At 54.2% G+C, this 115,343-nt stretch carries 100 protein-coding genes, 1 tRNA gene and 4 pseudogenes (1 of these 105 cut by a window edge); 56 read left to right on the plus strand and 49 right to left on the minus strand.

The features are described from left to right. Positions 1–186 carry the end of a BrxA/BrxB family bacilliredoxin gene (locus tag EPD59_RS04650; RefSeq protein WP_133271769.1) on the plus strand. Its footprint begins 237 nt before the window's first position, so 186 of the gene's 423 nt are visible here — the last part of the coding sequence; its start codon lies beyond the left edge, outside the window; it ends in the stop codon at positions 184–186. 77 nt (positions 187–263) lie between these two features. Here EPD59_RS04650 and recQ read toward each other — a convergent pair whose 3' ends face one another. Further along, entirely contained in the window at positions 264–2,462 is a 2,199-nt protein-coding gene (gene recQ / locus EPD59_RS04655) for a DNA helicase RecQ (protein ID WP_133271770.1), read from the minus strand. Between the two features lie 255 nt (positions 2,463–2,717). Between recQ and EPD59_RS04660 the strand changes: the two genes are divergently transcribed. Then, positions 2,718–3,695, plus strand: a complete 978-nt coding sequence (locus EPD59_RS04660) for a KpsF/GutQ family sugar-phosphate isomerase (protein ID WP_394347224.1) — start codon at positions 2,718–2,720, stop codon at positions 3,693–3,695. Positions 3,696–3,835: 140 nt separating this feature from the next. Further along, positions 3,836–4,924 carry a mannose-1-phosphate guanylyltransferase gene (locus tag EPD59_RS04665; RefSeq protein ID WP_133271772.1) on the plus strand — a complete coding sequence of 363 codons (1,089 nt, stop codon included), beginning with the start codon at positions 3,836–3,838 and terminating at the stop codon, positions 4,922–4,924. Between the two features lie 111 nt (positions 4,925–5,035). On the opposite strand, the gene rlmB is transcribed toward EPD59_RS04665, so the two are convergent. From rlmB to EPD59_RS04690, 5 genes are all read right to left on the minus strand, one after another. After that, complete coding sequence (gene rlmB, locus EPD59_RS04670) at positions 5,036–5,968, minus strand: 23S rRNA (guanosine(2251)-2'-O)-methyltransferase RlmB (protein WP_240731621.1); 933 nt, start codon at positions 5,966–5,968, stop codon at positions 5,036–5,038. Further along, positions 5,929–7,146 (minus strand): GWxTD domain-containing protein, encoded by a 1,218-nt coding sequence (locus EPD59_RS04675; RefSeq protein ID WP_133271773.1) that lies wholly within the window; start codon positions 7,144–7,146, stop codon positions 5,929–5,931. The genes rlmB and EPD59_RS04675 overlap by 40 nt, the downstream gene beginning before the upstream one ends. 166 nt (positions 7,147–7,312) lie before the next feature. Continuing rightward, entirely contained in the window at positions 7,313–10,300 is a 2,988-nt protein-coding gene (locus EPD59_RS04680) for a glycosyltransferase family 117 protein (RefSeq protein WP_133271774.1), read from the minus strand. A 200-nt stretch (positions 10,301–10,500) separates the two neighbouring features. Then, the gene (locus tag EPD59_RS04685) at positions 10,501–11,088 is read right to left on the minus strand and encodes a T9SS type A sorting domain-containing protein (RefSeq protein WP_133271775.1); all 588 of its coding nucleotides are present in this window, start codon (positions 11,086–11,088) and stop codon (positions 10,501–10,503) included. 282 nt (positions 11,089–11,370) lie between these two features. After that, on the minus strand, positions 11,371–12,147 hold the full coding sequence (locus EPD59_RS04690) for a biotin--[acetyl-CoA-carboxylase] ligase (RefSeq protein ID WP_317128451.1): 777 nt from the start codon (positions 12,145–12,147) through the stop codon (positions 11,371–11,373). Positions 12,148–12,191: 44 nt separating this feature from the next. Here EPD59_RS04690 and rsfS point away from each other — a divergent pair, with 44 nt between their 5' ends. Together rsfS and ftsH are read left to right on the plus strand one after the other, a co-directional pair. Beyond that, positions 12,192–12,602, plus strand: a complete 411-nt coding sequence (rsfS, locus tag EPD59_RS04695; protein WP_133271776.1) for a ribosome silencing factor — start codon at positions 12,192–12,194, stop codon at positions 12,600–12,602. Between the two features lie 47 nt (positions 12,603–12,649). Further along, entirely contained in the window at positions 12,650–14,758 is a 2,109-nt protein-coding gene (gene ftsH / locus EPD59_RS04700; protein ID WP_133271777.1) for an ATP-dependent zinc metalloprotease FtsH, read from the plus strand. A gap of 63 nt (positions 14,759–14,821) precedes the next feature. On the opposite strand, the gene EPD59_RS04705 is transcribed toward ftsH, so the two are convergent. Beyond that, positions 14,822–15,883, minus strand: coding sequence for a hypothetical protein (locus EPD59_RS04705; protein ID WP_133271778.1), 1,062 nt, complete (start codon positions 15,881–15,883; stop codon positions 14,822–14,824). 134 nt (positions 15,884–16,017) lie between these two features. Continuing rightward, entirely contained in the window at positions 16,018–16,917 is a 900-nt protein-coding gene (locus tag EPD59_RS04710; protein ID WP_240731622.1) for a sulfatase-like hydrolase/transferase, read from the minus strand. 243 nt (positions 16,918–17,160) lie between these two features. Between EPD59_RS04710 and EPD59_RS04715 the strand changes: the two genes are divergently transcribed. The 7 genes and pseudogenes from EPD59_RS04715 (at position 17,161) to EPD59_RS04745 (ending at position 23,802) form a co-directional block, all read left to right on the plus strand. Further along, positions 17,161–17,814: a LutC/YkgG family protein gene (locus EPD59_RS04715; protein WP_133271780.1), complete on the plus strand. Its 654-nt coding sequence runs from the start codon at positions 17,161–17,163 to the stop codon at positions 17,812–17,814. Continuing rightward, a complete protein-coding gene (locus EPD59_RS04720) occupies positions 17,789–18,571 on the plus strand; it encodes a UDP-2,3-diacylglucosamine diphosphatase (RefSeq protein ID WP_133271781.1) in 783 nt (260 codons plus the stop codon). Before EPD59_RS04715 ends, EPD59_RS04720 begins: the two co-directional genes overlap by 26 nt. Positions 18,572–18,604: 33 nt before the next feature. After that, entirely contained in the window at positions 18,605–19,102 is a 498-nt protein-coding gene (locus tag EPD59_RS04725; RefSeq protein ID WP_133271782.1) for a hypothetical protein, read from the plus strand. A 122-nt stretch (positions 19,103–19,224) separates the two neighbouring features. Further along, the gene (locus tag EPD59_RS04730; protein ID WP_133271783.1) at positions 19,225–19,491 is read left to right on the plus strand and encodes a hypothetical protein; all 267 of its coding nucleotides are present in this window, start codon (positions 19,225–19,227) and stop codon (positions 19,489–19,491) included. Between the two features lie 292 nt (positions 19,492–19,783). Then, positions 19,784–20,943: pseudogene (locus tag EPD59_RS04735) on the plus strand (zinc-dependent alcohol dehydrogenase). Between the two features lie 385 nt (positions 20,944–21,328). Next, a complete protein-coding gene (locus EPD59_RS04740) occupies positions 21,329–23,236 on the plus strand; it encodes a S8 family serine peptidase (protein WP_165963474.1) in 1,908 nt (635 codons plus the stop codon). 92 nt (positions 23,237–23,328) lie between these two features. Then, positions 23,329–23,802: a T9SS type A sorting domain-containing protein gene (locus EPD59_RS04745; RefSeq protein WP_165963475.1), complete on the plus strand. Its 474-nt coding sequence runs from the start codon at positions 23,329–23,331 to the stop codon at positions 23,800–23,802. Between the two features lie 138 nt (positions 23,803–23,940). Here EPD59_RS04745 and EPD59_RS04750 read toward each other — a convergent pair whose 3' ends face one another. Continuing rightward, the gene (locus EPD59_RS04750; RefSeq protein WP_133271786.1) at positions 23,941–24,753 is read right to left on the minus strand and encodes a M57 family metalloprotease; all 813 of its coding nucleotides are present in this window, start codon (positions 24,751–24,753) and stop codon (positions 23,941–23,943) included. An 898-nt stretch (positions 24,754–25,651) separates the two neighbouring features. Between EPD59_RS04750 and ricT the strand changes: the two are divergent. Together ricT and EPD59_RS04760 are read left to right on the plus strand one after the other, a co-directional pair. Further along, positions 25,652–27,453 (plus strand): annotated as a pseudogene (gene ricT / locus EPD59_RS23115) (regulatory iron-sulfur-containing complex subunit RicT). Then, the gene (locus tag EPD59_RS04760; RefSeq protein ID WP_240731623.1) at positions 27,347–27,799 is read left to right on the plus strand and encodes a gliding motility lipoprotein GldH; all 453 of its coding nucleotides are present in this window, start codon (positions 27,347–27,349) and stop codon (positions 27,797–27,799) included. Before ricT ends, EPD59_RS04760 begins: the two are co-directional and overlap by 107 nt. A gap of 187 nt (positions 27,800–27,986) precedes the next feature. Here EPD59_RS04760 and EPD59_RS04765 read toward each other — a convergent pair whose 3' ends face one another. Both EPD59_RS04765 and EPD59_RS04770 read right to left on the minus strand, forming a co-directional pair. Then, on the minus strand, positions 27,987–28,181 hold the full coding sequence (locus EPD59_RS04765; RefSeq protein WP_084446316.1) for a cold-shock protein: 195 nt from the start codon (positions 28,179–28,181) through the stop codon (positions 27,987–27,989). A 223-nt stretch (positions 28,182–28,404) separates the two neighbouring features. Further along, positions 28,405–28,596 carry a cold-shock protein gene (locus EPD59_RS04770; RefSeq protein WP_133271788.1) on the minus strand — a complete coding sequence of 64 codons (192 nt, stop codon included), beginning with the start codon at positions 28,594–28,596 and terminating at the stop codon, positions 28,405–28,407. A 287-nt stretch (positions 28,597–28,883) separates the two neighbouring features. Between EPD59_RS04770 and EPD59_RS04775 the strand changes: the two genes are divergently transcribed. Beyond that, the gene (locus EPD59_RS04775; protein ID WP_133271789.1) at positions 28,884–29,108 is read left to right on the plus strand and encodes a hypothetical protein; all 225 of its coding nucleotides are present in this window, start codon (positions 28,884–28,886) and stop codon (positions 29,106–29,108) included. Positions 29,109–29,167: 59 nt separating this feature from the next. Then, positions 29,168–30,283, plus strand: a complete 1,116-nt coding sequence (locus EPD59_RS04780) for a hypothetical protein (protein ID WP_133271790.1) — start codon at positions 29,168–29,170, stop codon at positions 30,281–30,283. Between the two features lie 94 nt (positions 30,284–30,377). Here the strand turns inward: EPD59_RS04780 and EPD59_RS04785 are convergent, their stop codons facing one another. Then, positions 30,378–31,262, minus strand: coding sequence for an SDR family oxidoreductase (locus EPD59_RS04785; protein ID WP_133271791.1), 885 nt, complete (start codon positions 31,260–31,262; stop codon positions 30,378–30,380). 86 nt (positions 31,263–31,348) lie between these two features. Next, positions 31,349–32,218 carry a hypothetical protein gene (locus EPD59_RS04790; protein WP_133271792.1) on the minus strand — a complete coding sequence of 290 codons (870 nt, stop codon included), beginning with the start codon at positions 32,216–32,218 and terminating at the stop codon, positions 31,349–31,351. Between the two features lie 162 nt (positions 32,219–32,380). Here EPD59_RS04790 and EPD59_RS04795 point away from each other — a divergent pair, with 162 nt between their 5' ends. Then, positions 32,381–33,184, plus strand: coding sequence for a phosphatase PAP2 family protein (locus EPD59_RS04795; RefSeq protein ID WP_133271793.1), 804 nt, complete (start codon positions 32,381–32,383; stop codon positions 33,182–33,184). A 73-nt stretch (positions 33,185–33,257) separates the two neighbouring features. Here EPD59_RS04795 and EPD59_RS04800 read toward each other — a convergent pair whose 3' ends face one another. Further along, a complete protein-coding gene (locus EPD59_RS04800) occupies positions 33,258–34,253 on the minus strand; it encodes a ComEA family DNA-binding protein (protein WP_133271794.1) in 996 nt (331 codons plus the stop codon). A gap of 238 nt (positions 34,254–34,491) precedes the next feature. On the opposite strand from EPD59_RS04800, the gene EPD59_RS04805 reads away from it, so the two are divergent. Further along, entirely contained in the window at positions 34,492–35,100 is a 609-nt protein-coding gene (locus EPD59_RS04805; RefSeq protein WP_133271795.1) for a DinB family protein, read from the plus strand. A 3-nt stretch (positions 35,101–35,103) separates the two neighbouring features. Here EPD59_RS04805 and EPD59_RS04810 read toward each other — a convergent pair whose 3' ends face one another. Genes EPD59_RS04810 through EPD59_RS04820 form a run of 3 tightly spaced genes read right to left on the minus strand, consistent with a single transcriptional unit; the run spans position 35,104 to position 37,718 of the window. Next, positions 35,104–35,865, minus strand: coding sequence for a fatty acid desaturase (locus EPD59_RS04810; protein ID WP_133271796.1), 762 nt, complete (start codon positions 35,863–35,865; stop codon positions 35,104–35,106). Continuing rightward, positions 35,858–36,613, minus strand: a complete 756-nt coding sequence (locus EPD59_RS04815) for a DUF4166 domain-containing protein (RefSeq protein ID WP_205703481.1) — start codon at positions 36,611–36,613, stop codon at positions 35,858–35,860. Before EPD59_RS04815 ends, EPD59_RS04810 begins: the two co-directional genes overlap by 8 nt. 52 nt (positions 36,614–36,665) lie before the next feature. Then, positions 36,666–37,718: a DoxX-like family protein gene (locus tag EPD59_RS04820; protein ID WP_205703482.1), complete on the minus strand. Its 1,053-nt coding sequence runs from the start codon at positions 37,716–37,718 to the stop codon at positions 36,666–36,668. A gap of 160 nt (positions 37,719–37,878) precedes the next feature. Between EPD59_RS04820 and EPD59_RS04825 the strand changes: the two genes are divergently transcribed. The 4 genes from EPD59_RS04825 (at position 37,879) to EPD59_RS04840 (ending at position 44,629) form a co-directional block, all read left to right on the plus strand. Further along, positions 37,879–40,200, plus strand: a complete 2,322-nt coding sequence (locus tag EPD59_RS04825) for an MG2 domain-containing protein (protein ID WP_165963476.1) — start codon at positions 37,879–37,881, stop codon at positions 40,198–40,200. Between the two features lie 5 nt (positions 40,201–40,205). Further along, positions 40,206–42,236, plus strand: coding sequence for an alpha-2-macroglobulin family protein (locus EPD59_RS04830; protein WP_133271798.1), 2,031 nt, complete (start codon positions 40,206–40,208; stop codon positions 42,234–42,236). Next, positions 42,212–44,062: an alpha-2-macroglobulin family protein gene (locus EPD59_RS04835; RefSeq protein WP_133271799.1), complete on the plus strand. Its 1,851-nt coding sequence runs from the start codon at positions 42,212–42,214 to the stop codon at positions 44,060–44,062. The genes EPD59_RS04830 and EPD59_RS04835 overlap by 25 nt, the downstream gene beginning before the upstream one ends. 150 nt (positions 44,063–44,212) lie before the next feature. After that, positions 44,213–44,629: a hypothetical protein gene (locus EPD59_RS04840; protein WP_133271800.1), complete on the plus strand. Its 417-nt coding sequence runs from the start codon at positions 44,213–44,215 to the stop codon at positions 44,627–44,629. 138 nt (positions 44,630–44,767) lie between these two features. Here EPD59_RS04840 and EPD59_RS04845 read toward each other — a convergent pair whose 3' ends face one another. From EPD59_RS04845 to EPD59_RS04860, 4 genes are all read right to left on the minus strand, one after another. Beyond that, complete coding sequence (locus tag EPD59_RS04845) at positions 44,768–45,097, minus strand: 2Fe-2S iron-sulfur cluster-binding protein (RefSeq protein ID WP_084446342.1); 330 nt, start codon at positions 45,095–45,097, stop codon at positions 44,768–44,770. 164 nt (positions 45,098–45,261) lie between these two features. Next, the gene (locus EPD59_RS04850) at positions 45,262–46,278 is read right to left on the minus strand and encodes an NAD(P)/FAD-dependent oxidoreductase (RefSeq protein ID WP_133271801.1); all 1,017 of its coding nucleotides are present in this window, start codon (positions 46,276–46,278) and stop codon (positions 45,262–45,264) included. Between the two features lie 282 nt (positions 46,279–46,560). After that, a tRNA-Arg gene (locus EPD59_RS04855) sits at positions 46,561–46,634 on the minus strand. Positions 46,635–46,749: 115 nt separating this feature from the next. Continuing rightward, positions 46,750–47,469 (minus strand): TVP38/TMEM64 family protein, encoded by a 720-nt coding sequence (locus EPD59_RS04860; protein WP_240731624.1) that lies wholly within the window; start codon positions 47,467–47,469, stop codon positions 46,750–46,752. Between the two features lie 219 nt (positions 47,470–47,688). Here EPD59_RS04860 and EPD59_RS04865 point away from each other — a divergent pair, with 219 nt between their 5' ends. From EPD59_RS04865 to EPD59_RS04875, 3 genes are all read left to right on the plus strand, one after another. Next, complete coding sequence (locus EPD59_RS04865; protein WP_133271803.1) at positions 47,689–48,828, plus strand: cystathionine gamma-synthase; 1,140 nt, start codon at positions 47,689–47,691, stop codon at positions 48,826–48,828. 359 nt (positions 48,829–49,187) lie between these two features. Then, on the plus strand, positions 49,188–50,171 hold the full coding sequence (locus EPD59_RS04870) for a TonB-dependent receptor (RefSeq protein WP_133271804.1): 984 nt from the start codon (positions 49,188–49,190) through the stop codon (positions 50,169–50,171). A 50-nt stretch (positions 50,172–50,221) separates the two neighbouring features. Beyond that, positions 50,222–52,009, plus strand: coding sequence for a TonB-dependent receptor plug domain-containing protein (locus EPD59_RS04875; protein WP_133271805.1), 1,788 nt, complete (start codon positions 50,222–50,224; stop codon positions 52,007–52,009). A 71-nt stretch (positions 52,010–52,080) separates the two neighbouring features. Here the strand turns inward: EPD59_RS04875 and EPD59_RS04880 are convergent, their stop codons facing one another. Further along, entirely contained in the window at positions 52,081–53,079 is a 999-nt protein-coding gene (locus tag EPD59_RS04880; protein ID WP_240731625.1) for an OmpA/MotB family protein, read from the minus strand. A 173-nt stretch (positions 53,080–53,252) separates the two neighbouring features. Here EPD59_RS04880 and EPD59_RS04885 point away from each other — a divergent pair, with 173 nt between their 5' ends. From EPD59_RS04885 to EPD59_RS04915, 7 genes are all read left to right on the plus strand, one after another. Then, positions 53,253–54,302 (plus strand): class I fructose-bisphosphate aldolase, encoded by a 1,050-nt coding sequence (locus EPD59_RS04885; RefSeq protein WP_133271806.1) that lies wholly within the window; start codon positions 53,253–53,255, stop codon positions 54,300–54,302. Positions 54,303–54,423: 121 nt separating this feature from the next. Next, complete coding sequence (gene accD, locus EPD59_RS04890) at positions 54,424–55,332, plus strand: acetyl-CoA carboxylase, carboxyltransferase subunit beta (protein WP_133271807.1); 909 nt, start codon at positions 54,424–54,426, stop codon at positions 55,330–55,332. A 211-nt stretch (positions 55,333–55,543) separates the two neighbouring features. Beyond that, positions 55,544–56,287, plus strand: a complete 744-nt coding sequence (locus EPD59_RS04895) for an OmpA family protein (protein WP_165963477.1) — start codon at positions 55,544–55,546, stop codon at positions 56,285–56,287. A gap of 182 nt (positions 56,288–56,469) precedes the next feature. Then, on the plus strand, positions 56,470–56,772 hold the full coding sequence (locus tag EPD59_RS23120; RefSeq protein ID WP_262712926.1) for a YMGG-like glycine zipper-containing protein: 303 nt from the start codon (positions 56,470–56,472) through the stop codon (positions 56,770–56,772). A 267-nt stretch (positions 56,773–57,039) separates the two neighbouring features. Then, positions 57,040–57,744: an OmpA family protein gene (locus tag EPD59_RS04905; RefSeq protein WP_133271808.1), complete on the plus strand. Its 705-nt coding sequence runs from the start codon at positions 57,040–57,042 to the stop codon at positions 57,742–57,744. Positions 57,745–57,864: 120 nt separating this feature from the next. Further along, positions 57,865–58,626, plus strand: coding sequence for an endonuclease III domain-containing protein (locus tag EPD59_RS04910; protein WP_133271809.1), 762 nt, complete (start codon positions 57,865–57,867; stop codon positions 58,624–58,626). A 31-nt stretch (positions 58,627–58,657) separates the two neighbouring features. After that, complete coding sequence (locus EPD59_RS04915) at positions 58,658–59,641, plus strand: radical SAM protein (RefSeq protein WP_133271810.1); 984 nt, start codon at positions 58,658–58,660, stop codon at positions 59,639–59,641. Here the strand turns inward: EPD59_RS04915 and EPD59_RS04920 are convergent. Beyond that, complete coding sequence (locus tag EPD59_RS04920; RefSeq protein WP_133271811.1) at positions 59,638–60,144, minus strand: hypothetical protein; 507 nt, start codon at positions 60,142–60,144, stop codon at positions 59,638–59,640. The genes EPD59_RS04915 and EPD59_RS04920 overlap by 4 nt on opposite strands. An 80-nt stretch (positions 60,145–60,224) precedes the next feature. On the opposite strand from EPD59_RS04920, the gene EPD59_RS04925 reads away from it, so the two are divergent. After that, complete coding sequence (locus EPD59_RS04925; RefSeq protein ID WP_133271812.1) at positions 60,225–60,740, plus strand: gamma carbonic anhydrase family protein; 516 nt, start codon at positions 60,225–60,227, stop codon at positions 60,738–60,740. Positions 60,741–60,813: 73 nt separating this feature from the next. Here EPD59_RS04925 and EPD59_RS23475 read toward each other — a convergent pair whose 3' ends face one another. Next, entirely contained in the window at positions 60,814–61,422 is a 609-nt protein-coding gene (locus EPD59_RS23475) for a hemolysin family protein (RefSeq protein WP_317128452.1), read from the minus strand. Further along, a complete protein-coding gene (locus EPD59_RS23480; protein WP_317128453.1) occupies positions 61,347–62,144 on the minus strand; it encodes a hemolysin family protein in 798 nt (265 codons plus the stop codon). The genes EPD59_RS23475 and EPD59_RS23480 overlap by 76 nt, the downstream gene beginning before the upstream one ends. Positions 62,145–62,345: 201 nt before the next feature. Between EPD59_RS23480 and EPD59_RS04935 the strand changes: the two genes are divergently transcribed. From EPD59_RS04935 to EPD59_RS04945, 3 genes are all read left to right on the plus strand, one after another. Next, positions 62,346–64,556: a protein-disulfide reductase DsbD family protein gene (locus tag EPD59_RS04935; RefSeq protein ID WP_133271813.1), complete on the plus strand. Its 2,211-nt coding sequence runs from the start codon at positions 62,346–62,348 to the stop codon at positions 64,554–64,556. A 455-nt stretch (positions 64,557–65,011) separates the two neighbouring features. Further along, entirely contained in the window at positions 65,012–65,476 is a 465-nt protein-coding gene (locus EPD59_RS04940; protein WP_133271814.1) for an Lrp/AsnC ligand binding domain-containing protein, read from the plus strand. Positions 65,477–65,602: 126 nt separating this feature from the next. Beyond that, a complete protein-coding gene (locus EPD59_RS04945) occupies positions 65,603–66,565 on the plus strand; it encodes an energy transducer TonB (RefSeq protein ID WP_133271815.1) in 963 nt (320 codons plus the stop codon). A 70-nt stretch (positions 66,566–66,635) separates the two neighbouring features. Here the strand turns inward: EPD59_RS04945 and trxA are convergent, their stop codons facing one another. Next, a complete protein-coding gene (gene trxA / locus EPD59_RS04950; protein ID WP_084446370.1) occupies positions 66,636–66,968 on the minus strand; it encodes a thioredoxin in 333 nt (110 codons plus the stop codon). A 252-nt stretch (positions 66,969–67,220) separates the two neighbouring features. Then, positions 67,221–70,901 (minus strand): DNA polymerase III subunit alpha, encoded by a 3,681-nt coding sequence (gene dnaE / locus EPD59_RS04955; RefSeq protein ID WP_133271816.1) that lies wholly within the window; start codon positions 70,899–70,901, stop codon positions 67,221–67,223. A gap of 249 nt (positions 70,902–71,150) precedes the next feature. Here dnaE and EPD59_RS04960 point away from each other — a divergent pair, with 249 nt between their 5' ends. Next, positions 71,151–72,218: a fatty acid desaturase family protein gene (locus EPD59_RS04960; RefSeq protein WP_133271817.1), complete on the plus strand. Its 1,068-nt coding sequence runs from the start codon at positions 71,151–71,153 to the stop codon at positions 72,216–72,218. A gap of 78 nt (positions 72,219–72,296) precedes the next feature. Here EPD59_RS04960 and EPD59_RS04965 read toward each other — a convergent pair whose 3' ends face one another. The 8 genes and pseudogenes from EPD59_RS04965 to EPD59_RS23495 form a co-directional block, all read right to left on the minus strand. Continuing rightward, positions 72,297–74,579, minus strand: a complete 2,283-nt coding sequence (locus EPD59_RS04965; RefSeq protein ID WP_133271818.1) for a lytic transglycosylase domain-containing protein — start codon at positions 74,577–74,579, stop codon at positions 72,297–72,299. A gap of 183 nt (positions 74,580–74,762) precedes the next feature. Beyond that, positions 74,763–77,639 (minus strand): TonB-dependent receptor, encoded by a 2,877-nt coding sequence (locus EPD59_RS04970; RefSeq protein ID WP_133271819.1) that lies wholly within the window; start codon positions 77,637–77,639, stop codon positions 74,763–74,765. A 228-nt stretch (positions 77,640–77,867) separates the two neighbouring features. Then, a complete protein-coding gene (locus EPD59_RS04975) occupies positions 77,868–78,512 on the minus strand; it encodes an O-methyltransferase (RefSeq protein ID WP_133271820.1) in 645 nt (214 codons plus the stop codon). Beyond that, positions 78,509–79,315, minus strand: coding sequence for a DUF4184 family protein (locus EPD59_RS04980; RefSeq protein WP_133271821.1), 807 nt, complete (start codon positions 79,313–79,315; stop codon positions 78,509–78,511). The genes EPD59_RS04975 and EPD59_RS04980 overlap by 4 nt, the downstream gene beginning before the upstream one ends. 46 nt (positions 79,316–79,361) lie before the next feature. Next, the gene (locus EPD59_RS04985) at positions 79,362–79,850 is read right to left on the minus strand and encodes a YDG/SRA domain-containing protein (RefSeq protein WP_133271822.1); all 489 of its coding nucleotides are present in this window, start codon (positions 79,848–79,850) and stop codon (positions 79,362–79,364) included. A 9-nt stretch (positions 79,851–79,859) separates the two neighbouring features. After that, complete coding sequence (locus tag EPD59_RS04990; RefSeq protein ID WP_133271823.1) at positions 79,860–81,092, minus strand: M16 family metallopeptidase; 1,233 nt, start codon at positions 81,090–81,092, stop codon at positions 79,860–79,862. A 178-nt stretch (positions 81,093–81,270) separates the two neighbouring features. Beyond that, positions 81,271–81,809, minus strand: a pseudogene (locus EPD59_RS23485) (glycosyltransferase family 9 protein). Then, complete coding sequence (locus EPD59_RS23495) at positions 81,794–82,354, minus strand: glycosyltransferase family 9 protein (protein ID WP_317128456.1); 561 nt, start codon at positions 82,352–82,354, stop codon at positions 81,794–81,796. Before EPD59_RS23495 ends, EPD59_RS23485 begins: the two are co-directional and overlap by 16 nt. A 323-nt stretch (positions 82,355–82,677) precedes the next feature. Between EPD59_RS23495 and EPD59_RS05000 the strand changes: the two genes are divergently transcribed. Then, positions 82,678–83,967, plus strand: a complete 1,290-nt coding sequence (locus tag EPD59_RS05000) for an aminopeptidase P N-terminal domain-containing protein (protein WP_133271824.1) — start codon at positions 82,678–82,680, stop codon at positions 83,965–83,967. A 575-nt stretch (positions 83,968–84,542) separates the two neighbouring features. Beyond that, positions 84,543–85,772: an OmpA family protein gene (locus EPD59_RS23500; RefSeq protein WP_317128457.1), complete on the plus strand. Its 1,230-nt coding sequence runs from the start codon at positions 84,543–84,545 to the stop codon at positions 85,770–85,772. A gap of 506 nt (positions 85,773–86,278) precedes the next feature. Here EPD59_RS23500 and EPD59_RS05010 read toward each other — a convergent pair. The 4 genes from EPD59_RS05010 to EPD59_RS05025 all read right to left on the minus strand — a co-directional run bounded on the left by EPD59_RS05010 (position 86,279) and on the right by EPD59_RS05025 (position 89,624). Next, positions 86,279–86,848 carry a DUF4252 domain-containing protein gene (locus tag EPD59_RS05010; protein WP_165963478.1) on the minus strand — a complete coding sequence of 190 codons (570 nt, stop codon included), beginning with the start codon at positions 86,846–86,848 and terminating at the stop codon, positions 86,279–86,281. A 65-nt stretch (positions 86,849–86,913) separates the two neighbouring features. Beyond that, entirely contained in the window at positions 86,914–88,443 is a 1,530-nt protein-coding gene (locus EPD59_RS05015) for a hypothetical protein (RefSeq protein WP_133271827.1), read from the minus strand. Positions 88,444–88,643: 200 nt separating this feature from the next. Further along, positions 88,644–89,051, minus strand: a complete 408-nt coding sequence (locus tag EPD59_RS05020; RefSeq protein WP_133271828.1) for an EVE domain-containing protein — start codon at positions 89,049–89,051, stop codon at positions 88,644–88,646. 129 nt (positions 89,052–89,180) lie between these two features. Next, a complete protein-coding gene (locus tag EPD59_RS05025) occupies positions 89,181–89,624 on the minus strand; it encodes a hypothetical protein (protein ID WP_133271829.1) in 444 nt (147 codons plus the stop codon). 637 nt (positions 89,625–90,261) lie between these two features. On the opposite strand from EPD59_RS05025, the gene polX reads away from it, so the two are divergent. From polX to EPD59_RS05055, 5 genes are all read left to right on the plus strand, one after another. Then, on the plus strand, positions 90,262–92,013 hold the full coding sequence (gene polX, locus EPD59_RS05035) for a DNA polymerase/3'-5' exonuclease PolX (RefSeq protein ID WP_133271830.1): 1,752 nt from the start codon (positions 90,262–90,264) through the stop codon (positions 92,011–92,013). A 29-nt stretch (positions 92,014–92,042) separates the two neighbouring features. Beyond that, positions 92,043–93,107 (plus strand): glycosyltransferase family 9 protein, encoded by a 1,065-nt coding sequence (locus tag EPD59_RS05040; RefSeq protein ID WP_133271831.1) that lies wholly within the window; start codon positions 92,043–92,045, stop codon positions 93,105–93,107. Positions 93,108–93,287: 180 nt separating this feature from the next. After that, positions 93,288–93,944 carry a hypothetical protein gene (locus tag EPD59_RS05045; protein ID WP_133271832.1) on the plus strand — a complete coding sequence of 219 codons (657 nt, stop codon included), beginning with the start codon at positions 93,288–93,290 and terminating at the stop codon, positions 93,942–93,944. A gap of 154 nt (positions 93,945–94,098) precedes the next feature. After that, positions 94,099–94,548, plus strand: a complete 450-nt coding sequence (locus EPD59_RS05050) for an OsmC family protein (protein ID WP_133271833.1) — start codon at positions 94,099–94,101, stop codon at positions 94,546–94,548. A gap of 22 nt (positions 94,549–94,570) precedes the next feature. Then, complete coding sequence (locus EPD59_RS05055) at positions 94,571–94,843, plus strand: UBP-type zinc finger domain-containing protein (RefSeq protein ID WP_133271834.1); 273 nt, start codon at positions 94,571–94,573, stop codon at positions 94,841–94,843. A 101-nt stretch (positions 94,844–94,944) separates the two neighbouring features. Here EPD59_RS05055 and serS read toward each other — a convergent pair whose 3' ends face one another. Further along, positions 94,945–96,222, minus strand: a complete 1,278-nt coding sequence (gene serS, locus EPD59_RS05060; RefSeq protein WP_133271835.1) for a serine--tRNA ligase — start codon at positions 96,220–96,222, stop codon at positions 94,945–94,947. A 420-nt stretch (positions 96,223–96,642) separates the two neighbouring features. Between serS and EPD59_RS24030 the strand changes: the two genes are divergently transcribed. The 4 genes and pseudogenes from EPD59_RS24030 (at position 96,643) to EPD59_RS05080 (ending at position 99,725) form a co-directional block, all read left to right on the plus strand. After that, positions 96,643–96,984, plus strand: a complete 342-nt coding sequence (locus tag EPD59_RS24030; protein ID WP_133271836.1) for a Rho termination factor N-terminal domain-containing protein — start codon at positions 96,643–96,645, stop codon at positions 96,982–96,984. After that, entirely contained in the window at positions 96,957–97,796 is an 840-nt protein-coding gene (locus tag EPD59_RS05070; RefSeq protein WP_133271837.1) for a hypothetical protein, read from the plus strand. The genes EPD59_RS24030 and EPD59_RS05070 overlap by 28 nt, the downstream gene beginning before the upstream one ends. Before the next feature lie 8 nt (positions 97,797–97,804). Then, positions 97,805–98,902: pseudogene (gene rho, locus EPD59_RS05075) on the plus strand (transcription termination factor Rho); the annotation flags it as partial. A 157-nt stretch (positions 98,903–99,059) separates the two neighbouring features. Beyond that, positions 99,060–99,725, plus strand: a complete 666-nt coding sequence (locus EPD59_RS05080; RefSeq protein WP_133271838.1) for a DsbA family protein — start codon at positions 99,060–99,062, stop codon at positions 99,723–99,725. A 14-nt stretch (positions 99,726–99,739) separates the two neighbouring features. On the opposite strand, the gene EPD59_RS05085 is transcribed toward EPD59_RS05080, so the two are convergent. The 4 genes from EPD59_RS05085 to EPD59_RS05095 all read right to left on the minus strand — a co-directional run bounded on the left by EPD59_RS05085 (position 99,740) and on the right by EPD59_RS05095 (position 102,219). After that, positions 99,740–100,360, minus strand: a complete 621-nt coding sequence (locus EPD59_RS05085) for a hypothetical protein (protein WP_133271839.1) — start codon at positions 100,358–100,360, stop codon at positions 99,740–99,742. Positions 100,361–100,450: 90 nt separating this feature from the next. Beyond that, entirely contained in the window at positions 100,451–101,083 is a 633-nt protein-coding gene (locus tag EPD59_RS05090; RefSeq protein WP_240731626.1) for a UbiA family prenyltransferase, read from the minus strand. Beyond that, complete coding sequence (locus EPD59_RS22255) at positions 101,056–101,337, minus strand: hypothetical protein (RefSeq protein ID WP_240731627.1); 282 nt, start codon at positions 101,335–101,337, stop codon at positions 101,056–101,058. Before EPD59_RS22255 ends, EPD59_RS05090 begins: the two co-directional genes overlap by 28 nt. Positions 101,338–101,481: 144 nt before the next feature. Beyond that, the gene (locus tag EPD59_RS05095) at positions 101,482–102,219 is read right to left on the minus strand and encodes a class I SAM-dependent methyltransferase (RefSeq protein ID WP_133271840.1); all 738 of its coding nucleotides are present in this window, start codon (positions 102,217–102,219) and stop codon (positions 101,482–101,484) included. A gap of 232 nt (positions 102,220–102,451) precedes the next feature. Between EPD59_RS05095 and EPD59_RS22260 the strand changes: the two genes are divergently transcribed. From EPD59_RS22260 to EPD59_RS23125, 7 genes are all read left to right on the plus strand, one after another. Next, positions 102,452–102,799, plus strand: a complete 348-nt coding sequence (locus EPD59_RS22260) for a hypothetical protein (protein ID WP_240731787.1) — start codon at positions 102,452–102,454, stop codon at positions 102,797–102,799. Further along, on the plus strand, positions 102,774–103,103 hold the full coding sequence (locus EPD59_RS22265; RefSeq protein WP_240731628.1) for a hypothetical protein: 330 nt from the start codon (positions 102,774–102,776) through the stop codon (positions 103,101–103,103). Before EPD59_RS22260 ends, EPD59_RS22265 begins: the two co-directional genes overlap by 26 nt. After that, positions 103,100–103,396, plus strand: coding sequence for a winged helix-turn-helix domain-containing protein (locus EPD59_RS05105; protein ID WP_133271841.1), 297 nt, complete (start codon positions 103,100–103,102; stop codon positions 103,394–103,396). The genes EPD59_RS22265 and EPD59_RS05105 overlap by 4 nt, the downstream gene beginning before the upstream one ends. A gap of 24 nt (positions 103,397–103,420) precedes the next feature. Next, positions 103,421–105,091 carry a DUF4153 domain-containing protein gene (locus EPD59_RS05110; protein WP_165963479.1) on the plus strand — a complete coding sequence of 557 codons (1,671 nt, stop codon included), beginning with the start codon at positions 103,421–103,423 and terminating at the stop codon, positions 105,089–105,091. 44 nt (positions 105,092–105,135) lie between these two features. After that, positions 105,136–105,933 carry a ferritin-like domain-containing protein gene (locus EPD59_RS05115; protein ID WP_133271843.1) on the plus strand — a complete coding sequence of 266 codons (798 nt, stop codon included), beginning with the start codon at positions 105,136–105,138 and terminating at the stop codon, positions 105,931–105,933. 234 nt (positions 105,934–106,167) lie between these two features. Continuing rightward, on the plus strand, positions 106,168–107,838 hold the full coding sequence (locus EPD59_RS05120; protein WP_262712927.1) for a transglycosylase domain-containing protein: 1,671 nt from the start codon (positions 106,168–106,170) through the stop codon (positions 107,836–107,838). A gap of 11 nt (positions 107,839–107,849) precedes the next feature. Further along, on the plus strand, positions 107,850–108,455 hold the full coding sequence (locus EPD59_RS23125; RefSeq protein ID WP_262712928.1) for a penicillin-binding transpeptidase domain-containing protein: 606 nt from the start codon (positions 107,850–107,852) through the stop codon (positions 108,453–108,455). Between the two features lie 48 nt (positions 108,456–108,503). Here EPD59_RS23125 and EPD59_RS05125 read toward each other — a convergent pair whose 3' ends face one another. The 3 genes from EPD59_RS05125 to EPD59_RS05135 form a co-directional block, all read right to left on the minus strand. Then, positions 108,504–109,424: a TIGR01777 family oxidoreductase gene (locus tag EPD59_RS05125; protein ID WP_133271844.1), complete on the minus strand. Its 921-nt coding sequence runs from the start codon at positions 109,422–109,424 to the stop codon at positions 108,504–108,506. A 123-nt stretch (positions 109,425–109,547) separates the two neighbouring features. Then, entirely contained in the window at positions 109,548–110,225 is a 678-nt protein-coding gene (gene folE, locus EPD59_RS05130) for a GTP cyclohydrolase I FolE (RefSeq protein WP_133271845.1), read from the minus strand. Further along, a complete protein-coding gene (locus EPD59_RS05135) occupies positions 110,218–110,625 on the minus strand; it encodes a 6-pyruvoyl trahydropterin synthase family protein (RefSeq protein WP_133271846.1) in 408 nt (135 codons plus the stop codon). The genes folE and EPD59_RS05135 overlap by 8 nt, the downstream gene beginning before the upstream one ends. 312 nt (positions 110,626–110,937) lie before the next feature. Here EPD59_RS05135 and EPD59_RS05140 point away from each other — a divergent pair, with 312 nt between their 5' ends. Next, positions 110,938–111,648 (plus strand): DNA repair ATPase, encoded by a 711-nt coding sequence (locus EPD59_RS05140; RefSeq protein ID WP_133271847.1) that lies wholly within the window; start codon positions 110,938–110,940, stop codon positions 111,646–111,648. Positions 111,649–111,725: 77 nt separating this feature from the next. Here the strand turns inward: EPD59_RS05140 and EPD59_RS05145 are convergent, their stop codons facing one another. Both EPD59_RS05145 and EPD59_RS05150 read right to left on the minus strand, forming a co-directional pair. Beyond that, the gene (locus EPD59_RS05145; RefSeq protein WP_133271848.1) at positions 111,726–112,313 is read right to left on the minus strand and encodes an inorganic diphosphatase; all 588 of its coding nucleotides are present in this window, start codon (positions 112,311–112,313) and stop codon (positions 111,726–111,728) included. Between the two features lie 12 nt (positions 112,314–112,325). Further along, positions 112,326–115,292 carry a M1 family metallopeptidase gene (locus EPD59_RS05150; RefSeq protein ID WP_133271849.1) on the minus strand — a complete coding sequence of 989 codons (2,967 nt, stop codon included), beginning with the start codon at positions 115,290–115,292 and terminating at the stop codon, positions 112,326–112,328. Between the last annotated feature and the right edge of the window lie 51 nt (positions 115,293–115,343).

The raw sequence follows: 115,343 nt of genomic DNA on the forward strand, positions 1-115,343 counted from the left end.
GGCATGGAAACCGAAGCCGTTGAAAAAGCACGTCAGCACATGTTGCCTTATCCGCCTTCTTCCCCCTGCATTGCCTTGTTTAAGGATGGCGAGCTGGTGCATATGATTGAGCGCTACCACATTGAGGGCAGCGACACGATGCGTATTGTAAATAACCTGCAAGGCGCATTCGAAGAGTATTGCTAGGCTATAAAGACGCCACAAAAAAGCCCCCAGACCAGTCTGGGGGGCTTTTTTGTGGCGTCTACGCTCCGAATTTTAATTTAGTTAGCGTATTCGCTTAGGAACTTGATGCGCATCAGGCGTAAGTCTTCCTCTGTGTACTCATCCGGGCCGAGTTCTTTCAGGGCTACGGCAATATTGTCGGTATTCGACTGCAAAAAGTAATCTGTGATTTCGGCTTGGCGGTCGTGGTCCAAGATGCCGTCGATGTAATAGTTGAGGTTCAGCTTGGTGCCAGCGTAGCAGATATGCTCAATCTCCTCCATCAACTCACGCATGTCGATACCTTTGGAAGAAGCAATTTCTTCCAGATCCATTTTCTTATCGATTTGCTGAATAATGTAAATCTTGATTTTTGACTTGTTGACAGCCGATTTCACCACTACATCAGCGGCCGTCATGATGTCATTATCCTCCACGTATTTTTGAATCAGCTGCAGGAAAGGCCCCCCAAACTTGACGGCCTTGCCCTGACCCACGCCGCCTACGTGGGCGAGGTCGTCCATCTTAACGGGAAAGGTAGTGGCCATTTCCTTCAATGATGGATCCTGAAACAGCACGTAAGGAGGCAGGTTTTTATCCTTCGCAATCTTCTTGCGCAGGGCCTTCAGCATTTCAAACAGCGCCTCGTCGTGACCGGCGGCCTGTTGCACCTCTTCCTGTTGCTGCTCCTGCTGAACCTCTTCGTCGTAGTTGTGGTCCTTCGTGAGCTTGATTGAATGAGGATTTTCGATGAATTCTTGACCTTTAGGACTCATTTTTACGACTCCAAAATTTTCAATATCCTTTTCCAGAAAACCATTGAGTAGCACCTGACGGAGCACCGAGTGCCAGAAGGCAGCATCATGTTCTTTGCCTTGCCCATATACTTCCAGCTTGTTGTGGCCGTAGCTTTCTACGTGGGCATTGTTCATCCCCATCAGCACTGTGCCGATGTGCTCAAGGCCAAAGCGCTCCTCCGTTAGCACCACCGCCTTCAACGCCATCAATACTTCGTCTTTAGCCTCAAAACGCTCTTTTGGGTGTTTGCAGTTGTCGCAGAAGCCACAGTCTTTCTCAAACGTTTCGCCGAAATAGTGTAGTAATTGCTTGCGCCGACACACCGCTGAATCGGCGTAGTTGGCCATTTCCTGGAGAAGCAGCTTAGAGTTGTCGCGCTCCGTAACGGGCTTGTCTTTGTTGAATTTCTCCAGCTTCACGATATCGTCGTAGCTGTAGAACATCAAGCAATTGCCCTCTAAACCATCACGGCCACCACGACCCGTTTCCTGGTAGTAGCCTTCAATGCTTTTAGGCGTGTCAAAGTGAATTACAAACCGCACGTCCGGCTTATCGATACCCATACCAAAAGCGATGGTCGCAACAATAACGTCGGCTTCCTCATTCAGAAATGCATCCTGATTAGCCATGCGCACTTGCGGGTCGAGGCCAGCGTGGTAGGGTAGAGCCTTTACATCATTTACGCGCAGCAACTCCGCAATTTCCTCCACCTTTTTGCGCGAAAGGCAATACACAATGCCTGCCTTGCCCTTGTGTTGCTTGACGTATTGAATCAGCTGCTTTTTAGTGTTGTGTTTCGGCCGGACTTCGTAATAGAGATTGGTACGGTTGAACGATGTTTTGAACACGGAAGCATCGTCCATTTGCAGGTTTTTCTGGATATCCAGCTGCACTTTGGGCGTGGCCGTAGCGGTGAGCGCAATAATGGGCACATTGGCCCCCAGGTTATCGATAATGCCGCGAATCTTGCGGTACTCCGGCCGAAAGTCGTGACCCCACTCCGAAATGCAGTGCGCTTCGTCGATGGCTACAAATGAAATTGTGGCCTTTTGCAGAAAGTCAATGGTTTCGTCTTTGGTAAGCGACTCAGGCGCTACGTACAGCAAGCGCACCTCGCCGCTAATTACATCTTTTTTGACCCGATTAATTTCTGATTTCGACAGCGTTGAGTTCAGAAACTGGGCATTAACGCCAAAAGCATTCAGCTGATCAACTTGATTTTTCATCAAGGCAATCAGGGGCGAAATCACAATGGCCGTGCCCGGCAACACCAGCGCCGGAAGCTGGTAACAGAGCGACTTTCCCGCCCCAGTAGGCATGATAACGAAGGTGTTATGGCCATCAATAACGTTTTGAATGACGGCTTCCTGGGTGCCGCGGAACTGGCCGTACCCGAAAACTTCCTTTAACTTGCCTTTCAGATCAGCCGTGGGCGCTGTTACTTGTTTTAGGGCTGGCATGGTCTCTCTCACTTACTCGGTTGTGGATTGCGAACGGGAGTACAACACCGCATGTTGAACTCTCAATCTAATGGTTTTTTGGTATTTACTAAACAGTAGGTGGTTGTTAATCATTTAAATACAGTATTTAACAACCGCATTCGTCATTAAGATAGCAACACGACAATAGCCAGAGGCTCAGGGCTAGAAACCAACGACGGGATGAACAACCAACTACTCGATGCCGACTACTCGGTACCGGATATCAAATTTAGATTGAAACCGCAGAACGAACTCAACTCAATTGCAAAAAAAGTGCTTCATGAAGAAGCGAGCGCCATTCAGGGGGTGGCACATGCCCTTGATAAGACGCCTGATTTTGCACAATGCATAGAAGCAATACTCTCTTTGCGGGGTAGGGTAGTGGTGACAGGTATAGGGAAGAGCGCCCATATTGCGGCCAAAATAGTAGCTACACTGAACTCTACGGGTACTCCAGCCCTATTTATGCACGCCGCCGACGCTATCCATGGCGACCTAGGCATGATTCAAGCAGAAGATTTTGTCATTGCCATCAGTAAAAGCGGTGATACACCGGAAATAAAAGTGCTAGTGCCCTTGTTGAAGCGGAAAGGGGTGCCCTTGGCTGCCTTGGTTTCCAATGCCGATTCCTACCTAGCAGTGCAGGCCAATTACGTTTTGCACGCGCCTGTTACGCGCGAAGCCTGCCCTCACAATTTGGCCCCCACCACCAGTACAACCGCCGCACTAGCCCTTGGCGATGCGTTGGCTGTATGTCTGCTCGAGTCACGGGAGTTTACTTCGGCCGACTTTGCTCGTCTGCATCCGGGGGGCACCTTGGGGAAAAAGCTTTACTTAAAGGTTGGGGACTTGAGCCGGCAGAATCAGGCGCCACAAGTGCTGGAAAATGCCCCCCTGCGTGAGATTATCCTGGAAATATCGGGCAAGCGACTAGGTGCAACGGCTGTGCTCAGCGAGGGCGACCAGCGGCTATTGGGTATTATCACCGATGGCGACCTACGCCGTATGCTCACCAACTTCACCAATTTGGAAGATGTGCGGGCGCACAACATCCTCACGCCGTCGCCTATCACTATTGATATTGAAGACTTTGCAGCCGAAGCCCTGGCTCGCATGCAGCAGCGCAATATCACGCAGCTCATTGTGACAGATGCTGGTCGGTTCAGCGGCTTTATCCACCTCCACGATTTGCTGCGCGAAGGCTTGGTATAGATAGAAAGAAGCCCCCGTCTGAAACAGCATTTTAGTCTTTGTCTTTTGGCCAGATTCGTGCAGAAGGGGGCGCAACCCTGAAATATTTCGGACCTTCGCCCCTGATCTTACTTTAACCCGGCTTCGGTGAGGCCTGCTCTATGACTCAAAATACGTATCTCGTCGTGATGGCGGGCGGCATTGGTAGCCGCTTCTGGCCCTTTAGCCGTACGAATCATCCCAAACAGTTTCACGATGTAATGGGCGTCGGTCGGTCGATGTTGCAACTGACAGTAGACCGTTTTGCCGGAATTTGCCCCCCAGAGAATGTTTTTGTAGTAACCAACCGTGATTATAGCGAGTTGGTACAGCAACACTTACCCGATTTGCCCCCCGACCAGATTCTGGGTGAACCGATTGGCCGGAATACGGCGCCCTGCATTGCGTATGCCAGCTACCGCATCGCGCAGCGTGATCCGAAAGCCGTCATCATCGTGACGCCCGCCGACCACGCCGTGCAGCGTGAGGAAGAGTTTCGGGGCATTATTAGCCAAGCGGTAGCAAGCGCCCGCAGCCAAGATATTCTTATTACGCTCGGTATTCAGCCTTCTCGCCCCGATACTGGCTACGGCTACATTCAGTTTATCGACGGCGACCAAAGCGAGCTGTATGGCAGCCTACGGAAGGTAAAGACCTTCACCGAAAAGCCAAATCTGGAGCTGGCAAAGATGTTTGTGGATAGCGGCGACTTCCTGTGGAACTCCGGCTTATTTATCTGGCGGGCCGAAGTGATCATGCAGGCTTTCCACCAATATCTCAGTGACATTGCAGAGGTATTTGACGAAGGCCTAGATCAGCTGGGGACTAGTCATGAGCAAGATTTTATCACTGGTGCCTACTCACGTTGCCGCAACATCAGCATCGACTACGGCATCATGGAAAAGGCCGACAACGTGTACGTGCTGCCCGCCGACTTCGGTTGGAGCGACCTAGGTACGTGGGATTCCCTGCATCGCATTGGCCGTGGCGATGAGAATGGCAACGTGATTGATGGTGATGTCATCCTGTATGATACCCGCGAGTGCGTCATCAAAACTCCCTCTGAGCGCCTTGTGGTAGTACAAGGCTTGGAAGGCTACATTGTGGCCGAGTACGACAACGTGCTGCTCATTTGCAAGCGCACCGAAGAGCAGCGTGTAAAAGAATTTGTGGCCGATGTTCGGGCCAAAAAAGGTAACGGCTACAACTAATCTGTATATCAAAGCAGCAAAAGAAGAGTCCGGCGGCCAACTCACTGAGTTGGCCGCCGGACTCTTCTTTTGCTGCTCCTTGTAATCTAATTAGGTTAAAAAGACTTACAATTATTTGCTCTGAAGGCGCTGACGCAGAACTTCGAATAACATAATGCCGCTGGCTACGGACACATTCAGGGAGCCAATTTGACCCGCCATCGGAATGCGTACTTTATAGTCAGCAAGTCTTAGATACTCAGGCGAAATTCCGTCTTCTTCGCTGCCCATAAGCACTGCAACAGGACCAGTAAAGTCTACGCTGGCGGTTTCGAGGCTGGTATCGGCCTTTTCCGTACACGCTACCACCTGCACGCCTGACTGCTGGAGGAAGGTGATGGTTTCCTTCAAATTAGGCTCCCGGCATACTGGAATCAGATTTAAAGCACCAGCTGAAGTTTTAAGCGCATCGCCGTTTATCTGAGCGGCACCACGGCTGGGAACTACAATGGCGTGTACGCCCAAACATTCCGCATTACGGGCAATAGCGCCAAAATTGCGCACGTCCGTTACGCGGTCAAGCAAAAGAAGTAAAGGTGTTTTGCCTGCCTCAAATAAGCCCGCCAGAATACTATCTAAGGGAGCATAATCGATAGGCGAAACGAAGGCAACGGCGCCTTGGTGGTTTTTGCGAGTCAGGTCGTTGAGCTTCTCCAGCGGCACCAGCGACACCGGAATCGTAGCGGCTTTGGCCAACTCCGTTATTTCCTGGGTAATGCTGTTTTTAGTGCCGCGCAGCAGGTAAATCTTCTCCAGCGTGCGGCCAGCACTCAAGGCTTCCTGAATAGGACGCAAGCCAAACAGCATATCGATGCTACGGTCGGCGGCTGGGCGGTGCGGGTAGCGCGGCTTATAGTCAGGCTTGGGGCCTGAATTACCCGTGCGGGCAGCATCTGGCCGGTCACGGTCGCGGCGAGGCTCGTGGCGCGTGCCGTTTTCATCGTAAAAGGTACGGCGCTGCTCGTTCAGCGGGCGGGACGGGCGTTCGTCAGGGCTTTTCTCCATTGCTCCACGGCGGCATACCAAAGCATTTCGTGCTCGGGTCGGCGCACCAATTCATAGTGTTCAGGAGCAAAGGTACTGGGTTTGGCGCGGAACACATATGTGCTGTTGCCCACGTCGGGCTGGCGGTATATCCAGCGTTCCTCCGCAGCGGTGCGGTATACTGCATCAGGCGGTCCCATCACCACATAAAGCATGCCTCGGTCGGTCATCCAGCCGGCTTTATAAGCGGAGAAAAGCTTATTGGCTGCTGCCACCCGGCCGTAATACGTGCGAATGAGCTGACGAGCTCCGGCCTGCTGGCCATTAGCGGCGTTAAGCCAAAATTGGTCAACTGCTTTTTTGGGCGAAGGGGCGTCGTATAGTTTTTTTCGCTCGATGGATGAAGTGAGGTAAATAAGCGGCTGAATTAAATCAGAAGCGGTAGTCAGCTCTGGAAAGTTGTTTTCCTCGATTAACAAGCTACTGGCTTGACCGCCTAAGCCATTGTTAAGCAAGTACAAACCAGCTCGCTGCAAGGCTACTAGCTGCCCCGCCTGAAAGGTGATGGAATCTTGGACGCCCAGCGTACGCGAAGCTGGTGGCTGGGCAGCCGGATTGGTCATGGGGGGCAAAGCTGCCGTGAAATTGCTTTCGTAACGCCGCAGTAGCAAGGGCTGATCAAGGCCGTAAGCGCTTACTTCAAAGGGTTCGCTGGCGTGCACGTAGCGGCGCATAAGTGGAACTCCCACCGAATCGACCAAGATAAAGGGACGTGCTAGCCGCTCGGTAGTGAGTAGGATCCAGGCTTCATCGCCAGTGTCGGCGGCGCTGGGACCCGGCTGGAGGCTCAGAACTTGCCCTGCCCGCAACCGAGATAGGGGAACACAGAACTCAACCAGCGCCGCCGTGCCTACGCGTTTTGTGTGCTTAGTAAGCTGACTTACTGTGTCTTGCCACGCGGGCTGTTGGGCATCGTAGCTTGGCCACACCGCTATACGCAACGGCTGCCCCGACCCAACGACGCTTCCATTAGGGAAACGCACATACACACGCAAACTGTCGGCCTCACGCCGGGTGTCCACTGCCACCCGCCGCGCCAGACTGTATTGTCCGGCAAAGTCGCGGCGGCTAGCAGCGGGCCTACTAGCTAGCAGGCATACCAAAAAGCACAGGAGGAGCAGAATGGGGCGTTTGGTCATAGAGTACAGCGTATGCAGCTTTCAACGGATTTTACTGAACCGCCAGCAATCAGGTAACGACTTATCTTTATTTTAATTGATAGATCCTAAAAAAGCCCCCAGATTGAGGCTGGGGGCTTTTTTAGGATCTATCAACTTGCTTTCAGAAATCAAACTGGTCAGTACTTTACTGACGAGGATAATACTGGTTCAACAGTTCTACTGCCTTAGCGGCGCGAGCTTGGTCCTTGATCTGCTCGGCGGCCTGATACACACTTTGCAGGGTCAGCAGGTTGCTCTGAATTTCCATTTCAAACAGGCTGCCATTCGTGGTCGAATAATAGGCTAGTGCCTGCTGCGCGCGGTTGGTCATGGTGTCCAGAATGTCGGTGGCTTTCTTCCGCTCACCAACTGCCACCAGCGGTCCTACAAATTGCGGCGTGTAGTAATCATACGGAATCGACGCATCGGGCATAACCGTGAAGGCCTTGTCTAGTATCTGCTTCGCTTTCACTTTGTCGCCGGCGGCCAAGTAGGCCTCGGTTAAGCGGGCAAATTTCTCACGATAGTTAGCCGGGAAGCGCAAGCTATTCTCATCGTAATAGACCTTGGGGTCGTTGAGGTTACGGAAGGCGAACTTCTTCATCATGTTCTCAAACATGAGATCCTTAGCCACATAGCCTTCATTGCCGCGCGGGTCATAATTGGGGTCGCGAGCAGGTAATACACGGTACGCCATGCCTTCGAGCTGGAAGTAGGGCTGCAAGTTCATCATGTCGGACGGCACGACGGTGCTGGAGAAGTAGATAGGACGCTGCCAGTTGCTGGTAGCCAGCATGTCCAGAATCACCAGGTTTTTCTTCTCGATGGCGCCACCACCCATGTCCCACTCCATGCGGGGGACTAGCTGTTTGCGACGCTCGGCCGGGATAATGCCGGAGCGCATAACCGCAGCCGTATCGACGGGCAGGAAAAACTTCTTGGTAGGGAATGACAGTAGCGAACGGCCACTCTGGGTTTGCACTTGCAACAGCTGGCTATTCTCATCAACCAACTGAATAAACTCCTTCAGGTTAACCTGCTGTACCGCCGGATTTTCTACGAAAGGCAGATAATCATTGGTGCCTTGCACGTAGTTCTGCGGCTTCATCGAAATAGGCAGCGGCTGCGACTTATAGGCGCGGCGGCGCATCTGCTCGATGTACCAATCGGTGTTCAAATAACTCAGTACAGCCACGCGCACATCTGTACGAACGCCTTCCACTTCCTGGGCATACCAAAGCGGGAAGGTGTCGTTGTCACCGTTGGTGAACAAGATAGCGTTCGGAGCCAGTGAGTTGAGCAGATTCTTTGCCGAGTCGACAGAACTGTAGCGGTCGGAGCGGTCGTGGTCGTCCCAGCCCTGGGCGGCCATAATGCCAGGAGCCAACAGGCCCAAAGCTAATGCCACGCCAGCCCGTACCGTATCGGCTTTAAGTATGCTGCGCAGTAGCTCTGCTAAACCAATGACACCCAAACCAATCCAGATGGCAAAGGCATACGTGGAGCCTGTAAAAGTATAGTCACGCTCACGCGGCTCAATGGGCGGCTGGTTCAGGTAAAGCACGATGGCTAAGCCCGTAAACAAAAACAGCAGACCTACAATGAAGGCATTGCGTCCATCGCGCTGAGCGTGGAAGAATAAGCCTACTAAGCCCAGAATCAGCGGAATAGCCAAGAAATTATTGTGGGCTTTGCTGCCACCGATACGAACGGGTAGTTCACTAGCACTGGTACTGGTAGGCCATACTACTCCCGACTGCTGCACGTCGCTTTCGCGGCCCACGAAGTTCCAGAGGAAATAGCGCCAGTACATGTGGCCCATTTGATAACGGAAGAGGAAGCTCAGGTTTTGGCCCATCGTCGGCTTCACCTCTGGCTGCACATCTACCCACTTTTGGTAGTAGCGAATGTGGTCGGGCTGCGGGCTGTAGAGGCGCGGCAGGAGCATTTTGTCCTCGTCCCGATAGATGGTTTCGAGACGACGCTCTGCGATTACATATTTGTCGCCCTCACGTACGTAGCGTGGTGCACCTTCCACTTGGTCAACGGGCTGAGCGCTGAATTGTGGACCGTACAGCAAAGGCCGGTCGCCGTACTGCTCGCGCTTCAAATAGCTAACAAAGGAGAGCACGTCGTCGGGCTTGTTCTCGTCGATGGTTGGGTTGAAACCTGAGCGAATCGGCACAATCAGATACGACGAGTAGCCGATCAGAATAAACACGAACACCAGCATGCCGGTGTTCACGAGCTGGCTGCCTTTGCGGTAGGAGTAGCGAAAGCCAAAATAAATAATGGCCAGCAGCAGCAACACAAAGATGATAACGCCCCAGTTGAAGGGCAGGCCCACACTATTCACAAAGAACACCTCGAAGGCTCCAGCAATAGTTGGCAGACCAGGGATAATGCCTGCCAGGATAGAGCCCACGATAATCATACTTACCACCAGCGTCAAAATGCCCCCCAGCAGGGTAGGGTTGGCGGTACGACGGTAATAGTAAATAAAACCCAGCGCTGGCAGCGCCAACAGGTTGAGCAAGTGGACGCCAATGGATAAGCCAATGATATAAGCAATCAGAATTAGCCACTTGTCGGAGTCGGCCTCGTGGGCGCGGTTCTCCCATTTCATCATTATCCAAACTACGACGGCGGTACACAGCGATGACATGGCGTATACCTCGCCCTCTACGGCGTTAAACCAGAATGAATCGGAGAAGGCAAAGGCCAGCGCACCCACAGCGCCAGCTCCCAGAATGAGCAGCGTTTGACCGAAAGTAGGCTCCAAGTTTGGCTCTAGGTTCGGTACGGCACGGTGCATTACCAGTTTCTTGGCCAACATAGTGATGGTCCAGAACAAGAAAAGCACGGTAAACGAACTGCTCAACGCGGATAAAGCATTTACTAGAACCGCCACCTTGGTTACGTCGCCAAAGGAAAACAGCGAGAAAATGCGCCCTAATAAGAGGAAGGTCGGGGCGCCGGGTGGGTGCGGTACCAGCAACTTGTAGGAGCAGGCAATAAATTCGCCGCAGTCCCAATAGCTGGCGGTGGGCTCCAGGGTAATCAGGTAAGTAAGTGTGGCAATGGCGAATACGAGCCAGCCAACTAGGTTATTCAGACTTTTATAACGGTGCATACTTGCTTGGTCAGAGAAGGGCCAAAAGTAGATAATAAATCCGGCGGTACCGCAGATTTGCCCCCCAGTTCGTTTCTGATCGATTTTTGGTGCATAAAAAAAGCAGCCGATTGATTCGGCTGCTTTTTGCAAATGATATTTATATAAAGCAGAACACGAAGCGAAGCGCCACATAACGCGAATCTTCGCTAGCAATCAGTTTAATTCTGTAGTACTAAGCGCTTTGTGCTTACTACCTTATCGTTTACGAGCAGGCTGTAGAAATACATGCCAGCTGGCAAGTCAGACAAGTTCATGGCAATACCAGTGCTCGCTAGGTCGGGGCGGAGCGTCAGCGTGCGCACTTCACGGCCGATAATGTTGCTGAGACGGAATTTGTAATCGGAGCCCGGCGTCTGTGAAAGGCTAACTACCACCATGCCACGGGCGGGATTAGGATACACGCTAAGCGTAGGAAGGTTGAGTCTGGCGTCCTGCACAGGCGCTGCCGCTGCACTCACCGACTTGGTAGCAGATTGCCCCCCAACACCCGAGAATGGGCTGCGAAACGCAAAAATGGTAGGAGCAGGTACGTTGCTAAATGGCGTATTTCGGAAGGTATTGGTAGAAAACTCTGTGCGCAAAGGAGTAGTAAGGCGACTTGAGCGGCTACCTAGGCCCATCTGGTACTGCTGTGGGGCCACGCCGGCGGGTGGCGGGTATTGAGGCGGATGCACCGTAGTGGCAACCGCCGAAAGCTGCGCCATAAACAGCGTCAGCACTAATAACAAACGAGTAGAGATAATCATGAGGTGGTTAGCTGGAATGAACTTGGGGCCGGAGCAACCAAGTGATAGGTGGAGTTAGAAATTCTCCCGAGCTGTATGCAGTTAATTCAAACAAGCACCGTGCCTGCCCCAAAAACTGCCATTTGCTCAACAGATAGATACTTCCTTAGATGCAAAGGTTGCAAGAAGGTTTATTGTTCCATTAAATTATTTGAATGTAATCAAAAAATAGGATGTTACTATACTTTATAGACTATTAGCGTGGTTGTCTAGATAAAAGCCTGCTTTTTATCGACTTTTGGTTTACTCTACAGAAGCGCTTGAAAGATATTTTATCTGTTGTAGGCCAAAGTGCCGCACTTGTCCATCAATCTCTACAAGCAGTTGCCCTGCCTCATCAACGCCTCTGATCTGACCAGTGACAGTCCGCCCATCTACTTCGTATAAATGAGGCTGCTGGTAGCGGTATAGCACTTGAAGGTAGGCTTGGTGCAGCGTAGCTACTTGCCCGGCCCGCAACTGCAAATAGCGCTTCTCGAGGCACTCCAGCAGCCGGGCAACTAGTGCTGGTAGCGCATATTGCCGGCCGGTGAGGCTACTCAAAGAGGTAGCCGTAGGCACTGCAAATTCGCGTTGGTTTATATTTAAGCCCAAACCAACGATACTTGATTGAATTTTAGGGCCGCTTAAGGTGTTTTCGATTAAAATGCCCCCCAGCTTCTGTTCCCCGAAAAAAATATCGTTCGGCCACTTCACTCGAAGCGCGGGGTCGGGGCCGAGCAGACTACTTGCCCAATCATAGACGGCCAAGGCTACAGCTTGGCTGAGTTGAAACTGATCGGGCGCGGCTAGGAATGTAGGGCGCCAGACGACCGACATCGTCAGGTTTTCGCCGGGCTGAGCTTCCCAGCGGTTGCCACGTTGACCGCGGCCGGCGGTCTGTTTGTCGGTAATGACCACGCAGCCGTCGGTGGCGCGGTTTTGGCCAATTAAGCGCTGTGCCTCCGTGTTTGTAGAGGCGCATTCGGGCAACCAGATTAGCTGTTGGCCCGTGAAGAGGGTTTGGGGGGAAATAACCACCGCCTGATTTTCTTACTTTGTGATTTCAAACCTAACAATACCCTATGAAAAGTACCCTGGTTCGGCAAGATTCGGACAGTTTGGCAGACGTGGTTGTGCGCGGCATGCAGGAGAAGAAGGCAGTTGACATTGTTGTGCTAAACCTTAAGGAACTTAAGAATGCCGTTGCCGACTACTTTGTTATCTGTTCCGCTTCCTCCGACACCCAGCTGGATGCCATTGCCCGCTCAGTAGAAGAAGAAGTTGAAAAGATAACCGGTCAGAATCCTTGGCAAACCGAAGGACGCACCAACCGTGAGTGGGTGCTGCTGGATTACGTAGATGTAGTAGTACACGTTTTTCTGCGCGACCGTCGGCAATTTTACGCGCTCGAAGAGCTGTGGGGCGATGCCGAAATAAAGTATTTAGAAGAGGAAAACGTCTCTGTTCCTAACGCAGCGGGACCGAACAAATAGCGCAGGCGGCGTGTTCCGCCTTTGTCTTTCCCTGACTTATCTTATTCATGCCTAATACAACACCCAAAAAGAAAAAGCCCATGCTGCCGACGCCAACGCCGCGTCCGAGCATGCAGCTTTTGGTGCTGGGCGGGTTGGTACTGTTCATCTTCGCGATGTTCTACTTCAACCGCAGCAACTCTACGACCGACATTGATCAGCAGCGCTTCGAACAAATGCTGTTGGCTGGTGACGTACGCGACGTACTGCTCGTGAACGACCGGATGGTAGAGGTTACGCTGAAGCCTGAAGCCGCCAAGAGCGCGAAATACAATGATGAGCTGTCCCGTCGGGGCCCGCTCACCCTCGAGCAGGGTCCGCAGTTTGCTTTCCGAGTCGTGGACGGTAAAACCTTTAAAGAAGATCTTGATAAGATTCAGGCCGACTTGCCGCGTGAGCAGCGAGTAGGCTTGAAAATAGACCAGCGCCAAGATGGGTATGGCCTGCTCTCCAGCTGGGGCCTGATTATCCTGCTGATGGTTGGCTTCTGGTTCCTAATGCGCCGCATGAGCGGGGCTGGCGGACCTGGGGGGCAAATTTTCAACATCGGCAAGTCGCGCGCGGCTCTCTTTGAGGGTGGCGACAAGGTGAAGATCACCTTTAAGGATGTAGCCGGTTTGGAAGAAGCCAAAGAAGAGGTAGAAGAAATCGTAGAGTTTCTCAAGAACCCGTCAAAGTTTACCGTTCTGGGGGGCAAAATTCCGAAAGGCGCACTGCTCGTAGGTCCTCCCGGTACGGGTAAAACCCTGATGGCGAAAGCAGTGGCTGGTGAAGCTGATGTTCCGTTCTTCTCGCTCTCGGGCTCCGACTTCGTGGAAATGTTCGTGGGTGTAGGTGCTGCGCGGGTACGTGACTTGTTTAAGCAAGCCAAGGCCAAAGCGCCCTGTATCATCTTCATCGACGAGATTGACGCCATTGGCCGTAGCCGCAGCAGTGGCAAGATGCCCGGTGGTAACGATGAGCGCGAGAACACGCTGAACTCGTTGCTGGTAGAAATGGACGGTTTCGGAACCGATTCTGGCGTTATCATCCTAGCTGCCACTAACCGTCCTGATACGCTCGACTCTGCGTTGCTGCGTCCCGGTCGCTTCGACCGTCAGATCAGCATCGACAAGCCCGATATCAACGGCCGCACCCAGATTTTCCAGGTGCACTTGAAGCCGTTGACGCTGGGTCCTGATGTAGATGCTCGTAAGCTGGCTGCGCAAACGCCTGGTTTTGCTGGCGCTGAAATCGCCAACGTTTGTAATGAAGCCGCGCTTATTGCCGCTCGCCGCGACAAAAAGATGGTGACGATGCAAGATTTCACCGATGCCGTTGACCGGGTGATTGGTGGCTTGGAGAAGAAGAACAAGATCATTTCGCCCAATGAGAAGCGCATTGTCGCTTACCACGAGGCTGGCCACGCTATTGCCGGCTGGTTCCTGGAGCACGCCGATCCGTTGGTGAAAGTGAGTATCGTACCCCGTGGTGTGGCTGCCTTGGGTTATGCCCAATATCTGCCGCGCGAGCAATTCCTATACAACACGGAGCAGCTTACCGATGAGATGTGCATGGCCCTTGGCGGCCGCGCTGCCGAAGACCTAGTTTTCGGTAAAATCTCGACGGGTGCCCTCAGTGACTTGGAGCGTATCACCAAGATGGCGTACAGCATCGTGACCATGTATGGCATGAATGAGAAGCTGGGCAACATTTCCTTCTATGATTCTAAGGGACAGAATGAGTATGGTTTCAGCAAGCCGTATTCGGAAGCCACTTCTCAGATGATCGACGAGGAAGTACGCACGATCATCTCCGATGCCTATGAGCGTACGAAAGCCTTGCTCACCGACCGTCGGCATGAGTTGGAAATTGTAGCGAAAGAGCTGCTGGAGAAGGAAGTGTTGCTGCAAGACGACTTAGAGCATTTGGTAGGCAAGCGTCCTTACGATACCCAGACCAGCTACCAAGCGCACATGGCCGGCACCGACCGCAGCGAAACCCTGAGTGAGCGGAAGAATGAGCACCCCATTCCCCTCAGCGACGACCTGCCCGAAAGCAACCTCCCTGGCTTGGACTATGGCCCTGACAACAACCCTGAAGGTCGTCAGGATACGCCTGTAGGAACAACTTTATAATATTGGCAGACAAAAAAAGCCCCCCAGAAATGTATCTGGGGGCTTTTTTGTATATGCTCCTGATTACTCTAGTCCTTTAACATTCGTGTACTTCTGGCCATTTCTAATTCCCGCACGCACGATACTGCGCTCAAAGTCTTTGGAGTTGTTCAGCGTTTTATAAAATTCATCCAGATACCTGACAGCAAAGGCTTTCTCGTCATTATCCAGATAAGGACATAATAGATACACATTATAGATGGCTGGTCGGCGGGAGTTGAAAAGCTTAATGACTTCGGCATACGTTTCCGGTGGGAAGTCGTAACCCCGAAAAAGCCGCTGGCGCACCGACGTGATACCAAGCTGTGCAGGTGGCTCGGCATAGGGCGCCATTACTATGCCGCTATAATCAAAATCATACGCCACTGGGACGGGTTTTGCTTGCTGATTTATGCTCAGCATTCGGATGTTGTGCCGATAAGGAACTGACCAGTCCGTGTTCCCTATCATGTACTGAAAGAGCGCAAGCGTAGCCATGTCCTTCTGATTCATGTGCTCCATGCCGATAAAAAACTGCTTTGGAACTAGCGTCGCATCGTTGCGCGCGGCCATGGCTTTTGCCTCTTCCAGAAAGAAAGCGTAATAGACGTCGGCTCGGCCTTTACGGGCGTTATCTTGGTAGGTAATGCGGCAAAGCCTTACCCGAAAGCTCTTGTCGGTCAGGAGATTATAAACCTTATACACCAGGTATTCTCGCAGGGTGTAAGTGTCGCTCAGGCAATGGGTGATGAGTTTCAACTCTTTAACTTCTCCAAAAGGCGAACCCAAGATGTCCGGCGGAAAGCTTACCAGCAAGGGCGGAAACCCACATACTGTAGGGTCTTTACGCCGGTTTCCACGCACCTTTACCTGCACAGCCACCGTTTTGAGGGCAGCAGCCGTATCCCGATACGTAAGTAGCGCCGGATGGAAGCCAGGAGTAGCCCCACGGTCCTTCAAAACGCTCTGCAGCGGTAGCGCAAGCGTAAGTTCTACTACTTCGTTCCTGGCAAAGAAGGGGTTTTCGCTGGTGCTGACAGATACTTTTTCCTGCTTACCGGCCGGAGTAATTTGGGGCTGGTAAGTAAGCAGGCTTAGGCTTGCCAAAACCGATAAAATCCTGACTATCACAGCGAAATGCCATATTATAGCAAAGAAGGTGAATGCACTGCCTGACTAAGTGGCTACCAGTTGCGTACAAGCTGCTTACTGCGTCAGAGTACTCTGAATATAGCTGATTATCAGCGCTTAAACAAGCTTTCGATTACCTTTCCCTGACTTTGCTCCAGCGGAAAACCCAGCAGAAAGGCTACCGTAGAAGGCACGTCGGGCTGGGTATATTTTTCGGTAAGCGTGCGCCCCCTTTTAAAGTCCGGTCCAAGAGCTAGCAGGCTAATATGTCGGCACCCTTCACAATCGTCCCCATGGTCCACGAACCCTCCATCGATACCATCGAGGTGTCGGCCGTGGTCATTGGTGATAAGTAAAGTAGTCGTGTTTCTGTAGGTTTTATTCTTTTGCAGAAAGTCGTAAAGCTCGCCTACGTATTTATCGTCGCGCGCTATGCCACGGAGGTAATTTTCCCAATTGGCGGCGTGCGCGTAGCCATCGGGTTCCATAAAGTTGATGAGTACCAGATTGGGCTTGTGCTGGGTCAGAATGCGCTTAGCGGCTACCAGTGTCAACGAATCGGCGCGGTAGCCACTGCCGGGGCCACTTATGCCGCAGTCGACGGAGGGTTGAAACTGATCTTTCCATTCCGGGTTTAGGGTATTAGCCAGAATGTGCAGCTTGTCTTTACTGGTAATGAGCCAAGCCGCCGTGGCGGGCTTGCCCGTAGCTTTGCGCCAAATCTGAAATATGGATGGCTGTTGCGGAAACTCAACGTCAAAGTTGTCGATGGGCTGATTGATGCCTGTAGTTAGAGCGGTGTGGCCAGAATTGGTGTAGGTAAAAGCGTTGTTATAAAAGTTAGAAAAAAAGACGCCCCGGGGCTTCAGCCGCGTAGCCATCTGAGGAATAATGCCGGGAGTGGCGCCCCAGGTTTCGGAATACCGAGGACCATCAATGACTACGATAATCACGTTTTTGGTGCGCAGACCTTTCTTTGCGGGCGGGGGGGCAAATGAGAAGAGGAGCAACAGCCAAAGGAAAATAGCATACCGCCACCAGCTGCTGCCAAGTGCTAAAGGGCTTCGTCGTGCACGATTGATAAAGAAAGCCATGGCGTTTGCCTGAATAAAGAGCGTTTTTGCTTTCGATAATCTGGGGTAAGAAATTGAGGATAGATGCTATATAACTGGTAATCAATATATAAAATAATCGCCACTTGTCCAATAGAGAATAAGGCGTTGCTTGGTTTGACTCTGCTACCTTTGCCTATCATGTCTGATACCTCCCGCGACCGTATGCTGCGCCGCATCCGTGAGGCGCTGCTGCAACCGGCGCCCCAGCCGGCTGCCCCCGATTTTTCCGCCTCGCTGCACCCTCCTCTGACCGATGATCTGGCTATCCACTTTGCCCAGAGCTTCGCGCGGGTCGGGGGGGCTTTTTACTACTGCGAGTCAGAAGAGCACTTCTTCGACCAGCTTTTCGTCTACAAAAAAGACAAGCAGCTGGATAACCTCTTTGTGTGGGAGCCGGAGCTGAAAAAGATGCTGCACGAAGGCGGCGTGGCCTTTAGCGGCGACGAAGCCAACTTTATTAAAAAAGCCGATGCCGGCCTTACTACCTGCGAAGCGCTGGTGGCCCGAACGGGCAGCATCCTGGTAAGCGCCGCTTCGGCCGCTGGTCGCCGCCTGAGCATTTATCCCGATCAGCATTTGGTGCTAGCCCGCACCTCTCAAATTGTGCCCGACATCGGCGATGCGCTAGGAGTTGTAACGGCCCGCTACGGCGACCGGCTGCCGTCCATGATTTCGCTGACTACGGGTCCCAGCCGCACGGCTGATATCGAAAAAACGTTGGTGCTCGGAGCGCATGGTCCGCGTAGCCTCGTGTTGTTTTTGTTGGATGACGCGCCCCTTGCAACTACCTGATCTAGCGCTGCCGCCCGGCCGCAAGGTGTATTTCGCCTCCGACTTTCATCTCGGTGCCCCCGACGCCGCCAGTTCTGCCGCGCGCGAGCGCCGCATTGTGCGCTGGCTCGACACGGCGGCCCAGGATGCAGGCGCTATTTATCTGCTGGGGGACATTTTCGACTTTTGGTTTGAGTACCGTCATGCTGTGCCTCGCGGCTTTATTCGTTTGCAAGGCAAACTGGCCGAGCTCACCGATGCGGGCCTGCCTGTTACCTTTTTCACTGGCAACCATGATATGTGGATGTTCGACTACTTTACCAAAGAGCTGAATATTCCCATTTTGCGCCACCCCGTAAGCCAGCGCATCGGCAATCAGCTGTTCCATATTGGGCACGGCGACGGGTTGGGCCCCAAAGACCACACGTATAAAGTACTCAAACGCGTATTTGCCAGCCCCGTGTCGCAGTGGTTGTTTGCGCGTTTGCACCCAAACTTCGGCATTGGATTAGCCAACAAATGGAGCCGTCGTAGCCGAATTCAGAACGCGGCCGCCGATGAAAAGTATTTTGGCGAAGACGAGTGGCTGCTCGTTTACTGCCGCGAGCTCGAGCAGCATTACCACCACGATTACTACGTTTTTGGCCACCGCCACTTGCCGCTCGATGTGCCCGTAGCGCCCGGCAGCCGTTATCTTAACTTAGGCGAGTGGGTCAATTATTGCTCCTATGCCGTGTATGACGGACACGATCTGGCTTTACAACATTTTGAGCAGTAGACGCTTACTGGGGGGGGATTTGCGGCTTTGCTCATGCTGCTACTATTGTCAGCTGGCTTCCTGCAAGCGCAGACTACCGCGCCTCGAGCGGGCTCCGTCGTGCCGCCTTCCCGCATTGCGCCTGATTCAGTGAATAAAGGCAAAATTGCCCCCCAGAGCGCCGTTACATCAGCTACCAATGGCTGGACGCTGGTTCGCACCATTAGTCTGCGCCAGCCCGGCGCGGCTTCCCTTGATCGGCGCGGCAACCTGTATGTAGCCGACGCCCAAGATAATATCCACCAGTACGGCCCCGACGGCCAGCCGCTCAACGTGTATTCGCCGCCTTTGCCGGGCCACACCGCCCAGCTCGAAGCGTGGAACGTGTCCAAGATTATGGCCTTTTATGACGACCGTCAAGAAATTCGCCTGCTTGATCGGTTTTTGGCCCCCATCACCCAAATTCGCCTCGGCGACTATTTCGACGGCCTCGTTCGGGTTGCTACTCTAGCCCCGACGATAAGCTGTGGCTGCTCAACGAAAGCGACCTAACCCTGCGCCAGTTTGACCCCACGGTCCAGCGTTTTGGACAAAGCACGCCCCTGGATCTGATCATTGGCCGGAGCAAACCGGACTTTCGTTTCCTGCGGCAGTATCAGAATAATTTGTACCTCGTGGACCGCACCAGTGGCATCTTTGTGTTTGATAACCTGGGCAATTACCGCAAAAAGCTGCCTTTCACTGGCCTGAGCACCGTAGGCTTTCGCGGTGATGAGCTATACTATCTGGTTGATGGAGTACTGCATCTCTTTCAACTCTATACCCTCGCCGAACGCACTCAGCCACTTCCAAAAGTAGAAGGCACCATGAACCAGGTATTGCTGGGAGAGCAATTCGCGTATCTGCTGACGCCTACGTCAGTGTTGGTTTACAAGCTCTGATCGATTTTAAGCAGGGGTAGAGACGCGGTACTTTGCATCTCAATTGTCGCGGTCGTTACTTGGATTAATGGCGCGGTTCCCATTGTTTGATAATTAGACGGAAATACGTGTCTATTCAACCTTTCTGCTTTCGTGCCGAAAGGTTTTTTTGGGTCGATGTGCTAGTCTCTCTGCTAACCCTCAGACCTGACTAGAGCAACCTGAGCCGGAATCTGCCCGTTAAGCTTTCTACTACATAGGCGCTTCGTAGCGCTTGCTGACCTCCTTATTTTTCCAACCCAACCCTATCACTATGAAAGCACTCGTGTTTCACGGGATGAAAGATGTTCGCGTTGACAACGTGGATGATCCCAAAATTGAAGAAGCTCGCGACGCCATTATCCGCGTGACCAGCACTGCTATTTGCGGCTCCGATCTTCACATTTATAACGGCGGCATTCCGCAGCCCCGTCCCATGGTGCTCGGCCATGAGTTTATGGGTATTGTGGAGGAAGTAGGCAAAGGCGTCGGCAACCTGAAGCGCGGCGACCGGGTAGTAGTGCCCTTCCCAATTGCGTGCGGTACCTGCTTCTTCTGTAATCACGAGTTGCCCGGCCACTGCGAAAACTCAAATCCTGATCATTATGGTCCCGAAGGTGGCGTAATGACTCAAAAAGGCGGTGCTCTATTCGGCTATACGGACATATACGGCGGCTACAACGGCGGACAGGCCGAGTACGTGCGCGTTCCCTACGCCGACTACAGCCCCGCGTAATTCCGGATAGCCTCACCGATGAGCAGGCCTTATTCCTAACGGATATTTTCCCCACAGGCTACTCTGCCATCGATTGGGGCGAAGTAAAAGGTGGCGAGTTCGTTGTAATTTTTGGGGCCGGCCCGGTCGGAATTATGGCTGCCAAATCAGCCTGGCTGCGCGGCGCAGCACGGGTGCTGATTGTCGACCCGCTGGAATATCGCCTAGATAAAGCCCAGCAAACGGCCCACTGTGAAGCCCTCCTGTGGCACGATCACAAGCAGGTAGTAGAAGTAATCCGGGACCTGACCGGCGGCCGGGGTGCTGATGTTTGTGTGGAGGCCGTCGGCTTTGAGCCAGTGCGCAGCCTCGCAGACCGTGCTAAGGCAGTTATCAACTTTGAGAAAGGCTCGATGAAGGTGCTGGAAGCTTGCATGAGCGCGGTGCGTCGGGGTGGTATTGTATCAGTGGTAGGCGTGTATGGTTCGCCCTACGACAATTTTCCCTTGCATCAGTTCTTCGATAAAGGCATCACCCTGCGTGGGGGACAGGCACCTGCTCAAAAGCACATAGATAAGCTACTTAAATATGTGGTCGACGGCAAGGTAAAGCTTGATGATATCATTACGCACACTTTGCCTTTGAGCCAAGCGGCACACGGCTACGATATCTTCCGCAACAAGAAAGACAACTGCGTAAAGGTGGTTCTCAAGCCATAGTTGCGTAATTATTCGTCTAAGAAAAGAAGCGCCCATCAGCAATGATGGGCGCTTCTTTTATGCGCTTGGAAAGATGAAAAAGCCCCCCTTAACGCAAAAGTTGAACACGAAGGAGTCGGCAGGATTCTACTTATATTGGGTCACGAACATTAACCTAAATCGGGCCGCGCCCGCTGCTACTCTATACGTTCGGTGCATGGGGAATAACTACGAATCTAGCACATACAGATTGGTAAGTAAAAGCGGGTTCTGGCTGTTGTGCCTACTGTGTCTGCCGGGTGTCAGCTGGGCTCAAGACCGCATATCTGCTCAGAGCGCACTACCGCTGAAGTTGGCCCCACCGCTCAAAGCAGCTACGGTACAGTCGGCGACTACATCGTACCGTGTGAGTGTACAATCTGCCGCTGAGTTTAATGCTTGGATGCGCCTGCAACTGCCTTCCGTGCGTGTAAGTCGGCACGCTGCGCCTGGCGACACTTATACGCTGGATGGCGTAAAAGCCCCCCATTTAGCTAAGTTACTTGCTTGTCCTTGGGTAACTTTTGTGGATGTGCCCAGCCGTCGTGCCCGCGAAGAACGCCCGCTTGACAACTCTGACTTAGTTACCAATACTATTGCCCCGCTGCATGCTCGCTTTCCAAGTCTGGCCGGTCAAGGAATGACAGTATCAGTGAAAGAAAGGCCATTTGATCCGACTGATATTGATTTTCGGGGCCGAGTTGCCGTCGGCGAATCAACTACGCAGGCAGTTTCGGCACATGCTACGGCCATGGCCACGCTCATTGCGGGCGGCGGCAACTCGGCCCCGTCGGGCAAGGGTGCCGCCTGGCAGGCTGGCCTGATTAGCGCCGACTTTAGTGAGTTGATGCCTGACGACGGGGGCCGCTTAACACAAATGGGAGTGTCGGTTCAAAACCATTCTTATGGCGTCGCTATTGAGAACTATTACGGCCTAGAAACCCGCGCTTACGATGCGCACGCCACTAGGTATCCACAGTTAGTGCACGTTTTTTCCTCCGGCAATGATGGCGTTAAGACCAGCCCCAGCGGTCGTTATGCTGGCTTAGCGGGTGTAGCCAATATAACCGGGCAATTTAAAATGTCGAAAAACACCCTGAGCGTGGGTGCCACCGATAGCCGTGGAAACGTGGTTCCACTGAGTTCGCGTGGCCCGGCGTATGATGGGCGCGTGAAGCCCGAACTCGTCGCGTATGGCGCCGATGGCTCCTCCGATGCCGCAGCATTGGTTTCGGGAATGAGCCTGCTGGTACAGCAAGCCTATAAGGAGCAGTTGGGGGGCATTTTGCCCCCCGCAGCCCTAGTAAAAGCAGTACTACTCAATAGCGCCAACGACACCGGACGCCCAGCCATAGATTTTGAAAGCGGCTATGGCCAGGCCGATGCACTGGGAGCCGTACAGACAATCCGCGAGCGACGGTTTTACACGAACTCAGTCACGCAGAATGCTGAGCGGGTATTTACTATCACGGTGCCGGCTGGTAGTCCTGAGTTGAAGATAACGCTGGCCTGGCATGATGCCGCCGCTGCTCCTGACGCAGCGCAGGCACTCATCAATGACCTCGATTTAGAGCTGTTTCGCCCAGCCACCAAGCAACGGTGGAAGCCTTGGGTATTAAGCCATTTTCCGCACCTAGATTCTTTGACGCTGCCCGCGCGCCGCCGCCCCGATCATCTCAACAACGTAGAGCAGATTACAGTAGTAGCGCCGGCGGCGGGGGTATATGAACTGCACGTGCGAGGGTTTTCGGTGCCTCAAGGGCCGCAGGCGTTCAGTGTAGCTTATGAGTTTGGGGAAACCGGTTTTGCTTGGCTTAATCCGCTCGCCGGCTCCACCTTTAACCCGGGTACTCCGCAGGAGTTACGCTGGCAGTGGGTGGGTGCTGCCACCACGGCGCGCCTCGAATATCAGCCTGCTGGCAGTACCGCGTGGCAGGTAGTCACTCCGACGGTGGAGCTAAAAGCTGGCTTCACTACCTGGACGCCTCCCAGTGCTGCCGCCGCTCAACTACGAATGGTGACGCCCACTGGCGTTTACCTTTCCGAGACGTTCACGATTCATGCACCGTTGAGCTTGCAGGTCGGTTATGCTTGCCCTGAAGAAGCGCTACTGCACTGGTCGGCTGTGCCCGGCGCTACCGAATACCAACTCTACAGTCTGAGCGCCACCGGCTTGCAGCCTCTGCGAAGAACCCGGGATACGGTAGCTGTTTTGCCCGCAACTGAGCTGCCATTCCGTTATTTCGCTGTGGCGCCAGTACTGGGGGCAAAATAGGGGAGCGAAGCCCCAGTGTAGAATACAGCCAGCAGGGAACAGGCTGCTACGTCCGTTCTTTCATCCCGCGCCAAGCTGTTACAGACACAGTTTTGCTCGATCTTGAAATTGGCACCGCTTATGGTTTGAACAGCATCAGCCTGGAGCGCCAAGCTCCCGATGGCAGCTATCAAACGCTACAAACCATCGCGCCTGTACAGGACTTGCAATTTGCCTTTCCAGACCTAGCGCCCAACTCTGGCCTCAATCATTACCGGGTGCGGCTGAATACGGTGGGGGGGCAAATTTTTTATAGCGCACTAGAAGCCGTGCAATATGCACGCACCGGGGAACTGCTGGCCTATCCCAATCCGGTGCAGGCAGGCGAATCTCTCCAGCTCATCACGAGTACTACAGGCGCCGTCCATATTCAACTCTACGATCTACTTGGCCGCTTAGTGCGTGAAGCCACCGCTACTGGCACCATCAACCTATTCGATACCAGTGGCTTGCAAAGCGGGACTTACCTCGTACGTGTAACGCCGGAAAACGGTCCTAGAATGACGCAGCGTATTGTTGTTCTTTAAAGCGTAGCAGTTTACACGAACTTAAAGGCAAGAAGCCCCGACTCCACTGGAGTCGGGGCTTCTTGTTTGCATCCGTTCAAGATACGTTTAACTAGTGATGCGTACAGGCATCGGTACTAAGCCAGTGGGTGGGACCGGCTAGTACAGGTAACGAAGAGCCGTACGGTCGTTGGCGTTGAAGTAGCGGTTAGCACCAGTGCCAATACAAGCCAGCATCCAAGAGTTCGGATCGGCGCCGCTTGGAGTGCCGGGGATAAGAATAGCGCCTACTGTGCTGGCTCCCTCGTTGGTGTACTGACCGCCGCAGCTATAGCTCCGGTCCATGTAGTCGGTGTGGCGGAATCCAATGCAGTGACCAACTTCATGGGCCAAAATAGTAGCCAAGTAGTTCGTATTTGGGTTAGAGCCAATGGCAGCTGTGTTTACCTGCACACGGTTGTAAGCATTGCCGCCCGAGGGGAAGCCAGCCGAAGCCAAGTAGGTAGAACCAGCAGGAGCGGCCGTCAGCAAGATGCCATAGTTAGACGACACACGCTGGAATCGAATCAATAAGCCCTCGGCATTATAGCGACGAATAGCTTCGTCAACGGCAGCTACATACGTAGAAGGTAGGCTGGTAGAAACGGCAATGCCAATCGTGCGGCCCGAGCCTACGCTTACCAAGTTATTGGTGCGATACTGCTCTTCTTCGCCCACACGAAGCATTTTGTAATCAGGCTTGCTATCTAAGTCAGCATCCGTAAGCATGATGTCGCCCTCTACGAGGTAGCCATCATTTACGCGCTGAGCATTCTGGATGCTAAGGCCTAGGTCTTGGATCTTGGATTTAACTTCTGCTGAAATTTCGTCTTTAGCGACTACTTGGTTACCATCTTCTTTTTGGCAAGAAGAAAGGGCTAATACCGAGCAGGCAAGCAGGGTAAGCGAAGAGAGGTAATTTTGGATTTTCATACAGAATGGAATGGGTTTGGGTGAAAATGGGTGGGAAATGAACGGATGCGGTAAGCGGGAAATGTTCAAAAAATTCAAAAAAGCCAGGTTGTGATTTTGCATAGAAATCCCCGGCTGCTTTCCGAAAGCGGAAAAACACGATGGAAAACCAGAAAATGGATAGCCAGGTAGCTCAGTGAAGGCTACAGCCAAGAACTATGTATAAGCAGACGGTGCTTACGCAGCAGCCATCAGCGTCATACAAGCAGAAAAAACAGGGAGGGGAGGGACTGGAGGGCGAAGTTGGGCTTCGCGCCACAGGGCTAGATTAATTTGTAACCGGAGCGGCAGACAAGCCGAACAGACAACGCGCGGGCGACTCGGCCGAACTGAGGCGGTGCGCTTAGCAGAAGCAGTAAGTAAAATAGGGCCCATAGTACACCTTATATCGAGCGAGGAGTTTCGCGCGATGGTACTGTTGCCGGAAAGGTGTGGGTTGGTGGGGCGGGTGAGAATCAGAATAATCTAATTCTGACTGATTGTACGAATATATATAAATAAGGTGATGATGTGAAGAAAGAAAAATTGAAAATATTCACTGTAATATCATATGTGTCTGATAATCTGCAAGATTATTTTATAAAAAAAGTGTCAGAAGTATAATAGTCATCCTCATCAATCAGGATTTGGGGTAGCTACCACAAACACTCAGTATTTCGGTCGCAACAGCTGAACAGTAATCTGAGGGCTTTTGCCGTTCTTAGCCTATCCGGTACTGGCTTGCAGCTTTAACTAATGCAGTCATTTATTCTGGTTGATGAGAATAAAATGGCGCTCTGGTTGTTAAGGTCGCCGATATAAGATAGGTTAGTTGCTTCTGGATAGCGCCTGTTGACAGGTCCGAAAGCACGCCTTCTAAATGCCTATCTTTGTTCATAATGGTTTTCGTGCGGATGTTACTGCCGCCTCACTATATATACTTCAAGCCGTGGCTTGCACTTCATGTTCCTCCGGTGGGGGCTGTTCTACAACTGCTAAGGGCTGTGGCTCTAAGGGTAGTTGTAGCTCCGGCTGTACCCGCCTCAACGTATTCGACTGGCTCCAGGACGTAGCCCTGCCCAGCGACTTTAAAGAATTTGACATTGTGGAAATCCGCTTTAAAGGCGGCCGCAAAGAGTTCTACCGCAATAAAACCCGTTTGCCCTTGGTTACGGGCGACGCCGTAGTGGTGGAAGCTGCCGGTAATGGCTGGCACCTGGGCCACGTGTCGCTGAAGGGCGAGCTGGTGCGCCTGCAAATGCGCAAGAAAAAGGCTGAAGTAGACGCCAAAGACATGCGCAATATTCTGCGGGTGGCTACTGAGCAGGACGAAGAGCGCTGGCAAGCCGTGCGTGACCTTGAAACGGGTACTATGTTCCGGGCACGCTCGGTGGTGGAAGAGCTACGCCTTAAAATGAAGCTTTCGGATGTGGAATACCAGGCCGACCGTACCCGCGCTACCTTCTTTTACTCCGCCGAAGACCGTGTTGATTTTCGCGACCTTATCCGCCGCTTAGCCGATGAGTTTCGGGTGCGGGTAGATATGCGTCAGATTTCGCTGCGCCACGAGGCCGGTCGTCTGGGGGCATTGGCTCCTGTGGCCGCGAGCTATGCTGCTCTACTTGGCTCACCGACTTTAAAAGCGTGAGCACCACGGCGGCCCGTTATCAGAATCTGAGCCTGAACCCAGCTAAGCTTTCGGGTCAGTGCGGACGCCTTAAGTGCTGCCTGAACTACGAACTCGATACCTACCTCGACGCCCTTAAGGATATCCCGCAAGTACAGCGCCCCCTATTGACGGAAAAAGGAGAGGCCTTCTTGCAAAAGACGGACATATTCAAAAAAAGAATGTGGTTTGCTCTGCGCGGCGACAACAACTGGGTAATGCTAGACGCAGAGCGCGTGCGCGAAATTCAGGACATGAATAAGCGCGGCGAGAAGCCTGAAAACTTGCTGCCGCCCGTTAGGGAAGAGGAGCGCGCACCCGAAGTTTCGGCCCATGTGGAAGGCAACCTCGACCGCCTCGACGACAAGATAAAAGGGGGCAAGCGTCCTAAGCGCCGCAAGAAGAAAGATGGAGCAGAAGGCAGCGCACCAGTGACTGCCGCTCCCGCTCGCACGGCCGTTTCAAAGTCGGCGCCTGATGCTTCCAGTGGCATTGAAGTGCCCGCGGCTTCTTCTTCCGACGAGGCCCGTCGGCCACGGGGAGCAGCTGCCCGGCCCCTCAATCGGCGCAACAACCGCTCTCGTTCCGAGGGTGGCCGCGCTGGGGAAGCACGCTCCGACAACAAGCGCCCAGACACTCCCCGTCCCGAGGGCAGCGTTGCGGCGCCGCGCCCCCCACGCGGCGAAAATCGCCCCCCACGCGAAGGAGGCTCTCGTCCTGCCGGTGATGCCAATGCTAATCGTGACGCCAATGCTCCGCGGGAAGCTAATTCCAACCGTGGCGGCCGCGAAAATCGCCCCCCACGGCGCGGTCCTCGCCCCCACGCCCCGGCGGTGGCGAAGGCAACACTGGTACTACTCCTACGCCCACAGTCTCTTAAGTATGCGTTTGTTCCTCCGACTGTGGCCGGTGCTCTCGTTATTGGTGCTGGCCGCCTGCGACTCGAACCAAGTATTCGAGAAGAATGCCGACTTCGACAACTTTACCTGGACCGTGCAGGAAAAGCCTGCGTTTGAGTTCGAAATTCAGGATACTACCCAGCGCTACAACATCAGCTTTAATGTTCGCAACGCTTCCATGTACGGCTACTACAATCTGTATGTGAAGCACCAGCTGTTCGGTCCGGATGGCAAACCGCTATCGGCGCTGCTGCACCAAATGATTCTTATGGATCCGCAGTCGGGCGAACCCCGCGGCAAAGGCACCGGCGATATCTACGACCACCAGTTTCTGGCGCTGCGCAATCAGCAGTTTCGGCAACCCGGCACCTATAAACTTGTGCTTGAACAGTACATGCGCCAAGACCAGCTGCCCGGCATTATGGCCGTAGGAGTGCGGGTAGCGAAAGCTGAAACAAAATAGATGATCTAACAGCACAAAAAAGCCCCCCAGCGTATGGCTGGGGGCTTTTTTGTGCTTGTTCATCAGAGTCATAATGCCGTGCTTATGAATGGCAAGGATGCCACCAGGAAAAATAAGCCACAAAAAAATCCCGTCTCAGCAAGAGCTAAGACGGGATTCAGAGTGCAGCGTTAGCTGTCCGAAAGGACTATTGTACGATGCGCACGTTTACGGCGTTCAGGCCTTTTTTGCCTTGCTGAACCTCAAACTCTACGCGGTCAGTATCGCGGACAGGCTGCATGAGGCCGGTAGCGTGAACGAAGATGTCCTCGCCCCCGCCGTCGGGTGTGATGAAGCCAAATCCTTTGGTTTCATTGAAAAATTTTACGATACCGGTGCTCATGATAAAAGAAATGTGGTGAAGAATGGGGTAAAGATAGTGCTAATTCCGGTTTATGTTGGTCAGCTTCAGCTGCAACATTATCTGGAAGCTAAGAAAGCGTGGTAAAACGGGGGCATTATTAGTTGCCAAACGATAAAAAATATGGCTTAGAATTAAATAAGACAGCGTTTTACGTCAACTTTAACTAAGAAGGAAATCTGAGAAATTACTCTTATAGCTGAGCCTAAATGCGCTCAACCTTCACGGCATTCAGCCCTTTTTTGCCTTCAATGATATCAAACGACACCCGATCATTTTCGCGAATCTCGTGAATCAGGCCTGTCTGGTGAACGAAAATTTCCTGATTGTCCTCATCCTGAACTATAAAGCCGAAGCCCTTCGACTCATTAAAGAATTTTACTTTGCCCGTTTTCATTGACAGATACTAACTAAGGTTGGGGTTAAATAATGACCAAAATTAAGGCTATTTTCTTATCCGTGTTACTAGTTGAGCTGATAAATAGCCGGGAAAGAGCAGCTTTAAAAGCATGATTGGGGTGCCCAGAGCTATAAATTAGGAAGAATAGCAACGGCTTTAATCGCCTTGTATGATAGCGCTAGCGGGGTTTACCGGCCGCTCGCTAAAATCAACTCTGTGCTAGCGGGCGCGTATAGTTACTAGTAGCAATGCCCTAGTTTTTTTCATCTTAAATAGTCCGCCCCATGAAAAACGAACCTGGAAATAAGAACGAGAATCCCATTCCTGAAGGCCTTTACACTGATTCGCATGCCGCCGCGTCGAGCGAATCGTTGGCTGCTTCGGAAATGAGTGTCGGGAAGGGCGCCGTAACAGGCGAAGAAGGCAAGGAAGAAAATAAAGAGGCCAACCCTTTAGTAATGGGACAAAATCCCGAGAGAGAACGCCTATCGGGCAACCGAACCAACTAAACTGCCAAGAAAGCGGGGCGTTGACCTCAATAGCCCAACGCCGCTTGCTACCTGAACTTATGGAAAACGAACAGCCTGAACAAAACGCTAAGCTTGACCCTGAAACAGGCAATCCGCTGGCGAATAGCCGTACGCAGCCCGAAACGCCGGGCATGACGGGCCACTCGTCTGCCGGGGCTCCGCTTCCCAAAACGGCTCCAGCTGCCGCTGAAAACCCCGAGGATATTAACGACCGTCCTGCATTGGACACGCCCTATATCGACCTCGCTAACGACCCAACTATAGAAGTGCCGTACGGCGGTAATTTTGGTAATAGTACTCAGCCCGTTTTTCAGGACGAGGATAGACTGGAAAATCAATTGAGCGGTCCGGGTCGCGGCGAATTTGGCCCCCAGGATGTTGGCTCAACGCAAGGCGGCTACGGCGACCAGTTCCGCGCCGATGAAGTGTACGGAGGAAAGCTGAGTACCCAGCAAGCTACCAGAGGTGGTTATGAAGGAGGAAAGCCGGAGAATAATACGGCCCCAACTTCCGCGCAATACTCAAGTGCCCCACTGCCAGATCATCCGGAGGGCAGCACGTTTGGCAATGAACCCGGCACGCCCCGCAGCGGTACCACAGTGGACAGCCACTATGAGAACGATAATGATTCGCCCCGCAGTGGCGCCGGCTTTAGTGAGGACTATGGACGTACGTCGCTAGGCGGCAGTTCAAGCAACACCTCTTCAACCGCGGGGGTAAATTTGCCCCCCAACCAACGGAATCAGACCGAGGACTATCGGCCTTCGCAGGAAGGTCACGACAGCGATGGCTTGGCTTTCCGGCCAGTGGCTACTGAGCCGCGCACTACCGAACTGGGTGGCCGTGATGAGCCCGGCCCGGCAGGTGAGCCAGAGTCGCCTACAACCAGCACCGGCTCAGCTTCCCGCACGGGCTACGTAGAGTCGGATGGGGAGCGTAGCCAGAGTGGTGATGCAGCGGAAGGTATCGGGTCGCGTGGTGGCTCTTACAATGACTCCAACGCCAATAAGAATACTGGCGGGGCATCGGCCGAAGAATCGAGACGTGCTGAAAATAACCAAGCACCAGTGCCTCCGCGCGCCGACGACAACAGCGACTACGGCACCACACCACGTCGCAATGCTGGCCGCGACAACGACCCAGAACGGCAGTAAATCCGTGTCGCTTTTAGACTTTTGACTTACATTCCACACAAAAAAGCCCCCAGAATAATCTGGGGGGCTTTTTTGTGTGGAATGCAAATGACCGTTAGGACGCTGGCAGAAAGCAGTGCTGATTGTCGTGGGCAAACTGCTCTATGGTATGGGGCGCGTGGCCCGTGAGCTCTTGCACGGTGGAAGTGGTATGGGCCGCGTAGCCAGCTCTGCTGATGGCGTGCAGCTCCAGCAAAGCATTAGTCAGCCAAGGGGGTAGCTGCTGAGCCATTGCCTGTCGGGCAGCGGCTTCGGGTACATCTACGTACTCAACTGCCCGACCACACGCCTTGCTGATGGCCTGTGCCACTTCCTGCCCACTGACAGCTGCGGGCCCGGTCAATGTGTAAGCCTGGCCGTGATGCTGGTTTATGTCGGCCGTCAAAATGGTGGCTGCTACGGCGGCAATATCACGCACGTCGATGTACGCAACTTTTGAATCACCCAACGGTAGATAAAACTTGCCCTCATGCCGGATGGAGTGGCCGTATTGCTCCGCGAAGTTTTGCATAAAGCCCCCTGGACGTAAGATGCAGTATGCCAGGCCGCTTTGCTCCAAATACTTTTCTACCTCGCGGTGCCAGCGCCCGAACTGTATTCCCGGTTCGGCATCGGCCCCGGCCACCGACAGCCGCACAATCTGACGTACACCCGCCTCCTTGGCAATATCGATAAACTGCTTGCTGATTGCCACCTGGTCGTCGGTGACGGGCGTAATCATGAATACCCGACCCACGCCGGTTAGGGCAACGCGCAGGGTTGCGGGCTTATGAAAATCCATTTCCACCAGCTGCACGCCGGAAGTAATGTGGCTGAATCGGTCGCCCTTAATAAGGGAGTGCACGCCGGCGCGCACCGTTAGGCCCCGGTTGGCCAGGGCCAATACTGCTTCGGTGCCTACAGTGCCCGTTGCGCCAGTAACCAGAATTGTATGCGACATGTGGTAGGTGTTGAGGGGTGAAGTTGAAAGAGCAGCGAGTGACGTGCTCGTATGCTAAACGTACTGATTCCTGCTTTCAGCAGCTATTATTTCTTCACGTAAGCCGCCCGGAATATTTTTCCTTTCTCATTGCTGAGCAGAAAGTCGTGGTCGTTGATAAAAACGATGGCCTCAGCCTGTCCGGTTTGCGGAAGTGGCAAGCAACTCTTAGCTCCGTCAAAAAGCTTGGCACCCGCAGTGCGCTCAATCAGGTATGCGTAGCCGTAGCCCAGCAAGGCCACCGTACGTCCATCCGGGCTGATGTCGGCGGCAGTAATCCAGGTATTCGTTTGCATGCTGTCTACCAGGCGGGCCGTATAGGTGCCGGGGCGGGCAGGCAACACATAATACTTTACCCAGTTGCCCTCACCGCGGTTTTTGGTAAATAAGTGCAGGCTATCCTGATAGAAGAAAAAAGCCTCGCAGTCGAAATTGCGGGCGACTTTTTTGGGTGGAAACGCTCGCTGGTCGGGATACGCAAACCGAATCGTGTCAACTTCCTTCAACTCGGGGCCGCGGAGGCGATAAATGGCCAGGTTGCGGCGCTTATTCTGGTTGTTGCCAAAGTCGCCGATGTAAATGTTGCCTTCCTCATCCCGTGCCAAGTCCTCCCAATCGATGTTGGTGAGCGGCGCCAAATCCAGCTCCTGCAGCTTATCGCCCTGCATGGTTACTTTGTAGAGCTTGGCCGTGTTGCCACCGTCGCCGTGGGTCCAGAGGTCGCCTTCCTCATTGGCAATTTCCAGCCCCGAGCTTTCCACTACTTTATCTTTCTGCAAGCGGCCCACCTGCTTCACTTGGTAAGTCTGGCTAATCCGGTCGAAGTCGCCGCGCCCTTTGTCATTGGCACAGCCACAGAGCACCGTATGAAAAAAGATGAGAAGGGGGAAAAGCTTGTCGCGTAGCAATAAGGCCATGGAATAATGAGTTAGCAGAATGCCGAATGCGATGCGCCGAATACGCTTGGCGCCACGTATTGCTCATCCATACGAAAGGCAAACCCAAATAGGCGAAGCAAGGCGCAAAACGCAAAAGATTAGCGTAGCTTGCCCCCATATGATTCGGCTATCGACCCTCTGATGCTGCGACTTTTTAGATCTGTTATTGGTGCGTGCGTGTGCTTGGTGGCCTTACCAGTGCGTGGGCAGGAAATGGCTTCCATTTTGCCCCCCGCCGACTCCGTGCTGGTAGTTCAGGCTTCAGTGCCTAAGACGCGTTTGCGAGTCGCCGCGGCTACGTGGCGGGTAGCCGTGCCGGTCGCGCTTATCGGACTGGGCTATGCTGGCCGCAACGAGAATTTTGTGGACGAGGCGAAAGAAGCTATTCAGCACGAAACCCGCGAGGCTTTTCCCCAATTTCATACGCACTTAGATGATTACTCGCGGCATGCGCCTATTGCACTAGCATTTGCTTTGCAAACGGCAGGCTTGCATGGCGAACGAGGTCTGCTGCCGTTTACGCTGATTTACGGCCTCTCGCACGTCGTAAACACGACGCTCACCAGCGGGCTCAAACGCCTGGCGCAGGAGCGTCGCCCCGACGTGGCCGCCGATTTTTCCTCGTTTCCTTCCGCCCACACCAGTGAAGCCTTTATGACGGCCACACTTCTGCACGAGCAGTTTGGGAAAACTCATCCCTGGGTAAGTGTGGCCGGCTATTCTATGGCCGTAGCTACCGGCACCATGCGCGTGCTCAACGACCGACACTGGACTTCCGACGTAATGGCTGGCGCGGCAGTCGGGTTTCTTTCTGCCGAAACGGTGTGGCGCCTGTATCCGGTGCTAGCCCGGCAGCTACCGGGGCATTGGGGCCAAAAAATGTTGTTGGTGCCTACGTATGCACCCAATGGCGCGGTGGGCGCGGCCTTGGCGTTGCACTTATAAGCGGAATATGTAGTGGAAAAAGCCCCCAGAGTAATTCTATTGGTTGGGCCTGACTGCAAGTACACTGCTGGAGCTAAAACTGCAGGTAAGGTTGCAGTTTCTCGAAGGTCGCATCGTCGAGGATACGAATTTTGCGGAGGTCGGTGGCTTGCTGGTAAGGGCCGTGTTGCTGCCGATACGCTACCAACACCCGACCCAGACGCAACCCCACATACGGATGGTCTTTTAGCTCGGCCAGCGTGGCATTGTTTACATCAATAGCCGTAGGGGTGAAGCTCGCCGCGACGAACGTGTACTTGCGCAGGCTATCCACTAGGTCGGGGGGCAAATTGAAGATTTCGCCCAGCTGCTCTTCCCTAGAAAAGCCCCCCAGCCGCGCCCGATAAGCCACCACCCGGCTCGACAGTCCGCGCCCGATACCCCGAATCTGCATAAGCTGGGTTGTGTCGGCCGCGTTCAGGTCGAAAGGAGCCAGATTGGTCGGCTTGCGCGGGAACTTACTGACCGGAAACGAAGAAGGCCGCTCCGGATAGCGGTTTTTGGCGGTAGCATAAGCCGTGCGAGCGGGCAGCTCATCAGGTAGCAGCATATACGGAGCAAGGCGAGCGTACACGGAGTCGGGGAGGCCGTACGTGCGACGAATCTGGGCTTTGGCTTTAAATCCCTGAATAACATCGCGGTACTTCACCATTCGCTGCGCTACGTAGTGCGGCACCCCGCGCGCTTCCCAATCAGTGGCCGACAACGCATTCGGGTCGAACGCAGCAAGTGCTACCTGCGCTACGGGCGGCTGGGGGGCTTTTTGGCGGGGGTAGCGGTTGGCGTAGGTGCGCGGCCGACGAGCAGCAGCCAGTTCGGCGGCCAGAGCGTCAAGCTGCTGTTGGTCGGCTTTGGGATTGTAGTGCGGGAGAGCCGGCTGAAGCAGCTGCGGCAACACCAGCCAGAGCACGAGTAGTAGCAATAGCACTACAAACCCGGACGTCTCGCGGCGCGAGAATCCAAAATACCGCCGCACCGCGTCGCGTAGGGCTATGTGCGGGGCTTTGCGCGGGCGCTGATGCTTAAGCACGAAGAAGGTAGAATATAACTAAAAACTGATACTAGCTACTCACGTAAATCAACCGGCGCATTTGCATAAATCAAGCCTTAAAGCGTTTGCAGTGCAATTAATTTATGATCAGATAAGTTAAAATAGCTGAATTGCCCGCTGAGCGAGGGTATGAAGTGCGGGCTAAAAATTGGCGAAAACCGCTGTAGCCCGTATCATTACGTATTCAATTTTCGTTCTGCTGCTCACGCCCTCACCTATGCCCTCTGCCGTCATTCGTACCACTGAGTTTTTTGACCAGCTTGCCGCCACCGTGCAGGTGGTTCGTGGGGTAGTGACGCAGCGGCTGCGGCATCTGAGCGAAGATCAACTAAACCGTCGGCCTTCCCCAGATACTTGGAGTGTGGGGCAATGCCTAGAACATCTTACCATCGTGGGTGGCCATCATCTGCCGGCAGTGGTTCGTAAAATCAAGGCCGCGAGTGAGCGGAGCACCAAGCCAGCTGAGACGGTAAAATCAGGCTTTATTGGGGGCCGACTTGTGCAGGCTATGCGCACGCCCGTTAGTCAGAAAGCCCTTAAAACGCCCCAGCGCTACGCCCCCAGCGGCAGCCGCCTGCCCCGTACGGTAGTAGAAGTGTTTAGCCGTCAGCTCGATGAAATGTTGCACCTGATTGATCAGGCCCGGACCATAAACGCCAATCGCGTGCGCATTCCTAATCCGCTGATTCCGCTGCTCCAATTACGCCTCACCGATGAATTTGCCTTTCTGGTGGCACATATAGAGCGCCATATGGCGCAGGTAGAGCGCGTACTGCAAGCCACCAAGCGCCCCCAGGACGAGACAGAAACTAAGCCAGCCGAGTAAGCATTAATGATGATGCTCGTGCTCCGGAGGGGCCGGCAGTTCCGCTGCCGCGCGGGGCAATAGTGCCGTGGGCACAAGCGGATAATGGTGGTGCACATGGTGAAATGCAAACGAAGCGACTACCGGTGTCCAGATCTGCGCGAGCGAAGCCGCTACCCGTGCTGCGGGGTTCTGAACAGCTAAGTGGTGCGGAATATAGGAGGCCCAGATTGGCATGGTAGCGCTCATAAAGAAGGCCACGCCCCAATATACCAACCCGACCAGGGAGCCCGCAAAAACATAAAGCCCTACGAAAGCAGCCAGCAAAGCCACCGTATACATCGTCTCGATAAGCTGCTTGCGGCGGGTGTGGGGGGCAATTTTCCACGACTCGCGGCGCAGCGTCAGGATATGGTAGGGGCCTTGCCACAGCACCCGCGAAAACCGCCAGTTGGCGGGTGCACCTTCCGGGTCTTCCTCCGTAAGGCAGCGACCGTGGTGGCGCAAATGCGTTACCTGCATGGCGTGACCACTTTTCAAAATAAGCAACGCGCTAAGTGCCAGTACGCGCTCATTCGCGGCTTTAGACAAGCCCAGCGCATGGTGCATGGCGTCATGCATCTGCACGAAAGCCGCCAAGCACACTGCTACTGCCAACGGGACCGCGACCCACCACCAGCCGGCCAAAGCGGCGGCTACATAAAGTGCGGCCAGCACCCACGGGCGGGCTAGTTCAATCCGGCGCTGCTGGGTGGTGAGCTGTAAGTGGGCGGCGACTTTACTCATAATAGTGATAGTTAAGTAGAGGTAATGACAAGCAGCAGATTGTGGCTAGTATGCACCGTAACGGCGCTTCATTCTCGTCTTTCCTCCCGTCGGGGCAAGGCATATGCCGGAATCCGTTCGGGGGCAATTCTTGCCAGCGGGGCTGAAAGGAGCCATGGTAACCGAATAACTTTCCAAACGTCGGGTTGCGCACTTCTACCTTGATGCGGTAGCACGCGGCGGCATCATCATACCATTCCTCTACATCGGCCAACCCAGAGAATAACATGGGAAAGCGAAACCAGAACGGCCCCTCATAAAACCGCTGCTCCCCGGAGCGTAGTCGCAGTCCACCTCGTTCTGATACCGACAAATCGATATCCACGGCCAGATGCTGATGGGTGCCTAGGTAATCGACAATGCGGTTGCGCCCGGTGCTACGAATCATAGTTGCGTCGAAGCAGCGGGTACGCTTCGGAAAGGAGAAGCGCCGAATCCACGACACGGTTTCACGCCCAAAGGAGTCGCGGTAAGCATAGTTTTCGATGCGAAACGGCACATTTTGGCCCGCATCGGGAAACATGATATGGCGTAGCAAACCGATCCGCAGGAAAGGCTGGGTATAAAACGGGCCGTGCCACACACGCTCCATAGTACCCTCGCCAATAAAAGCTCGGTGGTCGTCGCTGGCAAAAGCCAGCCGCTCCTGCATTCGCGGATGAAGTTTGGTGAACTCAGTACCTAATTGCTGCTGATAGATGGAGGCCATAAAGAGGGTAGAGAAAGCGAATAAATATTCGGTAGTTCGGCGTCTAGCCAGCTCAGACTGGTGCCATGGGTGGCGGCTGGCGAAGGCAATTGCGGGCACTCGGCAAATCATCGAGGCTAAGCAGCCCCACGGCGGCCAGCACCAGCATAGAAGCGTTGAGCGTAACGGGATTAAAAGGCGCCACGAAAATGGCCGGCTGGCTAAAAATGGCCCCCAGTCCCAATACCACGAGCCCTAGCATATTCAGCCAATACACAGGCCGCAAATACCGTAGCGGCAGCAGCCAGAATAGTAAGCCAAACACGATTTCACCCACGCCCACCGCGCTTGCCACGTATCGGGCGGCTTCAGCCGTGAAGCCCGCGCCTTGCAGAATACTTAGCTCACCGGTATCCGGGTAAAGCAGTTTGGGCACTACGCCCTGATATATCCAGCAAAAGCTTAAGACCAACCGAACTACTAGCTGAATAATTGCCAGGCGAATAGAAGCACTTGGCTTGATTCCCTTCTCTAGCCAGAGCCGCAGACAATCGAAGCTCCAGGCGGTAGCCCAGCCCATAAGGGGCCGAAACGCAAGTCGGTCGAGCACGCGGCCGGGCGCCCCAAAACGCGTCTGATAATCGTAGCCCGTAAGAAAGCGCAGGCCCTCCGGCGTCGGGACGTATTTCCAATAGCCAGCCCCGGTTTGGATTAGCGAAAGCCACTCATCCGACCAGAACTTAAGCACCGAAGTACGCTCGCCATTTTTCTCCTTGGTGCCTACACTTTCACCCCGACCAGCCACGCCCAAGCCAAAGCCGATGCGCGTAGCGTACAGAAACCGTTGGGGCTCAGAATCTACAGAGCGGGGCAGGTAGCGAATCTCGGTAAAGCGCAAATCCCACTGCTGATGTAAGTCGGGTTGCTGGGTATGATCCCAGAGCGCGTCCATAGGACAGCGGATCAGGGTTTCAACGTAGATAGGCGGGTTTTTCAAAAGTGCGGGCCGGGTAGCAAACGACTGAAGAAAGGTAGGCGAAGCGCGGCAGGAAGGCAAGGGAAATAACAGATAAGTACTGAGCGTTGGAGGCAGAAAATCAGCGCTCAGCTTTGAGGTGGCACGCATGGTTGCCGAAGCAAGCGGGGGCTTTTTAGCGTCCAGTTTTTATTGAAAATGCCTGTAGCTGAACTGATCCGTAAAAATTCTCAACTGCTTTATGGAATCAGGGAGATTTGCGCATCAGGTTTTTACCAACTTACCCACCGCTTTCTATTCCTCTATCCCTATGCGTCTTTTTGGCTTATTATTTTTGCTGGTACTCGTCATGATTAGCCCCACTTCTACCTCGGCGCCCGACCCCAAAAAATGGCGCCAGATTGACGCGTTGTTAGCCAAAGATCAAACGGCCTCGGCGGCCAAGCTCGTCGATGAGATTTACCGCCAGGCCCGGCAGCGCCAGGATACGCCGGAGTACCTGCGGGCCGTACTGTATAAGCTGCGGCTGCTGGAAGAAAAGGAAGAAGACGCGCAGGAAAAGGCTATTGCCTTGGTGGAGGCTGATCTAAAAACGGCCAAATTTCCCGCTAGGCCCATCCTGCATAGTTTGCTGGCCCAACTCTACGCCCGGTACTACGACGAGCACCGCTACCAGCTCTACGACCGTACCACCCAGGCCAGCCCCGACTCAGTTGATATTCGCACCTGGGATGCCGCCCGCCTGGGCAGCGCCGTGGTGCGCCACTACCGCGCTTCCGTGGCCGATGAGCCCCAGCGCCTGCAACAAATGACGCTAAAGGAGCTGGGCTACGCCGTACGTTTGGGCGATGCGGAAGGCCAAGCGCTGCGCCCCACGCTCTATGATTTGCTGGCTCACCGAGCCGTTTCGGGCCTGGAAAACGATGAATTCTACATTACAACGCCCGCCCAGCAGTTCGAGCTTCAGGATAAAACGCTGTTTGGCCCCGCCACCGAGTTTGCTAATTTAAAGCTGAGTGCGCCGGCCGCCGATTCACTGAACGGACAGTTTCATGCCCTACAAATATTGCAGCAGCTCACGGCTTTTCGTCTGCAAGCCAACAACCCAGCGGCCCTGGCCGACGTGGAGCTGGAACGCCTGCGCTTCGTGCACGAGCATACAGAGCTAAATACCAACGACGAGCTATACCAGGCCGCCCTAGCCCGTAGCGCAGAATCGTTTAAAGCCCTGCCCATATCCACCCGGTTTCTGGCCGAGCAGGCTGAAAGCCTTGAAGAAAGTGAGCCAGTCAAGGCCCGAGCAATAGCTCTGGAAGCCGAGAAACGCTTTCCAAAGTCACTTGGGGGGCAAAAAGCCTTGGCGCTCCGGCGTAAAATAGAGGCGGTGGAAGTAGCCTTTACTACAGAGGAGGTGCTACTGCCAAATCAGGCGTGGCTGCTGAAGCTGGACGTGCGCAACGCCCCCAAGCTCTACGCGAAGGCGTACCGGATGAGCACGGCTTTAGCCAGTCGTATGCAGGAGCAGCCTGAGTTATTCCGAAACCAGGAGTGGCGAAAAATACACGCTCGCGCCTTGAATGGTGCGCCAGTAGGAGCCTGGACACTAGCCTTGCCTGGCCCCACTGATTACAAAAGCCACTCGATACAAAATGCCGGGCCAGCGCTGCCGCTGGGGCGTTATCTTATCGTGGTAAGCACGGCGGCCGACAATCCTACCCAAAAGCGCGCTGGAGTTACCACCGTGTTCGCAGAGTTGAGCGTGAGCGAGTTAGGCCAGCTGCGTCGTCGCGACTCTGACCAGGAAGGAGCGGAACTGCTGGTGTTGCACCGTCAAAGCGGACAAGCACTGGCTGGGGTGCAGGTGGTGCCTTTTTTTCAATACTATGATCAAGCGAGCCGCGACTACAAGCGCCGTCGCGGGGACGCGCTTACTACCTCCGCCGAAGGGCTGACTCGCATAGCGCTAGGACTCAAAACGGGGGACAATACCCAGCTGGGGGGCATTTTGCTTACCAAAGGCCGCGACTCATTGCTGGTAACGGAAGGTGGCTATTACTTCCCGCGTCGCAGCCGCAACCCCGAGCCAGAGCAGGCCGAGCGGCAGGCGTTTCTGTACACCGACCGCGCGATCTATCGGCCCGGCCAAACGCTGTACTTCAAAGGCATTGTGACCGAAAGCCTGGCCGGCAAATCGCGGTTGCTAACCAAGGAAGCTGTATCGGTGCGGCTACAGGACGTGAATGGACAAACCGTGCAAACGCTGCCCTTCACCACGTCCGCGTTCGGTTCTTTTCACGGCTCCATCGTGCTGCCCACGGGCCTGTTGAATGGCGAAATGAGCCTGCAAACCGACTATGGCAGCGTCAGCTTTGCCGTTGAAGACTACAAACGGCCCACGTTTCAGGTTACGTTTGAGCCGGTGCAAGGCACGCCAGTGCTGGGCCAGGAGATAACCATGCGCGGCAAAGCCACTGCCTACGCCGGCCAGCCGATAGATGGCGCCGCGGTAAGCTACCGCGTCACGCGCCGTACGCTGTGGCCCATGTTTGGCCGGGGCATTGGAGGCGGGCGGCCCGAGATGGAGATTTTGAGTGGCACAACCCAAACCGATTCGGTGGGGGCTTTTTGGTAAAATTTGTGGCCAAAGGCGAGGAACTTGGCCAAAGCAAGCGCGGCCCCTGGGAGCCCGGCTACGTGTTTGAAATAACCGCCGACGTAACCGACGCAGCCGGCGAAACCCGCACCGGCAAGGAGCAGGTGAGTATTGGGAAGGAAGCCCTGACATTGCGCCTGGAACTGCCCGAGTTGCTGAACCGCGAAAAAATGCCCCCCATTCGGCTGTTCAGCACCAACGCCACGGGCGAAGCCCAGCCCGCCCGCGGCACGCTGAGCCTTTACCGCCTCACGCCACCCGCCCGCGCCCTGCGCCCCCGGGTCTGGGAGCGGCCCGAGCGTGAAGCGCTGAGCCCGGAGGAGTTTAAGCGCCTGTTTCCGCTGGATGCTTACGCCAAGGAAGACAACGACAGCACCTGGACCCGTACGCTGGTGCTAACCCAGGCATTTGATACCGAAAAATCGACACTCCTGCCTGCGCTCAATGTCGCGCTGGGCCAGCAGCAGCCCGGTCGCTACCTGCTGGAAGCCACAGCCGCAACCAACGCAACGGGGCAGCCAGCCAAGACGGAGCAACGATTCACCCTGTATGCGTCTTCGGCCAAAACACTGCCTATTCCTACGCCTGATTGGTTTATCTCGCTGCAGGACAGCGTAGTGCCCGGCCAGCCGGCCCGTTTCCTGATAGGCAGCTCGGAAGCGGGAGCACGCGTGTTGCTGGAAGCGGAGGCTAAGGGCGAAAGCCTGCGCCGCGAATGGCTCACGCTAACGGCGGGCGAACAGCGGCTCATAGAAATTCCGGTGCCGGCTAGCCTCGGCGAAACCCAGCTCTACGTGCATACCACGCAGGTGCGCGACAATCGCCTGTACACGCACACGGCGCCGGTGCAGATAGCCACGCCGCCCATGCCGCTCGTGCTCAGCATCGCCACCTTCCGTGACAAGCTACAACCCGGCCAGCGCGAAACCTGGCGCGTTACCATCCATCAAACCAATGGGAAGCCCGCCGATGCGGAGCTGCTCGCCACGCTCTACGACCAGTCGCTGGATGCCTTCCGTCCGCATTCATTTAGGGCGCTGGAGTTTCCAAAGCCCTATCAGCCGGCTATGCTGGCGTGGCAGGGCCAGTTTGAAACGAAAGAGTCAACTGAGCTGATGAATCAGAATGTGGCAGGGCCTAATGTGCGGGACATTGCTTATCCGCATATCAATATGTGGGGTTTCGATGGAGAAGATGTGGAGCAGTATGACGTAGAGCGAAAGGCGAGTACTACTAAATTTACTCCGCCAGTGATAAAGCGCGACGAGGAAATGATGGTGACTAGTGGTAATGCAGCACCACAGATGGCAAAGATGCGTATGGCTCCACCGCCTCCGCCTAGGGATGGAAGTGCAGAAATGATGGATGAAATTCCAGATGAAGAAGTGCTTAGAGATAAGCCTCGCGAGGTAGACTTTTCGGCCATCCAAGCCCGTAAAGACTTCCGCGAAACGGCCTTCTGGCTGCCCGAACTACGCACCAATGCCCAGGGCGAAACTGTGCTGGAATTCCAGATGCCCGAAGCCGTGACGCGCTGGCAGCTGCTGGCTCTGGCCCACGACCAGCAACTGCACAGCGGCCTGCTGCGCCGGGAGCTAGTGACGCAAAAGCAGCTACAAGTAACGCCCAACGCCCCGCGCTTCTTCCGCGAAGGTGATCAACTACGGCTCACCGCCAAGCTCAGCAACCTCACCGACCAGCCCATGCAAGGCACGGCCCAGCTGTTTCTACTCGATACTCGCACCCAGCAGCCATTGGAAGGCACCGTTCTCAAAAGCGCGGCTACCCTCAACTTTGACCTGAAGGCCAACCAAAGCAACGCCCTGGCCTGGAACCTCGCCATTCCGGAAACCGCCGAAGGGCGGGTGCCGCTGGAGGCCATTACCTACCGTGTAGTGGCCCAGACAACAGCTTCGAAGCAATCCAAACGCAAAGCCAAAAAAGCCCCCAGGCCGCCGTTTACTCCGATGGGGAGGAAAACACGCTGCCTGTGCTACCCAACCGCCTGCTCGTGACGGAAAGCCTGCCGCTGCCGATTGTGGGGCCAACTACGCGGGAGTTTGAGTTGAAAAAGCTAACCAGCACTACCTCGCCCACGCGCCGCAATTATTCGCTCACGCTGGAAATGACCCAGAACCCCGCGTGGTACGCGGTGCAGGCGCTGCCGTATTTGATGGAGTACCCATACGAGTGCTCGGAGCAAATCTTCAGTCGGCTGTACGCCAATCTTTTGGCAGCGAAAATTCTGCAAAGCAACCCGCGCCTCAAAACAACCTTAGCCGAGTGGAAGCGTGCCGCCCAGGCCGGCGACAAAGCAGCGCTGGCCAGCAAACTGGAGCAAAACCAAGAGCTGAAGAGTCTGCTGCTGCAGGAAACGCCTTGGGTGCGCGACGCCCAGTCGGATACGGAGCGCATGCGCCGCCTCACGGAGCTGTTCGACGAGCCGCGCCTGCAAGCCGAAACTACCCGCGCTCTCGCCAAGCTGGCCCAAATGCAGCAACCCAACGGCGCGTTTCCTTGGTTTGAGAAGATGCCCGACGACCGCTACATCACCCAGCTCATCGTGACCGGGTTCGGCAAGCTGAATAAGCTCGGAGCTTTCGATGCCACCAAAAACGAGACTGGGGGGCAAATTTTGCGCAAAGCCCTTGCTTACCTCGACGAGCAGCTACAGCGCGACTACGATGCCCTGCGCAAGCAGCCAAAAGTTGACCTCAAGCAAAACCACCTGACTGACCTGCACATTCAGGCTTTATATGGCCGTAGCTTCTGGCCCAATGAAGCTGTAGCGAAGTCAGCGCAGCCAGCCTACAATTACTACCATCAGCAAGCCGCCACCTATTGGCCCGCCCAAACCCGCTACCTGCAAGCCCAGACGGCACTGGCCCTGCACCGCGACAAAACGGCCCCCACCGCCGTGCGCAACATTTTGCAGGCCCTCACCGAAAACGCCCTGCACTCGCCGGAGCTGGGAATGTATTGGAAGGAAGTACGCGGCGGCTATTACTGGCGTGAGGCGCCCACCGAAACCCAGGCAACATTAATTGAAGCCTACGACGAAGTACAGAATGACCAGAAATCGGTGGATGAAATGAAGCTGTGGCTACTCAAACAAAAGCAAACCCAGAACTGGGAAAGTACCCGCGCCACCGCCGATGCCTGCTACGCCCTGCTCCTGCGCGGCTCCGACTGGCTGCAACCTGCCCAGCCCATTCAGGTAACAGTAGGCGGCGCGCCAGTGCAGCCCACCACCCAGCAGGCTGGCACCGGCTATTTCAAAACCACATTCCCAAGCGCCAGCATCAAGCCGACCCAAGGGAAGGTGACCGTAAAAAAGACCGATGCAGGCGTAGCCTGGGGGGCGCTTTACTGGCAATACTTCGAGCAACTGGATAAAATAACGCCTGCCGCCACCCCATTACAGCTGGAGCGTCAGTTGTTTAGGGAGCGGCGCACGGCCGCTGGCCCAGTGCTCGAACCGCTCACGGCCGGTACGCTATTACGAGTAGGGGAGGTGCTGGTAGTGCGCCTGACCCTCCGCACCGACCGCACCCTAGAGTACGTGCATCTGAAAGACCAACGCGCCGCCGGACTGGAGCTAATCAGCCAGGTATCGGGCTACCGGTATCAGGGAGGGCTGGGCTATTATGAGAGTCCGCGTGATGCCGCTACCAACTTTTTTATGGGCCAGTTACCGAAGGGAACGCACACATTTGAGTACCGACTGCGGGCAGCTCAAAGCGGTAATTTCTCGGGTGGTCTGAGTCAGATTCAGTGCCTTTACGCCCCTGAGTTTACGAGCCATTCGGCCGGCCAACGACTACAGATTGGGTCTAACTAAGCTCTTTAGTAGCCCGAATTTTTTATTCCCTAAAATCGGGCTAGACAGCACTGAAAGGCCGTTTGCAGTGAGTTAAAGCCTATGCAGTCTTGTCTGGGCACCATTCAGGTCTTACTTTTGCGTCCTCTTAGCCCTTTTTAAGCTATGCTGATGCGTCAACTATATGTGCTTGCCGGGCTGCTTTTATGCAGCGCACCGGTGCTTGCCCAAGGCAAGAAAACAACCCAAATTTCAAGCTCTTCCGGTCATTTTACCGTACCCGTTACACCAGCTTTGCCCGGTGAGGAAAAGCTCTCGGCCAGGGAGCGCGTCGAGCGCGATTTGCTGATGCCAGTGCGCCGCAAACAAGCAGCCCTGACCCTGCAAGAAGCCAAGCAAGCTTCTGCTGAAATCACCGCCCGTGGCCTAGAAGCCGCCGAAGCCAACGCCGCTGAAGAAGCCAAAAAAGCCCCCCAGCCAACCGTCGCGGAGTCTCAAGCCGCCTTGCCTGTTGCTCAGCCTAAAGAGGCTCCCGCCGTCAAGCAGAAATCACCTATTAGTCATAAAAAGTTTCGGCGGCGTCGGTAGGGAGGCAGCTGCCTCATCCCGACTAAGCAACCCGATAGGTTTGCACAATTCACAATCACAAAAAAGCCCCCAGATCTATTCTGGGGGCTTTTTTGTGATTGTGAATTGACGAAAGGTCTGTAGGCTATAACGCTTTATTTAGATAATGGGCATCAGCCGCACTACCAGCCCATCGAGGCGGGGCGTAATGCGGATTTGGCAGGAAAGACGGCTGCCGGGGCTGAGTACGGGCAGCGTTTCGAGCATATACATCTCTTCGTCGCCGGGCTCGTCGAGGGCCGGACCGGCTAGCACTTCTACATGACAGGTGGCGCACAGAGCCATACCGCCGCAGGTAGCCTGAATATCGTAGCCGCTGGCCTTAAGTACCTCCATCAAGCTAAGGCTCATGTCGGTAGGGGCCTCTATTTCGCGCCGCTGGCCGGGGGCCTCCTCCACGTATACTCGAACTTCGGTAGCGTCAGTCATTTAGTTATTAGTTGGTCGTCAGTAGTCGTATCAATATTATCAATTAAAATTGGTGCTACGCAAAAATCATTGTCATCCTGAGGCACGAAGGACCTTCTCACCGAAGAACGATTTGTTCATATGCGAGAAGGTCCTTCGTGCCTCAGGATGACAATGATTGCTACTTACATCGTCGGTACGCCGTTCACAGTCGTGTACTTCAATACATACTTCTTATCCGGAAACATGTATTTGTAAGCGCCCTGGGCCATGAGGGCAGCCTCGTGAAAACCGCACAGAATCAGTTTCAACTTGCCCGGATATGTGTTGATGTCACCGATGGCGTACACGCCCGGCACGGAGGTCGAGTAGTCCAGCGTATCTACCTGCACCGCGTCATTATCCAAGCCTAAGTTCCACTCGCCAATGGGGCCAAGCTTCGGCGTGAGACCAAACAGCGGAATAAAGGCATCAACGGGCAAGCTTTCAGTAGTGCCGTCGTTGGCGGTGATAGTCACGGCCTCCAGGTTGTCAATGCCGTGGACGTGGGTCACGTTAGATGACAGCACCAAGCGGGCACGACCAGCTTCGTGCAGGTTCTTCACCTTCTCCGCCGAATCGGCCGCGCCGCGGAAGGTGGTGCCGCGATGCACCAGCGTTACTTCTTTGGCAATATCAGCCAGGAAAATAGTCCAGTCGAGCGCCGAGTCGCCACCGCCGGCAATCACAATGCGCTTGTCGCGGAAAGTTTCGGGGTCACGCACCATATAATATACACCGCGGCCCTGCTCAAAGCGCTCCAACTCGTCGATGGCCGGCTTGCGAGGCTCAAACGAACCCAGGCCACCAGCGATAGCTACGGCTTTGCACAAAATCTCCGTGCCATCGGTAGTGAAAAGCTGAAACGAACCATCTTCGAGCTTCGCGAAACGCTCGACCCGCTCACCGAGGGTGAAAGTGGGGTGAAAGGGCTCAATCTGACGCATCAGGTTGCGCACCAAGTCACCAGCCAATACCTCGGGAAAACCGGGAATGTCGTAAATGGGCTTCTTCGGATAAATCTCGGTCAGTTGACCTCCCACGGCGGGCAGCGCGTCTACCACATGGCAGCGCAACTTCAACAACCCAGCCTCAAACACCGCAAACAGCCCCACCGGGCCAGCTCCGATAATACAGATATCGGTCGAAATAGTATTCAGCATGCAATCAAGAATCAGCGAAAAACAAACAAACGGCCTTGAGCCGCCTGAATAACAAACAAAGCCCCGGAATCGTTGGGCCCGCCTTCACGAATGATACGCGGCTACCAAGTTTAGGCTTTGCGGGTGCAAAGATAAGTTCAGGCAGCCGCGTTTTTGGTATTGGAGGGCAAAATGTGCTAGGCCATGTTATTCGCTTGTCCAAGCATAAGACCCTGATACCCTTGTCGACCAGAAACGAACTAAATAAAAAAGCCCCCCAGCATGATGCTGGGGGCTTTTTCGTGGTCGTGTAAGGAGTCGAACCTTAAACCTCCTGATTCGTAGTCAGGTGCTCTATCCAGTTGAGCTACACAACCATTATCCCGCTTGGGGAGCGCAAAGATAATCGCTAAAATTTCAGACGTCCAAGCCGGGGGGCATTTTTAGCGTAAAATTTTGCCAGAAAACGCGCAAACGGCTGAGAGTCAGATTTTATTTTTCAACGGTTTTTTCGGGGTTGCGGTTCAAGGCCCGTTTTAAGGCGCGGTTGAAGAGGTAGTAAAGCCCAAAAACCGATACGATAATCAGTCCAATTACCAGCAGCTTACCTGCCGTACCCGTGTCGGGGTCGCTAACGAGGCTGATGACATCCTGCGCCTTCGTACCCAGCCAATAGAAAAACAGGCTGCGCGGTAGCATGCCCACCACCGAGGCCAGCAGAAACTTGCGCCGGTCGATGCGCATCACGGCCAGCACGAACGTCATAAGGGCAAACGGCAGCACCGGCGAGATGCGGGTAAGCACGATGAGCTGCCAGCTTTCAGTTTTCAACTCCCGCATTACCGCATCGGCTTTAGGAAAGTGACGCAGAAAGCTGAGCATACGGCCGTGGTCCAATGAACTGGCTATCTGATAGCCGACCAGCGCGGCCAGCGCGTACGCCACCACCATGCCTGGCAACCCAGCCCAGCCAAAATAGAACCCCGTGACCAGCGCCACAAACGTGGTAGGCGTGAAGGCAAAGGCCATCGTAAAGGCAATGACCACGAAATAAAGCGCAGTCTGGGCGGGCGTGAGCTGCTGCAATAGCGCCTGATTGCGGTAGAGCAGGAAAGTGAGCGAAGAGCTACCCAACACCGGCAAGGCCACCAGCAAAAACATGGAAACCAGCGTAGACGCGTTTTTTTGGAAAAGCTCTTTGAGTACAGACATAGGCAATAAACAAATCGGGCCGACTGTGCGCAGCCGGCCCGAAGGTAGAACGTAAACTCTACGGTAAAGGCTACGCGCTGACCCAAGCCGAAAGAAGTACATAGTAGTAGAAGCTATTCTGGGGAGCGGCAGCTTGCCAAAAAATAATCGCGCAGGCCGTTTTACCTTTGAGCCCGCTTGTCCCACCCCGTATACTATACTTTTCGCTTCGCTTTTTCTATGAAATTCGGAACCAAGACCATCCACGCCGGCGTGCATCCTGATCCTGAGACAGGGGCCATCATGACGCCTATCTACCAGACTTCAACCTATGTGCAGCGCTCGCCCGGCGACCACCGCGGCTATGAGTACTCCCGCACGCACAACCCCACCCGCACCCAGCTTCAGGACTCGCTGGCCGCTCTCGAAAACGGTAAGCACGGCTTGGCGTTCGCCTCCGGCATGGCTGCCACCGACGCTATTGTCAAGCTGCTTCAGCCCGGCGACGAGGTAATCTCTACTAACGACCTGTATGGTGGCAGCTACCGCATTTTTACCAAGGTATTTGCCCCCCTGGGTATTAAATTTCACTTCGTGCCCATGCACGACATGAGCGCCGTGCGCGAGAAGGTAACTGAGCGCACCAAGCTGATTTGGGTAGAAACGCCCACCAACCCGCTGCTCAACGTGATTGATATTGCCGCCGCCGCTGCCGTAGCCAAAGAAGCCGGTGCTCTGCTGGTAGTGGATAATACCTTCGCCACGCCCTATTTGCAAACTCCTCTCGACCTGGGGGCCGATATGGTAATGCACTCGCTAACCAAATATATGGGCGGCCACTCTGATGTGGTAATGGGGGCAATCATCGTGAAGGACGACGAATTGCATGAGCGCCTGCGCTTCCTGCAAAATGCCTGCGGTGGCACGCCCGGTCCTCAGGATTGCTTCCTGTTGCTGCGCGGCATTAAAACGTTGCATATCCGCATGCAACGCCACTGCGAAAATGGTCGCGCCGTCGCGGAGTTTTTGAAAGCGCACCCCAAAGTGGAGAAAGTGTACTGGCCCGGTTTTACTGATCATCCTAACCACGATATCGCGGTCAAGCAGATGAATGACTTCGGTGGTATGATCAGCTTCGTGCTTCAGGGCGACCGCAAGGAAGACGCCATTGCCGTGCTCGAAAAGCTGGAACTGTTTGCCCTTGCCGAGAGCCTTGGTGGCGTAGAAAGCCTCTGCGGCCACCCAGCCACCATGACTCACGCCAGCATTCCAGCCGAGGAGCGTCGCAAAGCTGGGCTCTCTGACTCGCTTATCCGCCTCAGCGTAGGTATTGAGGATATTGAGGACCTGATCGAAGACTTGCGCCAGGCCATAGGCTAACGGTAGCGAAACCAAAGCAAAAGCCCGGCTGCAGAGCCGGGCTTTTTTTGTTAAAAAAATCGAGGGGTTATATATTAGAAATAAATCATTTATACTAGAGATAAAATTCAGCTACTTAAGCATTTTCGTTTTCGAAGCAATGCCTCTTTTATCACCATCAACTTACACCTTACCGACCGTGACTATCGGTCAGGGTTGTTGTTGCTGATTTTACTATTAAGCTGACGATTTCTCATTTCTTTTCGGATACCAGGTACGCAGTGTAAGCGGGTTTTAGCCGTTTATCTGACTGCGGGATATGCCACCGTTGTGGCTGTTAGCTTACTCTGCCCCATTCTTTCCAAACCCCTCTTTCTTGTATGAAAAAATTACTACTCTTTCTGGTGTTCGTGCTAGCATGGGCGCCAGCATGGGCTCAAAATACCACAGTGACGGGTCGCGTGCTCGGTGGAAACGGCTCAGCTCAGCCGGGCGTCACGGTGCTGCAAAAAGGCACTAATAATGGCACTAGTACTGACAATGATGGCCGCTATAGCATTCAAGTGCCTTCAGATGCCGTGTTAACTTTTTCGGCTATTGGCTCGGCTACACAGCAAATCAATGTGAGCGGCCGCACTAGTATTGATGTGCGCTTGCAAGACGCTACCACCGACCTCAATGAAGTGGTAGTAACTGGTTCGCGCGCTACGGAGGGCCGATCTAATATCCTGACAACGGCCCCCGTGGATGTGATTTCGGCCCGAGAGATTAAGGCTTTTGCCCAAACAGATATTTCCCAAGTTCTTACTTATGCGGCACCTTCGTTTCAGTCGTCGCGCCAAGCCATTTCCGACGGTACCGACCACGTGGATCCGGCCAGCTTGCGCGGCCTCGGCCCCGATCAGGTTCTGGTGTTGGTAAATGGTAAGCGTCGTCATAACTCAGCCCTGGTGAATATCAACGGTACCGTGGGTCGCGGCTCGGTTGGTACCGATTTAAATGTGATTCCTTTGGCTTCTATCAAGCGCGTGGAGGTGCTACGTGAGGGCGCAGCAGCCCAGTACGGATCCGACGCAATTGCTGGTGTTATCAACATTCAGCTGAAAGATGATACTACTGGTGTGGCAGCTAGTGTGACCGGCGGCCAGCACTATGAAAGCGACGGCGAAGTATTTCAGGCCGACGCCAACGTAGGTATTGGCTTGGGCGGCCGCGGCTTTTTGGATGTCAGCGGACAGTTTTTAAACCGAGGCTACACCAACCGCACCTTCGAAGATACTGCTCCACTTATGTACTTGGGGGCAATGGCGGCAACTACCCTGGTGGAACGGCGGCCGATACAGAGCAGGAGCGGCGTGACCTGAAAGCGCAGGACGATGCCATTGTTGCGGAGCGAGGTTTCAACCGCAAAAACATGCGCGTAGGCAACTCCGAGTCGCGCAACTATGGCGGCTTCGTAAACGCGGCCTATCGTCTTGGAGGAACCGTAGAAGCCTACGTGGCTGGCGGTGTTACGCACCGCACGGGTAAGGCAGCCGGTTTCTATCGTTTGCCCAATCAGCTTACCCAGAGTGACTTGACCATCTTCCCCGATGGCTTCCTGCCCTTCATCAACACTACTATCAACGACCAATCGGCTATTGTAGGGCTGCGGGCTACCGTGGGGGGCTTTTCTGCTGACTTAAGCAACACGTACGGCCGCAATGAGCTCCAATTCGATATCTCGAACACCGTAAACGCTTCGCTGCCCCAAGGCCCGGGCATCCGTAATCCAACGGAGTTTTATGCCGGTAAGCTTAACTTTAGCCAGAACACTACCAACTTAGGTTTCTCGCGCAAATTCAATGGAATAGGCCCGTTGGCGACGCTGAACGTGGCTTTTGGTGGTGAGTTTCGGGTTGATCAATTCGAAATCAGTGCGGGTGAGCCAAACTCCTATATTAACGGTGGCCGCCTGATTGGCACCACGCCTACAGCCTCAGGGTCGCAGGTATTCCCAGGATATCAGCCAGATGATGAAGTAGATGAGTCAAGAAGCAATGTGGCGGGCTACGTCGATTTAGAAAGCGACATTACCGAGGATCTGTTGGTACGTCTCGCTGGCCGAGCCGAAAACTACAGCGACTTTGGCTCCAACGTAAGTGGCCAGGTAGCCGCGCGCTACAGCTTCCTCGATGGTTTGGCGCTGCGCGGCTCGTTTGGCAATGGTTTCCGGGCACCTTCGCTCCAGCAGCGCTACTTCACGAATACCAGTACACAGTTTGTGAGTGGTCTGCCTAACCAAGTTCTGACCGTAAACAATGACGATCCTATCGTGCGCAACAGCTTCGAGGACCCTAACCAAAAAGGATTTGGGGTAGAGGGGTTGAAGCAGGAGAAATCGGTGAATTATAGCTTGGGCGTGACTGCGCGCGTGGCGCGAACCATTACCCTGACCGTAGACGCTTATCAGATTGACATTGACGACCGGATTGTGTTGTCGTCGCAGTTTGTACGCGCCAACCCTATTGTAAACACCATTTTGGGTACGCAGGCGGTAAGCCGAGTGCAGTTTTTTGCGAATGCCATTGATACGCGTACACGGGGCATCGACATCGTGGCCAACGAGCGCCTGACCTTGGGCGAGAAAAGCCGCTTGGGCATTACAATAGCAGCCAACTTCACGGAGACAAAAGTGCGCAGCTTCAACAGCTCGTCTTCTACCATCAACAACGACCAAACGACTGGCACGACCAACCTGCAAAACACGCTCTTCGATCGGCAGCAGCGGACTCGCCTCGAGTCGGGCCAACCTCAAAGCAAGATTAACCTATCCGCGAACTATGGCTATGGCATCTTCGGAATCGAGGCTCGGGTGGTGCGCTTTGGCGAGATAAAATTTGCCGACGCTGACCCTGCTCGCGCTGAACTCGTCGATCAGACCTTCTCGGCCAAGTGGATTACGGACCTGACGTTAACGGCCCAAATCCTTCCGCAAGTTGGTATCTCACTAGGCGCAAATAACTTGTTTGACGTGTACCCCGACAAGTTCCGCCTTCACCCGCGCAACAACCCCAACAACTTCTCAGTTGACCCAGCCACTAGCTTCAACTCCGGCCTTGACAATACGAACCGCAACCGCTTCGTGTACAACGCTGGCCAATTTGGCTTCAACGGTGGTTACTATTTTGTACGCCTCAACGTGACCCTACCTACTAAATAGGCATTGCCGCGCATACTCAGCACATAAAAAAGCCCCCAGAAACATTCTGGGGGCTTTTTTATGTGTTTATACTACTTAGTTGGCGGAGGGGCGCTGGTATTAGAATCCAGGATCTGGAACAGCTCATCCAGTTTGGGTGTCAGGATAATCTCCGTGCGGCGGTTCTTTTGGCGGGCCACGGGCGTCTTGGCGACATCCACGGGCACATACTTCGAACGGCCCGAGGCGGTTACGCGCTCCGGCGTAACGCCGTTGGTAGTCAGCAGGCGGGCAATTTCAGTGGCGCGCAGCACGCTCAGGTCCCAGTTGTCCTGCATACCGGCGGTACCTTTGCTGATCGGTACATCGTCGGTGTGCCCTTCCACTACTACGTTCACGTCGCGCTGCTCTTGGAGCACGGCTGCTAGTTTCTTGAGCGCATCCTGGCCTTTAGGGTCAACTTTGGTAGAGCCTGATTTAAATAATAGCTGCTCCGATAGCGACACGTACACTTTGCCATCCTTCAGCTGCACTTGTAAGTCGCTGTCGTTGAAGCTAAGTAAGGCTTTGCTCACCTTGGCGCGCAGGTCGTTTACAGCTTTATCCTTCTCAGCCAAGGCTTGCTGAAGTTCGGCTAGGCGGGCTTCGCGGGTTTTCAGATCGGCGGTTAGCTTATCGATTTCTGTCTGGCTTTTGCCTAGTTCCGCCTCGCGGCGGGCGAGGTCCTGAGCTACTTTGCTGTAGTCCGCTGATTTGTCGGCTAGGGCGCGGTCGGTGTTTTTGAGTAGCTTTTCAAAGCTGCTGTTTAGCTCGCCGTACAAGTTTTGGGTTTTGCGCAGCACGTTGCCGGTCTGAGTAGAGTCGGCTACCAGGCGTTTATTATCGAGGCGAAGCTGGGCAAGTTCGTCGCTGGCTTTTTTCAATTCGGCTACGGCTTGGCGCTGCTGGCGCTCCAAGTCGGCTTTGGCTTGCTCGGTGGCCGTTTGGCGGGCGCGCAGGTCATCGTATTTTTTGGAGGCCACGCAGCCGGGTAGCAACGTGGCGGCCGTCAGGCACAGCGTCCCGAGAAAGAGCGTAGAAGTTTTTTTCACAATAGAACGGTGCTTAACAAAGAGTTGGGGGGCAAATTTAACTGCGTGCAACACCCCGCAGCAAGGTAACCATGCCTAGCCCCAACTTCCAACCATTCATCCTTCTGAAGAGATTTTCGACCTATATTTGCCCCCCATAGTTTCCCGCTCCCGTCTCACCCAAAAAACCGCGCATGGCCTCTTATTCTGATCACAGCGCCGACACGCAGGCGTTGCTTCAGCACGAGTGCAAGACGATTGATAAAGGCTTGCTGCACCAGCCCGGCCCCGATTTTCTGGACCGTTGCTTTGTGCCTTCCAATCGGACGCCGCAGGTGCTTCGCTCGCTGGGGCAGCTGTATAATCATGGGCGGTTGAGCGGAACGGGCTACATGTCGATTTTGCCCGTCGATCAGGGAATTGAGCATACCGCAGGCGCCTCTTTTGGCCCGAACCCGATGTATTTCGACCCCGAAAATATCATCAAGCTGGCCGTGGAAGGCGGCTGTAATGCGGTGGCTACCACCTTTGGTACCTTCGGAACGGTGGCCCGGAAATACGCCCACAAGATTCCGTTTTTAGTAAAAATAAACCACAACGAGCTCCTAACGTACCCCAATAAGTTCGACCAGATTATGTTCGGGTCGGTGGAAGAAGCCTGGAACCTAGGTGCTACGGCCGTGGGAGCAACGATTTACTTTGGCTCGGAAGAGTCGAACCGACAGATTATTGAGGTAAGCCAAGCGTTTGAGCGGGCGCATGAGCTAGGCATGGCCACGGTGCTGTGGTGCTATACCCGCAACAACGCCTTCAAAACCGCTGACAAAGATTACCACGTCGCTACTGATCTGACGGCGCAGGCTAACCACTTGGGCGTCACGATTCAAGCGGATATTATCAAGCAGAAGCTGCCCGAAAACAACGGCGGTTTCCGCGACCTAAAATTTGGCAAAACCCACAAGGCCATGTACGAGAGCTTGTCGTCGGATAACCCGATTGATGTGACTCGCTACCAAGTGGCCAACTGCTACATGGGCCGTATTGGTCTGATCAACTCTGGCGGTGAAAGTCTCGGCGCCGGCGACTTAGAGCAAGCTGTTAAAACGGCTATTGTGAATAAGCGCGCTGGTGGGCAAGGACTTATTTCGGGTCGTAAAGCTTTCCAGCGCCCGTTCGCCGAAGGTGTACAATTGCTCAACGCCATCCAGGACGTGTACCTAGACGGCGATGTGACAATTGCTTAGCGTTTCATAGAGAAGGAAAACGGATGAATGAGGAACTAGCTTTTGAACGTTCTTTTTGTTTAAAATCGCCCCCATTTTCTGATTCTCCCTTCTTTACCCCTCATTTTTCATTATAGAAAGTATGTCCTGGTTTAAGCGCGTAGAGAAAGGCATCGTCACCCCGACGGAGCATAAGAAGGAGACCCCGGACGGCTTGTGGTACAAGTGTCCGGAGTGCAAAACCGTGTCGCCCATGGTGGAGCACAAGCGCCGGCAGTATACCTGCGCCAAGTGCAACCACCACGCCCGCATCGATTCGGCCGAGTATTTCGAGGTTCTGTTCGATAATAATCAGTTCACCGAACTTGACGCCGAGCTGTCCTCCGCCGATCCACTACACTTTGTGGATACCAAAGGCTATCCGCAGCGTATTGTAGCCACTCAGCAGCAAACCGGCCTGCGCGATGCTGTGCGCACAGCACACGGCCAGCTCAATGGCCTCGATTTGGTGGTGGCTTGCATGGACTTTAAATTTATTGGCGGCTCAATGGGCTCAGTGGTAGGGGAGAAGATTGCCCGCGCCATCGACTACGCCCGCCAACACCGCATCCCTTTCCTGATGATTTCAAAATCGGGCGGAGCACGAATGATGGAGGCTGGCTATTCGCTGATGCAGATGGCCAAAACCTCGGCCAAACTCGCTATGCTTTCCGAAGCCGGCATACCCTACGTTTCTCTGCTCACTGATCCAACTACGGGTGGCGTTACGGCTTCCTACGCTATGCTCGGCGACTTCAATATTTCGGAGCCCGGCGCGCTGATTGGCTTTGCCGGTCCGCGGGTTATCAAGGAAACCATTGGTAAAGATTTACCGAAGGACTTTCAGAGCGCTGAGTTCGTGCTGGAGCACGGCTTCCTCGACTTCATCGTAGACCGCAAGAACCTCAAAGCGCAGCTTACCGATCTGCTTACCATGCTGCGTCCCGCGCCTGAGGTACTGATAGAAGCGCTGCCTTTACAACATAGCCTCCGAACAGCTGGCACTGCCTGAAGCTGAAGACCATAACATCAAAAAGGCCCCCAGATGCGTAAGAACATTATCTGGGGGCTTTTTTAGTTGCCAAACCTGATCAAGTAGTTCCAGCAAGGTTTTTGATAGCACTAGTAATATATTCCACGAACTTTTTCAGTCGAAATGCAGTAAGCAGCACTGAAATCATCGATTACCCATTTAATTTCTGTTTCACTAAGTACACTCTCCCATGAAATCCTCCAACTCAATTCTTTCTCTTTTTCTGGCCTTCACCCTGTTCCTAGGCTCTTGCGCTACGTCGCAGCAGGGCACGGCTACCGGCCCAGATACGTCGGCTAACGGCACAGGCCCCCGCAAGACTGGTACTAGTCGTACGGTGAAGGGTGGTGCCATTGGTGCTGGTGCTGGTGCCGTAACAGGTGCTGTGCTAGGGCGTGTAATTGGTGGTAAGTCGGGTACGGCAGCGGGCGCTATTATTGGTGCAGCCGTGGGCGGTACGGGCGGTGCTCTTATCGGCCGTCGTATGGACAAGCAAGCCGAGGAACTGCAGCGCGATATGCAGAACGCCAAAGTTGAGCGCGTAGGCGAAGGCATCAAAATTACGTTCGACTCCGGTATCCTCTTCGATACCAACGCTGCAACGCTGCGTCAGGCTTCGATGACTGAAATCGACAAAATGGCTGCTACCCTACAGAAGTATCCCGACACCAACATCTTGGTGGAAGGCCACACGGATGCTAGCGGTTCAGACGCTATCAACCAGCCGCTCTCCGAGCGCCGTGCGCAGGCAGTAGCTAATTACACTACTTCTAAAGGTGTAGATGCTTCGCGCATCCAGACCAAGGGCTACGGCTCGTCGCAGCCAATTGCTGATAACACCACCGAAGCCGGCAAGCAGGCTAACCGTAGGGTAGAAATTGCTATCTACGCCAACGAAAAGATGAAGAAAGCCGCTGAAGAAGGCCGCCTATAAGCGGCGCATTTTAGCTGTAAATTGTAGAAAGGCCGCCCATTAGGGTGGCCTTTTTTGCGTAATAGGTAAGCTGAACTGTACATGATATTGTCGCAGCTATTTTGGGCTAACCTAAACAGCCTGATTATCGTTTACCGCTCAGATTATCACCGATTTGATCGGACCACCTAACGAGAAAAATCATGAAAACTTTTCGCGTGTATTTTGCTGTGGCTGCGGCCATGCTGTTTTTAGGAAGTAATGCTGCTCTGGCCCAAAGCGACACTCAGCCCATAAAAAAAGGCTGGAGCCGTAAAGGCAAGGGTGCTGCCATTGGCGCCGGTACGGGGGCTGCGGCAGGTGCTATCATCGCCGGTAAAGGCGACCGAGGCAAGGGCGCCGTTATTGGTGCTGGCGCAGGTGCCGTAAGTGGCGCCTTAATTGGTAAGCGGCGCGACAAGAAGAAGGACCCCGTCCGGCACCGGGAGTACACGAAGAAAGACTAGTTAGACCTTGCCAATTGGTTGTTCTAGCAAAAGGCTGCCCCGACAAAGGGCAGCCTTTTTAGTTTCTACCAAAATTAACTCAACTATATTCGCTTCAGAAAAAGCCCTTTACGAGTGCGTAAGGGTATTTTTTTGTGGGTGAATAGGATAGGAGCAGGAGTTTGGCAAGGTGGTTGCCTTTCATCTAGCCATGGAAGGCAATTTATTCCAAACCCTGGACCAGCCTTTTACCAACGAATACCAAAACAAACCCCTTTACATTACATCATGAAAACTTCCCGTTCGTACATCGCCTTTATACTAGCCCTGTTGCTGCTAGGGGGCAATTTCGCCCAAGCCCAAGACACGACCACCAAGAAGCCAATGAGCAAAACTGCTAAAGGCGGTCTGATTGGTGCTGGTGCTGGTGCCGTAGCTGGCGGCGTACTGGGCCGCGTGCTTGGTGGTAAAAACAGCACCGCTGGTGGTGCTATTATCGGTGCAGCCGTAGGTGGTGCCGGTGGTGCCCTCATTGGCCGCCGCATGGATAAGCAAGCTGCTGAACTGAAGCGCGAAATGGCCGGTGCCAAAGTAGAGCGCGTAGGCGAAGGCATCAAAATTACGTTCGACTCAGGTATCCTCTTCGCTAAGAACTCGTCTAACCTGACTTCTACTGCTCAAACCAACATTGCTGAGCTAGCTGCTACGCTGAAAAAGTACGGCGACACCAACGTACTAATCGAAGGCCACACCGACACGAGCGGCAACGACGCCATCAACGATCCTTTGTCGCAGCGCCGGGCCCAAGCAGTTGCTAACTATGCTCAGAGCCAAGGTGTAGACGCTTCGCGCTTCCAGACCAAGGGTTACGGTTCGCGTCAGCCTATCGCTGACAACTCGACTGAGGCTGGCCGCACGGCTAACCGTCGCGTAGAAGTAGCCATTTATGCCAACGAAAAGCTGAAGAAAGCTGCTGAGCGCGGCACCATCTAAGCTTCGCTGCTAGAATTCCAAAAAGCCCCCAGAATGTTTCTGGGGGCTTTTTTGTGCGCATATACATCAATATGCCAGCGGGTGCGCAACCTCAGGTTAGCCCAACCGGTACAACCGGCTATGCCAACTACCTACGAGTCGCCAGCCGCTGAGAAAACGCGTGAGAACCATGCAATTCTAAATGGGTTTTATCCGCCGCTGACGTTGGAGACCCCGCGCCGCTCGCCCATGCGCGAGCTGATATCTACGCTGTTATCGCATCGGACTACCCACCACGATGAGGAGCTAGCCTACGATCGGATGCTGAAGGCATTCGGAGATTGGGAAGGCGTGATGGCCGCGCCCACGCCCGAGTTGGCACACGCCGTCCGTACCACGCGATGGCCCGATACCCAAGCCCCACGCATTCAAGAGATATTGCGCCGAATCAAGGCTGAACATGGCGAGATTACGCTGGACTTTCTGGCGGATTGGCCTACTGAAAAAGGGCTGGCTTGGCTGATGGATATGCCGGGTATTGGTCTGAAAACGGCTTCGCTGGTGCTGCTGTTTAACTTTCATAAGCCCGTGCTGCCCGTCGATACGCACGTGCACCGCATTGCTCAGCGCGTAGGCATGATTCCGCCGAAAGCCTCTGCCGACAAAGCGCACCAATTATTATTAGCCCAACTGCCTGCCGATGCGCTGGTGTTGCTCAACTTTCACAAGCACAATTACTGGCATGGCCAAAAGATCTGCCTGTTTCTGAAGCCCGATTGCCCAAAATGCCCCCTAAAAGGCTTTTGCAACTACTACCAGGAGCATTACGGCCCCGCTACGCCTGAGGCAATGGCTGCCACGCCCAAGCGCTGGGAAGAAGCCTGGGGCAAGCTGCCGCATTAGTCGTCGTTCATAATGGGCTACCTTTGCCACTATGCGCCTCGTTCGACATCCGGTACTCTGTAATTATTACGTCACCTACCGGTGTAATGCACGCTGCTCATTCTGCGATATCTGGGAAAAACCATCGCCCTATATTCAGCTAGAGGATGTCGCCCAAAACCTGCGCGATCTACAGCGTTTAGGCGTAAACGTGGTGGATTTCACGGGGGGCGAGCCGCTATTGCACCGCCAGATTCATGAGTTTGTGGGCCTCGCTCACGACATGGGCTTTATCACCACGCTTACTACCAATTGCCTGCTCTATCCAAAATACGCGGAGCGGCTGCGGGGCAAGGTGGATATGCTCCATTTCTCGCTCGACTCGTCGGAGAAGGAAGTGCATGATAAAGGCCGCGGTGTCGCCTGCTTTGATTTTGTGCTGGAAAGTATTCGGGTAGCCAAAGAACTAGGGGAGCGCCCGGATATCCTCTTCACTGTATTTCGAGAAAATCTAGCTCAGCTAGAGGCTGTGTACCGCGACATCACCCAGCCCAATGGCTTGGTGCTTATTATCAATCCCGCCTTCGAGTATAACAGCGTAGCTACGGGTGAACAGCTAACTACCGCCGAGCTGGACTATCTGTCGGCTTTCGGGCGGCGCAAAGGTGTTTATCTCAACGAAGCGTTTATTCAGCTGCGCAAAGATGGCGGCAACCACGTAGCCAAACCGGTATGCCGCGCCGCCAGCACGACGTTGGTTATTTCGCCTAGCAACGAGCTGGTACTACCTTGCTATCACCTTGGGGAGAAGAAATTCCCGATTAATGGGCAGCTCTATGAGTTGTATCAATCGGGGGAAGTGCAGCAGCTAGCGGCGCTGGAAGGCCGCTTGCCCGCTTGCGAAGGCTGTACCATCAACTGCTACATGCAGCCCAGCTTCGCGGTGGAGACTAGTAAGTATTTCTGGCAGGCCCTGCCTAGCACGCTCAGATACAATTTAGCGAAAGGCACTTGGAAGCGTATGCTCGCTCGCTAATGCACCTGCTCAGGTCGTAGCTGCACCATAAACTGACGCAGGGCCTCGGGCTGCTGGGTGCCGAGTAATACCCGGTTGCCGTTGTGCAGTTCCAGCTGCAAGCCATAGGAACCAGCCACGTTGTAAGCATAGTTTGACGTAGAGAGGCCTCGAATGCCCCAGCCGCCATATTCGCCCAGGGGGGAATATTTGCGTACATGGGCACTTTTTACTTCTGCCCAAGCCACTCGGCGCCAACCCATCGGATAGAGGCGATACGAAATGCCTTCTTTATCAAAGTGTGTTTCTAGCCGCAATAGGGCAAAAATACCCATGGTGAGGATAGCGGGCACCACTAACACCAGCCACTTCAAACCGGTTGGGGCCGGCACCCGATCGATCATAAAGAAAGAAACTAAGCCTAAGGCAAGCGGAATGGCTAGGGCGAGCCACCACCAAGGCCGCCAAAAGTCCTGACGTTCGGTAAAAAGGGCGGGCAGGGTAGGAGCGTTGGGGGATGGCATAATGAATAGATAAGTAGGCGTCGAATCGGGGCTTAATATTAGACTTTCTTTGTTAATCTTTTAAGCCATTCATCCTACGTATGCCCGCTCTGATTTTGCCCGTTAATGGAATTGCCCCCCAGCTTGGCGCCAACTGTTTTGTAGCCGAGAATGCCACAATTGTCGGGGATGTGGTGCTGGGAAATGATTGTACCGTGTGGTTCAATGCTGTGCTGCGAGGCGACGTGAATAGCATCCGTATTGGCGACAAGACGAATATTCAGGATGGCGCCGTCATCCATTGCACCTATCAGAAGGCGGCTACCACAATTGGGGCGCGGGTGAGCATCGGCCACCGGGCCATTGTGCACGGTTGCACTGTGGAAGACGATGTGCTCATTGGCATGGGGTCCATCGTAATGGACCATGCGGTAGTGGGCACGGGCTGTATTGTGGCGGCGGGCGCAGTGGTGCTGGAAAATACGCAGTGCGAGCCTGGCTATCTGTATGCTGGAATTCCGGCCCGTAAAATCAAGCTCGTAAGTGAGGAGCAACGCGCCATGATTGCCCGCACCACCGATAACTATGTGCTGTACGCTAGCTGGTTTCAGCAATAGCCCTATACACTATAAAAAAGCCCCCAGAACATTTCTGGGGGCTTTTTTATGATCCTAACGGGAAGCCGATAGCTTACAAGTTCAGTGCTTCGTCGGCCTCTGCCTCACGCTCGGCGGTGGTAATTACCCGAAGCTGCACTAGCTCCACGGCGCGGCGGGAGCGCTTCAACACCCGGAATTCGTAGTTGTCGACAACGGCCACGTCGTTTACTTCCGGGATGTTGCCATAAATCATATTGAGCAAACCGCCCACGGTTTCGTAGTCGTCACCTTCGGGCAGGGGATAGGGCAAGTACTCGTTGGCATCCGAAATGGCGGTGGAGGTATTCACCCGGTACTCATCGGCCGATACTTTCTCTACCACGGGCACTTCGTTATCGTACTCGTCCTGAATTTCGCCTACCAACTCTTCGATAATATCCTCGATGGTGACGATACCTGACACGCCACCAAACTCGTCGGAGACGATGGCGATGTGCATGTGCTTGCGCTGAAACTGGCGTAGTAAGCGGTTAATTTTCTTGGTTTCCGGCACGAAATAAGCCGGCCGCATGATTTTGGCCAGCTCCACCGACTCATTCCGCCGAATCAGCTGAAGCAAGTCCTTCACGTAAAGAATACCCACGATATTATCGATGGAGCCCTCGTACACCGGAATGCGCGAATAGCCCTCGCTGTACACGGTTTCGAGTACCTGGTCTTGGGGGCATTTATGTCGATGGCGGCAATTTTGGTGCGGGGCACCATGATTTGCTTCACCATCCGATCATTAAACTGAAAGACATTTTCAATCAGCTCGTGCTCCGAATCCTGAATCTCGCCGCTTTGCTTGCTCTGATCGAGTAGCATGCGAAGCTCTTCGGCCGTATGAACTTCCGAGCCGTGAATGGGCGTAATGCCAACGCTTTTCAGGAAGAAGTTGGAAAGCCCGTTCAGTACCCAGATAAAAGGCCGGAATACGAAGTAGAAGAACTGCATCGGCAGCGCCACAAATAGGCTGACCGACTCGGGCCGCTGAATAGCGAGCGACTTCGGGGCCAATTCGCCAAACACGATGTGCAGCACCGTAATCACGGCAAAGGACGTGGGTAGCGCGATGCGATGCGCTAATTCGGGGTCGGCCTGAAAGCCAACCGCGTCCATGAAGGCGATAATGATTTGGGAAACAACGCTTTCACCGATCCAGCCTAAGCCAAGCGAGGCCAAGGTAATACCGAGCTGAGTGGCCGAGAGATACGCATCCAGGTGCGCTAGGATGCCCTGCGTTACCTTCGCAAAGCGGTTGCCCTCCTGCGCCCGGATGTCTATCTGCGAGGCGCGTACTTTGACAATAGCAAATTCGGCTGCTACGAAAAACCCATTCGCTAACACTAGCAAAATGGTAAAAAGAATATTTAAGGCCATAGTGTCGGAAACTTCGGCTCACGCGGCCAAGTCTCCTATATAACTACAAAAGTACGAGATTCTGTCCAAGCGGTTCGGGCTCTGGTCATATTAGTGCCCGGGGGCGAAATCAAGCGGTATAAATGTCGTGCGCAACCCCCATCCGCGAAAGTGTGACACTTCCTACCGAACTTTGTTTGCCTTCGAACTGATTATCATCTTATGCTGCTCCAACGAATCCTGCTCTCTTTGCTCCTCCTCGTGCTCGCCGGCGCGAGTTCGATGGCTCAAGTGCTCACGCCTACGAAGCTTTCTACGGCCGTGAGCCAACCGACCGCCAAAGTGGGCGATGAGATAGAGCTAATCGTGAATGCGAAGATGAGCGACACTTGGCACCTCTACGCCACTGATTTTGACCCCGACCTGGGCCCGACGGTGTTTGCGTTCACCTTCCCCAAAAGCGCAGCCTACGCGGTCGTTGGCAAACCAAAATCAGTAGGCTCTAAAAAGAAGTACGACGAAACGTTTGGCGGCGACATCACTTACTTTGAAAAGACTGGTCAGATTCGGCAACGCATTAAGCTCCTGCAACCCGGCCCGCTTACCGTTAAGGCTGAGGTAGAGTACCAAACCTGCACCGACGTAGACGGCCGCTGCATTCCCGGCGATGAAACGCTCACTTTTGGTCCTATTGAAGTTGCTGCTGCCGCTGGTACTGGTGCCGTAGTCCCTCCAGCCAGCAATCAATCTGCTACCTCATCTGCCTCTGCCGGACTGAATGCGGGGGGCAAAACGCTCTCCACTTCAACCGTCGCGCCAACTCAGCCAGAGCCAGCCGCGGACTTGTCGCCTACACCGCCTGCTACGGAAGCCCAAGCAGCCGTGGTAGCACCAGCGGCTTCCGTAACTACTGCCTCTGTAGGCGCTGCGGCTCCCGCTACCGATGCTTCCGGCACGGGTAGTATGTGGGGGTTTGGCGTGTTGGCCTTCTTCTCCGGATTAGCAGCCCTCATCACGCCCTGCGTATTTCCCATGGTGCCCATGACGGTGTCTTTCTTCACCGGCGGCACCGATAGCCGGGCGCGGGGCATCATGAAAGCTTTGGTTTATGGCTTGTCCATCATTCTGATTTATACCATTATTGGTGTTATCGTAGCGCGCTTACTAGGTGAGGACGGCCCCAATTTTATGGCAACTCACTGGCTGCCTAACCTGATATTCTTTGCAGTTTTCGTAATCTTCGGCCTCTCCTTTCTTGGGCTATTCGAGATTACGCTGCCCAATGCGCTCGTGAATAAGGCCGATGCTCAGGCCGATAAAGGCGGCTGGTTGGGCGTGTTCTTTATGGCTTTCACGTTGGTGCTAGTGTCGTTTTCGTGCACGGGTCCCATTGTAGCTACCGTGTTGGGTTTGGCGGCGCGTGGCGAAACCATTATGCCAGTAGTTGGCATGTTTGGATTTTCATTGGCCTTCGCCTTGCCATTTACCCTGTTCGCCATCTTTCCATCCTGGCTCAAAAGCCTACCGCGTTCCGGCGGCTGGTTGAATACGGTGAAAGTAGTGTTGGGCTTCGTGGAGCTTATGCTAGCTCTCAAATTCTTGAGCATGGCCGACTTGGCGTACCACTGGGGCCTGCTCAACCGCGACGTGTACCTTGTGCTCTGGATTGTGCTTTCGGCGTTGCTGGGGCTGTATTTGCTAGGCAAGTTCAAACTATCCCACGACAGCGAAATTACCCATTTAAGTGTGCCGCGTTTGCTGCTGGCCATTCTGGCTTTCAGCTTCATGACTTATCTGGTGCCTGGCTTATTTGGCGCCCCCTTGCCGCTCTTGGCGGGCTACTTACCACCTCAGTCGAATCGCGACTTCACACTGGCAGCATCGGGGGGCAATTCTGTGGCTCCACTAGCCACTACCGCTGCCAACAAGCTTTGTGAAACGCCTCTTTACGGCGACTTCCTAGAATTGCCCCACGGATTAACCGGCTTTTTCGACTTAGAGCAGGCGAAGCGTTGCGCCATCGCCCAGAAGAAACCCATCTTCATCGACTTCACAGGCCATGCTTGCGTCAATTGCCGCAAAATGGAAGCTACCGTTTGGAACGACCCGCAAGTACTCAAGCGCCTCCGCGAAGACTTTATAGTGGTAGCGCTGTACGTAGATGATAAAAAGGAACTACCCAAAAACGAGTGGTACACTTCCCGGCGCGACAACAAGAAGAAAAACACGTTGGGTAAGCAAAACGCCGACTTCCAAATAGTAGAATACGGTGTGAATGCCCAGCCTTACTATGTATTGCTCAACGCCGAAGCCGGCAATCGACCCTTGGTAGCGCCTGTCGCTTATGAGCCTGATGTAGCCGATTTCCTGAAGTTTCTGGATGCAGGATTAGCCCAATATCGTCGCCAAACCCAGCCAATGGCCGCGCGGTAAAAGGTAGGATGCTTCATTAAAAAGCCCCCAGAATTACTTCTGGGGGCTTTTTAATGAAGCTAAAGTTGGAATAAGTCGTCTGGAAAGGAAATAAAAAAGGCTGCACCCACCCAGATGCAGCCTCTCAATTAAGAACGTACCCACCCAGATACGTCCCGGTACTTCCCTTCCCACTTGTAATCCCCAATCAGCTGTAGAAGAAGGGCTCGAACCTTCACAGAGTAGTTAGCCGGCCGCCGGACCAGTTTTTCCCGAATCTCTACCCCGAGAGAGGAGGGCATGTCTACCAATTCCATCATCCTACAAGATGCTCAACCACCTTTCGTGTTTGATTATGACAAATGTAGTAGAACCTTCCGAAAAGTAAAAATATGGTAAGCTTTATCAATAAAATTTACAGTATTTTTAATAAATGACTAGATTTGTTGCGATCTAATAAATGAAAGACCGCAAAAATGGCCCGTGATTACGAACTTGACGATGTAGACCGCAAGATTCTCGCTCTACTCATCGCTGACGCGAAAATGCCCTACACTGAAATTGCCCGCAAAGTGCATGTGTCCGGCGGCACGGTGCACGTGCGCATGGCCCGCATGGAGGAGCTAGGTATTGTGCTCGGCTCCACGCTCCGCGTTGATTATCAGAAGCTAGGCTATGGGGTAAGCGCTTTTCTAGGGATTTACCTTACTAAAAGCTCCGTGTCGGATAGCGTGGCGAAGCTGCTCAGCAAGATCCCAGAGGTTATTAGCATTCACTACACTACCGGCAACTACGGCTTCTTTGCCCGCATTGTATGCCGCGATACGCAGCACCTGCGCGATGTGCTCCACGACCAAATTCAATTGATTGAAGGCATTGAGCGAACTGAGACGCTAATTTCTTTGGAGGAAAATTTGAATCGCTCTATCCAACTCCTTTAAGCTCACTGCTGCTCCTAAAGGTGCTGTTAGGTACAGACAAGAGCTGAATTGGATTGATCCTTGCGCCACGACCCTACTTAGCTATTGATAACGACTCTATTTGTCACTTCACCGCGATCCGTGCGTATGAAAGCCCTCCAGATTGCTGTGTTTCTGACCGCTTGGATAGGGCTGCCGGTGCACACACAGGCACAAACGTTGCCGGCTGTTTACCTGAATGCCCGCGACCAGGAAACCGTACCCGACAGCGCCACCCACTACCGGGTGGTTGACTTGCTAAGTGATACTGAATTTGGCGTGCGCGAATACTCGCTGGCGGGTACGTTGCTGCTGCGTGGTACGCTCAGCACCATTGAGCCGCCAGTTCGCAATGGCGTCTTTACGTGGCTTTATCCTACAGGCGCCAAAGCCAGTGAAGTACAGTTTCGTGATAACAAAGCCCAGGGGCTGTTTGTAGCCTGGTACGAAGATGGGCGCGTACGCAGTCGGGGAGAGTATGAACTTGGCGAGCGTGTGGGGCCGTGGCTGAGCGTACACCGAAATGGGCATAAACGCTCGGAAGGCAGCTACGAAAAAGGGGAGCCGCACGGCGAATGGCGTTACTACCACGACAACGGCCAACTAAGCGCCATTGAACGTATATACACGGGCCGTACCCTTAGCCTGACCTATTATCTGCCAGATGGAGCGCTCATAACTGGCGCCTCTCAGAAGCGGCAGCCACCAGAGTTTCCGGGTGGGGAGGCTGCCTTGCTGCGCCATATCGCCCAGGCTACGGTGTATCCTAAAGAAGCTCGTCGACGCAATCTGACCGGACAGGTATTCGTGAATTACACTGTGGGCGAAGATGGCCGGGTGGGAGATGTGCACGTAGTACGTGGCCTGTCGCCGGAACTCGACAACGAAGCCCGGCGCGTAATAACCAACCTGCCTGCCTTCCGACCGGGCCGCGAGTACAATTTGCCCACTGCCATGACGTTTACGCTAGCCATCAACTTCACGCCTAACTTTACCTTATTCGGCAACGCCCTGCCGCCCCAAGGACCGCCTAGTGAAGCGCGTGCCAGCAACCCCGATACAAACTTTTAAATACGCGTAAGAAGAATAAAAAAGCCCCCAAACTAAGTCTGGGGGCTTTTTATATAATAAAGGGGGCGCGTTAAGCTACAGTTACCTGAGCGTCTAGCTTTTGGGCCAACACGTGCTTCGGCACGGCACCTACTTGCTTATCTACGATCTGGCCGTTTTTGAACACGAGCAGCGTCGGAATGCTGCGAATGCCAAACTTAGCGGAGGTTTGCGGATTCGAATCAACGTCAACCTTGCCTATAATAACGCGGCCCTCGTATTCGCCGGCCAACTCTTCCACTACGGGACCCACCATGCGGCACGGACCGCACCACTCGGCCCAGAAATCCACGAGCACGGGCTTATCAGAGTTGATTATTTCTTCAAAATTAGAATCGGTGATCTCAATTGCTTTGTGTCCCATGATAGTAGGGGTTGAATGGTGTAGTTATCTGAGTGCTTACGAGCAAACGGGCCGCAAGGTAGCAGATTGCAGTTCAACAAGCCGCACGCCGGAAAGTTCAGATTGTAAAAATAGCTAGTTATCAAATCAAATAAGGCGGTCATGCAGAGCGGCAGCGAAGCATCTCGCGTGCTGATGGTGGGTTACTAATCCAACGAAGCGAGCGAGATGCTTCACTCCGTTCTGCATGACGGTCTGATGAGTTTTCTAACCTTATATCAACTGACAAGCATCCATTTCCATCTCCCGCATCTTGTCAATAAACGCTTTCGGCTCGATCTGAAAGCGGCGTGAGAACATGTCGAATGCCAGTTGCTCATGCGGCTCGGCAAACTGAATTTCGAGGCGCTTTTTGCCGGGAGAGGCGTGAATGGCTTCTTCGAGGCGGTCAATCATAGGGCCGGTAACCGTGCGCAGATCTAAACGAACACGGACGCCGTTAGCCATCTTCTCTGTTACCTCGTTGAGCTGTTGCATGTTCATGATTTTTAACTCCCATTGATCTTCAGTGCCGTAGCGCAGCGTCATTTTGCCACGCACAAACATGGGCGGCACCTGATCGTTGGCATAGTTGCGGGGATTGATAATAGGCGCAAAACGCGTGTACTCGTCGCGGAACAGGGCTAGCTGTAAAGACGAATCATAGTCTTCCAGCGTAAAGGCGGCGAAGGACTGGCCGTTCTTGGTGGTGCGGAAAGCTACGTTGGTAATCAGTCCGGCTACGTTGACTTCACGGTTCTTATAAGCGTCGAGCTTCTCCAAAGAGCAGGTACAATAGGAGTCGATTTCGAGCTTGTAGTTGTCAAGCGGGTGGCCGGAAAGGTAGAAGCCAACCACTTCCTTTTCCCGACGAAGCTGCTCAGTATTGGTCCAGGGTTCCATATCCGCCACTTTGGGTAGCGGCGCAGCCACAGATCCAAAGGCACCAGCGCCAAACAAGCTATGTTGGGCTGATTCTTTGGCGGCTTGGTGCTGCTGGCCCATGCGCATAGCCTTCTCAATCAGGTTCTGATCGCCGGAAGGGGCTTCGATGAACTGGCGGCGGTGGTAGCGCTCAAATGAATCAAAGGCGCCGGCCTGGGCCAGACTCTCGAATGTTTTCTTGTTTACAGCCCGCAGATTTACGCGCTTCGCAAAGTCGAATACATCGTTGTAGGGACCATTTTTCTCACGCTCCTGCACAAGTTCTTCCACGGCAGCTTCGCCGGCGCCCTTCACAGCGGCTAGGCCAAAGCGGATTTTGCCCTCCTGGTTAACGTTGAACTTCATGATACTCTCGTTCACGTCAGGACCCAGCACTTGCACGCCTTGCTTGCGAGCTTCCTCAATGAAGAACGTCACCTTCTTGATGTCGCCCATGTTGTTCGTGAGTACCGCTGCCATATACTCAGCGGGGTAGTTGGCCTTGAGGTAGCCCGTCTGGTAGGCTACCACCGAGTAGGCGGCGGAGTGGGAGCGGTTGAAGCCGTAGGCCGCAAACTTCTCCATCACGTCGAAGACCTCGGAAGCTTTCTTCGCCGGAATGTTGTGCAGCTTTTTGCAGCCCTCCACAAACTTCTCGCGCTCCTGGGCCATCTTTTTCAGATCCTTCTTACCCATGGCCCGGCGCAGCAAGTCGGCACCACCGAGGGAATAGCCCCCCAGAATCTGTGCGGCCTGCATAATCTGCTCCTGGTACACCATGATGCCCTGCGAGTAGTTCAGGATGGGCTCCAATAGTTCGTGCGGGTACTCTACCTCCTCGCGGCCGTGCTTGCGGTTGATGAAGTTCGGGATAAACTGCATCGGGCCCGGCCGGTACAAGGCGTTCATGGCAATCAAATCCTCAATGTTGGTGGGCTTGAGGTCTTTGAGGTACATGCGCATGCCTTCCGACTCGAACTGGAAGGTGCCGATGGTGTCGCCACGCTGATAGAGCGCGTAGGTCTTCTCGTCGTCGAGCGGAATGTCATCGATGTCAATCTTGACGCCGTGATTTTTCTCAATCAGACGCATGGCGTCCTCAATGATGGTCAGGGTCTTGAGCCCCAAAAAGTCCATCTTGAGCATGCCCGCCGACTCAATCACCTTACCGTCGAACTGGGTAATGAGCAGCTCCGATTCCTTGGACGTGGATACCGGAATGTACTTGGTGATGTCGTCGGGGGCGATGATGATACCGGCGGCGTGGATACCGGTATTGCGCATGGAACCTTCGAGCTGCTCAGCCAGGCGTAAAATCTGGCCTTTCAAGTTACCTGGCGAGTCGTCACGCCGAATCATGTCCAGCTCCTGCACTTCGGCAAACGCCTTAGCCAGCGTGGTACCCACTTGCTCAGGCACCATCTTGGTCAGCTCATTGGTCTGGGGCAATGGTAGTTCTAAGGCTCGCGCCACGTCCTTAATTGACGATTTGGCGGCCATTGTACCGAAGGTGATAATCTGAGCTACCTGGTTGCGGCCGTATTTATCCACCACATAGTCAATGACCTTTTGGCGATTCACGTCGTCAAAGTCAATATCGATATCGGGCATGCTTACCCGCTCCGGGTTTAGGAAGCGCTCGAAGAGTAGCGAGTACTTGATAGGGTCAATGTTAGTGATACCCACGCAGTATGCCACCGCCGAGCCCGCCGCTGAACCCCTGCCCGGACCTACGGCTACGCCCATGCTTCGGCCTTTGTTGATAAAGTCCTGCACAATAAGGAAGTAGCCCGCAAAACCCATCGTGCTGATAACATTCAGCTCAAAGTTCAGACGCTCTTCTACCTCAGCCGTGCGCTCGGAGTAGCGCGCCTTCGGCCCCGAAAAGGCCCCCAGAAACGTGAGGTGGCGCAGGTAAGCGTCGGCGTTGGCGTGCTCGGGCGGAATGGGAAAGTTGGGCAGCAGAATGTCACGCTGGAGCTTGGGCGGCGTGATTTTGTCGACAATTTCGTTAGTGTTGTCCAGGGCTTCGGGCACATCGTGGAAGAGCGCCGCCATCTCGGCCTGGGTCTTAAAGTAGAACTGGTCGTTGGGAAAGCCGAAGCGGGAGCGGGGCCGCGGCATCTGCATTTCCTCGTCGATACGCTGGAGCTGCCGACGCACGGCATCATCGCGGCCGTGTTCGCTGCGGATGTTCTCCAGCGTGTTGTAGATGACCTTTTTGTCGCCGCTGACCAAGGTGAAATAGTTAGTCTGGAAGTCGCCGACGGGGATGCTATGCTCGTCGCCGGTATTCACGCAAAGCAGCAGGTCGTGGGCGGCAAAGTCGGTTTGGTCTACGTAGTGCGAGTCATTGGTGCAAATGACTTTTACGTTGTACTTCAGCGCCCAACGTAGTAACACTTGGTTAATATCTTCCTGGCTTTTGCCCGTGTTGTCGATGTTCTGGATGCCGTGGCGCTGTATTTCGATGTAATAGTCGTCGCCAAATACATCGAGCCACCACTTGAAAATGGCTTCGGCTTCGGTCTCGGTTTTCCACAGAATAGCCTGGGGGACCTCGGCACCAATGCAGCAGCTGGTGGCAATCAGGCCTTCGCTGTACTGTAGCAACAGCTCTCTATCAATGCGCGGCCACTTGGAATACAGGCCGTCGATATAGCTCATGGAGCAGAGCTTAGCCAGATTTTGGTAGCCGGCTTGGTCCTTGGCTAGTAGCAGTTGGTGGAAGCGCTGGTCTTTGCTTTCCTTGCTGAAAATCTTCTTGTGGCGGTCTTCTACTAGGTAAAACTCGCAGCCGACGATGGGCTTCACGTTGTATTTGCTGGCTTCGGCTACAAAGTTAAAGGCGCCGAACATGTTGCCGTGGTCGGTGAGGGCAACGGCGGGCATGCCGTCTTCCTGGGCCTTTTTCATGAGCTTGCCAATGCTGGCCTGGCCGTCGAGCAGGGAGTATTGGGTGTGGCAGTGAAGGTGGGAAAACGTAGGCATGGCAGGTATTTTAAGCGGACAAGAATCTAGTAAAGATACCCAGACTCCGTGGGAGTTGGAAGCCAAAATCGTCGGTTGCCTGATTTCCAGCTAGATAAAATGCCCCCCAGATCGTCGTGCAAGTGGCGGCAAGCACGTAGCTTGCAACCTAATTGTAGTTGAGTTGGTTTGCCTGGCAACTCAGGTGCTACCCAGAGGCGCAATTCCGCGTAAACTAGCGTTGGACATTCGCAAGAATCTATCTTAGATATGAAATCACTTCCCGCCGTCCTCACCGACCCGGTTTATCAAAAGCCTGCTGCCTACTCGTGGTTGGAAACGCAGTTGTTAAAGGTTTGCCAGGATGAGCGTGACTTGCCGTTTGCGCGGCTGCTATTCAATATTGCGCTCACGCTTATTCCGCTGGCCATTCTGCTGTATATCCCGGGCCTACCTAACTGGATTTGGTGGTCGGCAGCGGTGCTGTATCATTTTTTGAACAACGTCACCTTTAAGGGTCCTTTCGGCTTAATGCTACACTGCGTATGTCATCGGCCATTGTTCAAAAAGCAGCATGACTGGCTGAATATGTGCATTCCGTGGGTGATTGGGCCTTTCTTCGGTCAAACGCCAGAGACGTATTATACCCACCACATGGGTATGCACCACGCTGAGAACAACATGCCCGAGGATACTAGCTCCACCATGAGCTACCAGCGCGACTCGTTTTTTGGGTTTCTACAGTATTTAGGCGACTTCGTTACCGTTGGCATTTTCCGCCTGCTATCTTACTTCGACCGCAAAAAGAAGAAGAAGTTTTACTTCAAATCGATTCGGGGTGAGGTAGCTTTTTTCGCGTGGTGCATCGGCTTGAGCTTTGTGAACTTCCCGGCGACGTTTGCGGTGTTTATTCTGCCCTTCATCATCTCGCGCGTGGTGATGATGCTCGGCAACTGGACACAGCACGCCTTCGTGAACCCCATTGATCCGGCTAATGCCTACCATAACAGCGTAACGTGCCTGAACACCAAGTACAACCATAAGTGCTGGAACGACGGCTACCACACCAGCCACCACGTACGCCCCGCCCTGCACTGGACAGAACACCCCAACCATTTCCTGAAAACGCTGCCCAAATACGTGCAGAACGATGCCATCGTATTTGAAGGCATTCATTGGCTCCACCTCTTCGCCTGGCTCATGACCAAGCGCTATGATTTGATGGCCAAACACTTTGTGAACGTTGGCGACCGATATAAGAACGACGAAGAGATTATTGAAATGTTAAAATCACGGACCGTTCGCTTTTCCGAAGAAGCAACGTTGGCCTATAGCTAAGTAGAAAGTAAATTTTACCCCAACAAAAAAGGACGGCGCGGAGCCGTCCTTTTTTGTTGGGGTAAGATCTGCAACGACCTATTTCGCGGCACGAATTGTCAGGACCTCGCCCGGTCGCACGTTGAAATCAGGCTTGCCATTCCACTCCATAATTTGCTTAATCGTGACGCCATACTTGCGGGAAATGGCGTACATCGATTCGCCAGCGGCGACGGTGTGGCGTATGAGGCCCGCGGTAGCTGGTGCCGGCTTGACTGTTGTTGCTGGCTTGGCTGGGGTCGTCGTTGGTCGAGGTGCCGCTGGGCTGGGTGCAGCTGGCGTAGCTGGCTGTGGTGCGGGTGCAGCGGCTGTGGGCACCACGCGTAGAACTTGGCCTAGGTTGAGGGCCGCGGTGGGGGGCAAATTATTCCACGTTGCTAAGTCAGCGGGGCGCAAACCATAGCGCCTAGCTATGCTATACAGCGACTCGCTTTTTTGCACGATATGCTGTCCGCTACGGGGCACATCCAACACCTCAGTAGCCTCGGCAACGACTGGGCTTGCTGGGGCCGGACGGGGTGAAGGGGTAGTGGCGGCTGGAGCCGGTTTGGCGGGAGCTGATTTAGTCGGTGCTGGTTTAGAAGACGCAGGCAAATCGCGGAGCACTACCTGGCTAGGGTTTTTTACCACAGGCTCAGGAGTGGTAGCCGTGTCAGCCGTGGACGTGCGGGTGGTGTCTTGTACTTGGCTGGGGGGCAAATTCTGGCTGGACGTCTGAACTGTATCCGTAGCCGCGACTTTTACAGGTGTGGTTGGCTGAGGTTTTACTCGGCTCGTATCCGGCGTGGCAGTCGTGGGGGGCAAATCTGCTGCTTCCGTCGTCACTGGAGTTGCGGTAGGGGCCGGGGTATCAGCCGCAACCACTATACTATCTACCTGGGGCTGCTCTACAATCGACGCCTGCTCGACGGGTTCGGTTGGAGTAGATTCCACCGGTGCCTTCATTTTAGGTGTAAGGATGCGCCGTGGGCTGGCCGGCGCCGGCTGTGGCGTCGTTGTGGAAGCTGTAGCTGAGCTAGTTGCTGGGCGCTCGAAAGCGGCTAATGCGCGCTTGTCCTGGCTATCTACATACTCCACGGCCACTTCGCGCGGCCGCTTAAACTGAAGCCACAGCATCCGGCCGGGCCGCAACTCTTCGGTGCGGCGCATGCGGTTTTTAGCTAAAATAGCTTTTGTACGCATCCCGTATTTCTGCCCCACTGTCGTCACGGTTTCACCGGGCTGCGCTACGTGGTACTGCACCGATGACTTATCCCGCTTCTTCTGCACGAAATAGGGTTGGCCTACTACCACGTTGTCAAACGCATACAAATCATTGTATTGCATGAAGCGCCGCACCTTCAAATTGGCCCGTTGCGCCAAGCTTTCCTTCGTGTCGCCGGGCAAGGCCACAATGGCGCGCAGGCCGTTTATGCGCACGAAATCAGCGTTTTCGGGGTCTATTTCGGGCTGAGTTAGCAACTGGCCGGCGGTGGCAGAGCGCTGATTGGCGAGTAGGGCGGTGCGCTGCAACTTATCGGTGATAGGCACCAGCACCGTATAGGCTTTGCCGGCTGGTACGGCGCTGCCCCAGGAAAGCCAATGGTTATGGCGAGCCAGCTCGTCGGCATCGGTTTGGAGAGTTTGAGCTATAGAGGCGAGCTGCTGGCCGGGCTGCACCGGAAACTCCTGCAGCACCATAGGCGGCTTGGGGTTCTGCCCCACGGCGGGTTCGTAGGCTATTTTGTGCGCTAAGAAGGTAAGAATGTACGGGTGGGTCTTTTCGGAAATCTCCATTTCCGTCGCGTCCACATCGGTTGGCAAGGTGTAGGGCTTGGTGCCGGTCAGCCCCAGGTTGTAGCTTAGCAGTGTGTTTACCCAGTTGCGATACGTGGCATTATTGCGCTTTAAATAAGCGGCCGCGCCGCGGGAGGAAGCCACAATGTGCTTGCGCTCGTCCACGGTTCCATCTACTTGCACGCCTAGCTCCGTCGCCGACTCGCGTTTGAACTGCCAATACCCAACGGCATCATGAATAGATTGGGCTTCGCCTTTCAATCCGCTTTCCTGCAACGCCAAGTAGCGAAAATCCAGCGGAATGCCCTCGGCCTGAAAGGTGCGGTCAATCAGCGGAAAGTAGGCGTCGGCCAGGTCAACGCGGGCCTGAAAGGAGGGCTGATAGCGGCGTAAGGCATCCACTTTTTGCTGTACTGCCTGCCGGCCACCAGTTGTCAGGCGCAGACGCATGCCTCCAAAAGCAATCTCGGAAGGAACCGTTACGGTCTGGGCACTGACCAGCAAGGGCAGCATCCACAACAGAAACAGAGATATTCTTTTTTTCATCAGATACTAAATAACACAATCAGTAACGCTCGGCTACGCAGTTTATCTTACAAAGAAGGCAAATCTGCGGCGAAAATATGTCGTTGGCTTCCCTGAGCGACCCTGTAGAAGTAGGCTGGAAGGCACCAAAAAGCCCCCAGTAGCTAATGCCGGCTGGGGGCTTTTTCTTAGAGCCAAGACTGACTAGCGCGGTATGCCGTCGCCGCGGCGCTCCATCCGCTCACCCGCACCGCCCGTGTTGCTCATGGCGCTGCCGTTACGCAGGTTGTAGGTGAACATAATCATGAAGTAGCGTTGCAAAATATCCGTGCGGGTGTCCTCGATGTAGGCTTCCGTGACGTTGCGCTGAATGCTGCGATTTTGGCCCAGCAAATCGAAGGCGTAAAGACGAATCTCGCCGCGCTGCTTTTCGAATATCTTTTTGCCGATGCTGGCATTCCAAAGGGCGTACTGCTGGTTGAAGCCCGCTGCCAGGCCGCCATTGTAGCGGTGCGTAACGTCGGTTTGCAGGGTGAAGCCGTTGCCCACAATCCAGTTGAAGCGGAGCTGACTGTTCTGCGTGAAGTAGTTGGTGTTGAGCTGCGTACGGGCCGTGTTGCGGGCTCGGCTGAAGTTGGAGTTAGACGAAACCGTAAAGTCCAGCCGCTCGCTAATGTTGCTGCTTATTACCGCGCCCAAGCCCAGGGTAGGCGTCTGAGAATAGTTAATAACGTCGTTGATCAGGCCGGGCGTGCGGCTGTAGCCAGCCGTAGCGTTCAGGTTCAGGTTCGACTTGATAAAGCCCACCGGCAGCCCGTAGCTCAGCACGCCCCGAAAGTTGTATTGCTGCCCCAAGTTGATAGGCCGCGTTAATTGCCCCCCAGCGGGCAGGCGTACCACGCCGCCGTTTAGCTGTAGTTCTGTGTCTTCGGTGGCAATGAAAGTGCTGTTGGTGATATAGTTATCCGTAAAATTGCCGAGCAGCAACGCAAAGAAAGTAGTCGACTTCTCGGGCTTCGCAGCTGAGTAGCGGATGGTGGCCGAGTGCTGGGTTTGCTGCTCCAGCGCGGGGTTGCCGGTGGTGAGCTGCAAAGGATTGGCGTTGTTTACCACTTCCTGCAGTTGCCCAATGGATGGCGGAGGCGTGTTGGAGCGGTAGTTAAAGCGCAGATTCTTCTCCCGCGAGAAGTTGTAGCGCAGCATCGCGTTGGGCAGGAAATTATAAAAAGAGCGGTTTAGGCTGGTAGTCAGCGGAAATTCCTGGTCGCTGCGCAAGTCGGCTTTCTGGCCCGTGGCCCCCACCATGACCTGTAAGTCTTTCGTTTGGTGGCGGAAGCTGACGCCTACGCCCTGCGTGAGGTAAGTGTTGGTAAATACATTGCTCAGCGCCGGGTTCAGCTCGGCGTACTCACCAACGTCGTCCACAAAATCGAAGGTGCGCTTGTCTGAGTCATTAGGCGTGTAAGCCAGCGTGTAGTTGAATTGCAGCAGATCCTGCTTGGTCAGTGGCTCGGTGTACTCTAGGCGGGTGCCCAAGTTCCAGCCACTTTGCTCCAGAGTCGAAAACTGGTTCAGCGAATCGGTTTCGGAGAGGGTGAGCAGGTTGTTGTCGCCCTCCCGCTGATTGTAGTTGAGCGTCGCATTAACCGACATCGTGCGCCCCGGCTTGCCGAAGCGGTGACGATAGAGCAGATCATTGCTAGAGTTGATGCCCGTGAGGGCAGAACGGTAGTCGCTCAGCACGTTGCTGCTGCTTTCGCCGTCGGCGGCTGTGAAGCCATCGAGGTTGCCGGTGCCTTTATTCTGCTGAATAGACAGGCGCGGGCGGAAAAGGATCGAATTCGCCGAGTCTATTCGGTGCTCCAGGCGCAGATTAAAACGGTGGTTGATGTTGCGGCTGGATGCCAGCGAGTTTTCCGAATATGTTTGGTTAGCGGCTCCGTCGGAGAGGGCAAACTGGCGAAACAGGTTGGTGTTGGCCCGATTCTCCGATAGATTGAAGAAGTAGCTGCCTGTTACCTGCGTTTTCTTGTTCCACACATCGGAGTAGTTGAGGCCAATGGCGTGCGTGGTGGAGATGCCGCCGCTGGGGCTCACCAGAAAGTCGCCGGTGTTGTTCCCGCCACCACCGGGGCCACCTCCTCCTCCTGGGCGTCCGCCGCCCCCGCCGCCAGGCCGTCCACCGCCACTCCGGTTGCCACCGCCACCGGAGCTGCTGGCTACGCCTAGTAAGTCGTCGGTGGCAAAGTTCTGCTCGTTGATGTTGTTCGATTGGGCCACTACAGACAAGCGCCGGTCGCCCTCAAACGAGTTGTAGTTGCCACTCACGCGGTAGCGCTCCGGCCCGGCACCAGCCACAAAGCGCCCAAACTGCCCAGTCTTGAATTCCGGCTTGGTCACGATGTTGATGGTTTTCTCGGTGTTGCCGTCGTTGAAGCCCGAAAACTGCGACTGCTCGCTTTGTCGGTCCAGCACCTGAATTTTATCAATCATCTCGGCCGGAATGTTCTTCAGTACTGCGTCGGGGTCGTCGCCGAAGAAGGGCTTTCCATCGACCAATATCCGCTGCACATTCTCGCCCTGGGCCTGCACGCGCCCATCCTGCACGGTTACGCCCGGCATTTTGGTCACTAGATCCTGGGCGTTGGCATCGGGGTTGGTTTTGAAAGCGCGGGCATTGAACTCGGCCGTATCGCCCTTCTGCACAGCGGCAGCAGCGCGGCCAGTTATTTCCACTTCGCGCAGCTTAATTTGGCTGGAACCCAGCAAAATATTTCCCAGCACTACCGGTGCGCCGGCGACGGTGAAAGGTCGGCGCTGGGTTTGGTAGCTGACGAAGGAAATTGTGAGCAGGTACTGGCCCGGCACCACTTCTGTAAAGGAAAAATTGCCCCCCGGATCGGTGGCTACGCCTTGCTTGGCCGAATCGGGCAGGTGAATAAGCAGCACGTTGGCGCCCGGCAGTGCCGATTGGTCGGCGGCATCTAGCACACGGCCACTCACGGTTTGATTTTGGGCGAAAACAGTGGTTGCCGTAAAAGTCAGCCAGAAGCTGAGCAGCAGGCGTAGCGCCTTTCTCATAATCGGTAGATCAGGGGTAATGCGGGCGTAGACGTCCCAGGAGGACGAAGGTTTAATCAGAAATTAAAAAGACCTTCATTTTGCTCATATAGTAGAGGCGTAACTACTAGCTTCTTCAACAAAAAGCCCCCCATATGCTATCTGGGGGCTTTTTTATAAGGATTGAAACGGATTAAAAAAATCCGCTGACCTCAACACTTAGTTAACCGATGAAGCTTACCGTTGATGTTATAGTTTGCGCAAGAGCAGCAGGCCGTCGCGGAGGGGCAAGAACACATTTTCTACTCGTGTGTCGGTTTGCACTTTGTCGTTGAAGGCCCGTACCGCGTGCGTATCCTTATCAGCGGGCTTTACGGAGTAAGAGGGCAGGACTTTGTCGCCCCACAGCACGTTGTCGATCAGCAAAAAGCCCCCCGGCCGTACCTGGTCAATAATCAGCTCGAAATACACATCATTATTGATTTTGTCGGCGTCGATGAACACCAAATCCCAGGTTTCAGTGAGCGTAGGCAGCACGATGCGGGCATCGCCGATGTGTAGGTGAACCCGATTGGTAAGGTTGGCGGCGGCTACGTACCGGCGAATGCGAGTTTCAAGCTCCGGGTTGAACTCAATGGTGTGCAATTCACCTTCGGGCGCTAAGCCTTCGGCCAGACAAAGCGCCGAATAGCCCGTGAACGTGCCAATTTCGAGGATGCGCCGGGGCCGAACCATGTGGCTGATCATGCTTAGCAGCCGGCCCTGCAAGTGGCCCGATAGCATGCGAGGGGCCAATACCTGCACGTGCGTTTCGCGGTTGAGGCGGCGCAAGAGTTCGGATTCGGGCGTGGTGTGGGCTTCGGCGTACTGGTGGCGTTCGTCGTCGGGGGTCACAGTTGGAGCTGCTTTTGGGTGATTTCGTGGGCAATATCTCGCTTGAGGTCGCGAGCAGCGCGGGCTTCCTTCGAGGGCTCAAAATAGCGACGCATCAACGTTGAGGTAATTAGCAAGGCTAAGCTGATGGCGCTGATGCCCGTCACGATTAAGTAGGTAATCACGGCGCGCTCATACGTTTCATGGATAAGCATAAAGGCAAGCCAAAAAATAGCCATCAGCACCCCAGTAAGTGTCCAGAAGAGGCGCTGGATTTTGCTGGTGGCTTTTACCAAGCGTGGCTTGGCGGGGAGTTTCCAAACAAACCAGGCAATAGCCACCAGGCCAATTACGGAGGAAACGTATTGCAGCCATCGATAAAGCGTGAGTGGTCCTACGCGCAGGTTCAGGAAATCGATGCCTACTGTAACAGGGCTATTGTTGTGCGTAAAGGCATCCCAGAAGATGTGCGACAGGCTACCAATCAGTACGCCCAGGATAAGCCGCTTGCTCCACAGGTTTCGGAGGGGCCAGGGCTGCTCAGATAGCTGCCCTAGTCGTGCCCGCAAGAACGAAGGCAGGCTGCGAACCAGCGGACGCTTCACCACCAAATGAAACAAGCCAGCAACTAGTAAGCCCAGTGGCAAATCGAACCAGAATATGCCGACCCACGTGTGGCCGTAGGAACCATAAGGTCTTAAGCGTAGGAAATACTCGAAGTCGGGAGCCATGCTGCCTAGCACTAACCCCGTAACGGACAACCAGCGGCGGGTTTTGGCTAACAAAGGCAATACAAGCGCCGGATGCGAAAGAGTAAAGGGCATTCTGAAGCAATTAGTAACGAAAAGAAAGCACAAGCATATAGCGTACTTAAATATCCGCGGCTGAGTTGGGGGCGCCTTGGGTTAATGGCATTCTTTCTAGCTTAAAGCGCCAGATGCTGAAACCCGATTTGCCCGTTTCCTGCCAATACGCCGTGATGCGGTACAGGCCATCATACCGATAGAAAAAAAGCCCCCCGGCCTGCTGTATACGGCGCACCACACGCACGGGCAGACCGGTAGTACAGTTGCGCGCTAGCTCTAAGTTGGCGCCGGTCAGGGTTTGATCGGCTACTTGTTGGCCTGACGAGCTACTGCGCCCACCCTGGCCCGTGTAGAGGATGACGTGGCCCAAGTCCACGTCATCCTCATAGCCTTCGGCTAATACAATGGATTCGGCGCCTAAGCCGCTCCGCGCTCCGATACCAGCACGGGTGGGGCGGTGCACGCCGGAGGCGCTCAACTCCAGCCGATTCAGGAACTCGTAGCCTTCCTGAAAACCGGCAACGGCTCCAAACGTGGCAGGCTGCTTGGCCATCCTAGTGCGTTACTCGGGCACGTACTGCAGCACGCTCAGATTGTCTTCACGCAGTACGTCGTTGGCCAGTTCACTCAGCTCGGTGGCGGTGATGGCGCGAATACGGTCGAAAATCTCGGTGAGGGGTTCTACGCGGCCAATATCGAGGGTGCTTTTGCCGAGGAGCTGCATCAGGCCGCTATTGCTTTCCTCCGACATCGCCAGCTGGCCCATCAGCTGCTCTTTGGCAGTATGCAATTGCAAGGAGCCTAGCGGCTTTTCGCGTAGGGTTTTCAACTCTTTCTGCACCAGCGCCACAGTACGCTTCACCTGTTTTTTCTCCGTGCCGAAGTAAATGCCAAATAACCCTGTGTCGGTGTAAGGCGAATACGTGGCGTCGATGGTGTACACCAGACCATATTTTTCGCGCACCCCTAGATTCAGACGAGAGTTCATGCCAGGTCCGCCGAGAATGTTGGTTAGCATGAAAAACGGAATGCGGCGCGGATCTTCAATCGCATACGCCGGGCCTCCAATCAGGCAATGCGCCTGCGTGATAGGCTTGCGCTCCAATTGCTCTACCCGCTGATAAGAAGAAAAGGGCGTACGCGGCCGGGGACCCAAGCGGGCAGGCAGCGGCGCCAGGTATTTCTCGGCCAAGCGCTTCACTTCCGTAAACGGCAGATTGCTCACCGAGCTAAACACAAGCCGGTCGGTGCGGATATTATCGCTCAGGAACTGGCGAAAATCCTGCTGCTGAAAACCCGAAACGCTCTGGCGAGTACCCAGAATGTTGTGGCCCAAGGCATGATTGCCAAAAATAACGGCGTCGAAGTCGTCGATGATGGCGTCCTCGGGAGCGTCGTGGTACATGGCCATTTCCTCCAGAATCACGCCGCGCTCCTTCTCAATCTCGCGCTCCGGGAACACGGAGTGAAAGGTAAGATCGGTGAGCAGCTCGAAGGCGCGCTCGAAGTGCGTGCTGAGCAGCGAGGCGTAAAAGCAGATTTTCTCTTTCGTGGTGTACGCGTTCAATTCGCCCCCCACGGTTTCGAGGCGGTTGAGAATATGGAAGGAGCGACGCTTTTCGGTGCCTTTGAAGGCCATGTGCTCCCAAAAGTGAGCCAGGCCTAATTGGTGCAAATCCTCATCGCGCGAGCCAATGTCGAGCAGGAAGCCGCAATGCGCGATTTTGGTGTGCAGTACTTGTTTGTGCAGCACGCGGATGCCATTGGGCAACTCGTGCAAATCGTAATCGGCCATTTAATACGGGCTTGGAGTCTTGAAAACTGCGGAGGGCAACATGGCTAAACGTAGCCACAATTTTGCCCCCCAACTAGTAATAACCAGCTATGGGCTCGACTGGTTTCCTTCTATTTTCTGGATGGTGAGAAGGAGCGCAAAGGTACAAAAAAGCCCCCCGCAACGAAGTTCGTTTGCCTTAGTGCTGCGCCGCAGCCCACGCCTCGGCCTCGGTCAGTGCCTCAATGAGCTGCTGGGTTTGAATGCCGCGGGCGCAGTAGAAATGGCCTAGGGGGCATTTTTTGTAGCCATGCAAGCCGCAGGGCTGACAATCCAACTGTTCCTCGATCTGCACCACCCGCGAAAATGGGCTCAGGGGGCCGAAGCCAAAAAACGGCACTGTAGAGCAGAAGACGGCACATGTAGGTGCGCCCATCGCGGAGCACAAGTGCATAGGTGCCGAGTCGTTCACGTAATTAAGGACGGCTCCGCGCATCAGCGCCGCCGACGCCAGCAAGGGAAGCTGACCCGCCAGGTTCACGACGCCCGCCCGGCCGCTTTCCTGGCGCAGGCGCTCACACACGGCGCTGTCGGGGGCGCACCCAACAGGTACACACTATAATGAGGAGGTAATGCGCGAAGCAGTTTTAGCCATTGCTCCTCCGGAAACTGCTTCGTAAACCACACCGACGTGGGCGCAATGCAGATATAAGGCCCACGACTCACATAGGAAGCCACGATAGCCTCATCGGCGGGGTGGGGAAAAGGCGGGGAGGGGTAAGCGGGGCTTCCGACTCGGGGTAGAGCAGATGGAGGTTGCGCGTTACCTCATGAATTCCTTGGCCCATGAGGTGGGGCGTAACTTGGGTAAAAGCGAACGAAAGCGGATTTTTGTCGAAGCCGATGCGCTTGGGTGCACCCGAAAAAGCGGTAAGAAGACCCGTGGAGGCAAAGCGCTGCAACGTGATAACCCGCTCGTAGTCGCCAGCCCGGATGGTGCGCAGCAAGCGCCACAGGTCGCGGTATTTATGGTTTTTCTTGTCCCAGATCAGCACATCGCGCACATGTGGGTGCTGCTCTATCAGGGCCTCGTTGCCTTTACGGACCAAAAAATCGACGGGCGTATTCGGTTCCGTTTGGCGTAGGCGTTCCAGCAAGGCCGTGGCCAGAATAACATCGCCAATAAAAGCGGTTTGAATAAGTAGAATGGCGCGGCGCGGGTGCGACTTGGGCGGCATTAGAAACGGAAAGGAGCGAATATAGCGAGGGGCGAAAATACCCAAGCTACCATAGGATACAAGCTTATGGCAGACCCTCGAAGACCATATTTGTGATTTTAGGGCTATAACACCAAATAGCCTGCCTAAAGTGCAGTGCATGGCCGAGAAAGAGTGCCACCGCCGACCTGATGCACCAACCCATGTGAAGCCGGAAGAAAAAAGGATCGGATAAGGCGTGTTTTTCGCAAAAAGCCCCCGAAAACTTGGGGCGGCCCCCCGATCTTCTTCACATGACAAAAGGGGAAGTATGCGGCCTTGGGCTCATTCTCCTAACTTGCAACCGCGCCCCGGCGCCTACTATCTTCCTCCCAAACCTTGCCCGTCCTATGCGTTACGGTCCCCTTGATCCCCAGCTTTTTATTGAAAACCGCCGCAATTTTGTGCAGCAGCTGCTTCCGGCGTCGTTGGCCATTTTTCACGCCAACGACACTATGCCTACCAATGCGGACGGCACGATGGCGTTTCGACAGAATAATGACCTATTCTACCTCTCTGGCGTCGATCAGGAAGAGAGTATCCTGCTTCTGTTTCCGGATGCCAAGCTGCCCCAACACCGCGAAATCCTGTTTTTAAAGGAAACCAGCGAGCATATTCTCATTTGGGAAGGCTATAAGCTCACAAAGGACGAGGCCCGCGCCAACTCCGGTGTTCAGACCATTCTGTGGCTCGACAGCTTCCAGCAGGTGCTGCACGCCCTTATGAATGAGGCGGAAAATGTGTACCTCAATACCAATGAGCATATTCGGGCGGTGGTCGAAGTTGAAACCCGCGATGCGCGCTTTATTAAGGAGATAAAAGCGAAATATCCGCTCCATCAGTACCGCCGCGCGGCGCCGCTGTTGCACCATTTGCGGGCCATCAAGAGCCAGGAGGAAATCCGGCTGATGCGCGAGGCGGCCAATATTACAGAGAAGGCGTTTCGCCGTTTGCTGGGCTTTGTGAAGCCCGGCGTGTGGGAATACGAGATCGAGGCCGAGATCCTGCACGAGTTTGTGCGCAACCGCTCGCGCGGGCCGGCTTACGGTAGCATCATCGCCTCGGGTGCCAGCGCCTGCATTCTGCACTACGTGAGCAACGACCGTCAGTGCCAGGATGGCGACGTGCTACTGCTCGACTTTGGGGCCGAATATGGTAACTACGCCGCCGACCTTTCGCGCAGCATTCCCGTGAATGGAACGTTCACCAAGCGTCAGCGTGATGTGTACGAAGCCGTGCTATCCGTCATGAAGTTTGCCACCTCGCACCTGGTGGCCGGCAATAATATAGAGGACTACCACGCCGCCGTGGGCCGGCACATGGAGCAAGAGCTAATTAAGCTGGACTTGCTCAACGAGGCTGATGTTCGGAATCAAGACCCAGCCGCGCCGCTCTATAAAAAATACTTCATGCACGGCACCTCGCATTACTTGGGGCTTGATGTACATGACGTGGGGGGCAAATACCGCACGTTTGAGCCGGGCATGGTGTACACCTGCGAGCCAGGCATCTACATTCGGGAGGAAGGCCTGGGCATCCGGCTGGAGAATGATATTCTTATTACCCGCAGCCAGCCCGAGGACTTAATGGCATCCATTCCGCTGGAAATCGCCGACATCGAGCGCCTCATGCGCAAGTAAGAACTTAGTTGGCTGCATTGCGGCTCAACAGCATCAAAAAAGGGGCGCTCCACCTAGGAGCGCCCCTTTTTTGGTGCTGTTTCAACAGGTAAAATCAGTTTTTTTGAAAATTAAAAAAGATAAATATTCCTTTGCTGCCGCATAGGCAAGCCTGAAAATCAGGCGGAAACGCTGTTTCGGTGGAAATAAGTTCAGAAAAATGCCCCCCATTTGAGGTCCTGACAACAACCTTATTCGTAATGGAAAGTATAGGCAGTCAGTTAAGGCTCTTATTCAACCCCGAATAAGCTGCTAAAACCAAAGAAAATGTTTTCACCTAACCTGTATGCTATGAGACACCTTCTAGCAAAATCTGCGGTCTTGGGATTAGCGCTGCTAGCAGCGGCCCCGAGGGTCACGCTCAAAGCGCGGACCGCAAGACCGGCATTAGCCTTTACGGCAGCACTCTGCAATACCACGGCGACCTGGGCTCGGAGTGGTTCAAGTCCAACAAGATCGAAGGCGGGGGCGGCATCACCCTGTCCCGCTACCTCACCCCGGGTATCGACATCGGCTTGTCGGCCAACTACGGGGACATGAAGTTCTCCACCAAAGACCCGCTTCGTCTGCCCATCCGCCGCTTCGACGCGAATGTGACCACGATCGGAGTACCCATCAAGTTCAAGCTCAACAACGGCTGGGCCTTGAAAGAGGACGCTATCTTCGCTCCTTACCTGAGCCTAGCCCCAGGCTTGATGATCGCCTCTTCCGATAAGTTCGTGAACACGGGCGTAGGCGGCGAGACTCTGCTAGGCAACAAAGACCACTACGCCGGATATCTGCACGGCGCGGCTGGTATCGCCCTCAACTTCTCACCTTCCTTCGGCATCTTCGTGCAGACGGGCCAGATCTACGCCCTGACCAACACGATTGACAACGTGGATGAAGGCGACCTGAATGACCGCTACCTCCAGCACTCGGCCGGTATCACCTACAACTTTGGCAAGCCCAAGGATGAGGATATGGACGGTGTGCCAGACCGCAAAGACAAGTGCCCCGCCACTCCAGCCGGCGTAGCCGTGGATGAAGCTGGTTGCCCATTAGATGGTGACGGCGACGGTGTTCCAGATTACCAAGACAAGTGCCCCACTGAGAAAGGCTTGGCTAACCTCGAAGGTTGCCCAGACCGTGACAACGACGGTGTACGTGACTCTGAAGATGAGTGCCCAGACCAAGCTGGTACGGCTGCTCTCCGTGGCTGCCCTGACGCCGATGGCGACGGTGTAGCTGACAAGAACGACACTTGCCCTGATACCCCTGCCGGTACGCAAGTTGATGCTACAGGCTGCCCTGTAAACGTTGACCAAGACGGTGACGGTGTTCCAGACAACGTTGATAAGTGCCCAGGCACTCCTACCGGCGCTACTGTAGACTCTACTGGTTGCCGCGTGATTGACCCTGCTCTAATGGAGAAAGTACGTCCTGTACAGTTCGAAACCAACAGCACAGTGATTCGTCGCCAGTCGTATGGCACGCTTGACAACATGATCAAGATCCTGGATCAGTACCCCGAGTATAGCCTGCGCATCGCTGGTCACGCTGATAGCCGTGGTACCAACGAGTACAACCAAGCTCTGTCGGAGCGTCGTGCGGCTTCGGCCAAGCGTTACTTCACCGGCAAGAAAGTTGATCCGAACCGTGTTACTACGGTAGGCTTCGGCGAAGATCAGCCCGCTGCACCGAACACTTCGGCTGCTGGTATGGCTAAGAACCGCCGCGTAGAATTCACCTTCGAGTTCTACATCCCAAGCCAGCCTCAGCCATAATTGCTGATCGGCTTTAGCCCCAAAAAGCGGCGGACCCACTGGGTTCGCCGCTTTTTTTGTGCCTAGCTGCTCCTAAATGCAGCGCGCCATTATGAAAAAGCCCCCAGAAAGTTCTAGGGGCTTTTTCTAGTTGTAGAAATCTTGGCCATTTAGGTCTGGTTTCTTCTAGTATAATATCGGTATTGATTACAATGCCTGCTAAACAATACCCTACCCTAATGAATCCATAGAAGGTGGACTCCGGTTGGATGTACAGAAGTCTTCCAACTTCCAGCTTTTACAAAGTGTCTATCGTGGTAAGCTGGTATGCTTTAAATAATAGACTACTAGAGGTTTATTGGGTAATGCACCATCACCAATAAGGATCAGATGATATAGAAACTCGAATTGTCGCGTTTCTATACCGTTCATAGAAGGGTTATGCAACTGTTCGTAATAGTATAGATAATAAAAAAGCCCCCCAGACTAATTCTGGGGGCTTTTTTAGGTCTAAAAAGATATGATTTCTATTGGGTCAGCTCACCAACGGCGCCGGGCAGGAATTTTATAAGCTCATCAACTTGGGAGCGCGTAAAGTTGCCGGATACGGCTATTAAGGCAAACGATTCGGGAACCGCTTCCACGTTACCGGTAGCAACCAACTCTGGTACCCGGTCGCCTTGCTGGCGGATAGCGTAGCGCGTGATGGTAGTGCGGGCCGAATCGGCGGATACGGGAATGGAAGTGTATCGCTCGCTGGCCAGCAGGCCATCTACTTCCTTATTGAGACCAGCCGCTACCAGCCGCTGGGCCCGATCGGTGGTAGGCGTGAAAGTGAGCATGCGAATTTCGCGCACCGATGTTAGCGCCTGCGCCAGTTCATTATTGCCCCCCAGTTTGCCCAGACGGGCCAGCAACAGACGGGTAGTGAAGCCTGCCGACAGGGTAGTGGCTTTGAAGCCGGACCGGTTCTCGTATTTGCGAAAAAACTCCGCTACCGTGCGGGCTGGGGTTTCGGGGCCGCTTGTGCGGCAGCTCACGGTGAGGCCAAGGCCGAGTATGGCGACCAGCGAAAGCAAACGTAGTTTGGTATACATAGGGAGGAGCAAAGGTGGTTTGGCTCCCATACGTAGCTTGACGGTGGCCCGTTCAGGTGGCGCTGTTAATTGAAGGAAACAGTGTTGAGAAAAAATACGTCGCGCCCTCCACCCCGGGGAGTGCGCACATATTGGTAGCCAAAGGCTAAAAACCGGCTCCCATACCACGCTTGCATGCCCTCATAATTAGTGCTGCTTAGCTTCTCCTTTATCTCTGGGTTAACCGTCTGCAACGGCACCACTAGGTCATTGGGAGTGGGTAAGCTGCGGTCAATTATTTTGAAGTGGACATTTTCTTCTTCCAGATACGTCATCACAAGGCGTTGGCCATCGGGCATGGGCCGCAGCCGTACTGTTTCCTCCAACTCATACGATTCCACGTCTTTCAGCACGAAGGTATTGTCCCAGATTAGGTTGCCACGCCGATCGAAGCCGCACACAATAGCGTGGGTCGTATGATAGCCGTCGAACTGCCGGTAGCGGGTGCCTACCATGCCGGGGCCGTAACTATCGCTGCGGTAGCGTGGATAATACACCTCCGCTACCAGCACGTAGCCGTTTTGAAAAGGCAATAAGTCATGTACAAGCAGTCGGTAGCGCAGCGGCAACTCCCGGTTGGCGGCGCGGCGCTCCTGACTGCGTTGCCGAATACGGGCTGCTCTGGCGGGCTTTAGGTAATCAAAAAAGTGCTTCAGACGCGTAAAATCATAGAAGCGCAGAGATTGGCGAACGCCGGTCGGGGTAGTGCCGGCCGTGAGATCAGCCGAAAAAATGCCCTGCGAATAGCGCGGGTCGCGGAGGGTGTACGTGCCGGCCAGCATCCGGTCGGAGCTGTCGCCGAGGCTGACTTGGGCAGTGATCAGGCTACGCTCACTTTCGGTTTGGACAAATTCGGAGTTCAGCAATTCACCCTCCGAGGAAAGCTGTTTTAGCTGCAAGCGCGATTTAACCCCGTTCGACTGGCGCATAATTACTTCGGCGCGCTTGGTAGCGGAGTCGGTAAGGAAGGTGAGTTCCGTAGTAAGTGGCTCGTATACAGAAGGCAGCAATTGGTGTTTGCCAGTTTTCATATCCAGCTTCACCACCGTCATATGCTGATCCAGGAGTACCGTCACAAACAGATTGCCCGCCAATACTTTTTGATCCAGCACATCGCGCGTCACCTCCGTATCGAATTTAACAAGGCTTACATCACCGGTGCGACTATCGAGACCAGCCGCTAACAAGCGCTCCGGCGCGTAGCGCGACTGAAAAAGAGCGTACACGGCCGTGGCCTCAGCACGCATCAGCTTGAACTCGTACTCAATCGGAATATCGAGCTTCCGCGCGCCCAGATCCTTCAGCTGGTGGTCAAATTTGTGGAAGGTGTAGCTGGTGCGCGAGCCAATAAAAACGTCTTTCTCCACCAGCATCACCACGCTGCTGTCCTCGGGGATGGCCAGTACGTGCACATCCGTATCATACTGGGTAAAAGGTAACTCCAGGCGGGTAGGCTGACTAGGAACGAGGGAAGGCTCGGGCGCCTGGGCAAGCACTGGCTGACCCGCTATTGCTAGAGCCATAATTCCCAGCCACACGACTATTATATTTTTCATAGCTGACATACGCCCTATTCGCTGTGACGCTTAGTAAGATACGACGAAGACGGCATAAAGTCACGTGGTCCAGCTATTTGCCAGGGGGCTTTTTTGCGTGATTACGCTGGTAATAAAAAGCCCCCCAGCCCATGCACAAGAGGAAAGGCCAGCTCTATGGATGGTAGGCAGGCTTTTTTGCCGAAAATATGGTTCAGTGCTTAGCTGCCCAACTCCAGCACGACATCAAATTCCTCGCTGCGCAGCGGCATCACCGACAGGCGGGACTGGCGCAAAAGGCCAATCTGGCTCAGGCGCGCGTCGAGCTTAATGGCAGCCAACGACACGGGTTTAGGTAACGGCTGGTGCGGACGCAGCGCCACGGCTACCCAGCCGCTTTCGGGTGGGGCGGTAGCATCGGGGGCGGCGGGAGCAGCTACCTCGGCCATGCCGATTACGGTTTTGTCGGTTACGCTGTGGTAGAAAAGGACCAGGTCGCCGGGCTGCATCTGTTGCAGGTAGTTGCGCGCCTGAAAGTTGCGGACGCCAGTCCAGTCGGTGCGCCCGTCACGCACAAAGTCGGCCCAGGAATAGGCCGTAGGTTCGGATTTAACAAGCCAGTAATTCACTTTAAAAAATAAGTCAGCTGGAGATTCAGGAAATGCAACACGCAAAAAAGCCCGGCAAAAGACGCTCTAAATTTCTTTAGAATGGCTTTTGCCGGGCTTTTTTGCCCCCCAATAGTAGTCGGAAGGGGCTTAGCGCAGGCGCAATACAACTAGCTTGTCGTTCTCAACGCGCAGTACGCGCAACCGAAAGGGAGGTCGCAGCTCCGTATTTTCGAGCGTCATCGTCAGGATATCCTGGTTTTCCTGCATGGGTTCCCAGCGACCAATATGCGCCTCTGGGGCATCGGCCGGGCCAAAGGTGTAGAACGTAAACTGGCCATCCTTATCAAAGCGCAGCCCATCCAAATAAATAGGGCCGTAGCGGGGCACGCTGGGGGGCATTATATAGCCCTGGGGCCGGTAAATAACGGTATCACCGGGCCGGGCCTCATGCGAGTTATACCACGAGCGGCCGTAGAGCGGCCCCGTAGGTCCCTCTGGGTTTAGCTTCATCAGGTCGCCTACGTTTTCGGTGCAGGCCGCCAATACCAGTGCTACAAAAGCGGTTAGGAGCGTAAGAGTAGAAATGCGCATAATTGAATATAGAATAGAACAGTACTAGGAGGCGCAAGCTGAACGAAAGGTTGCAAGCCTATTGGGGCAAGCGACGAACTTTCAATAAATCTTTGTCCAGCGACACAATTTCGAGTCTGTAGCCGGGCTCTTCTTTATTATCGGGGGTAATGCGTAACACCGTCTCGCTTTCGGCCTTCCACTGGCCTTTATGCCCTTCGAGCCCATCAGTAGGAGCAATGTCGTACTGCGTAAAGAGGCCATTATGCTCGAAGCAGAACCCCGTGCGGCCGCGCGAGGGCCAAACGAATACGTATTAGGCCGATATACTTCCACATCTTCCGTGTCCTCCTCGTGGGCGTGCAGCCAAGTGCCTTCAAGCAAGCGCAACTGCGGCGACTTGCGTGGGTCGGGTTTGCACGTTACGGCCAGCAGCAACACACTCAGGCAGCAAAGCAGAGAAAACAGGCGCATGACAATGGCGTAAAAGTGGGAAATGGACTGGTAAATTAGTGGCTTCTATTTCACCATCAATAGTTGTACCCGAAAACACCCGTTGCCTTTATTAGCCTATATTATTTAAAACATAATATTTCCCAACACTGTACCTTTACTTTCCTTCTCCATCCCCCGCTGGGGGGCAAATTCTGCTTCTGTTTTGGACAATCGCGCCCTGATTCGTGCCTTCCGCCTTGCGGCCTCGCTGCTGGAAGTGCACGATGAAAACCCATTTAAAATTCGGGCCTACGAAGGCACCGCTGCTGCCCTCGAACGCCTAGAGTTTTCGGTGGCCGAAGTAGAGCGCACCGGCCTGCCCGACCGCACGGGTCTGAGCAAAACTGCTGCGGCTCGCGTGGCCGAAATGCTGGACACCGGCTCTTTCGAGGAACTGACGCGTCTGCTCAGCATCACGCCGCCCGGTGTGGTGGAGATGCTGAATATTAAGGGCATCGGCCCGAAAAAGATTCGGGCGCTGTGGCGTGAGCTGGGCGTCGAAAGCCCCGACGCGCTACGTGCCGCCGCTGAGCGTGATGAGGTAAGTAAGCTCAAAGGATTTGGCAAAAAAACGCAGGACGCCATTCTGCAAGCCCTCGAATTCAACGACCAAAGCCGGGGCAAGCTGCTGTACCCGCAAGCCGAAGAGCTGGCCGCCGATTTGGTTGCCCGCTTGCAGGAAGCGCTATTTACGGAGTCGGTAGCGGTAGCCGGGGAAGTACGCCGACGCCTGGAGGTAGTGGAAAATGTGGTGCTGGTAGCCGCTACTACTCATCCCGAGAAAGCACATAAGCTACTAAACTCCCTGGATGGCCTTACCGCCGACCCCATGCGCTCGGGCCCTTTTGCGTGGCGCGGGACTGCTACAACCTCCGGTGTAAAAGTGGAGGTGCTGCTAGTGGCAAAGGAAGATTTCACAAATCAGCTCTTTCTGTTGACGGGTGCTGAGGCGCATTTGTCTGAAATATTTGCCCCCCAAGCTGCGCATGGGCAGCCGGCTACATTAAGGCAGTTGCTGAAAAAGGAGCGATTCTACCAGGAAACGGCCATTTACGAAAAAGCCGGACTGCAGTACGTAGAGCCTGAACTGCGAGAAGGCCTTGGTGAACTAACATTAGCCAAAGAGCATAAGCTGCCCAACTTGCTGGAAGATGCCGACCTGCGCGGTAGTGTGCACAACCACAGCAACTACTCAGACGGGGCACATACACTGCGTCAAATGGCCGAGTTTCTGCGGGATGAAGGCTACGAGTACCTGGGAATTTGCGACCACTCCCAGGCCGCGCACTATGCCAACGGACTCAGCCCGGAGCGCGTGCGTCAGCAGCACCGCGAAATAGATGAACTTAACAAAGAATTGGCTCCCTTTCGCATTTTTAAGGGTATCGAAAGCGATATTCTCGGCGATGGTGCTTTAGATTATCAACCCTCGGTGCTGGCCTCATTTGACTTTGTCGTGGCCTCGGTGCACAGCAACCTCAAAATGGACGAAGCCCGCGCCACCACACGCCTGCTGCGGGCCATTGAGAATCCGTATTGTACGATGTTAGGCCACCCGACCGGGCGGTTATTACTTCGCCGCGAAGGCTACCCAATCGACTATAAGGCCGTTATTGATGCCTGCGCCAAGCATCAGGTTATTATTGAGATTAATGCTAATCCGTGGCGGCTGGACCTAGACTGGCGCTGGGTGCGCTATGCCCTCGACCAAGGCGTGAAACTGAGTATCAACCCTGATGCGCACCACACCAACGGCTACGCGGATATGCGCTACGGCGTGTTTATGGGGCGCAAAGGTGGTCTGACGAAGGAAATGACCTTCAATGCCATGTCGCGGGAAGAAGTAGCAACATACTTTGCCCAGCGGAAAGCAAAGATTAAGCCGGCCGAAGAATTCAAAACGACTTTGTTTTAATGGTGGCTCGGGCTGCCGTTAAATAGCTTATGAAAATTCTTGTTTTGCGCTTCTCCTCTATCGGCGACATTGTGCTGACAACGCCCGTAGTGCGGGCGCTGAAGCAGCAGGTGGCGGGTGCGCAGGTGCATTTCTGTACTAAACCGGCTTATCGGAGTATCATCGAGCCAAATCCGTATGTGACTAAGGCGCATTACCTTACGGGCTCACTCACGGACTTGGTAAATGAGCTGAAAGCCGAGCGTTTCGATTACATCATCGATCTGCATAATAATCTGCGCACCCGTTTGCTGAAGCTGCGGTTGGGAATACCTTCATCGAGCTTTGATAAGCTTAACCTGCGCAAATGGCTGTTGGTGAACCTGAAAATAAATACCCTGCCACAGCAGCACATTGTAGATCGCTACTTAGCTGCTGCCGCGCTATTGGGCGTGCGCAATGATGGTCAAGGGTTAGATTATTTTATTCCTTCCAAAGATGAAGTGAGCCTCAATACGCTTCCTGTCGGCTTTCAGCAAGGCTATGTGGCCTTCGCTATTGGGGCGCAGCATGCCACCAAGCGCCTGCCCGTCGACCGGATCATTGAGTTGTGTGGATTGTTGCGCCGTCCGGTGGTATTACTTGGCGGGCCTGAGGACGAAACGACGGGTCATGTGGTGGAGTTGGCCTTTGCCAAGCACGCAGCGGCTTCGCCGCCACTCGCGCGGAAAGTGCCTGACAGCCCTTATTATTTTCCGTCGGAGGCCAGCATTGCTAAAGCGCCCCACACTATTATTTATAACGCCTGCGGGCAGTATTCGCTCAACCAATCGGCCTCTTTGGTGCAACAGGCGCAGCTAGTAGTGAGCCACGATACGGGCCTGATGCACATTGCCGCAGCCTTCAAGAAAGAGATCTTCAGTATTTGGGGCAATACAGTGCCGGAGTTTGGCATGTATCCTTACCGCACCGAGTTTCGCATTCTGGAAAGGCTAGGGCTCTCGTGTCGGCCGTGCTCTAAGATAGGTTACGAAAAATGCCCCCAAGGACATTTCAAATGTATGCGCGAAATTCAATTTGACTTGGATTTGCCCCCCACGCGCGATGGGCGTTGATAGAGTGCTTGCTGGCAGCCAACAGGGAGCGTAGAAATGCGAACATGGCCTCTGAGGGCTATATCCTGAAGCTGAATAAAAAAAGAGGGCGATATACGAATATGTTGTTTTAAAAGTTGCAAAGAAGTTGTTGATTTGCCGATAAAACCATATTCTAACCTTTCTTCTTTTACTTCATTTATGCGCCTTTTTACGCTTGGGGCTCGCGCCCTCACGCTGGTTATGCTGTTCTTATGTACAGCTTGCGGTCCTAACATTTATCTGGCGAACGACTTTCGCTCTTATGCCCCTAAACACAAAACGGTAGCCATTCTACCCGCTTCCGTGACAATGCAACTGCGCCCCAACCAAGCACGCAACACGACAGCGGAGCAGCAGCGCGACCTGGAATACAAAAGTGGTATCGACTTTCAGGAAAAAATCTATGCGTGGTTGTTGCGTCGGAGCCAGCAGCGCGGCTATACAGTTCAATTTCAGGACGTAACACAAACCAACGCCAAACTGCGTGAGCTCCAGATTCCGTACGAGGAATTGCGTACGCACTCTGCTCAAGAACTTGCTAAAGTACTCGGCGTTGATGCTGTATTGACTACCAGCGTACGCACCACCAAGCCCATGAGCGACGGTGCTGCTTTAGCCGTTGGTGTATTGGTGGGTGCTTGGGGTGCCACCAATCAAGCTAACATTACTGTGAATATTCACGAGTCGGACGCCGGTAAGCTGCTGTGGAAGTACGACTACGTAGCCGCCGGCTCGGTAGGAAGCTCGACAGAAGGTATGGTGAACATGCTGATGCGCAACGCTTCAAAGAAGTTTCCTTACACGCCCAAATCCTAAACTTCCCTAGGTCTGGCATTCGTGTGATAACGCGAGGGCTGCTTCTGCCAATGGGTGGAAGCAGCCCTTTTTCGTGTGCGTTACTTTATGGTAACGAGGTAAATCAAAGAGAAAAAGAGTACATTTTACCTCTGCCAACCATTACTAACCTGCTATGCTTGATACTACTACAAAGTCCGTTCTTGTGAAAGTGGGTGCTGACGCCTTGCTAGCCGATGTGGAGGCTGGTCGTCACACGTTTGTGCTGGATGAGCCCGAAGAAGTGGGTGGCAAAGACCGCGGCCCTACACCCTACGATATGCTGCTGGCGGCACTGGGAGCTTGTACTGCCATCACGCTGCGCCTCTACGCCGACCAAAAAAAGTGGCCTTTGGAAGCCATAGAAGTGCGCTTACGCCATCAACGCGTGCACCGTGCCGACTGCGATAAATGCGAACAGGAAGGCCAGATGCTAGAGGAAGTAGAAAAGGAACTGCGTCTGGTGGGGCCGCTCACACAGGAGCAGCGCCAACGCTTGGAAGTAATCTCGCAGAAATGTCCCGTACAGAAAACCCTAATGAGTGGCTTGCGCATCAGAACCCAACTGGTGCCTGAAAGCAACTGATTCTTCGTCTAAAACCGCTTTTATGGAAGCTAAATCGCCTTGCACTCACCTCGGTAGCTTAACTCAGATTATCGAGGATGAAGAGTATGTGTGCCCCGAATGCGTAGCCTTGGGCGACGAGTGGGTACACTTGCGTGTATGTCAGACCTGCGGCCACGTAGGCTGCTGCGACAACTCCAAAAACAAGCACGCTACTCGTCACTTCCACGCTACCAATCATCCCGTCATTACCTCCGCCGAGCCCGGTGAGCGGTGGGCCTGGTGCTACATTGATAGCGCGTTTGCTGAATACTAGCCTATTATCTAAGACATATCCTAAAACTGACTTGACCAGTACAGGCAATAAAAAAGCCCCCAGACAACGTTTGGGGGCTTTTTTGTGCTAATAAGCAAACACTAGTTTGTGATCTTATCGAAGCCGCAGTAGCTGTGCAGCGCCTGGGGCAAATGGATGCCGTCCTCAGCCTGGTTGTTTTCCAGCAATGCCGCTACAATACGCGGCAATGCCAGCGCCGACCCATTGAGCGTATGCAGTAGCTGAGTTTTACCACCTTCAGCACGGTAGCGCAGCTTGAGGCGGTTGGCCTGGTACGTTTCAAAGTTACTGGCCGAGCTTACTTCCAGCCATCTGCCTTGGGCCGCACTCCACACTTCCAAGTCGTAGGTGAGGGCAGAAGTAAAGCTCATATCGCCGCCGCAGAGGCGCAGCACACGGTAGGGCAATTCCAGCTTTTGCAATAAGCCCTCAATATGGGCCCGCATTTCCTCCAAAATAGTGTAGCTCTGCTCAGGTAAGGCTATTTGGACGATTTCTACCTTGTCGAATTGGTGCAGGCGGTTCAGGCCGCGCACATCGGCACCCCAAGAGCCAGCTTCGCGCCGAAAGCAGGGCGTGTAGCCCGCATTGCGAATGGGAAGCTTATCGGTGGCAATAATCTCGTCGCGGTAAAGATTGGTAATGGGCACCTCGGCCGTCGGAATCAGGTAGAGATTATCCTGCGCGTCATGGTACATCTGGCCGTCTTTGTCGGGCAATTGGCCCGTGCCGTAGCCCGAGGCCTCATTTACCAGAATGGGCGGCTGCACTTCAAAATAGCCGGCCTCCCGCGCTTCATCCAGGAAAAAATTGATAAGCGCACGCTGTAAACGCGCACCTTGCCCTTTATACACTGGAAAGCCAGCGCCACTAATTTTGTTGCCCAGCTCGAAGTCGATGATGTCGTATTTCTTGATCAAATCCCAGTGGGGGAGGGCCGTGGGGGGCAAATCTGGCTTTGTGCCGTGCTCTAATACCACTTCATTCTCCTGCGGAGTACGGCCTGCGGGCACGCTACTATGGGGCAGATTAGGCAGCTTGAGCAGTAGCTGCTGTAAAGCAATTTCTACCTGTCCTAGCTCGTCAGCGTGGGTTTTGATATCGGCTTTAAGGCTCGCAGTACGGGCTTTCAGGTCTTCGGCTCCGGCTTTGTCGCCGCTCTTCATCAAGCCACCGATTTGGCGCGCCAATTCATTCGCTTCAGCCTGGGCTGAGTCGTGGGTGGTTTGCAGCTGACGGCGGCGCTGATCGAGGTTGAGAATAGCCGTCACGTCGGCCTCAGCAGTGGGGTAGTACTTTTTGGCTAAGCCAGCCAGCACGAGGTCAGTGTGTTCTTTTAAAACGGAAACTTGCAGCATAGGGCAAAAGTAGGGAAGTAGCGGAAGCTTTTTGTACTCGGTGCAGTCGTAAATATCAGGCTACCCTAAATGCCCTACACAAGTAAATAAGCCGGGGCGAACCATTCAAGCAACGCGAATGTCCTTACTATTGTGGCGAATAGCCCGAAAAAAAGCGTATCTGATTTGGCGGTTTACCCGTATTAGTCTAACATTGCGGCAACAAGCCGGCGGCTGATGCCGGGTCCGCAGTAATTTTTGCTCGCGTACGGCCCGCTTTTATTTCCAGCGCCTCCCGAGTACCCCATTTTCCCTACGTATTCTGTGCTTCGCGCCGCGCTGCGGTTGCCCTTTATGCCCCGGTTGGCCTGTGCTGCTCCCTATCCTGTCCTGTCTGGTATCTCCACCCCCCTTCTGCCCGTTTTCCTACTAGTTTAGTTTATGTACAATATTGAAGAATTGAAGGACCGTTTGCTTTCCGAGCTAAAAGAAATAGCGGAAGAGCTGAAGGTTGGTAACTTCAAAAAGCTCAGCAAGCAGGATCTGATTTATAAGATTCTCGATCAGCAGGCCATTATTCCCGCCGATCAGCTTCCCCAGAAAATAAAACCCGCCAGCGCCAAGAATGGAGCTGAGCTGCCCTTTTCGGATGTAGCTGAAGCCAATGCCGTACCGGCAGCCGCGCCCACGGCTCCTGCTGCGCGCCCGGCCCAGCCCGCGCCCGTGCTCCCCGAACTGCTGCTCCTGCTCCCGTTGTGGCCGTTGATGCTGCTTTGGCAATAGTACCTGAGTTAGCGTTGGCTGAAGCACCGGCTATCGCAGCCGCAGCCACTCCCGCCGAGGCTACTGTAGCTGTCGATGCTGAGCTAGCGCCGGACGCTGGAGCCGCCCGCCCAGTAAAGTTGTACCAGCGGCCTGAGCGCCGTGTGCGCAATGGTGTGGAGCGCAACCGCACCGAAGAGATAGCACCTACTACGACTTCGAATGGCATTGCTAATGGCATAGATACATCAGGTGGTGATGTACCGGCTTCGCTAACACCGGAAGGTGCAGTTGAAGCGGCTGCCGCAGCCCACTCCGAAACGGCTCCTGCACCTGTTTCCTTTGTGCCTAATGCACCACGCGAGCCGCGCACCGATCATCCTACTGCCCCCGCGAACGGGAATACCGCGATGGCCGTGAGCCCCGCGAACCTAGGGAGCAGCGTGAGCCGCGTACGGATGGCCCTCGCGAGCGGGAATACCGTAACGATGCACCGCGTGAGCCCCGTGATTTCCGGGAGCCCCGCGAACCGCGCGACAATAACCGTGAGAATCGGGAGCCACGCCCCTTGCGCGATGCGCCCCGCGATAACCGCGAACCACGTGAACTGCGCGAGCCTCGTGAAAACCGGGAGCCTCGGGAGTTGCGCGAGCCCCGCGAACCAAGAGAGAACCGGGAGCCGCGTGAGAATCGGGAGCCACGGGAAGGCCGTGACCAGCAGCGTCGTGATGACCGCTTCGCGGCCCGCGACCAGCAGCGCGCCCCTCGCCCCGCTGATGGCCAGCAGCCAGCCGGCCAGCCCCAGCGTCCGCGCAACGACTTTGATATTGTAGTAGATGGTGAAGGCACCTTGGAGCTAATGCCCGATGGTGGCTACGGCTTCCTACGTTCGCCCTTCTACAATTACCTCGCCTCGCCCGACGATATATATGTGGCACCGCAGCAGGTAAAACAGTTTGGCTTAAAAGCCGGTGACACGGTAAAATGTACGATTCGTCCGCCCCGCGAAGGCGAAAAATACTTTGCGCTGGTTGGAGTGGAAAGCATCAACGGCCGCACGGTAGAAGAAGCTCGCGATCGGATTCCGTTCAACAACCTCACGCCGCTCTTTGCTGAGGAGCGCTTGAAGCTGACGACCAAGTCGAGCTTGCTTAGCACTCGTATTCTGGACTTGTTCGCGCCGATCGGTAAAGGACAGCGCGGTCTGATCGTAGCCCAGCCTAAGACTGGTAAGACGGTTCTGTTGCAGGAAATTGCCAACGCTATTTCCGAGAATCATCCTGAAGTCTACCTCATCATTCTGCTTATCGATGAGCGGCCGGAAGAGGTGACGGATATGGCTCGCTCGGTGAAAGCCGAAGTGCTTAGCTCCACCTTCGACGAAACGGCCGACCGTCACGTGAAGATTGCCAGCATTGCCCTGGACAAAGCTAAGCGCCTTGTAGAGTGTGGTCACGATGTCGTGATTCTGCTCGACTCTATTACTCGTTTGGCCCGTGCGTATAACACGGTGCAGCCAGCTTCGGGCAAAATCCTGTCGGGTGGTGTCGATGCCAATGCTTTGCACAAGCCCAAGCGCTTCTTCGGCGCAGCCCGCAACGTGGAGAATGGTGGCTCGCTAACCATTATTGCTACGGCCTTGATTGAAACTGGCTCCAAAATGGACGAGGTTATCTTTGAGGAATTCAAAGGCACCGGCAACATGGAATTGCAGCTGGACCGCAAACTGGCCAACAAGCGCATCTTCCCAGCCATCGACGTGCCAGCTTCCGGCACTCGCCGCGAAGATTTGCTCATGGGCAAAGAAGAACTGAGCCGCATCTGGGTGCTCCGTAAGTTCATGTCTGACATGACCGCTGTAGAGGCCATGGAGTTCCTGAAAGACCGCATCAAAGACACCAAGAACAACAACGAGTTCTTGATGTCGATGAACGGCTAGAGTGTTTCTTAAAGTAAAAAAAGCCCCCAGCTATAGTATGGGGGGCTTTTTTGTGCTTACTGAATGTAGTGTGTTTATAAACCTGTTGGCCGTACTGCAGGTTGACACTCAACAATACCTACTTGCATCACGCCTGCACAAGGCAGTACTTTGAAGCATGGAAAACACGCCCGACCTCCCCGAACTGCTCTACATCTTTGATCCGCTGTGTGGATGGTGCTACGGCATGACACCCGTAATACAGCGCGTGCGCACCGACATGGCGGGCAAAATACAGGTGTCAGTACTCAGCGGTGGTATGGTGACCGGTGACCGAGTGGCCCCTTTGCGCGCTAAGTGGAACTACATCAAAAATGCGCTGCAGGATGTGGAGCGGGCAGCGGGAGTGCGTTTTGGTGAGGCATATCTGCAGTTGGGAGAGGAAGGCAGCGTTATTCAGAATTCTGAGCCGCCATGCCGCGCTCTCACTGTTTTTCGGCAGCTAAATACCGACCCCAGCCGTGTCATCGATTTTGCCCACGATATCCAGCGGGCGCATTATTTCAAGGGCCAGGATTTGAATGATCCGGCTATCTATACTGACCTGATAGCGCCCTATGACATTGAGGTAGCTGAGTTTGAGCGTCGCTTGGCGCTGCCCGAAACGGCTCATGCTACGCGGCAGGAATTTACGGCGGTAGAACGTATTGGAGTCCAAGGGTTTCCGACAACAATCTTGCGTGTAGGTCAGCAGGGTTATGTGCTGGCGCGGGGTTTTCAGCCGTATGAAGCGTTTAGCAAAGCCGTACGGCAAGCGTTGCAGCAAGCCACGGAAGAACAGTAAAATCCTGGAGGAACTCAGCCACCGAAGCCACCGATTCGCACTACCTGCTGTTTCAGCGGCGACCAAGCTATGCGGCGGCCATCTTCTTTGCCAACCAAATACTGAAAACCGATAGAATCGGGGCGGCGGCGTAGGTCGTCCCAAGTCGTGCGGTCGATAGTGCCCGCTTGGTAAGTGTCTTTGGTCGTAACGGCTGGCGTGCGGAAGTTTTTATCGGCAAAAAACTCGTCCATGCGGCGCCGTACAAAAGCTTCGCGCTCGGCCTGCGTAGCGGTGTTGTTTTTCATTTCATACACCATAGAGGCCTCCAGATCGTCAGCAGATACTACTTCGCGAAAAATTGTTTCGCCACTGGAGTTGGTAATGGTGAAAGTGGCTTCGCCCGCCAGCAGAGAAGGACCGCGCAGTACGAGGCGAAAGGTATCATCGGTAGAAGGCGAAGAAAAGCGGTGCCGCCGCTGTACCGTTTTCAATGTATCCGATTGGGCATTGACGGCTGGCGCGCGAGTTGTATCCATTGGCTCGGCCGGGGCAGTAGCACTCGCCGTATCCGATGACTCTATACGCGTTGGATCGGGTCTGGAACAAGCTCCGAAGACCGACAGCAGTAAAGCGGAGAAGAGAACGTGACGCATATGGGAAGGCAATTTGGAGGCTCTTCCCATACGTAGCCAGTTGCAATACTGTTCCGGGGGGCTTTTTTAAGCAGATTTCTGCGGCTTTGCCTACTGCGTTACCCAATGCCTCAGCACCAGCATCAACACGAAAGCCGCACTCAAACACAGCGACGAAACCTGGTTCATACGCATCGTGCGCTCAAAGCTGGCCGCCGACACATCTGACCACGCCAGAAAAGCCCAACGGCTAAACAAAGCCACTACTGGACCGGTAGCTATCAGGAAGATAAGTAGGTTGCGAAGCTCGTCGCGCTGCCAATACGTGAAGCCCAGCAATGCGGCGCCGAACAGCAAGCCCACCGCCGCAAACACAAACGTGCCCCGAATGCCCAGCACGAGGCTCAGGGTTTGGTCGCCGCGCTGCCGGTCTTCTTGGTGCTGATATACCTGCGTGAGTGGATAGGAACCGCACAAAAACAGCGTGCTCACCAAGGCCAGTAGCAAGTTATCGGTAGCCAAAATCTCTTCAAAATTGCCCCCCACGCCCACTTGGGTCATCAGAAAGGTGAAGGCACCCTGGAAGACTACCACCACCAGGGTACTCACAAATGGATACTTCTTCAGCCGAATACCCTCGTAGCTGTAAGCTTTAGAAATGAGCAGGTAAATAGCCACCAACCCCGCAAACAACGGACTAAGTAGCCACGCGCCTACTACGGCCAGCACATCAAAGAGCCACACCAAATGAAGCAATTCCTCCGACACTTTGGGGGCTTTTTGAGGCCGCCGATGCTGCCTTCGTCGCGGTCGTAATAGGAGTTGTAGCCGTTAGAAGCGGGGTAAGCCAGCACGTGCAGCACCACAAACACGCCCACCGCGCGCCACGGACTACACGGCTGCCGCAAGGCGCTCAGCCCAAACCAGAATACCGGCATCAGGTACACGGAGAAGGGGATGCGCAGCAGCGGCACAGCACGGCGGTAAGCGAGAAGCATGAGAAAGTCTGGGTAGCAATTACCTGATAAGGTAGAAAGGTAAGTGAAGTTGCACTCCACTCGACAGGATGAAATTTGTTTTCTGGGTTTACGCCTTTTTCGGCCAGCCAACCAAATACGTTACCTGTGAGCCAGACCAATGTTTCACCTTGCCAGTCTGCCACTCGAATTTGCCCCCGAGTCAGCGCGATGAGCCAACGCTAACAGTTGATCGGTTGGGTACATGCGCAGGATAGATACGGTCCCATCCCAGATGGTGCATAGTGGGATCAGGGGAATGATGAAAGTAAAAAACAGACGGCTCAGCCGAAATGGTGGCATAAATGGGGTAGCCAGCACCTGCATAATGGGCAAAATCGTCCAAGCCAGTAGGATTTCGTGCCAGTGCTTGCCGGCGCCTTCAAACACGCCTATGCCCGCACTCTGCCGCACCGCGTCGGCCAGGATAGCCTCGGCCGCTGCGGGCGTAAAGTGATGAAAGGCAGAGAACATGGTCCGAAAGCCGGTAAGGTGAGCCGGTACTGCTGTGGCATCCACGGGCGCTGTTTCATAGCCAATTTGCCCCCCAGAGCTTTCCTGAATGCCCTGCCAAGCGCTGGGCTGCGGATATAAATCGGTGAGGGTAACGCGCAGGTCGGCTAAGCCTGGCAGCTGGCGCAGGGCCCGCGCCACACCATCGGTGCCGCCGCCTGCGCCCGCCCCGAGTTCGAGTAAATGAAGTTGCTGAGCTTGTAGGAGTGCCTCCTGTAGCACCGGCACCAGCGGCTGATAAATGCCTAAACGGCTGGTCATAAAGCGCAAATAGTCCATCATGCCCGCCCGAATGATACTTGGGAACCAAGGCTGGTCTTCAAACTCGAATAAGTGTAGACGGAGCTTCAAGTAAGGAATGGGTTAGGGTAGTTTAGTAGTGAGCGGCTGCAGTACGTTGAGATGCTGTAACGGATTTGCTGAACCTAAGGGAGTTGTTTTGGCCTCATTCCAATGTAATTTGCGGTGTCGCGTCTCTACAGGTTCCGAAATTATATTGGTCACAAAGTAGAATCATCCGCTTCCTTAGTTGCGAATCAGGGTAATCTTTGCAAGCTTTGCAAAACAAAGTACTTTTGTCGATATGAATTCAGCCGTCGATCCGCTCGCCCAGCTTACTGAGATTCGCGCCATCATGGAGCGCTCGTCGCGTTTTTTGTCGCTGAGCGGCCTGTCGGGAATTGCGGCGGGCGTGGTGGCGCTGGCGGGCGTGGGTGTCGGCTACTGGTATCTGGGCCAGGAATACGGCAGTACCCAGGAATTTGTGCGCGTGATGCAGGCCTCGGAGCCGGAGCGGCTGCGGGCACTGCCGTTTCTGCTGGGGTTAGCGGGGGCATTATTTTGTTGGCGCTGCTGGTGGCTTTCTATTTTACTCGCCGCCGCGCCCAACAAGCCAACGCGCAACTGTGGAGCGCTATTGGGCGGCGACTAGCGCTGAGCTTGGCCATTCCGCTGGTGGCCGGGGGCTTTTTTGCCTGGCTATTTACCTGCAAGGAGCAGCCGGACTGGTAGTGCCGGGTATGTTGCTGTTTTATGGCCTAGCTTTGCTGAATGCCAGTAAGTACACCTTGGAGGAAATCCGGTGGCTGGGCCTCACCGAAATTGCGCTGGGGCTGGTAGCAGTATTATTTCCCGGCTACGGGCTGATTTTTTTCGCACTGGGCTTTGGCCTGAGCCACATCATTTACGGCCTGATCATGTACAACCGTTACGAACGGACCGCCCGCGCCCTGTGAAGCACAATATTCACATTCTCAATAAAGCCTTCGACCATCGCGTGCGCCTGGGGGTGATGGCTGTGCTATTGGGTCAAAGCGACCCCGTGAGCTTCAATGAGCTAAAAGAAGCCCTCGACCTGACCGATGGCAATCTGGCCAGCCACGTAGCCGCCCTCGAAAAAGCAGGCTATGTGGAGGTGAGCAAGCAGTTTGTGGGTAAAAAGCCCAATACCACTTACATGCCTTCAAAGGAGGGCAAACAAGCCTTTCAAGAGCATTTGAACGCTTTAGAAAAATTGCTACGGGGGTAAGCGCTCTTTTTTTGTCTATTAACTTTGAAATACAAAGTTCTTTTAAAATGTCAAGTTCACTTTAGCTGCCCTATTCGCTATGGAAATCTCCACCAATTTCCCACCCGCCCGTTCCGCATCGTCGGCTGCGGCACCTCGTCTGACCCTTTCCACTTTGCAGAAAGTGGCAATACCCATCGGGCAATCTGGTTCTACATATTATTCTGGGAAGAGCGGCCGGCCCTGAATGTGCTCCTGTATACTTTGTTTGTGCTAATCGTGGGGCTGGCAGAGTTGCCGCGCCACGCTCCGCAATGGCGTTCGAATGGGTTTCGGCTGACGCTGGCCGGCACAGTACTCAGCGCCGCCATGATGGCCTGGTACGGCTCAGGGGCGGCGCTATTAGCTTGGCTGGCCTCCTCGGTCATGTGGCTCGGCTACCGCAATCAGCCCCACCTGAAGCTGGTTGTTTATGCGCTACTAACGGCCATTAGCAGCGCTATCCGCACAGTGCCAAGGCTGGCGCAACTGCTCGTTCTGCCGCGCAGCCTAGACGGACGCGTAGAACGGGCCTGGTTCTACGGTCGACTGCTCATACTGCCGTTCGTGGCGCTTTTAGTATTTCACATCCTGTTTGCCATCGCTAACCCTATATACAGTGCGCTCACGGAGCGAGTGCTGACTACAATAGGGGATTGGGTGGAGGCCTTTTTCGAGGTTTTCTCCATACCACATTTCCTATTTTTCCTGTTTGGCTTGGCCCTGACCGGGGCGGCGCTCGTGAGTGTGCCAGTACATTACTTTGCCGACAAGGAATCACGCTTAGGTGAGTTCATCCTGCGGCAGCGCGACCGGGTAGCCTCCTTCGCCGTGCGCCGGCCCGACTTTCGAGCCAAACGCTTTCGGGCGCTCGACTTGCGCAAGGAATACCTCGTGGCCCTCAGCATGTTTGGCTTGGTGAACGTGTTGCTGCTCGTGGTCAATGGCATCGACATCAACTGGATATGGTTTGGCTTCAAGCCCGCCCCTGATTTTGATCTTACGCAGTTTGTGCACGAAGGTACCTATGTGCTCATTCTGAGCATTCTCGTGGCAATGGGTATCGTGCTGTGGTTTTTCCGCCGCAACCTGAATTTCTACGAGCGGGGGTTGCCGCTGCTACGCTGGATGGCGACGGTGTGGGTGCTGCAAAATGCGGTATTGGCCGTCTCGGTGGGGCTGCGCAACTACTATTACATTCTCTACACTGGGCTTGCTTACAAGCGAATCGGGGTGTATTTCTTCCTGCTACTCACCTTCTTCGGGCTGGCTACCGTGCTGCTCAAAATCTGGCAGCGCCGCTCGGCTTACTCGCTGGTGCGCATGAATGCGCTGGCGGCTTATGTGCTCATGGTGGGGCTGGCCTGCGGCAACTGGGAAATCTGGATTGCGCGCTACAATCTGCGCCCCGAACTGCATGAACTCGACTACGGCTTTCTGCTCGACATGCCCGACCGGGTGCTGCCTGTTCTGGCCGCCCACCCCGAGGTGTTCACCCAGCGCCACCTTGTGCATAAAACCTACGGCAGCTGGATAAAGATGGAACCCGCTACCGCAGCGCAGCGGCTCCAGCGGCGCCTAACCCGATTTGAAGAAAGGCAGCAAGCGCGCAATTGGCCCAGCTACACCTACGCCGACTGGCAAGCCTATCAGCAACTAGTAGGCAAGAAGCTATAAATCAGAAGTCTCAACTCATTTTATCTCATCCTTATCCTATCTCCATGACTTTCTCCGATTGGGCCAATTACTTCAGCGCCAACCAAAATCACCTCGATAACCTAAGTTGGGACGATACCTACCGCCTCACCGAACGCGAACTGCGCGCTATTCGCTACTCGTTGCCGCAGTTTCAGCAGGGGGAGCATTCGGAAGGCAAGCATCTGTACCAGAAAGCCAAAGACCTCGGCGACCCTGATTATGTAGCTGCTATCCGGCTGTTTATCAGGGAAGAGCAGGGTCATGCGCGGGTGCTGGGACAGTATATGGCCATTCATCAGCTGCCACGCCTGTGCAAGTCGAGCGGGTTGGATAAAGTATTTCGCTGGCTGCGGCAATGGGCATCCTTGGAGCACACACTACGGGTGCTGCTGACGGCCGAAATTATTGCCGCCGTGTATTATCAAGCCCTTTATCAGGCTACCTACTCCGGCTTACTACAGCAAATTTGTCGGCGCATTCTCCGCGATGAGGAGATGCACCTAAACTTCCAGTGCTTTACGCTAACACAGATTACGCGCGGCCAAAGCGCGCTGCGGCGCTGGGCAACCCGACAGGCCTACCGTACGCTGATGGCCGGCACCACGCTCGTCGTATGGGTTACCTATCACCGCACCCTGCGAGCTGGAGGTTTTGGGCTGCTGGCTTTTGCCGATGCGGTAAGCGTAGAGTTTGGAAGGGTAGAGGAGATGCTGGCCGCGCCGGGGGGCATTTCTGTGCGCGAGCAGGTAGTCGAATCGACTGTTTCGGTAAAGTCAAGCCCAACTTTTCAGCCAACGAGTGTGGAGCTTCAGCCACTGTAAGTGAGAAGCAATATGGAAATTAATTGAACCAGACCACGTACCCATGTGGTTTCATCGGGAAGTCTGGCTACGGGGCCGCGCCTAGTTGGTATATTTGCGTATCCGTCGTCGGTGCCTTCTGCTAGGAGTGGCTCCCCGGCCGCCACGTGTTTTGTTCTGCATGTCCGCTTCCGAATCGCCAAATTCAGTAAAAAAGCCGCGTCGACGCTGGCCTAATATCCTGTCGCGCATGGCGTGGGGGCTTTTATTGTAGGCTTAGGCATCTTTCTGCTCTATCCCATTCTGGTCAGCACCAACTTCATGTTTCTCTTTGGCAAGTCGCCGGGGCTGGAGGAGTTGGAGAACCCGAAAGTGGAAAAAGCCTCCGAGCTATATACTTCTGATGGCGTACTGATCGGAACATATTTCCGCGAAAACCGCTCGCCAATCCCATTCAGTAAGATTTCGCCCGTGTTGGTGAAGGCCCTGATTGCCACCGAGGACGCCCGTTTCTACGACCACGCTGGCATCGATCCGCAAGCTATGGCCGGCGCGGTGTGGGCCGTGGTACGCGGCGAAAAGCGCGGCGGCAGTACCATTACGCAACAGCTCGCCAAAAACCTGTACAAAACCCGTCGGGGCGAAACCGGTGGTGCCCTAGGTTATATCCCAGTTGTAAGTACGCTGATCAGCAAAACCAAGGAGTGGCTGACGGCCGTAGAGCTGGAGCGGCGCTATACAAAGGAGGAAATTCTGCGCATGTACTTCAATACGGTGGAGTACGGCTCGCAGGCCTTCGGTATTAAAGTAGCTGCCAAAACCTTCTTCAGCACCTCGCCCGACAGCCTGAAGCCCGAAGAAGCCGCCATGCTCGTAGGCGTGCTGAATAACCCAACTGCCTACAACCCACGTTTTCACCCCGAAGCTGCGCTCAAGCGCCGCAACTTAGTGCTGACCCGTATGGGCCAAGCAGGGCATTTGACCGCGAAACAGGTTGATTCGCTGCAAAAAAGCCCCCTAGCCTTACGCTATCAGGTTGATAAGCACTTTGATGGCCCTGAAGCCTACTTCCGCGGTGCAGTAAGCCAGACGGTAAATGAGTGGTGCGAGAAAAATGGCTACGACATGTACCGCGATGGCCTGAAAATCTACACTACGATTGATTCGCGCATGCAAGCTCACGCCGAGGAGTCGGTGTTGCAACGCATGAAAATATTGCAGCGGCAGTTCGATAATTTCTGGCGTAATCGGGGCGGTAATCCATGGGTAGATGATCAGGGAAAGGAGATTCCTGATTTCATCCAAACTCAGATGAAGCGCACGGATCAGTATAAGCGGCTGGCTGAGCGCTACAAAGGCCAGCCCGCCCGCTTAGATTCAGCCTTGAACGCAAAGCGTCCAATGAAGGTGTTTACCTGGAAAGGCGACGGCGATACGACGCTTGTCATGTCGCCTCTCGATTCGCTGGCCTACTACAAGAAGTTCCTGCACGCGGGCATGATGACGATGGACCCATTCACGGGTCATATCAAAGCCTGGGTTGGTGGTCTGAACTACCGCTTTTTTCAGTACGACCACGTTAAGCAGGGCCGTCGTCAGCCGGGTTCTACTTTCAAGCCCTTCGTGTATCTAACGGCTCTTGACAACGGCTATACGCCTTGTGACCGTATCCGCGACGAGCGCGTGACCATCCGTTACGTGGAAAACGGCAAGAACATGGAGTGGAAGCCTAACAACGTGACCCGCGAGTACTCCGGCTCCAACATGACTCTGCGCCATGCCATGGCTCGCTCCATTAACTCCGTAACGGCGCAACTAACGGAGTTGGTAGGTTGGGAGAATGTGGCCAAATACGCTCACAAAGTTGGTATCCGCAGTAAGCTGCTCGATGTACCTAGCATTGGCTTGGGCTCGGGGGCGATGTAAGCGTGTACGAAATGGTAAATGCGTACAGCACTTTCGTCAACAACGGCTTCCGCACCGAACCCTTGCTTGTTACCCGCATCGAAGACCGCAACGGCAACGTTATTAAGCAGTTCGACCCTAAGCAAAAGCGCGTTATCCCGGCCGAAACGGCGTGGCTCATGCTTTACATGCTGAAAGGCGGCATGGAGGAGCCAGGTGGCACTTCGCAAGCCTTGTGGGAGTACGACCTGTGGAAGAAAGGCAACGAGATAGGGGGCAAAACCGGCACCACCTCTAATTATTCAGATGGCTGGTACATGGGCGTAACCAAAGACCTAGTGAGCGGTGTGTGGGTAGGCGGCGAAGACCGTAGTATTCACTTCTACCGTTCTCAGCAGGGTGAAGGCAGCCGAATGGCTTTGCCCGTGTATGGCACCTATATGGAGAAGCTTTATAGGGACAAGGACTTAGATATAGAATACGGCCGTTTCCCTTCGCCCACAGTTAAGATATCGAAGAAGTATAACTGCGTAACGCCCGCGCCGCGCCGCATCGTGGAGCCCATCGACTCCTTGGTAACGGACAACCTGCTGGAGAAACTGAACGCTGGCACCATCGCCATACCAGACAGTTTGTAACTCAGGGCAGCGCAATATTAACGGAGGAATAGAAGCTTTATTAAGCGCTTATTCCTCCGTTGCGTAAAATGACTCCAAGGCCCCCTTCAAATTGGGATATTCAAACGTAAATCCTTGTTTTAAAACCTTCTCGGCGCTTACCCGCTGTGAAGCAAGAACGATTTCGCTCATTTCGCCCATCATTAGGTTCAGGGCAAACGCCGGTACTTTAGGGAGTACCAATGGGCGATGCATTACATCGGCCAGGGTTTCAGTAAATGTTTGATTGGTAACCGGGTTAGGCGATACGGCATTATACGTGCCCTGCCACTGCGGCTCATCTAGCATTTGAATGAGTAGCCGGCATAAGTCGTCGAGGTGAATCCAAGACATGAATTGCTTGCCCGAGCCTAAGGCGGCGCCTGCCATAAGCTTCACGGGCCGGGCCATTTGGGGCAATGCACCACCTTGCGTACTCAGCACGATACCGATACGCACAACAATGGTCCGAATGCCGAGCGCTGCCACTTCATGAGCTGCTTGTTCCCACTTTCGCGATACATCAGCCAAAAAATCATCGGAAGGAGTATTGGGGGGCGTTTCTTCGTTTACCAGCTTATCGCCGCTGTCGCCATAAATACCAATTGCCGACGCCGACAAGAATGCTCGGACATGGTGTTCTCCTTTGGCTAATTCCTTCGCTAGCAGCCTAGTGCCATCTAATCGACTTTCCAGAATCTCGCGCTTTCGCTCTTCCGTCCACTTTCCATCCGACACACTCGACCCGGCCAAGTTAATGATATAGTCGGCGTAGCGAATGGCGGCCGGATCCAGCGTTTCGTGGCGCGGATCCCAGCGGAAAGTGTGGTAATGGCTGGCGCCGGCTTGGCGGCTAAGCAGGGCCACTTCATAGCCCGCATCAATGAGAAGTTCGGCGAGACGTGTGCCAATTAGGCCCGTACCGCCGGTGATGAGAACTTTTTGAGACATACAAATGAGTGTTGCCTATTGCAGTCTGGCACTTACGTGTTTAGTCAGCAAAGGGTGTTGGGCAGATGACGTGGTGAATGGGGATGCAAGCTAATAGGCCGCCGACAACTCACAACCAGAATTTTACTTCCCAATCAAACGCAGAAATTCAGTACGGAGGGCTTGGTCGCGGTCGAAAGCCCCGCCATACTCGGCCGTAAGCGTGCTGCTGCTGGTGTCATTCACACCCCGGCTCATCACGCACAAATGATCAGCCTCGATTAACACGGCCACATCGTTAGTATGGAGGGTGTTTTTTAGCTCCTCGGCAATTTGTCGCGTCAAGCGCTCCTGCACCTGCGGGCGACGAGCATAATATTGCACCACCCGATTCAACTTAGAGAGGCCAACCACATGCTCGCCGGGCAGATAAGCCACATGCGCTTTTCCAATGATAGGCACAAAATGGTGCTCGCAGCAGGAGAAAAGAGTGATATCGCGCTCTACCAACATCTGATGGTATTGGTAGCGGTTGTCAAAAAGTTTTACATCGGGCTGATAAGCAGGGTTGAGGCCGCGAAACCACTCATGCACATACATTTTGGCTACTCGGCGAGGAGTCCCCTTCAAGCTGTCGTCGTTCAGATCCAGACCCAGCAACGTCATTATTTCGCGAAAGTGGTCGGCAATGCTGGCTATTTTCTCTTCTTCGCTTAGCGTAAAGGCATCGGAGCGCAGAGGTGTGCGCAGATCAGCCGGCAAGTGGGCATCGTTTGGGACGGGGAGGTCCGTTGCAGCAACTGCGGGCACGGCGTTATCCATGATATTCAACAAAGTTGCGTTCGGTCTCATATAAGGTGACCGATAAAAGTAAATGGGGCTCAATATGAGACCGTAGCTTTTGCCAAATCACCACGGCGATATTCTCGGCCGTGGGGTTAAGGTGGCGAAATTCTTCCGTATCCAAATTGAGGTTACGATGATCAAAGGTATCCAGAATCTCGCGCTTAATCAGGTCGCTCAGGCGCTTGAGATCATACACATAACCGGTTTCCGGGTCGATTGCACCCGTAAGGCGTACGATCAGCTCGTAATTGTGACCGTGGTAGTTGGGGTTGTTACACTTGTCGAATACTTGCTGATTGCGCGCCTCATCCCAGGCCGGATTGAAGAGCCGATGGGCAGCGTTAAAATGTTCCTTGCGGCAGACGGTGACTTGCATAGTGCTTGCTGAACCACAGGTATAGCGTTTTGTTCAGTTCACTTCGGTAGTGGCTATTTATTGTACGATCAAAAGGACTTTAGCGGCTACTGAAATACCTAACTCCGCTTTAGACCTCAGCCCAAAGACTCATTGTAGTAGTTAAACCATATAGGTTATGACTTAATAAACAAAAGCGCGAGTTCTTGAAAAAAAACAACTCAAAGGGTATGCGGTAAAGGGTAGTCTGGTATAGATTTGGCGTAGTGAGATTTGAGATAGCAACACAATCTTTCTACTAATAACTTTTTCTTCAACCCTTTTCATTCATATATGAAACAAGGTGTACTACTTACTCTGCTCCTGAGCTTCATGCTAACGGTGACTGGCTATGCCCAGAAGTCGCCCGTTGATGAAACGGATATGTCGATCAAAGGCATCCCCCGCAAAGGGCAACGCATTTCTTTGCAGCTTGAAAGCAAGCGTGTAGAAGAATCATGGGCTAAGCGGCTGAATGAGAGATTCGGTAGCAAAGTAAAGAACGACAAAGGCGTGTACTCTATGGAGGGTGTCACGATCGACGAGATATCGAAAACGCCGGTTCGGGTTTTCAGCAAAATTGATGCTACGCCCACGGGCACTACCATCTGGTGGGCTATTGACTTGGGCAACGCTTACCTCGACAGAGCCACTACTCCTGTGCAGTGGAGCGCCGCGGAAAAGTACCTAAAAGACTTTGCTCGTCTGCTTTATCGGGAAGACTTGGCAGTACAAGTTGCTGAAGCTGAAAAGTCTCTGGTTATTTCGCAGAATAATCATAATGCTGTTATTGCGAAAGCCGACTTAGTAAGAAAGGATATCGAGAAAAATAAGGCTCGCAAAATGGAGATTCAGCAGGAACTCGCCAAGAACGCCGCTGAGCTTCTTCAGTACAACAACGTAGTGGATATGAACCTGAAAGAGCAGGAAGCTGCCCGCGCCGATATTGTAAACATGCGCGTAGCCTTGGAGGCTGTAAAGGATCGCATGAACAAAATTGAGTAGTTCAGTACTTCGCATAGAAAAAGCCCCCAGATTAACTCTGGGGGCTTTCTTGTTTTCTATCGATTCCTAAACGTTACCTAACGCATCACCTTTCGCACATGCTCGGCGGCGGCATGCTCGTCTTTCCAGCCCATAATTCGTACTGCGCCCGGTGAGTCACGATGCTGAAACCACAGCCGTAGCATCTGTTGGGCCGCCGGATAGCGCTGAGTAAACTCAGCCCAAGTGCTGGTCTCGGGTAAGATTTGCTGACTCGGCCGCGCTGGTACAGCTAGTACTACCCGTTCCATGGCTCCAGCATTATCCAGTAGTACCAAGCCAATGGGCAACACTTCAAGCACAGTACCGGTCGGCTGACTTTCGGCTAAAACTAATACAGCTAGTGGGGCGCCGGTAGCTGTACTGGTGCCCGGTATAAAGCCGTAGTTGCCAGGATAAGGAAGAAATTCCAGCACTCGATCTTTGCCCGCGCGTTGCTGGGGGGCAAATTCGTGGGTAGCTGGATCGTAGCGGCGCTCAAGGTTGGTGCCCGCCGGAACCTCAATTACAGTTTGCAGCAGCTTACGCTCAGCCGAGAAGGTCGGTAACTCGGCGTAATCGGTTTGGCAACCAACTACGCCGAGACCAATCAGAAGGCTGCCTAAAAGTCGTTTGGCTCCCTGCATCAATAATTGAGCTTATTTAGCCAATTGTTCGTCGAGCTGCCGGAAGGGGTTGAGCTGATCTAACCGCAGTACGAAGCGAATCCGGTCGGTAAAATCCTTGCGGCTGCTGGGCAAACCGTTCTCGTATTGAGAGCCAGCTACGGGCAAGTAGAACTGGAAAATATTTTTAATAACCGGAACCACCAAGCCAGCATCGTAGAAGAAATTTTGCCCCCCACGGCTGCTATAAAGCGTGTTGTCTTCTTTAGTAGCACCAAAGTCAGCAAATACGCCCAAGCCTGTCACCGGTAGGTCGGCTTGCAGATTGAGAGTGCTAAGCCACCGTTGGCTGCCAGCTGGGATAAAACCTTTGAATGCACCGTCGCGGTCGTCAGTTTGATGCGTTTGAGCAGTGAAGGCATCCGAAATCTGCTGGCGGTCTAAGAAGGCCGTTTGGCGTCGATAGTCGGGGCTGCCACTCAGACCAATGAAGAAGGGTGCCTCATTAGCCTTTTGCAAAAAGCGCCCGCCAAACAAACGGGCCTGCACGCGTTTCTTCGGCGAATAATATCGGCTGTACGAAGCCGAAGCGCGCAGCAACGTGGCTTGAACTGATGAATTTTCTACGGACAAATCAGGAGTAAGTCGGTTCAGCTCCACGCTGGCTGACCAAGTTTGCAGCGCGTCGCCAGCTTGCACTTGGTAGAGCAAGGTCTGAATGCTGCTGGTTACATCAAAATCCTCGTTGCGCACGGAAGTGTTAGCAAGTTGAACCGTGTGCTGGGGGGCATTATAGGCCGACTTAGGCAACGTGAGGGTTAGGCTGGGCTCTACCTTCACATAGCGCTCAAAACGCTGTACTGTAACACCGGTAATAAGCTGACGAGCGGTTTCCTTTGGCAAAATGTTCAGGTTAAGCGTGCCAATGCCGTTTAGCTCATTGCGGTTGAAGCTGTACATAGGCATAGCCAAGTAGCTCAAGCGTTTGGGAACTAAGGGGCTGCTATAGAAGGCCGCGCCCAGCATAAACTTATCGGACGTATTGGCTCCCAGCACCGGCGCCCAGTTGATGGCGGCACGATCCCAGCGCTCCACACTTACGAGAGGTCGAAGGCGCAAAGGTTCGAATCGAGGCAAACTGCCACTTAGGTTAAGCTTATCATCTCGACGGTTAAGCTGGGGTGTAACGTACGCGGGGTCAATGACCACAGAGGCAACGCCCTCGCGCCGAAAGTCAAGCTGGGTTTCTTCATCTTCCTCACCGTTACCAAATACAGGTGTCCATTGCGTCTCAAGCACCTCGCCCTGGGCATTAAGCGTTGATACTGGCACCGCAAACGGAGCAGGCGAGTCATTGCGGACCAATACCTTAACTTGGTCATTCGTCACCTGAATGTCTCCTACAGCGGCATTGTAGCGCGTGGTGTTTTGAAGCATGTTCTCAAAAAACCAGTCTAGTTGCTGACCGGTGCTTTCCTCAAATGCCGCCTGCATATCGGCCGGAGCAGGGTGCTTGAACTGCCAGCGCTGATAGTAGGCGCGCATGGCATCATCAAACTTCTCCTGACCTAAGTAACCAGCCAGATACTTCAGCAAAGAAGCTGTTTTGGAGTAGACGATGATACCATAGTTGATTTTGCCATACTCCGCCGAGCTAGGCCCACTTACTGCCTGATCGAGGCCCCGGCTGGCAGAGGCCTGATAAGGCACCTGATTCAAAGCCGTTGCATTCAAGCCTTCCACACCTAAAATAGTAGCGGCTTTGCCCGACTTTAGTACGCTTTCAAACATGCCCGCATTCGGATCGTCGCGCTCGGCCACGCGATTTTCGATATAAGAGTTTACGCCCTCATCCAACCATGGGAATGCCCGCTCATTGGAAGCCAGGATACCATAAAACCAATTGTGCCCTACCTCGTGCACAATGGCTGAAGGCATCGTTACCGTTACCATGGGGTATTCCATACCTGAGCCGGCGCTTAGTGCCCCGTCTACGGCCGTAGCAGCCGTGTATGGATACTCGCCCACCCATTGTGAGTAGTAGGTAATGGCGTCATTCACGTCCTGTAGGCCTTTTATCCACTTCTCTACGTCCTTGTTCACGAACATAACCCAAGTGTCTACTTGCTTACCCGAAGGCAGCGTAACGGCGCTCTTAAGTACGTTAAAGCGTTTGTCGGCAAACCATGCGAAGTCGTGCACCCGATCCTGCACGTAGCGCAGGGTTTTTGTCTCGGAAGCAGAACTTGGGAAGGTGAGGTCTTTGCCATAGTCTTCCGGTTTTTTGGACGCTGCGGTGGTAGCTAATTGCGTTAAGCGTGCCTGTTCTTCGGCGTTTTGCAGTACGCCGGTAGCGCCTACCGTGTAGTTGGAAGGTAGCGTAATACGCACATCAAACGAGCCAAATTCGGAGTAGAACTCGCCTTGGTCCAAATAAGGCATCGGATGCCAGCCTTGGCTGTCATAAACGGCTGGCTTTGGATACCACTGCGTAATCTGATACGACTGGTCTACGTGCCCGAAGCGCGAAAACGACGCCGGAATCTTTACCCGAAAAGGCGTCGTGATCGTAATTTTGCCCCCCGGAGCCAAAGGTTGGGGCAACGCTAGTTTCGCCATGTCGGCATGTTCCGGGTCGAAGGTAAGCGCAGCAGGCTGGCCATTTACCTTGAAATCAAGCTGGTCGATGAAGCCGCGCTGGTCTTGGGGGGCAAATTGGAACTTGCGGCTACCATTACGCAATTGCTGTTTCGCAAAAGCCGTGGTGTTGTCACGGTACGCGTTGGGCCAGAGATGAAACCAGATGAAGGTAAGTTGGTCGGGCGAGTTGTTAGTGTATTGAATTTCCTCTTGGGCCGTGAGCGTGTGCTGGCGGTCATCCAGGGTGACATCAATAGAATAATTAACTTCTTGCTGCCAATAACTGCCAGGTGAAGTGCTCTGCGCCGATAGCGCCAGAGGAAGAAAAGCAAGCCAGCAACTGGCTAATAACTTTTTCATGTGGGGAGGAAAATATAACGAGCGAATAAATGCGGGACGAAAGTACGCGGT

Origin of the sequence: Hymenobacter radiodurans (assembly GCF_004355185.1) — a bacterium.
GTDB classification, from domain to species: Bacteria; Bacteroidota; Bacteroidia; order Cytophagales; family Hymenobacteraceae; genus Hymenobacter; species Hymenobacter radiodurans.

What these genes read in the sequence shown, in the direction of transcription:
- recQ (WP_133271770.1), bottom strand. Translation starts at nt 2,462, where the DNA reads ATGCCAGCCCTAAAACAAGTAACAGCGCCCACGGCTGATCTGAAAGGC.
- EPD59_RS04665 (WP_133271772.1), top strand. Translation starts at nt 3,836, where the DNA reads ATGACTCAAAATACGTATCTCGTCGTGATGGCGGGCGGCATTGGTAGC.
- rlmB (WP_240731621.1), bottom strand. Translation starts at nt 5,968, where the DNA reads ATGGAGAAAAGCCCTGACGAACGCCCGTCCCGCCCGCTGAACGAGCAG.
- EPD59_RS04675 (WP_133271773.1), bottom strand. Translation starts at nt 7,146, where the DNA reads ATGACCAAACGCCCCATTCTGCTCCTCCTGTGCTTTTTGGTATGCCTG.
- EPD59_RS04680 (WP_133271774.1), bottom strand. Translation starts at nt 10,300, where the DNA reads ATGCACCGTTATAAAAGTCTGAATAACCTAGTTGGCTGGCTCGTATTC.
- EPD59_RS04685 (WP_133271775.1), bottom strand. Translation starts at nt 11,088, where the DNA reads ATGATTATCTCTACTCGTTTGTTATTAGTGCTGACGCTGTTTATGGCG.
- rsfS (WP_133271776.1), top strand. Translation starts at nt 12,192, where the DNA reads ATGAAAAGTACCCTGGTTCGGCAAGATTCGGACAGTTTGGCAGACGTG.
- ftsH (WP_133271777.1), top strand. Translation starts at nt 12,650, where the DNA reads ATGCCTAATACAACACCCAAAAAGAAAAAGCCCATGCTGCCGACGCCA.
- EPD59_RS04715 (WP_133271780.1), top strand. Translation starts at nt 17,161, where the DNA reads ATGTCTGATACCTCCCGCGACCGTATGCTGCGCCGCATCCGTGAGGCG.
- EPD59_RS04720 (WP_133271781.1), top strand. Translation starts at nt 17,789, where the DNA reads ATGACGCGCCCCTTGCAACTACCTGATCTAGCGCTGCCGCCCGGCCGC.
- EPD59_RS04725 (WP_133271782.1), top strand. Translation starts at nt 18,605, where the DNA reads ATGCTGCTACTATTGTCAGCTGGCTTCCTGCAAGCGCAGACTACCGCG.
- EPD59_RS04750 (WP_133271786.1), bottom strand. Translation starts at nt 24,753, where the DNA reads ATGAAAATCCAAAATTACCTCTCTTCGCTTACCCTGCTTGCCTGCTCG.
- EPD59_RS04765 (WP_084446316.1), bottom strand. Translation starts at nt 28,181, where the DNA reads ATGAGCACCGGTATCGTAAAATTTTTCAATGAAACCAAAGGATTTGGC.
- EPD59_RS04770 (WP_133271788.1), bottom strand. Translation starts at nt 28,596, where the DNA reads ATGAAAACGGGCAAAGTAAAATTCTTTAATGAGTCGAAGGGCTTCGGC.
- EPD59_RS04775 (WP_133271789.1), top strand. Translation starts at nt 28,884, where the DNA reads ATGAAAAACGAACCTGGAAATAAGAACGAGAATCCCATTCCTGAAGGC.
- EPD59_RS04780 (WP_133271790.1), top strand. Translation starts at nt 29,168, where the DNA reads ATGGAAAACGAACAGCCTGAACAAAACGCTAAGCTTGACCCTGAAACA.
- EPD59_RS04785 (WP_133271791.1), bottom strand. Translation starts at nt 31,262, where the DNA reads ATGTCGCATACAATTCTGGTTACTGGCGCAACGGGCACTGTAGGCACC.
- EPD59_RS04790 (WP_133271792.1), bottom strand. Translation starts at nt 32,218, where the DNA reads ATGGCCTTATTGCTACGCGACAAGCTTTTCCCCCTTCTCATCTTTTTT.
- EPD59_RS04795 (WP_133271793.1), top strand. Translation starts at nt 32,381, where the DNA reads ATGCTGCGACTTTTTAGATCTGTTATTGGTGCGTGCGTGTGCTTGGTG.
- EPD59_RS04805 (WP_133271795.1), top strand. Translation starts at nt 34,492, where the DNA reads ATGCCCTCTGCCGTCATTCGTACCACTGAGTTTTTTGACCAGCTTGCC.
- EPD59_RS04810 (WP_133271796.1), bottom strand. Translation starts at nt 35,865, where the DNA reads ATGAGTAAAGTCGCCGCCCACTTACAGCTCACCACCCAGCAGCGCCGG.
- EPD59_RS04815 (WP_205703481.1), bottom strand. Translation starts at nt 36,613, where the DNA reads ATGGCCTCCATCTATCAGCAGCAATTAGGTACTGAGTTCACCAAACTT.
- EPD59_RS04820 (WP_205703482.1), bottom strand. Translation starts at nt 37,718, where the DNA reads ATGCGTGCCACCTCAAAGCTGAGCGCTGATTTTCTGCCTCCAACGCTC.
- EPD59_RS04825 (WP_165963476.1), top strand. Translation starts at nt 37,879, where the DNA reads ATGCGTCTTTTTGGCTTATTATTTTTGCTGGTACTCGTCATGATTAGC.
- EPD59_RS04840 (WP_133271800.1), top strand. Translation starts at nt 44,213, where the DNA reads ATGCGTCAACTATATGTGCTTGCCGGGCTGCTTTTATGCAGCGCACCG.
- EPD59_RS04845 (WP_084446342.1), bottom strand. Translation starts at nt 45,097, where the DNA reads ATGACTGACGCTACCGAAGTTCGAGTATACGTGGAGGAGGCCCCCGGC.
- EPD59_RS04850 (WP_133271801.1), bottom strand. Translation starts at nt 46,278, where the DNA reads ATGCTGAATACTATTTCGACCGATATCTGTATTATCGGAGCTGGCCCG.
- EPD59_RS04860 (WP_240731624.1), bottom strand. Translation starts at nt 47,469, where the DNA reads ATGTCTGTACTCAAAGAGCTTTTCCAAAAAAACGCGTCTACGCTGGTT.
- EPD59_RS04865 (WP_133271803.1), top strand. Translation starts at nt 47,689, where the DNA reads ATGAAATTCGGAACCAAGACCATCCACGCCGGCGTGCATCCTGATCCT.
- EPD59_RS04870 (WP_133271804.1), top strand. Translation starts at nt 49,188, where the DNA reads ATGAAAAAATTACTACTCTTTCTGGTGTTCGTGCTAGCATGGGCGCCA.
- EPD59_RS04875 (WP_133271805.1), top strand. Translation starts at nt 50,222, where the DNA reads ATGCGCGTAGGCAACTCCGAGTCGCGCAACTATGGCGGCTTCGTAAAC.
- EPD59_RS04885 (WP_133271806.1), top strand. Translation starts at nt 53,253, where the DNA reads ATGGCCTCTTATTCTGATCACAGCGCCGACACGCAGGCGTTGCTTCAG.
- accD (WP_133271807.1), top strand. Translation starts at nt 54,424, where the DNA reads ATGTCCTGGTTTAAGCGCGTAGAGAAAGGCATCGTCACCCCGACGGAG.
- EPD59_RS04895 (WP_165963477.1), top strand. Translation starts at nt 55,544, where the DNA reads ATGAAATCCTCCAACTCAATTCTTTCTCTTTTTCTGGCCTTCACCCTG.
- EPD59_RS23120 (WP_262712926.1), top strand. Translation starts at nt 56,470, where the DNA reads ATGAAAACTTTTCGCGTGTATTTTGCTGTGGCTGCGGCCATGCTGTTT.
- EPD59_RS04905 (WP_133271808.1), top strand. Translation starts at nt 57,040, where the DNA reads ATGAAAACTTCCCGTTCGTACATCGCCTTTATACTAGCCCTGTTGCTG.
- EPD59_RS04910 (WP_133271809.1), top strand. Translation starts at nt 57,865, where the DNA reads ATGCCAACTACCTACGAGTCGCCAGCCGCTGAGAAAACGCGTGAGAAC.
- EPD59_RS04915 (WP_133271810.1), top strand. Translation starts at nt 58,658, where the DNA reads ATGCGCCTCGTTCGACATCCGGTACTCTGTAATTATTACGTCACCTAC.
- EPD59_RS04920 (WP_133271811.1), bottom strand. Translation starts at nt 60,144, where the DNA reads ATGCCATCCCCCAACGCTCCTACCCTGCCCGCCCTTTTTACCGAACGT.
- EPD59_RS04925 (WP_133271812.1), top strand. Translation starts at nt 60,225, where the DNA reads ATGCCCGCTCTGATTTTGCCCGTTAATGGAATTGCCCCCCAGCTTGGC.
- EPD59_RS23480 (WP_317128453.1), bottom strand. Translation starts at nt 62,144, where the DNA reads ATGGCCTTAAATATTCTTTTTACCATTTTGCTAGTGTTAGCGAATGGG.
- EPD59_RS04935 (WP_133271813.1), top strand. Translation starts at nt 62,346, where the DNA reads ATGCTGCTCCAACGAATCCTGCTCTCTTTGCTCCTCCTCGTGCTCGCC.
- EPD59_RS04940 (WP_133271814.1), top strand. Translation starts at nt 65,012, where the DNA reads ATGGCCCGTGATTACGAACTTGACGATGTAGACCGCAAGATTCTCGCT.
- EPD59_RS04945 (WP_133271815.1), top strand. Translation starts at nt 65,603, where the DNA reads ATGAAAGCCCTCCAGATTGCTGTGTTTCTGACCGCTTGGATAGGGCTG.
- trxA (WP_084446370.1), bottom strand. Translation starts at nt 66,968, where the DNA reads ATGGGACACAAAGCAATTGAGATCACCGATTCTAATTTTGAAGAAATA.
- dnaE (WP_133271816.1), bottom strand. Translation starts at nt 70,901, where the DNA reads ATGCCTACGTTTTCCCACCTTCACTGCCACACCCAATACTCCCTGCTC.
- EPD59_RS04960 (WP_133271817.1), top strand. Translation starts at nt 71,151, where the DNA reads ATGAAATCACTTCCCGCCGTCCTCACCGACCCGGTTTATCAAAAGCCT.
- EPD59_RS04965 (WP_133271818.1), bottom strand. Translation starts at nt 74,579, where the DNA reads ATGAAAAAAAGAATATCTCTGTTTCTGTTGTGGATGCTGCCCTTGCTG.
- EPD59_RS04970 (WP_133271819.1), bottom strand. Translation starts at nt 77,639, where the DNA reads ATGAGAAAGGCGCTACGCCTGCTGCTCAGCTTCTGGCTGACTTTTACG.
- EPD59_RS04980 (WP_133271821.1), bottom strand. Translation starts at nt 79,315, where the DNA reads ATGCCCTTTACTCTTTCGCATCCGGCGCTTGTATTGCCTTTGTTAGCC.
- EPD59_RS04985 (WP_133271822.1), bottom strand. Translation starts at nt 79,850, where the DNA reads ATGGCCAAGCAGCCTGCCACGTTTGGAGCCGTTGCCGGTTTTCAGGAA.
- EPD59_RS04990 (WP_133271823.1), bottom strand. Translation starts at nt 81,092, where the DNA reads ATGGCCGATTACGATTTGCACGAGTTGCCCAATGGCATCCGCGTGCTG.
- EPD59_RS05000 (WP_133271824.1), top strand. Translation starts at nt 82,678, where the DNA reads ATGCGTTACGGTCCCCTTGATCCCCAGCTTTTTATTGAAAACCGCCGC.
- EPD59_RS23500 (WP_317128457.1), top strand. Translation starts at nt 84,543, where the DNA reads ATGAAGTTCTCCACCAAAGACCCGCTTCGTCTGCCCATCCGCCGCTTC.
- EPD59_RS05010 (WP_165963478.1), bottom strand. Translation starts at nt 86,848, where the DNA reads ATGTATACCAAACTACGTTTGCTTTCGCTGGTCGCCATACTCGGCCTT.
- EPD59_RS05015 (WP_133271827.1), bottom strand. Translation starts at nt 88,443, where the DNA reads ATGAAAAATATAATAGTCGTGTGGCTGGGAATTATGGCTCTAGCAATA.
- EPD59_RS05025 (WP_133271829.1), bottom strand. Translation starts at nt 89,624, where the DNA reads ATGCGCATTTCTACTCTTACGCTCCTAACCGCTTTTGTAGCACTGGTA.
- EPD59_RS05040 (WP_133271831.1), top strand. Translation starts at nt 92,043, where the DNA reads ATGAAAATTCTTGTTTTGCGCTTCTCCTCTATCGGCGACATTGTGCTG.
- EPD59_RS05045 (WP_133271832.1), top strand. Translation starts at nt 93,288, where the DNA reads ATGCGCCTTTTTACGCTTGGGGCTCGCGCCCTCACGCTGGTTATGCTG.
- EPD59_RS05050 (WP_133271833.1), top strand. Translation starts at nt 94,099, where the DNA reads ATGCTTGATACTACTACAAAGTCCGTTCTTGTGAAAGTGGGTGCTGAC.
- EPD59_RS05055 (WP_133271834.1), top strand. Translation starts at nt 94,571, where the DNA reads ATGGAAGCTAAATCGCCTTGCACTCACCTCGGTAGCTTAACTCAGATT.
- serS (WP_133271835.1), bottom strand. Translation starts at nt 96,222, where the DNA reads ATGCTGCAAGTTTCCGTTTTAAAAGAACACACTGACCTCGTGCTGGCT.
- EPD59_RS24030 (WP_133271836.1), top strand. Translation starts at nt 96,643, where the DNA reads ATGTACAATATTGAAGAATTGAAGGACCGTTTGCTTTCCGAGCTAAAA.
- EPD59_RS05080 (WP_133271838.1), top strand. Translation starts at nt 99,060, where the DNA reads ATGGAAAACACGCCCGACCTCCCCGAACTGCTCTACATCTTTGATCCG.
- EPD59_RS05085 (WP_133271839.1), bottom strand. Translation starts at nt 100,360, where the DNA reads ATGCGTCACGTTCTCTTCTCCGCTTTACTGCTGTCGGTCTTCGGAGCT.
- EPD59_RS22255 (WP_240731627.1), bottom strand. Translation starts at nt 101,337, where the DNA reads ATGCTTCTCGCTTACCGCCGTGCTGTGCCGCTGCTGCGCATCCCCTTC.
- EPD59_RS22260 (WP_240731787.1), top strand. Translation starts at nt 102,452, where the DNA reads ATGAATTCAGCCGTCGATCCGCTCGCCCAGCTTACTGAGATTCGCGCC.
- EPD59_RS05115 (WP_133271843.1), top strand. Translation starts at nt 105,136, where the DNA reads ATGACTTTCTCCGATTGGGCCAATTACTTCAGCGCCAACCAAAATCAC.
- EPD59_RS23125 (WP_262712928.1), top strand. Translation starts at nt 107,850, where the DNA reads ATGGTAAATGCGTACAGCACTTTCGTCAACAACGGCTTCCGCACCGAA.
- EPD59_RS05125 (WP_133271844.1), bottom strand. Translation starts at nt 109,424, where the DNA reads ATGTCTCAAAAAGTTCTCATCACCGGCGGTACGGGCCTAATTGGCACA.
- folE (WP_133271845.1), bottom strand. Translation starts at nt 110,225, where the DNA reads ATGGATAACGCCGTGCCCGCAGTTGCTGCAACGGACCTCCCCGTCCCA.
- EPD59_RS05135 (WP_133271846.1), bottom strand. Translation starts at nt 110,625, where the DNA reads ATGCAAGTCACCGTCTGCCGCAAGGAACATTTTAACGCTGCCCATCGG.
- EPD59_RS05140 (WP_133271847.1), top strand. Translation starts at nt 110,938, where the DNA reads ATGAAACAAGGTGTACTACTTACTCTGCTCCTGAGCTTCATGCTAACG.
- EPD59_RS05145 (WP_133271848.1), bottom strand. Translation starts at nt 112,313, where the DNA reads ATGCAGGGAGCCAAACGACTTTTAGGCAGCCTTCTGATTGGTCTCGGC.
- EPD59_RS05150 (WP_133271849.1), bottom strand. Translation starts at nt 115,292, where the DNA reads ATGAAAAAGTTATTAGCCAGTTGCTGGCTTGCTTTTCTTCCTCTGGCG.